This is a genomic window from Corynebacterium guaraldiae (assembly GCF_053480195.1).
This window is the reverse complement of the sequence record NZ_JBRBAU010000002.1, coordinates 171738-284149: the sequence shown is the minus strand read 5'-3', so window position 1 is coordinate 284149 and position 112412 is coordinate 171738. Positions and strand designations below refer to the sequence as shown.

Sequence of the window (112412 nt, the reverse complement as noted above, 5' to 3'; positions counted from 1 at the left end):
AAAAACTTTCCAACCACCACACTAAAGGCAGTTCATATCCGGTATTAGACCCAGTTTCCCAAGCTTATCCCAGAGTGCAAGGCAGATCACCCACGTGTTACTCACCCGTTCGCCACTCGAGTACCCCTTGCAAGCAAGAGGCCTTTCCGTTCGACTTGCATGTGTTAAGCACGCCGCCAGCGTTCGTCCTGAGCCAGGATCAAACTCTCCACAAAAAGGCCGTGAAAAGCCCAAACCTAGACAAAAAGACAAACCACAACAAACAACACCACAAAAAGCAGTGCCACCTGAACTGGCTATCCAAAAATTACATAAAGAAAAAATCTCGAAACCAACCCCCAACCCGACGGGGCAAAAAGGAGGCTGGCAAAGTCAGAAGATTTTAAATCATTTACGCCCAAACAACTTATGTTATTTACAATGACGCCGCTAAAGGAAAAGCGCCATCCGGCATACACCAACCACAACACACATACAATGCATCACGGCCACAATGAATAAAATCAACCAACACAAAAGTACATTGGCACACTATTGAGTTCTCAAACATCGTTCGCACACCACAAACAAAATTAACCAAACGTTAACCTCTCTGCAGCGGCCCGAACAACCATACCCAACAAGCTCAACCAAAGTCAAACCCGCCGAACAAACATTGCCCGCACATCTACCACCAGTTAACCTCCCGGCTACCTCGCGGCGACTCGCATAAATATACGCACACCCCCAACAAACAACAAATCCCCAGGAAGATGCACATTTTGACGCTCTTCCTGGGGCGGTTTTCTGACTGTCGGGCAGTCCACCTGAATGTTAATAGCTAGTGGTAACAGGCCAAGAGCCCATCCGGTCCGTCGATGACCGTGATGGGAGTTTCAAAGATTGGAGTCAGGATGTCATCGCGCATGATGTCCTCCGGCCCACCGAAGGCAACGATGCTACCGTCCTTGGCCGCACAGATATAGTCGGCGTAGCGGGCAGCGAAGTTGATGTCGTGCAACACGATAATGATCGTGCGGCCGAATTCCTTGGCGGCCTTTCGCAGGTGCTTCATCATCTCGACCGAATGGGAAATGTCGAGGTTGTTGAGGGGTTCGTCGAGAAGCACGTAGTCCGTCTCCTGGCACAGCACCATCGCCACGTAGGCGCGCTGTCGCTGGCCGCCGGAGAGTTCATCGAGGTAGCGGTTCTCCAATTCGCCAAGGCGGAAGAAGTCAATGTAGCGCGAGACTACCTCTTCGTCTTCTGCAGTCAGTCGCCCCTTTGAGTAAGGGAACCGGCCGAAGCTCACCAGCTGGCGCACGGTCAGCTTGGTAATGAAGTGGTTTTCTTGGCGCAGGATGGAGAGGATCTTTGCCAGATCCTGCGATTTCGTGGAAGCGACGTCGTAGCCGGCGACCTCGATGGTGCCCTCGTCGACGTCGAGAAGCCGGCCAATCATCGTCAGCATCGTAGATTTGCCCGCGCCATTCGGACCGATGAGGGCCGTGATGCCACCGGAGGGGATCTCCAGATCGATGGGACCGATGTTGGTCTCACCGGAGTAGGACTTCGAGACATTGGAAAGCTTGATCACAGCTTGCCCTTTCGCAGAATGACCAGAAGGAAGACGCTACCGCCCACCAACTCAATGATGATGGAGACCACGCCCTGTGCGTAAAAGACGTGCTCCATCAGGAAGTAGGCGCCGGTGAGTACAGCGAAGGCGGTGGCAATAGCCATCGGGAAGAGGAAACGGTGGTCATAGGTCTCCGCCGCCTGGTAGGCCAACGTTGCTACGAGGAATCCGAGGAAGGTCATGGGCCCAACGAGCGCGGTGCTCGTGGCCATGAGGATAGAGACCAAAATCAGCGTGTAGATGGCGTTGACCTTGTGGTTAACGCCCAGGTTTGTGGCGGCATCTCTTCCTAATGCCAACACGTTGAGCTGACGGGAGTTGAGGAACATCAACAGTGTCACCGCAATGACCAGCGGAATCGCGATGGGATAGTACTCACTTTCCGCGTTGTTAACGGAGCCAAAAAGCCGCGCGGTGAGCACATCGAACTCGCTGGGGGTGAGCATGCGCTGCATAAACGTTGCCAACGAGCCGAGGCCGCCGCCGATAATGATGCCCACGAGCAACATCGCATGCATGTTGTTGCGGCGGCTAGTCAGCAGCCAAGAATACAGCACCACAGACAGCGCCACCATGAGCGCGAGCTGCATGAGAAAGGTTCCCATGGTCCGCGCCTGGGTCAGGCCGGCAGCACCGAGGAAGAAGACCGTAGCCGTATTGATGGCCACGTACAAGGATTCAAAGCCCATGATGGAGGGCGTGAGGATTCGGTTGTTTGTCACCGTGTGGAAAGCGACCGTGGCGACTGCTTGGCACACGGCGACAACCGCCATGGCGGTCACCGCATCAGCGCGGCGACGCGCAATGAGCCACCACTTCCGAGTCCCAAAGTCCATGGGGTTGTCATAGGCCAAGAGGCCGAAGGCGAAGAGCAGCCCGGCGAAGATCAAAGCGCCGAGGATGATCCAGTACTTTCGCGCCGCAGCCGCAGACTGGAAGCTGCCCACGTTTCGCCGGGCTCGAGAAACTTGCACAGCTTCCTTCGTCGCGGGGATAGAGATACTCACACTCACTTGGTCGACCTCACGATCAAGACGACGAAAACGATAGCACCCACAACGCCCAGGATGACCGATACGGGCATCTCAAACGGGGCAATGATGATGCGGCCAATCAGGTCGCACAAGGTCACCGTGGCGATGCCGAGCAGGCAGACCCATGGAAGATTAGAACGCAGGTCATCGCCGCGCACCATGCTCACCACGTTGGGCACGATGAGGCCCAAGAAAGGCAGGGCGCCAACGACGACGGTGACCACGCCCGTCGCCACCGCGATGAGGCCAGTTCCCAGCAGGATCATCCGCTGGTAATTCAGGCCGATATTGGTGGCGATGTCCTCCCCTAGCCCGGCGACGGTGAGTTTATCCGCGTAGAAATACACCGCCAGCAAAACCAGGAGCACGATCCACAGGACTTCGTACTGTCCTTCATAGACAGAGGTAAAGGATCCCATGAACCAGATGCCGAGCTGCTGCAAGGTATCCGTCGCTAGCGCTACGTAGGACGACACCGCACTAACGACAGCGCCCAGCATAATGCCGATGATCGGCACGATGAGTGAGGAGCGCAACGCCACGCGGCGCAGGAACGCGAAGAACACCATGGTGCCCACGAAAGCGAAGAGCACCGAAATGATCATCTTCACCAGTACCGATGCATGCGGGAAGAGGATTAGGGAAAAGAGCAGGCCCAATCCGGCCCACTCGGTAGTTCCCGTCGTCGTGGGTTCCACGAAGCGGTTTTGAGTCAGCAGCTGCATAACCAAACCGCTCATTGCCATCGCAGCGCCCGCCAAAACGAGCGCCACGGTACGCGGTATGCGGGTGGTGAAGAACATCTCCCAGCCGTCCTCATTATCGAGGATGCTGTACTCGCCCACCATGAGGGAAAGGAGGAGTAGCGCGACGACGCCAAGTACGCCAAGGCCCAGCTTCCAGGTCAGCACAGAACCGCGCGAACTGCGCTTGTTCGCGGCTGGCCGCTGGGACGCAGCGCTACTCTTCACCGTCACGTTGTGAATCTTCTCCTTCGCTAACGCAGAACTGTTTAGGCTTGGGCCTTCTCGAAGGCGTCGGCAAGCGCGTTCAAGATCTCGGTGTAGGTAATGATGGACTCATCAATGTAGGTGTCATTCGGCGCCACGTAAACGTTGCCGTCCTTTACCGCGCTCACGCTCTTCAGCGCCGCATTGTCCTTGACCAGCTTCTCACCCGGGGTGACCTGCTCGCCTTCCTTGGAAATGGCAGCGTCGCGGTCCATAACGAGGATCCAATCCGGGTTGGACTGAGCAATCGCCTCGACGGAGATATCGTCACCCTCGTGGTCGTCAGAAGCATTGTCGACTTCTAGGGCCGGGGTCAGGCCGAGCAAGTCGAAGACCGGCCCATACACGCGCCCGATGCCAGGAGCGATGTAGCCGATTTCACCACCGGAGGTATTCACGGCCATCACCTTCTGCTCAGGGTCATAGGCCTTCTTGGCACGCTCGGCGGCAGCGTCGAAGTCCGCGATGAGCTTTTCGGCGTCTTCCTCGTGGCCAAAGACCTGGCCCAGCGCCTCGGTGTGGCGCTTGAGCTCTTCGAAGAAGTCCTTGTCATCGCGCGGCTCGAAGTCAACAACTGGAACATCTTCGAGCAGCTTCTCGATGTCCTCCTGGTGCTGCTCGAAACGCTGGCCGTTCCACACCACGTCCGGCTCCGCTGCGACGAGGCTTTCCAGATCCGGTTCCTTATGGGAGCCCAGATCAACCTCGACGGTGTCCTTGTTGTAGGTATCACGCAGGGACTTCGGCACCAGCGGAAGCGGCGCGGCGGCAAGGTCGATATCCCACTGAGCCAGAACGGAGAAAGCGCGGTTATCCGTCACCGCGGGGTTCTCTACCGGCAGCGCGACCTCCTTCGAACCAAAGTTATCCTCCAGCGTAATCGTGGAGGAGTCCGCGGCTGCGGAGTTGGTCGGCTCAGCAGAATCCTGGGATTGGTTTGCGGAGCAACCCGTTAGAGCGAGCGCAGCCACGGAGAGGGTGGCGGCAACTTTGGTGACGGTCGCGCCTGCGGCACGGCGAGAAAGAGTAAACATAGCTTCCTTGCATATTAGGTGTGGCTAACCACAGCTGGCAAATAATGTCAGCGCATAACCTAACCTATGTAAGGCTTACCTTTCAAGCACACAATTGTTTCTTAATTCATCACGGGGGTACGCATACGCTGGGCGACGCCCCGTGACGTGCCATTACAAGAACGTGGCCCGCTACCCCTTCTCCGCGATGAGATCGGCCACCGATACGGGCCCTTCCCTATCAAAGTCTTCCTGCGCCGCGCGGCGAAAGTCCGAGTCCGCCAAGATATCTAGCGCTACTTGCGCCAACCCTGCAGCGGAATCGACAGCCGCATCCACCGCCTGCGGCGTGGCCGCCCAGCGGGCGAAGTCCTCGGTATGCAGGGCGACGTCGGCAGGCGAAACCTGCACCATCGGGTGCAAACCCGGAACTAGGTGGGAGACGTTGCCGAAGTCCGTCGAGGCAGCCACCGTATCCGGAACCGTCCCCGCCGGCAGCGCAGTGCGCCCCCGGCGCGCTTGCGTCGCCGTCCAGCGGTCCACCAGCGCCGCATTGTTGCGCACGGGCAGCGTCATCGGATGCTCGTCCCAATCCACATCCACCTCAACGCCGGCCATGAGCGCTGCACCCTGGACGATGTCTTCCACCCTGGCGGACAGATCCATGAGCGTGCGCGTTCCCAACGAGCGCACGTAAATAGTCATCTCCGCCTCGCTCGGAATAATGGAAGGGCGATCACCACCGCCCATGATGGCGTGCACGCGATCCGAAGGCGGCATCTGCTGCCGCATCAGACCTATGCCCTGGTAGGCCAAGCTCGCAGCGTCGAGGGCGTTGCGCCCCATAAACGGCTGGGAGCTCGCATGTGCAGCCACACCACGAAATGTCACACGCAAAATGCGGCGGCCTACCCAGGCGTGCGCGCCGATGTCATAACCAAAGCCATGGATCATCACTGCGGCATCCACACCGTCGAGGCTGCCTCCGCGAATCATGTACTCCTTGCCGGAATGGCCTTCCTCAGCTGGGGTTCCCTGGAGAAGTATGCGGCCGGATAAGGAAGGAGCGGAGTCAAGCGCGGCTACTGCAGCGAGAAAACCAGTAACACCTGCCGCGGCGATGACATTGTGCCCGCACGCGTGCCCAATATGCGGCAGGGCATCATACTCCGCAAGGATGGCCACGGTGGGATCCTGCTCGGGATCGAAATCCGGGCTCTGCCACGAGGCTTCGAACGCGGTCTCCACACCATAGACCCCGCGGCGCGTGGAAAAACCATGCTCCTCCACGAGGTCCGCGAGTACCGCCATGGAGCGATGCTCCTCAAAAGCGGTTTCGGGGTGGGCGTGCAGATCCGCAACGATGTGCGCTGCCTGCTCCCGCAGGGCATCTGCCTGTGCGGCAGCAGCGTCCCAGAGCCACGATTGGCCCGGGTAGTCTTCTCCGTGCTTTTCCGGTGGGGCGGCGGACGCCACGCGCTTGGCGACGCCCTCCTCCATCGCTTCCAAATACGCTGTCGATGGGTTGTTGCGTTGATCCATGCATTTAACCAATCATGACGTTGTTGCCCGGTCCCAGCGGAAGGTCCACATAGAACCAGATGGCCAGCAGAATTGCCCAAGCGGTAAAGAACGGGATAACGAAGGGCACGAGGCGCGACATCAGTGTTCCCAGGCCCGCCCCGCGCTCATAGCGCTGGAGGAAGCCAAGCATGACGATCATGTACGGGTTCAGCGGGGTGATGATCTGGGTCGCGGAATCACCAACACGGAACGCACCCTGAATGAAGGCCGGCTCATAGCCCAGCAGGGCAAACATCGGAACGAAGACCGCTGCCATGAGCGTCCACATGGAGGAACCGGAAATGATCAGCAGGTTCAGGCAGGACGCGAGCGCGATGAAGGCGAAAATGGCTGGGAAGCCGGTAAGCCCGATGGATTCGAGGAAGGCCGCACCCTTCACGGCAGTAAAGGTACCGATACCGGTCCACGCAAAGAGCGCCACGAACTGACCCAGGATGAAGGCCAGAATAAGGAAGCTCATCATGTCTTTGAGAGCACCGATCATCATGTTCACGACGTCGGTGATCCCCTTGACCGTGCCCACAACCTTGCCGTAGACCACGCCAAGCACCAAGAAGTAGGCGAAAACGATGAAGACGATGGAATTCAGCAGCGGGGACTTGGGCAAGAAGCTGCCCTCTTCATTGCGCCACGGCGATTCCGGCAGAAGGACTGCGAAGAGGATGATGGCGGTGAGGATGACCGTGGCCACACCGGACCAGATGAGGCCCTTGGATTCGGCCGGGCGCAGTTCAGCGGTGAGCTCCTCGCCGTTTTCATCGCGGTCACCACGCTCAGCGGCGTCCTCGGGATCAATATCTTCCTCAGTGGGAACTTCCTGCTGCCACATGCGCGGCTCGATGACCTTGTCGATGATGAAACCAGCCAGCACACCCAGCACGATGGAGGAGGCCACGTTGAAGTAGTAATTCGACATGGCGTTTACCGGCGCAAAGTCAGTATTCGGCAGGGTATCCATGACCGCGGTGGTAATACCGGCAAAGAGCGCATCCAAGGAAGTCGGCACCAAGGATGTGGAATAGCCAGCGCCCACGGCGGCGAAGCCACCAATCAGGCCAGCCACTGGGTGGCGGCCCGCGGCCTTGAAGACCATCGCCGCCAGCGGCGGGACGATGACAAAGGCGGCATCCGCCATGACCGAAGCGGTCACGCCGATGACGCCGACTGCATAGGGCAGCAGCCACGGCTTCGCAGAACCGAAGAGCTTACGGATGAGCGCCGAGAGCATGCCGGAGCGCTCCGCCACACCTACCGCCAGCATGATGGGAAGTACCGTCACCAGCGGCGGGAAGTTGATGTAGTTCTCACCCATTGTCGTGGTGAACCACGTCAGTCCTTCACCGGTGAAGAGACCCTTCACCGGCTGAATCTCATCCGATCCGGGAATCTTAATCTCCACGCCCATCTTGGCCATGATGGTGGAGAGGACACCGGTAATTAGGAAGAGGATTAAGAAGATGGTGAAGGGCTCCGGCAGCTTGTTGCCGATGTACTCGACACCGTTGAGGAATTTATCCAGCATTCCCCCGCTGGATTGCTGGCTCGATTTTTGCTCGGCCTTGGCGGGATTTGCTTTCGACTTCTCCGTGGTGCCGGCGCCGCCTTTCGGCGCCGTATTGGATGGGCTGTTCATGGGTACTCCTGTCGTAGGGGTCAGTCCCAGTGCTCCACGTCACACTGTTGGGGAAAGGCTACCACGGGAATGTAACTTGGGTAACAAATATTTTCCTTCTTCGTCACATTTTCCCGGCCAGCCGTCCTCCGCTTTCGCCCCGCGCCCCTACACCCCTCACGGGATTCTCATTACGCTCACTGCAAATAGCGCCCCAAAATCGACGCCGTTTTTAGCCCCTTATCTACCGTGAACAACACTGAGAGGTGTCCATTAGCCCTGAGTTGGCAATGATGCTCGCTTTTCACGATTTTGTTGGAGACTATCTGCGCTCCCAACGGACTTCGCCGTCAACGACCTGTGCCGTGGGGCTCATCCCTGCATAGGCAGCGACATGCTGTGAGGCTAAGTGCTCGGGATGGATATGAGCGATGAGATGCGTAATGCCTCGCTCCGCAAGATAAGCGCTAAGCAGTTTCACGGCTTCCTTGGCGTATCCATGCCCCTGCCACTGTTTCCCAATCACCCATGCGATCTCCGTCGCATCACCGCTGCGGGGCACAGTCGCCTGGACGTAACCTATCGGTTGCTTACTCGAACCGAGGGTGACGATGAGATTGATCCATTCTTCGGTACCGTCGCTCGAGCCGCCTCGGGTTTGGAACGCGTACCGTCGCGCAAGCTCATCAGCAGAAGGCGGCTCACCACCCGTAAACGTGTACAGGGCACGGCTGGAAAGCACAGTAGCCATCTCGGTAGCATCCTCGACACGAAGCGGCCTTAAGTCGATAGGCATCTTTATCGCCATAGTTCACCACGCAAGATTTGATCAGTCACTAGAACATTAACGCTTCTGCTGACGACGAAGTTCCGAGCGCCCTCTCACCAAGAGCGCTTTTCACCCATCGCTACACTCACGGTAAATAGTGGCCCAAAATCGACCGTTTTTAGCACCTTATCTACCGTGAGCGTCGTCGGCTTCCCAGACGTCACTCCCCGCATTCAGCGTCGTCAACGCTCGAGGGCACCAGCCCATAAAGCCGGGCGAAAGGATCCCACTCGCAATCGCGATGCGGCTCGAATTCCGCAAAGTTGGCAGCGTCGATGGCAACAGCTTCGGAGCTGAGGTACTCAATGAGTGCGACCGTCATATCCATCCCCGCCGCCACGCCTGAGGAAGTCCACCGATTACGGTCCTGCACCCACCGCGCCTTGGGCTTCCAAATCACGGACTCCCCGAAGGAGCTCGCCCACGCAAAGGCACGCTTGTTGCTCGTCGCGGCGTAGCCTTCCAAAAGCCCCGCTGCCGCCAAGACCGCAGAACCCGTGCACACGGAGGCAACCCACGGTGCTTGTGCGCCCAACCCACGAAGCCACGACAGAAAAGATTCGTCCCCTACGAGCTGCCGGGTTCCTTTACCGCCGGGAACGAGGAGAGCGTCGGTCAGCCCAATCTGCCCATAAGAAATCGTCGGCACCACTTCCACGCCCTGCGAGCTTGCAACTGGCTCGCCCGTCGGCCCGGCGAAAACCACGGTGATGTCAGGCACCGCTTGAAGCAGCTGGACGGGTCCGAAGACGTCGAGAAGCTCAAAGCCTTCAAACAAGACGACAGCGATGCGGAGAGATTCGGTATCCATGCGGCCATCCTAAAGCAGGCCCTATGAGCACGGACGAGCATCTGGGACCCGGGTTCAATTCCCGGCGGCTCCACTGAAGAGCAAGAAACCCGCTGGTCGTAACGGCCAGCGGGTTTCTTGTGTGAAGGGGGTGGATTAACCGATCGGGTAACCGGTGACCGGGCCCTCAGTGTTTGGCTGCCAGCCCAGCGCAGGGGCGATATGGGTGGCGAAGCTTTCGAGAATCTTCACGTTGACGTCCACGCCCATGCCGGTCGGGATGGTGATCAGCAGGGTGTCGGCGGACATGACGGCCGGGTCGGCCTTGAGCTGCTCGATGAGCTTGTCGGGCTCGGCGACATAGGTGCGGCCGAAGGTGGACGCACCGACGTCGGGCAGCATGCCCACTTGGTCGGAGCCGGAGGCCTGCATGCCGAATCGCTGCATATCGGCGCCGTCCACGATGGGGAAGATGGAGCGGGAGACGGACACGCGCGGGGTCCAGTCGTGGCCCGCTTCCTTCCACGCGGCACGGTAGCGGCTGATCTGGTCCGCCTGGATCTCACCTAAGGTCGCGGCGGTGGTCTCGGAAACCAAGGTGGAAGACATCAAGTTCAGCCCGTCCTTCGCGGTCTGCTCTGCCGAAGTGTGAGTGCCGGAGCCGTAGAAGATGTGCTTGCGCAGCTCAGATGCCGTGGGGAAGACGGGGAGGGTGGAGCCTGGCTGAAACATATTTGGGTACTGGCGGTCTAGGGGTGCGGCGGTGGCAAACCCGTTGCCGTCCACCGCGGCCATGAACGCCTCGAGGTGGTCGCGCGCCACGTCCGCGCCGTTGGGGGGCCTCGCCCTTGTAGCCGAAAGCCTCCCAACCGCGCTCGGCAACCTCCGGGGCGCCGCGAGAGACACCCAGGGTCACGCGGCCGCCGGAGAGCTGGTAGAGGGAGGCGGCCTCTTCGGCGAGGTAAAGTGGGTTTTCGTAGCGCATGTCGATCACGCCGGTACCCACCTCGATGTTCTTGGTGGTGGCGGCGACTGCGCCGAGTAGCGGCATGGGGGCTGAGGCTTGCGGTACGAAGTGGTGGACGCGGAAAGACGCGTTGTTCACGCCGATCTCATCTGCAGCCTGGGCGATTTCCAGGTGGATCTTCGCGACTTTTTCGGCGGACGGTCCACGCTGGCCGCCGAAGGCGTAGTGTCCGAAGCTTAAGAATCCGAATGCTTTCATTGGCTAAACACTCCTATTGGTGATGTATCAACAACCAGGGTAGCGCCCCATCAGCAGATTGTCACGGTCTAAGGCTGCTCCGCCAAAATCCCCAGTTAGAAAGCGTTCTATCTGGGGTCTCTTCGTGTGTGGAGCCGCCGGGGATTCACGACAAAAGGCTCTTAACAGTCAAAAGTAGGGTTTGAAATTGATTCGTGGGACAATCGTGGGACAAGGCTTTTCACTGCCCAAACACGTCCTCGTGGACATCTGCTGCCAACTTCGCATCCTCGACGACGTGCGGGTGGCGGTCGAATACACGGCGCAGACCCATAATCGCGCGCCAGTACTTCGCCTGAGTTTCCTCGACGCGCTGTCGGAGTGAGCTTACTTCCGCCTTGAGCCCATCGATCTCTCCCTGCTGCTCGTTCAGCCGCTTGATGATGGTGTCGGTGAAGTCTTTCCACTGCGGCCCGGCCGTCTCCACCTTCTTCGCATCGATCTGGCTACTCGCCGTGGCGCGAGCGGCGAGCCAGGAGAAGATTCCGGTAAGGAGCGCTGCCACTGCGCCGCCGATGATGGTTCCTGTCAAAGCGCATCACTCCAATTTCGGCGGTTCGTTCGGTACGAGCTCCGGCTCCCGGCGCCCGCGGGCGAATGCCCAGAGGATGAGCGCGAAAATCGAAAAGTAGGTCATCGACGGCACCCACCCACGCCCGTCGGTGAACGAGTAAGACGCTGCCCAGAAGAAGTGGATTCCAGTCATCGCGGCTACTGCCAAAGGCTGCGAGCGACGCCACACGATGGCCACGAAGCAGCCGACGCTAATCAGGAGCCAGATGAGTCCCCAGACATGCGGCGGAAAAATCTGCTCGAGCAGGTGAACTGGACGCCGATGAATGTCGACTACCCACGGGGCGAGACTCACAGCTCGGCCGAGGCCGACAGAACCCAGAATAAAAAGGCCCGCCTCGTCTGAGGTGAGCCAGCGCTTCACGCGCGCCTTCGTGCATGGGTCTGGTTGAAACATGCCGACCGCCTAGTGATACGCGCTAAATGGAGGCTCGACCGGCTCGGCGGGGACATCGGCAGACTGGGTGTCCTCGACGACGGCGGACTCATCTGAGGCGCGTCCCGTGTGTACTGCGGCGAGCATGCCTCCGATAAACGCGGCGATGCCGCCGGTCTGGCCGAGCCACGAATCCACCTGCGACGGTTCCACGATGCCCAGGATGGTGAGCACTAGGCCGACGAGGCCGACTGCAACATAGATTGCCAGTCGAATCCACCACGGCGTGGCCACGACGGCGCGGGCCTTGGAGCTCTTCGAGATTCGATGGGTCATCGCTCCTCATCCTTCCGAGTGAAGATGCCCTTGAGCTTGCCCCAAATGGCGGGCAGCATGTTGGCGTGAATGTCCTCCACCTTGCGGTCGAGTTCGAGCACGTAACCGACGAGGGTGTCACGAAACGTAGACAGCTCGCCGTCCGCGTCCTTATACCGAGACTGGAATCGCTCGGTGAGTTCGAAGTGAATAGTGTCGATCTTGCGCGCCAGGTCTTCCTGGTGCTCCTTAGACAGGCTCATGAAAAGCCCCTCCTCTTCTGTTGATTTTCCAGCAAAGATTTTGGCCAGCTCGGCGCGCGTGCCTCGGAAGGCGTTGACGTCGACTCCCCTCGGGAACGACGCGACGGATCCGTTGGAGCCGAACTGCAGGATGTCGGGGCGCTTGTCTCCGAGCGGGTAGGACCAGCCGGGGTGTTTGCCACCGCCATCACCTGCGTAGAGGCTGGCCGGGGAACCCCAGCGGTTGGAGCCGTAGGACGAGACCCACAAGTAGCCGAGTCCGTTCATGCTGGGCTCGCCGCCGGGCATGTTCTCCCAATACCAGGCACCGCTGTAGACACCCGGCACGATGTAGCCGCGGCGCTCGAGCTCATGCTTGGCAGCCCACACATCGTCTCCGGTGAGCAAGTAGTAGCGCGGGTCGCCAGGCCCGAACCGCGGGTCGCCAGGCCCGAACCGCGGGTCGACGGACTCGACATCTATCCACACGGGTAGGTCGCGTCGCCCGCCCATCTGCGCGTCGATGACGTCGACCTGCTGGGCGATACTGGTCCCCTCGCTCGGCGCGCGGAGATACCAGTAAGTGGACACCAGCAGGCCCGCCGACTCGGCGTCGTCCAGGTGCGACTGGAAGATGGGGTCGCGGTAAGTTCCGTCGCACAGACGGATGATGACGAACGAGATGCCTTCAGACTTTGCAGCTGCGAGGCTTAACCCGTTCTGGTGCTCGGAGATGTCAACACCGAGGAGAACACCCGGCGCGTCCTGGTCCCCACCGTGCTTTCCTGGCCAGTGGGCGTCGCGGAGGACTGCCTCGGGGTCGAGGATGGTCTGGCCGAGGACGCGCTGTGCGGCTGGGACCCAGGAGTAGGGGTAGCACTCGAGGTGCAAGTGCGGGGCGACGCCGCCGTTGGTGGAGCTGTCGGGGTTGATGTGGCCGATTCGCTGGCCTTCGCGGACGAACTGTCCAGCGCTCACCTCTGGGATGATGTGGCCGTAAATCGTTTCGCCGCCGCCGACGTTGGTGTCGTGGTCGAGGCGGATCCATTGGCCGAAACCTGTGGCAGTTCCGGCGGCGATAATCGTGCCGTCGCGGACGGCGTAGATGGGTTGATTGCCGGAGCCGCCTGCAAGTCCGTAGTCGGTTCCCCAGTGGGTCGTGCCCCAGCGTGCGCCAACCGGCGACGTGACCACGAACCCTGCGTTTACCGGCATTGTTGTCATAATTCGTTCTCCTCTCTGGGCATTAAAAAAGACCCCGCACCGGGGTCTTAGATTGCGTATAGGCCAATGTCGGTGATGGTCACGCCGCTGGCTTCGGCCGTAATTTGCAGGGTTGTAGACCGACGAGGAATACCAACGGGAAGATGAGCAGTCCCGCCATCCTCAATAGTGAATGTGCGGTAAACGTCCATTGGCACGGTTCCGTTTGCGGCTTGGACTCGGAGCTTTACACTGCCAGTACCGGTGACAGTAGCGGCTAGCTCGCGCATGCCCCCGCCTGAGTCATGCAGATATGACAGATTCGCGGTGGTGCTCAGTGTGCCGGTGGGGCCGCCTGACCACCCAGACACTTTAGGGGTCAGGGAGTGCCGCCACCCGGTAGAGGGGTCTGCCACGGCTTGCCCGCCCATCGTGAGCACCATAATTTCGCCCGCGTCACGCTTGGCGACGATGTAATCCAGGATTTCCTCAAAGACTGCCAGCGGCATGTAGCCATCCGTACCGATTTTATTGGGGTGGCACATCAGGGTTACGCCAGTGGTGGTAGCAATGGCCCGGTCAATATGGGACTTTGCGGTTGCTGCTGTGGTGTTGGACTCGATACCGAAATAGCGAGACTGCGCCTTGCCTAGCTCATTGAGCCCGTAGCCGGACACATTGTAGGTGCCGTAGGTAGAGCCCAGTAGCTGCCCAGCAGGGTGCTGCATACGTGTTTCCGGGTCTACCCATGCTTGCCACCACCCCAGGTACTGTGTACCAGTCACACCGGGCATCGCCCACCCGTGGACACGCACATCCGGCATCGCTTCTTCCAGGGCCGTACGTGAGCCAGAAACTTCTTTTGTGATTGCCGCAACGCTAGCTGCATCCTGGTGACTGTATGAGTGGGAAAAGACTTCTACACCACGGTAGAAATTCTGCTGCACGTCATCCCACGTTTTACCCGCCGCAGCTGAGTCATCATTAGTGTACCCAGGTTGCGGGACAATCATGTTGTAAAAGCACGGCATAGTCGCCGGCAGACCGCGCTCAAGCAGACGCGGCTTAATATTCTTGTCAAAAGCAGCCATGTTGTGGTCAAATCGCAGCGAGACAACCGCCTTGCCACCCGTGCCGATTTTTCCGCCGCGAGACATGGCAAGCAGGTTTTCCCGCCCGGACGAAGCGCCAGCCGGGGCAAACGCGTCAGACGAAGATGAGGCCCACTCCGACCATTCTTTATTAGACACGCGCGAGCGCGTATAAAGCTTTCCAGAGCGCGTCGGCACCCAAATTTGTGTAGCCGAGTAGTAATCAGCGGCAGACCCCGCAGCATAGAGAACAACGAGCGACCCGATCCCCGGCTCCGGCAACCCTAGAGCCTCCGCCGTAGGTGATTCCATGCACTGCCATACACCCGCGTCAGCAGCAGACCACATCACATCAAGGTTGTGGTCGGCAGTCAGTTTTCCGCGCACGAACGAAGCAGAGTCAACATATCTCTTGTTGACCACATCGTACTCATTGGTAATCGATCCGGAACTGAGAACGAGCTTTCCGGCCTCGTCGGTACGCAAAATCTTCGAACCATATTCGGGGTACCCTACGAACTTAGTCGTTATTTCGCTGGTTATTTTGTCGACGGCCGCATTCGCCGCTTTGTCAATGTCGGCGATCAGTTTTAAGTAGTCGATGAATCCAGGCACACCCGCAGCATTCGCGATAGCTTCAACAAGTGTCGTCATGCCCTCAGCCGCAGCTAGGGCAATGGAATCCGACCAGCCCGGCCCCTCGAGGTAAAGCCACGACAAGCCAGCTGCCAAGCCGGAGATGGTGACTTCACCACTGTCCCCAATCTCAACTTTCGCCGGGCTCGAGCTGATAATCCCGCTGCCGCTACCAATGCGCGCAGTCGGTGCTTTTACTGTGGCAGTTGTAACCGCGTCAACAGGCTGGCTCGTTACATCTGTCAACGTGCCAGTAATCGTAATTGACATGATTTCTCCTTAATAAGTCCGTTAAAATTAGGCAGCAAAATACATGACAGATGCATAAACAGGTGCCGTAGTGTCCATGATTGAAACCGTCCCTGAGACTAAGAATCCCACGCGTGCCAGGGTTGTTTGCCCGTCAGCTCGCGCAGCAGCCGGGGCATGAGTAGTCGCGTCAGGCCTCCATCCGTCTGGCATTGTCCACCCTGCGGTAGCACCGTAGATAGTCACGACCACTAACCTGCCCTGCCGGCGTGCAGACCATCCACTGCCGGAAACTGTCTCCACAGGTGGTGGTGAATATTCTGGCTTTGATTCCAGCGACGTAACTCTTGATTCGAGTGCTGTGAGATCGCCGGCTAATTCGGTGGCTCCCGCGTTCGCAGACTCTGCCTTAGCGTTGATGTCCTTGAGAACCCCACCTGCTCTCGCGCCATCGGCTTCGAGTCCCGCGTTCATATCGCCGTAGCGGTCGCTCGGTGTCGAAGTCGGCGCTGTAAGGTTCGCGTCTCTGTCTGGCTTAATTCCCACCTTCGGCCTCCTTGATGAGACGTGCTCGCTGTGCACGCTGGATTTCGACGGCGAGTTGCTCGAGCTCCTGCGGAGTCATCTCGTCGATGGCCTTGGTGGGTGCCGGCGCGACATCGACGGCCTGGCGCGGCTGATCGACTGGAATCCACTGCCCTGCCGAGGCGGGTGAGCCGTCGCCGCCGAGCGGGTCGTACTTGACCGCGGGGCGGGCGCGGATGGAGACCTGGTAGAGGCCGGCGGTCGTGAAGGTGCCGACGAGTCGTCCGGTGACTCGGTCGAGGGTGATACCGGGCGGGAGTGCGCCGTCGACAATGCGGACTGCGGTGGTATCACCTCCGGGGACGGGCATGTCGACAGTTTCGCCGATGGAGGCGACCATGCGTCCTTCGTTGGCGGGGCGTGGCCAGGAGACCTGCCAGGAGTAGGTGGTGGTGATGTCGGTGGCATCGTCAAGCCGGAGGCCGAGGTTCTCGTAGAGATGGCTGGCGATTCGGTTGATGTCGTCGACGTCTAGGCCGAAGCCGAGGAGGGTCCATGCGAGCGGATGGATGCCCTCGGGCAGTTCGAAGGGATAAAGCTTCATGGGTGCTCCTATTGGGTGACTGCGGTGGATATGCGGGAGGCGAACTGCTCGATAGCCTCGAGGTTCTGCGCGAAGAGTGCTTCGGGGTCCTTAAGTGCGTCGAGGGAGCCGAGGCGGATCGTGTAGGCCAGTCCTTCGCCAGGCTTGATGGTCCAGGTGATTTCCGAGACGTAGGCTGCCCAGACTCGGCCCCATGCGGTGATTCCGATGGTGTCGCCTACTTCGAAGTCGCGGTGTGGCAGGTACGGGTCCCAGGACTCGACGTCGAACTCGATGGAGAGTCCGCCGGCGGTCTCGGTCTTGGCTTGCCAGCCCTTCTGTAGGGCCTCGTAGGTGTTGGCCTCGCCGGTCTTCATGAGGGCAACGTAGCCGGAGCGTCCATGCCATGCCTTGCGCTGTTGGTCTGTGAACTGGTTGATGTTCAGGAAACGGTCGGCGGTGAGCTTGGCGACGATTTCAGCGCCGCCCTTGATGGCTTCTGCGGCTGGCGGGCCGATAACTGGAATTACGGAGACGAGTGCGGCGACTGCGGTCTTCACGCCAGCGGCGACGACCTCGTTGACGCTCTTCGGGGACTTGCCACCGACGACGAAGGTGTGGTCGGTGGACTTGCGAATGGAGACCTTGGGTGCGTCTGCGAAGTCGTAGACCACCCAAGGGTCGCGTCCGTCGGCGGTAGGAATCGGAACATCGGAGAACTCGGTAGCCGAGGAGAAACTGTCGGATCCGATGGTGCGCTTCAGTGAGCGCCAGGCTTGGCCGATGAGCCCCACGGCACCATCGACAGTCGAGCGTGGCTTGAAGTCGATGATGGCCGTCGGCTTGGCGAGCGTAGTGTGCTTCGGGAACGGCTGCTGGTCGGCGGGAATCCACAGGTCGACCGTGGGCATGACGCCGCCTGCTTCCCAGGACGGGCGCAGAAGGTCCCAGGCATTATCCCAGCGCGCCTCGATGACGCAGTACTCGCTCTCTAGGCCGGAGGCTATCGGTGAGCACATGATGGGGTGATACTCGGGGTTCACGCCTGCCCATTTCTTCGTGCTCCACCAGTCCTCCGTCCATCCGAGCGAGGTGCCCAGGAGGGACGGCTGGAAGTAGCCGAGGAGGTTGCGCAGGATGAGCTTGCGGGAAACGACCTCGACGCTGCCCTTCTGTCGGTCGGAGAACTGTATCTGCACGACCTTCGAGCGATTCGAGGGGTCTGGCCACAACGGGATGTGCTTCAAGTATTCGATCATGTCAACGCCGGAGACGCCGACGGTGTCGGGATACAAGCGTCCGCCCTCGGGGTCGAGGCCTGTAACGCGGTAGACCCGGCGCGCGACTTGTCCGTCTGCGGCGGGGGCTTCGGCGAGGATGTGGACTGCTTCGTTGAAGAGTTGGTCGAGTGCGCCGGTGTCGTCGAAGTCGGTGACTCCTCCGGCGAGGAGGTAGTCGGTGGCGGGGTTGGCGACCTGGTCGCCGGAGTCGGTGGGGAGCCAGCCTGGGAGCGTGAGCGAGAGGTTGGCGGTGTCTCCTGCGGCCTCGGCGAGGTCGGCGCTAATGATGTCGGTGATGTCGAGGACTGGGGTCCAGTCGCGGTCGAGGATGCAGAGGTAGTAGCCCTGGGCGTCGACGATGGCGCGGCGGTGTGCTTTGTGTGCTTGCCAATCGAATGCCATGTGTTACTCCCAGGGTGATAGGTAGCGGTGGACGATTTCGAGGGTGATGCCGCCGGTGAGCTGCCAGTCGTAGGTGCGGCCGGGCTTGAGCTCGACGCCGAGGACGCGGCCTTTGAAGGTGCTCCAGGTGGCAGAGTCGACGGTGCCGTCTTCTCGGGTGACTTGGCCGGCAAAGCCGCGGTCGAGGTTGATGTAGCGCAGTCCTGCGCTTGCATCGGCTGCGGAGGTGAGCGTGAGCGTTTGCCGGTCTGGGAACGTGATGGCGGCGTCCTGGGTGGGGTCCCATCGCAAGCGGGCGGCGGCGCGGAGGTGGCCGCCGATGGCGACCTGACCGCCGGTCTCGAAGAGTCGGATGGGGCCGAACCACGTTCCGGCTAGGGACTTCCAGGTGACTTCGCACGGGTAGGAGAAGATGCCGCGGTAGTTGTTGGGTAGCGACGTCATAGCCGTGCGGTAGATGGGTAGCCAGCGGTTGTGGGCGCCGGTGTCGGCGACGATGAAGCGTCCGGTGAGGTATGGGTTCCAGACGCTCCAGGTTGGCGGTTCAGAAGCGTGTGTGAGTGGCCAGGACTGTCGCCAGTTGCGGTCGATGTCGCGGAGGTCGAAGTCTTCGCGTCCGACGACGGTCTTTAAAGTGCCGCCGAAGGCGGGAATCTTGAGTCCCGTGGCGGTCTCGCCGTAGCGGTCGACGGTGGCGCGCGTAGTGATGTCCGGTGTGTTGTCGAAGCCGTCGGTTCCGCCTTGGAGCAGGAGCACCGCTTGGCCCTTGCGCTCTTGGGCGAAGGGCGTGGCGATGTTCCATACTTGTCCGTCTTCGCCGGGGGCGGCGTAGGTGATCTTGTAGTCTGCTTCGACTGTCACTGAATGCCTCCTCGGGTGCTGGTGCTCGGGCGGGCCCGGCGCGGCTTCTTGAGCTGGTCGAGGTCTTCGGTGTGAAGGTCGATTTGCTCTTCTGCTGCGCCGAGGCGCTGGCGGAGTGCTTCTTGGCCGTCGATGTTGATGACGACGGTGCCGCCGGAGATTTCCTTCGCGTTCTTCGCCAGAGTGGCGAGGGAAGCGTCGATGTTGGGGCTGGCGTTGTCGAGGGACGCGGCGGTGGCGCGCGGGGCGTCGTGGAGAGCGAGGGCTGCGGCGGTGAGAGGTGAGTCCTCTTCAATCCAGGGGTTGCCGGTGAAGTCTCCGGTGATGGCGCTATGTGCCAGGTTGGTGCCGGCACCGAGCCAGGCTGCGGGGCCGGAGGCGGCGAGGGCGTTGAGGTTGGCTCGCATGTTTCCTACGTCGCCGAATTTGTCGTAGACGTAGTCGTCGTGTCGTCCGGCGTTGTAGGAGCCGAGGGTGCGGGCTGCATCGAAGATGGCGCCGGCGGCGTTGTCTCCGATGTAGCGGGACATTTCGCCTATGCCGAAGTCTCCGCCTGCGTAGGCCGTAGTGACTTCGTCGAATACTGCTCCGGCGGACTCGATGGAGTTGAGCAGCGCGAGGGCGGTGCTGTCTCCGATGAGAGAACCGGTGGCGGCGTAGCCGTCGTCCTTGGAACGCCAGGCTGCGCGTGCTTCGCCGCGGGCGGCGTCGATGGTGCTCATGAACTCGGGCAGGTAGGTGATGAAGCGGTCGAAGAGCGGTGTCATCTTCGCGTCGAGTACGCGCTCCGGGCCGCCGAGGTTGATGGCCACGCCGCCGCTCTTGAGGATGCCGCCGGTGTCAAAGACTCCTGCGGCGCTTACGAGGCGGGCTGCGGCGTCCATCTGCTGCGCGTAGCGGTCTGGGAACGCGGAGACTTGCACCTTCTGCGCTGCGGCTCCGGGGTCCATGGACTGCCAGTCGAAGGAAGCGAGCTTGTCGAAGAACATGCCCGCGGAGTCGTATGGCGTCATGCGCTGCTTGACGGTGCCCCAGGCTCCGTTGTTTCGCTGCTGGAAGAGGCCGACCGAGTCGTAGTCGCTGCCGATAGCGTCGTGGCGGTACTTGAGCGATTCTGGGACTTGCTGGTTGGCGTACATCTTGAGCGGGTTGCCGGATTCGACGAGCGCGGTGGCCACGCCGATCTTCGCGGCTTTTTCGCCGAGTTTCATGTCGCGCGCCTTGCGGGCGATTTCGTAGGCGAAGAACTCAGGTCCCCAGTCGGGAACATGAGGCTGCTTGACGATCTCCGGGTCCTTGAGGGAACGCAGCTGCGGGTCCTTGTTGAGCTCGGTGGGCGTCATGGTGGTGAGCGCCTGGTCGTTGATGGTTGCCGCATGCTCGGCGGCGAGCGACGTGGAGGCGTTGCCGGTAGACGTTGTCGAGGTCTGGGACTTGCTTACTCCGAGGAGCTCGTCCATCGGAGTGAAGAGTACCTTCTTAGTCGTGGATGCGTCCTTGCCGAAGAAGCCGAAGATGGCGTCGAGGCCGATTTCGGCGACGGAGCGGTTGCCCATGGAGTCGGCCCACGTAGAAGCTGCTGCCTCGTACGGGGTTTGCGGCGTGGCCACGGCGGTCGTTGCGGTCGGCGTGGCCATCGCGTAGGTGGACGCGGTGCTTGCCGATGCCGACGTCGTGTCCCAGGTTGCCCCGGTCGAGGTGGTTCCGGTGAGGTCGCCGAGCGCGCTGGCCTTCGTATCGTTCCAGACCTTTTCCTTCATAGGCATGTAGAAAAAGGTGTCGAAGTACGAGTCCCAGGCACCGGCAGCGCCTCCGCCGTACTGGCCGTCTCCCCTAGCTCCGCCCATCTCGACGTTGACGCCGTTGGGCAGTGTGCCGGCGGTGTGGCCACCCGCGGGGCCTCCGTTGAGGAAGCCAATGCGGAGGTCACCATTACCGCCACGGCCGCGCAGGAAGTTGTGAGAAGAGAGCCAGGAGGCCTCGTTGCCGGTGGCGAACTTGCGCGGGAACGGGTTGATGTTGTTGGCGAAGGCTGCGATGGCGCTCATCGCGCCGGAGCAGTCTCCCCAGTTCGATCCGCCCCAGTCGTAGGGCGCGCCCTCAAGCGGGCGGCGGGCCTTCCAACCATGTGAGGACTGCCCCTGGACGAACTTGACGAGGTCGCCACCAGTGATGCCGCCGTCGGCGAAGGAGCGCACGTCCTGCGGTCCGAGGTCTCCGGAGTAGCTGGAATTGACGGCCTGGCCGGTCATCGGGTCGATGAGCATAAGACCGAAGCGGTCGGAGACCTCGCCGAGGATGGCCTCGGAGCGGCGACGCTTCGATGGCGCGAGCGGAATGTAGGCCTCGCCGCCTGTCTCGGGCTCGGCCCAGATACGCCAAGCGCCGCCCGGCGCGATTTGGGCGGTGTGCTTCTCGTTGCTGCCGGCGGCGTGGTGAGAGACGGAGCCGAGGGCGTTGCGGGAGAAGATGCCGCCGATGTCGAAGGAGATGGATCCGATGGAGTTGCGGATTTTCGACGGGAGGTCGGAGAGCCAGTTGCGGGCGTTTTCCCAAGCGGACTGCAGGCCGGACCAGAGTCCGTTGATGATGTCGGCGCCCTTGTCGACGAGCCAGTCCTTTGCGCCGGTGAAAACCGATTTGATTTTCCCTGGTAGCTCGGAGACCTTGGCCTTCACTTGCTCGGCGACGTTGGAGACGATGTCGCGGAAGCCGGTAAACGCGGCCTTGGCCACGCCTATCGCGGTGGAGACTCCGTCCTTAAGGAAATTCCAGGCCGTGGAGAAGATTCCAGTGACCAGTCCCCAGATACCGGAACCGAGTTCGGAGAAGCGATTTCCGATGTTGTCGAAGTTTCCGGTGAGGACGTCGGCGACGAGTCCCGCGGCGGATTTCAGGATTTCCCAGACGGGCTGGATGATTCCGGTCCAGACAGTGGAGAAGAGATTTCCCATGGTCTGGAAGGCTCCGGCGATGATCACCTGGAAGATGGGTGCGAGGAACGCAGCGAGGTTCTGTGCGCCGGTGAACAGGAACGAGAACGTGGGCTGGATGATTCCGGTCCAGACAGTGGAGATTATCTGGCCGAGAATGGAAAATGCGCCCTTGACGAGGTTGAATGCTCCGGAGAGTATTCCGCCGAGGATCTGGCCGGCGAACTGCATGGCAGACCAGACCGGGGCAATCCAGGTCTGGTAGAACTGGCCGAATCCGATGGAGAGTTCGCCCCACTTGTCCTTGACCCACTGAAAGGCCGCGATGAGACCGTCCTTTAGGACCATGGCCCCGTTGCGGATAAGCGTGAAGGTCTGGAGGATCCAGGAGGACTCATCGAGACCGAGGAGCTTGGCGATGCCGCCGGTGTCGCCGGTCTTCCAGAAGTCGAGGAAGACGGAGACGGTGTCCTTGATTCCTTCGAAGGCGTTGACTGCGGTGTCCTTGATTCCGGTGAACACGGGGGCGAAAGTTTCCTTTGCCCAGTTCAGTCCGGCTTTGAGCTTGTCGACTACCCAGTCCCAGCCGCGGCCCAGGGCGTCGGTGAAATTCGACCATATTTCGCGGCCGGTCTCGGTCTTGGTGAAGAACGCCCACAAGGCTGCGCCGATGGCGATAACGCCTGCGACTATCCAGGTAATCGGCGATGCCCACATTGCTCCGTTGAGGAGGAACTGGGCGGCGGCGGTCTCACGCAGCATCTTGACGATGCCGCCGGCTGCGGCGAGCTTCTGGGCGGCGGCATAGGCTCCCATGCCTGCAGCGAGCGCGCCAAAGGCTACGGCCATCGGGCCGAGGATAGGTGCGAGCGGGCGGATGATTCCGATGAATGCGGACGCGGTGTCCCAGGCGGCCATGAAGCCATCGGAGGCGAGCGACTGCAGGGTTCCCTTGACGGTGTTGAGTCGTCCTTGGAGGGAGCCGGAGATGTTGTCGGCGAGCTGCTGAGAGGAGCCAGCAAAGTCGGCCATGGACCCGTCGGCTCCGGAGAGGGATTCGAGGAACTGCGGGATCTGGTCGACAGAGAGGTCTTCCAAGGGCGTTCCGAAAAGTGCGATGGCCGTGTTGGCGCGCTCCGCCGGGTCCTCGATTCCGAGGATTCCCTGTGCGACTTGCTGCATGGCATCGCGGGCGGCGGGGCCGCCCTGGGCGATTTTGCTCGACATGTCTTCGGCAGACAGGCCGATGGCCTCGTAGGCGGCTACCGACGAGGACGACATGTCGCTGCCTCGGATAGTGAATTCCTTGAGTGCGTCGCCGGTCTTATCGAGTGCCCATTTGCCCTTTTCGGCCTGCTGGACGAGTAGACCAAAGGCCTCTTCTCCGGAGAATCCGAGTGCGCGGAAGTTGGTGCCGTACTCGTTGATGATCTCGGGCAGTTCGTCACGCATCTGCGCGGGAACACGCTGCATGGCCGCCGTCATGAGGTCGGCGGCGGACTCAACATCGGGGGCGAGTCCGTTGGTGATGAGCTGGCCTGCAGTCTGGGTGGCCTCGGCGATGTCGACGCCGAAGGTCTGGCTAAAAGCCATGAAGTTATCGGAGAGCTCGGCGGCGGTCTGCTCCCCTTCTGAGCCGAGATACTTCCACTGGCTTTCGAGCGCGCCGATGGCCTCGGCGGCCTGGTCGACGGAGCCAGCGACGCCAGTGCGCATGGCCGACTGGATGGACTCGCCGGTCATCTCTGCGGCTGTTCCGGTAAGGCCCAGCTGGTTGTTGACCTGGTTCATCGCTCCGGAGAACTCCATGCCGATCGAGGCGATGCCGCCGATAGTGGCCGCGCCGCCGAGCACGCTGATGGCGGATCCGGCTTTCTGCGCGAAGTCGGCGAGTCCTGAGCTCGAGGTCTCGATGTCGTCGTTGGCAGAGGCGAACTTCTGGCCTGCGAGCTCGACTTCGGTGCCGGTCTTGCTGGCGGCATCAGCAGCGTCGCGCTGCGCGGCCTCGTAGGTCTTGGTCTTGGCCTTGAGGGTGTCCGTCGCGGATTCAAGCTCTGCGCGCTTGATTTTGACCTGGCCCTCGGCCTTGGCCACCTGCTGGTTGGCGGTGGCCGCTTGCTTCTTGGCGGACTCGAGCTGCTTCTCGGCGCGCGCTGTTTCCTTCGTGTTCGCGCCGTAGCGGTCGCGGACGTTGATGAGGTTGAGCTCGGCCGCAGCGACCGCGTCGGAGCGGTCGGCCGCGCGCTGCTTCTGCTCCTCGAGCTTGAGCATGGAGGTAGACAGCTGGTCGGCTGCGGTCTGCGAGTCCGTGTGAGCCTTGGCGAGTGCGTCTTCGGCGCGTGCCAGGCTGCGAGCGGTGCCCTCACCGCCGCTGCGGACAGACTCGAGGTCGCGCTCAGTGCGGGCGAGCGTCTGCGCGGCGTCCGCCTGGCGGTTCTTGGCCGTGGTGAGCTTCTGCTCAGCTGCGGAGAGCTGCGAGGCGGTCGCGCTGCCAGAGTCGCGCAGCGATTGCAGCGCGGCCTCGGCGACCTCGACCTGGGCGGCGGCCTGGGCCTCGACCTTGCGGGCGTTGGTGAGCTTAGTGGTGGCCTGCTCGACGCGTGCGGCCTGAGAAGCCAGGCCATCGGCGAGGCTCTGGCCGGCCTGCTTGCCGCCCTTGGCGAATTCGTCAGCTGCGGCCTTGCTGCCCTTCTTTGCGGCACCGGAGGCTTCCTTAATGAGGGTTCCTACGAAGCCCTTCATCTCGGCGTTGACGGGGACCCATACGGTCATGGTTGCCTCCTTGGTGGTGCGTTAAAGAGAATCGAGGTAGTCGAGGACTTCCTCGGGGCTGTGGTTGCCGAAGCTGCCGAACGTGGTTTGCTGCGCGTTCTTGGCTTTCTCCCAGGGGAACTGCGGCATGTCTTTGAAGACGTTGTTGTTCTTTCCTGCAAGTCCGTTGGCGATGGCGGCAAGCGCCCACGTGGTGCGCCACAGGAGCGCGGACTCCACGGGGAACGGCTGGCCGTCCGTCTTATGCCAGTGCGTCGGCGCGTTGGCCGGGAGATACGTGACGAGGACACGGAGCTTGCGGAAGGTGATGTCGCCGCGCCAGTAGGCGGCGAGGACATCCCAGCCGTAGTGGGCTTCTAGTGCCGCTTCGCACGCTTCCGGGCCGCCTTGCGACGCGAGGAGCGATTCGGGCGTGAGGATTTTCCCTCTGCATCGCGTTCAATTGCGGTGTCCTGGTATGCGCGGAACGCGAGGAAGAACACGCTGGATCCGCCCTGGATGGTGTACTCAGTGCCGTCCTCTGCTGTGACCTTCGACGAGGTCGAAAGCAGGCGGTCGTACTCGTCCGGGCCGAGGTAGAACTCGGCGATGTCCGAGTCGAAGGACAGCTCGGCGAGCTCGTCCTTGTCGTCGTCCGAGAGCATGAGCGGGTCACGGAAGCTGAACTTCTTTCCGGCGAACTCGAAGGGGACGCGGTCTCCGGCGACGCCGGTGGTCTCTGCGCGCTGTGCGTAGAGCTCTTCAACATTGATAGTCATGGCTTGACTCCTTTTAAGTCTGGTTAGTGGCTTGACTCCTTGGTGCAGGTGCTTGGGAGGGGTGCAGGCGAGTCAAGCCAGGAGATGTCTCCTGCACCCCACCCCAGGGGTCTGCTACACGACGTTGAGAGTGAACTCTCGGGACGCAGACAGCGACTTCCCGTCAGTGACCTTGATGGTGAACGTGAATTCGCCGGTGGTCTCTGCGGTGCCGGTGATGGCACCCGTCGCGCCGTCGAGCTTCACACCAGTCGGCAGAGCGCCAGCGGCGACGGAGTACGTGTACGGCTCGGTGCCGCCGGTTGCGGCGACGGTCTCGGAGACCGTCGTGGAGGACGAGCCAAGGTCGGCGGCGGTGGTGAACGACAGCGGGGTTACACCGTCGGTCGTGGACGAGGAGGCAGTGTCGGTGCCGTTGGCCCAGTCCGAGTTGAACTGCCAGTGCGCGGTCTTTCCGCGCGCGCCATCGACGGACTCGTAGTCCTCGCCTGCCGGGAAGGTGTTGTAGGTGACCTCGAGGCCGAACATCTCGTCCTTCTTGAAGACCATGGAGCCGCGCTCGGTGATCTTCGCGTCGAGCAGGGTCAGGCGCATGGCCTTATCACCGTCGACAACGTCGAGGGAGAGCCACTCGTGCGGGAAGTTCGGCAGCGCGCCCTCATAGAAAGAGAAGTTGTCCTTCTCGTCCTCCCTGATGTCGGAGACCGGGACGCCGAGGAAGGCCGCGATGTTCTCGATGGTGGTCTCCCAGAGCGTGAACTTGATCGCCTTGACGGCCTTGGTGATGTCCGTGCGGATGGCGTTGACTTCCTGCCACGGGATGTATTCCTGCTTGTCCTCGTCGAAGCTGATTTCCAGGCCATCGGGTGCGAGGTAGCCGTAGTTCTTGTGCTTGGTGGTGTCGTACTTCGTGCCCATCGGCACGGGGGCCTCGCCGAGAGCAGCGTGGCGTACGGCGCCGGTCATACCGACGCGGGCAGCGGAGGCGTTAAAGCCTTCAAGGGTGTTCTGCTGTGCCATGTAATTACTCCATTCATGGAAGAACCCCGCGGCCGTGTGGCAGCGGGGTTAAGCGGTTGATTGTTAGTTGGGCGTGGCGCCGACGTCGACCGTCGTGCCCAGCACGCGAATGTGATGGTTGATGTCTTCACGGGTGGCGAAGCGCGGGCAGTTCACCCAGCGGACTCCTAACCCGTCCTGGTACGGCAGCTGGTGCAGCGCGGCGCGCACGTCGGCTGCGATAAGCGTTGCCTGTGCGCGGGACTCGGCGATGATTTCCACGTCCAGAGCGAGGAGCTCGCCGACGACAATGCCGTCCTCGCCTCCCCAGGGAGTGACCTCGTCTCCGGGAAGGACGTCGATAACCACGGCGGGCAAGTTCTCCGCTAGGTCTTCGGCGCGCGGGAGCCGGTCGGCGACCCACATGTCCTCGCCGAGGATGGCGGAGACCTGCTCGATGGCCACCTTGAGAATGTCGAGGTCTTTCATCGGCGGATCGTCCTTCCTGCCCGGCGCGCGATGCGTCCTGCGGTGCGGGCGTCTTTGTCGGAGACGGTGCCAGTGACGTTGTAGGCGGCGCGGCCTGTGGGGGTTGCGTGGGGTTCAACTTTTACGGTGGCGTCGATTCCTGCTTTGGTGAGGTCGCGGCGGGCTCGGTTGGCGATTTTGGTGGCGCGTTCTTGGACTTTGGCGTCGACTTTGGGGTCGGCCATGACTTGCATGAAGATTGCGTCGGTATCAATGTCGATTTGCGCCATTGATTTCCTCCAGTGCGAATTCGGTGTGTGGAAGGACGGAGCGCCAGTGCTCGGCCTTGGCTACTGCCCACATGTTGGAACCAGGTGGCCAGTTGTTGACGCGGATGAGGTCGCCGCTTTTGAGTTCCTCGATGAGGTGCGGTGGTTGGGTGAATCCGTTCCAGCGGGCGGTGATGAGTTGCGAGGTGGTGCTGTTTTGCTCGTCGCTGCCGGCGGGTTGGATGGAGACTGGGGTGTCAATGGGGATTTCCGTCGGATTGTTCCAATCTTCGTCCCAGCCGCCGTAGTCGCCGCGTTTGCGGCCGGGGCGGATGATGGTGATGCTCTCGGTGAAGATGGTCATGGCAGCGGCCCCAGTTTGTAGGCGTCGAGGGTGCGCCACTCTGTGGATTGCAGGGTGGGCGCGGTCGTGCCTCCGAGGGAGATGCCACCGACGGTCATGGAGCCGTGTGGATTGGCGGCTCGTACTGCCATGGCCTGGGCGATGGCGGAGAGTTCGGCGGGTTCCTTGTCGTAGCCGTGATTGACGGTGGCTACGAGGCGGCGGGCGCGGCGGAAGCGGCCGCTGCTGTCGTCGACTTCGATGATTCCGGTGGACTCGACGAAGTAGTCGTCGTCTGGGATTTCGTTTCCGTCGATGGTGACCTTGAGGACTTCGTTGATGAGCAGTGTGGGGAGGAATGCGATGAGCGTTTCGCCGTCGTGGATGAGCGTTTCGACGCGGGTGTCTGCGGTGAGGTCTTCTTCCTTGGCGGGCCAGATGTTCCAGCCTGCGAGGATCTTGATCTGTGCGCGGGCGGCGTCGATGAGGGTTTCCGGTGGCGCGGCGTTGGGAGTGGTCATGGTGTCCTCCTTGTCGCGGCGTTAATTGGTGGTCTTTGCCTTGGACGTGCTCGTGGTCGCCTCACCTGTGTCGTCGGTCTGCTCCTGGTTTTCGACGTCGGGCGTGCCCGGCGCGTCGGTAGGCGCCGCGGTGGGCGTGGAGTCGTCGACGAGGACGGCGTTCGGGTACTTCGCTGCGCTCTCTTCGGTGAGGAGCAGGGTGTACTCGGTGCCGCGGACGGTGACCTTGTAGAGCTTGCGGTGGTCAGTCATTAGCCCTCCACTGTGGTGCCGGTGAGGGTGACCTTGACGAAGGCTGCGGGGATCGGGACCATCAGGCCGAGGCGCTCTTCGGCGCGCATGGTCACGAGGTTGTTCTCGAAGTCCTTGTCGTTGGTGTCGGTGAGGTCGACGCGGACACCGCCCTTGCGCAGGACGATGGAGCCCTGCTTGAATGCGCCGGTGAGTCCGGTGCCGGCGGCGATGGCGTCGGTGGTGACGACGCGCTTGCCCCAGAAGCGGGGTTCCTCGATGATGTTGCCGTTGCCGTACTGGCCGGTGAACGGGCCTCCTGCGAGGTACTGGCCGTTTTTATCCTTGCTAAGGCGAAGGATTTCCCAGTCGAGGTCGTTGAGGACGAAGGCGTCGGCCTTGTACGGCGAGAGGCGACGGACCTTGCTGGCTGCCTTGTAGAGCTCGTCTGCCCAGACTTCCTGGGAAGCGGCGGTGTGTGTCTGGATACCGTCGCGGTTGAGCAGGCCGGTGATGTCGGAGCCGGAGCCGGAGCCCTGGAGGAGGTCGTTCTCTTCCTTGAGGGAGAGGTCGTAGAGGAGCTGGTTGTTGATCCAATCGGTGACGAAGGGCGCGTCCTCGACCATCTCGTCGGAGAGCTTGGTCAGCGCGGCGACCTTGGTCAGGGACTCGGTGACTACGTCGAAGTCCTCGTAGCGGACGTAGGGCTTGGCGGTGCCCTCGGCGACGCTGCCGACTGCGCCCTCAGCGATACGCTTGGACTTTTCGACGAGGTACTTGATGGTCGGCAGGGTGACGTTTGCCGAGCCCATGATGTCGGCCATCACCAGCTCCTGGCGGCGCTGGTTAACGATGGTGCGGTCGTAGAAGGTGAGGAAGCCACCGGTCTGGGAGGCCGTTCCGGTGACCTTCATGGGATCGGAGGCGGCCTTGGCGCCGTCGAACTCGGTGGACGAGAAGGTGATGCGCTCGCCGGAGGCGCGCTTGGCGAGGATGTCGCGGGCGAGGGCCTGCTTGACGAAGTGCTCGCCGAGGGACTTGGCTCGGGCTTCGTTGGCGGCCTTGCGGTCGTCATCGGCCTGGCCGAGTTCCTCGAGGCGCGCGCTGGCTGCGTTGGCGTCCTTGACGAAGTTGATTTCGGCGTCGAGCTTATCGACTTCGGCGATGAGTCCCTTGAACTCGTCAAGCTGGTCGGCGGACATGTTGGAGTGCTCGGCGCGGAAGGCCTTTGCTGCGGCGTATGCGTCGTCTCGACGCTTGAGGAGGGTGGTGCTAGTCATTGGTGTTTTCCTTTCCAAGGAGGTCGAGGTGTGCGGTGAGCATGTCGAGCTCACCTTTGGTGGGGGTCGGGTCGATGGTGGAGGGTTCGGGGTCGTTGCTCTGCTTCTCCTGGCCGACGAGCAGAGCCTCAAGGACTCGGGTGTCCTTGATGCCCTCGGAGAAGTGAGCGAATACCTTCGTCATGGCCTCGCTGAACGCGTCCACGGCTTTTCGAAGTGCTTGTGCTTGGGACTCGTCGAGTCCCTTGACGTCAAGGATTTCGGTTTCCTCGTTGGCTCCGAGCGGCACGACGGAGACCTCGTGCAGCTTGAGCCGGTGGAGTTCGAAGACGTACTCTCCGTCTCGTTCGGCTTCCTTGGCGTCCAGGACGTCGTAGGCAAACGACATCTGGTAGATGCGCTTTTCCTTGACGAGCTTGTAGACCTGCGCGGCCTTGGGATTGTCGAGGTCGAATTCGGCGACGATCTTGAGTCCGTGTTCGTCCTCGACGGCTTCGGTGACCTTGCCGATGTTGGAGAACGGGTCGGAGAACTGGTGGCCGTAGAGCAGCGGGATAGGCCGACCGGAGTCTGCCCATTCCTTGAGGGATTCGGTGAAGGCTCCGGGCATGACGACGTCGCCGTAGCGGTCGATGTTGCCGAAGACGCTGGCGTAGGCGGTCATCGTGCCTTCTCCGAGTCCTGCGTCCTCGCCAGCCTTGAACTGGACGTCGATGCGCTTCTTCTGCATGGAGCCACCTCCTTTCTGTGGAATTTCGGGCGGGTTCTCGTACCAGGCCCGGATCGTGTCTTCGGTGTGGGCGGGTCTGCCCTCGCGGATGGCGCGGGCGAGGCATTCGTTGATACCGGGGTCCAGGAGATGGAACTCGGCTTGCACTCCGGCGAATCGCGCGATGAGCGAGTCCGAGGGGCGGGCGTGGATTATCCAGATGTCCGGGGGCTGGCTTTCCGGGTCGAGGACCCAGCCCAGGAGGCCGCGGCGAGCGGCCATCGTGGTGTCGAGGACAGGCTGGGGAATCTCGTGGGCGGTGTCGGCTCCGGCGAAGGTGCTGGCGACCTTGTCGAAGTCCCAGCGCGGGGTGCCCGGCGCGGCGTTCTGCTCGACGAAGGTGGATTTTCCGGAGCAGGGCGGGCCCATGACGACGTGAATCATGGCGTGCCTCCTAAGTCACGGTGTGCGATGTTGAGGTCGGTGCGAGCGTGGCCGAGGTTGTCCTCGAGGACGCGGGCGATGGTCTCGATGACTGCGACGGAGCGGTGGTATCCGGCGCTGCAGAAGGCGGCGATAGTTGCGGTTCCTGCGAGCTGGTCGATTCGGTGTGCGGCGTGGGCGGCGGTTTCGATGAGCGCCGGTGCCGCGGGAGTCGAGTTGATGACGAGGGCGCGCGTTTCGGGGTGGATGCCGGGGAGGTCTTGGACTATCGGTGATGGGTCGAAGAGTTGCCGGCAGTCGATGTAGATGTCGGCGCCTTCGGGCGGTGGTCCGTTGTTGACGCCTAGCGAGATGAGGTTGATCATGATTCCTCCTCGGGCGGGTCGTCGTCGGCGACGGTGTCCTGGTCGTTGTTGTTGCTGGTGGATGTGCCGAGGTTGAGCGGGCGCAGGAGCTCGTCGCCGCCTTCGACCTTGGGGAGGTTCTGCTGGGCGCGTGCTTCGTTAACGGTCATGAAGGGGCCGCCTACTGCGGTGGCGGTGACGGACGCTCGCTCTTCGAAGCTGGCGCGGAGCTTCTCGTCGAGGTTGAACTCGACATAGACCTTTTCCAGCTCTACTCCGATGGTGGTAGCCATTGCAGGCAGAATGAACTCGTTGATGAGTTCCTCGAAGAGCTTGAAGATGGGGCCGAGTGCCTCACCGTAGAGGCTCTTGCGGAATTCGCGGACGTTGCTGTAGTTCGCGTTATCAAGCAAGCCGACCATCGTGGGCGGGATGTGATAAATCGAAGCGACGGTTTGCAGCGAGAGCTTGGAGACTTCGACTATCTTCTCGTCTTCCGCGCTGAGGTGGAATGCCTCGAACTTCATGCCGTCCTCGAGGATGGGCACGCCGCCGGCCCCGGTTCCGCGGCCCGCGTACTGCGCTCGCCAGGAGCGCTTGAAGCGCTGGCGGGCCTTCTGGTCCCATTCGGCTCCCTGCGGACGGGTGATAACGCCGCCGAGGCGTGGCCCGTTCTTCCAAAGCTGTGCGCGGTAGGCCGCGGACTCGAGCTGTTCGCGAAGAATGTCACGCAGCGCCTCGATGGGCGTCATCCCGTACTTCGTGGTGAGCGGGCTGTAGCCGTGGTAGCGAATGACACGTTCTCCGGGGACTTCCAGCGGGGTGCCATGCTTGTCGTCACGGATCCAGATGGATTTGAGTCGCCAGGGCGTGTCCCAGAAGTAGTTCATCACCCAGGTCGGCGGGATACGACGCAGCTCAGGCGGGCCGTCTGGCGACTCGTGGACGATGAAGATGAATTCGTCGTAGATGCACAGATCATGCACGGCTCCGGCGATGAGCGCAGACATCGTCTCGTCGCGGTTAGCGCGGCGGCACAGGAGCGCGACGTTCGAGTCGCGGTCGCGGATTCGCGAGTTGTCCGGTTCGCGGATGTAGGAGTGCAAGCTCACGCTCGAGACCTGGCGCGCGATGAAGTCGATGACGGTGCGCAGGTGCGGCTGTTCGGCCCAGAGCTGCTCCGCTGGCATGCGCGTTACCTCGGAGGCGTACGTCGTGAGCATACGAGTGTCGAGGTAGTCGTAGTCCGTCGATTTCCCGAAGTCGGCGCGGTTCAGGCCTAGCAGGTCGCGAAGTCCCATGCGGTGCCTCCTTCTTAGACGATGAGCAGGTCGTCATCGTCGATTTCTTCGACGTCTTCCTCGAGAAGTTCGTCGTTGTCGTCAGGGTCGTAATCGTCTGCCGCGTAGGCGGAGACGAAGGGCTTTTCTTCTTCGATTCGCGTGGCCATCCACCAGGCGATGTTTGCGGCGACTGTCGGTGAGGCGTCGGTCGCGGAGTTCACGCGGTCCCAGATGGAGATGTCGCCGCGTTTGCGGTCGATTGCGCCCTCGACGGAGACGTCGAGGACAGGCTGGGAGCGGTGGCGAATGCCGCCGTTCTCGACCTCGTCGAGGAAACCGAGGACGGAGGCCGACATGTTCGTGCCTTGCCACTCTTCGATCTCAATACCGATGTCGCGCAGGAGCGGTGCCAGGGTGGCCGAGGCCGAACCTTTGACCTGCATGCCGACGGACTTGGTGAACCACGGCGCATCGAAGCGCTGTGCGAACCAGCCAGGCACCCAGCGGAACCCGGCGCGGCTGGCCACGATTTCGATGTGCCAGAGTCCGTCGTCGCGGCGGGAGCAGATTGCGATGTGTGCGGCCTTGCCTTCGTTGGTGACGTCGACGGCACAGAACACCTCGGCGCCCGGCGCGCGGTGCGAGTCTGGGTCTGCGAGTGCTTTCCAGATTCTTTGGGGGATGCGTCCGGGTTGGGTGGTGTTCGGCCATTGACAGAGGCTCTCTGCTTTGAATCCGGCTTCGTTGCCGGCTGCGAGGGCGTCGAGGGCTTCCTGCATGACCGATTCGGCGGTGATGTTGGAGTATCCCATCGACGGGTTGGCCTGTGCTTGGGCGTCGGGGTCGAGGATGTCGGCGTCGGGGGCTGCGGAGTACGAGAAGAAGGCGGTGAGCGTGTCGTCGCGGCCGTCGTGTGCGCGGTTGAGTTCCGAGTCGCGGAGCGAGCGGAGGACGACCGAGCGAGCGTCTCCGGCGTTTGAGAAGCCCCAGGCCTGCGAGTGCGGTCGGTTGCGGCTGGTGGGGACGATGCCGTTCCAGGCTTCCCAATCGAGGTGTTCGCGGAGCTCGTCCAGGAGCGCGAGGTCGACTGACTTGGAGCGGCCGCCCTTGCGGCTGGTGACGGCGAGCGACCAGATGGGCATCTTCTGGGCGACGTCGAGGACTTCGGGGACGGGTGCAGCGGCGAGCTTCATGGCGGTCTTGCCGTTGGCTCGGGCGCGCCATGCGCCGTTGTACTTGTCGTCTTCTTCGTCGGCTCGCGGGTTGTCTGGGAGCCATGCTCGGAGGATGGGGTTCCAGGCGGCGATGAGGAACGCCTCGTCGAGGGTCTCGTCTGCGTCGCCGAGCGACTGCGCGGCTGAGAGGACGTGTGCGGCGCCGTACTGGAAGAGTCGCCAGAGGCCGAGTACGACCATGAGGAGCGTCTTGCCATTCTGGCGGGCGACCTCGATGATGACGCGCTTGAAGCGGAACTCGCCGCTGGGTCGCAGCTCGAGGCCGTGGATGAGGCACCATTTCTGCCAGGGGTAGAGCGTGATTCCGAGGAGCGCGGCAAACTCGATGACCTCGAAGCCCTTGGTGGTCTCCGGTGTGAGTTCGCGTAGCGGTGGCGTGAAGAAGCGCGGTTCGGTTTTACCCTTCCGTTCCGGTTCGCTTCTTGTAGTCATTCATGAGCTCCATCACGGTCTTTCGGGCCTTGGCACCGGGTCCCGAGCCGCCGCTGTTGGACTCGATTTCCGTCGGGAACAGTCCGAGCGGCTTCATGACGTTGATTAGGTGCGGTGAGAGGTACAAAGCCTTCGTCGCGGTCTCGGTGTCGGTGTCGATGGCCTCGTCGATGTTGTAGGCGATGAGTCGGGCGATGGTGATCGCCGCTCCGAACTGCTTCGGAGGTTCCTCCGGCAGCTCGTCGATGGAGGCGACCAGAGCGGCCTCCAGCTCGCCGATATGGCGGTTGTTTTCGGTCATGCGAGGTTCACCTCCGGTTAGTTAAGTCAGGCTCTCTATCGCGACCGGCGATAGGGGGAGGTCGCGCGGGGAGAGAGGACAGCTCACCCGCCGACACCCGGCCGTGAAAATTCTGCTCGTGATTTTGACCGCCCTCCCCCAGGCTGGGTCAGGACGGTCATGAGTGGGCGGAAGGCGGGCTACCAGACCTCGGATAGGCTTCCAAGGCTCGGCATCGGCATTCCGTCCTTACGCGAGCGATTGCACGAGCTATGCGAAGGACGAAGATTTGACTTGTCCTCGGCGAGCTCCGGGTGCGTCGACTGCGGATAAAAGTGGTCAGGCTCGAAGGAATTCGAGGTCTGCGGCGCCGCGTCGTAGTCGATGGGCTGGCCGCATATCCAGCACGCGAGGTTTGCCTGCCGACACTCCTCGCGGAACGTTCGCTTGAGCTCTTTCGCGTACCTCGAATCAAAGCCCATCGCGGTTACCTCCAAGCGGAAATGACAAAGGACCCAGACGAAATGACTTCATCTAGGCCCAGCGGGTACAAGCGTAGCTTAGACCAACTGGTGGCCCAGAAATGAATCCGAGCGGCCCGGCGCGAGTTCCAGCACGTCAGCCAGGCGAATCAACCGGCGGCCATCGGGCGCTAACTCCGATGGAATCATGCCGTCCTTGACCCATCGTTGTACCTGCGAGCGTGAGACCGAGCGGCCGAGCCATCGCGCCCACTGGACTATCTCGCGGGCCGTGCCGACCTCGATGGGTGTCGGGTCGTTGAGTGCCGGGCCTGGCGAGACTACGTCGGACACGACGAGTGCCTGGGCGACGAGCTCCTCGGCACACGTTTGTCCCCACGGCTTCGACGTCAGCATGGCCAGTCGTGCGCGCAGCCACGAGGTGCGACCGACGAGCCCAGCCTCGGCAGGCACGCTGCCTGCGTCCGGGTCTTCGCTTGCGAGCTGGCCACACCAGAAGCCGACCAGCTTCTCGGTCTCGAGCTTCAAGTCCAGGATGGAGATCGACACCGGCGGCTTCGACCCACGACGTGCCGGCGGCTTGCCAGCGTTCTCACCACTGCTCGGCGAGCGTGGCTCGAGCAGCGCGTCGAGTCCCGGCGCATCACGAGCCAGCATGACCAGTCCACGGTCTAGCTCATTGAGTAACAGTTCATCAAGCATTACTTATCCTCTACCTCCACGTTTTCCTCTTCGTTTCCGTTTTCCGGATCGCTTTGCCGACCCTGGCCGACCCGACCCTGGCCGACCCGACCCTGGCCGACCCGACCCGTCCCTACCCGACCCGACGTTCCTAGCCTCGTCACCCGAGCGTCCTGGATCGCGACCCAGGTTTTCTGGCGGTGCGGCACCGGTGTCGGGCGCTCCGGTCTCCCAGCGTGCGCCATCGTGGGCGCTTCTGTTCGTGTCTGCTGCCTTCTTCGGTGCCTGGTGCTCACAGTCGTTGTCCTTCGAGAGCGCTCCGGTCTCCCAGCGTGCGCCGTCATGGGCGCTTCTGTTCGTGTCTGCTGCAGTCTCCGGCGTTGGCTGGTCGCGGTGAGTGTCATGGTCGGCTGGCGCTCCGGTCTCCCAGCGTGCGCCATTGTGGGCGCTTCTGTTCATGTCTGCTGCCCCGGCCATGATCTCTGCCATGCGTTCGGGTGATGCGTTGACCCATTCGGGTTCCTCATCGTTGTCGGCGGGTTCGGGCGCTCCGGTCTCCCAGCGTGCGCCATTGTGGGCGCTTCTGTTCGTGTCTGCTGCCTTCTTCGCTTCTTCGATGGGGAGCATGGGTTCGGTCAGGTTGATGTGGATGCCGTTGTCTCGGCACCATGCGTCGCTGTTTACAAAGTCGACTGTTTGTTGTCCGTATATCGGCCTTTCGGGTGCTGGGATGAGATTGAGTTCTTCTCCGTTGCCGCGCTTGGAATTGCAGGACTTGCACGAGACCACGAGGGAGTCGACGGACGAGTCCTTATGGTGTGTGAGCGAGTCGTAGGTCGCGGCGCGGTAGCCGCTGCGGTTCTTCCATGAGACGGACTTTCCGCACCATCGGCAGGAGTCGCCGTCGCGGACTCTCACCTGTGCGAGGAGGCCGGGCGTGCGCTTGTCTTTTGCGCGGTTGCGGTCCTGCTCGATTTCTTCCTTGCGGCGGATGTGGAGGAATTCCTCGTCGTCCAGTTGCAAGGATATGACGGTTCGTCCATTGAGTTCTTTTTCCGTGGCCACGCCGGTCTTTTTAAGTAGCTCGAGCACCAGGCGCTCGCGGCCCGGCGCGATTTGGGCGAGGAGTCCGAGTTCGATGATTCCGTTGGTGAGGTGGGCTGCGGAGACGGCGGCCATCTGGACGAGGACGCCGAAGGCTTCGTTCTTCTGCGCGTGGTCCAGCTTTGTCGATGCGAGGAGCTTGGACATGTTGGGGTGCGTGGAGACGTTGTCGCCTATTCGCAGCCAGGGCATTGTCGCCTCCGTGTCGTTGTTGGTCAGATGTGGTCGTGGGTGGTGCCGGCGGTGGTCTCGTGCGACGGTGGGTCATGCTGCTTGCTCCTTTGCGCTGGTGGCTTCCTTGATTCGGCGGTCGATTCCGCGGGGCGATACTCCGAGAGCTCGTGAGAGTCTGTCGACGGCGCAGTCGTGGGTGATTCCCCAGGAGCGCATGAAGTTGTATTCGTCGAGTGTGTATTCGCACTCTTCGACGTGTCGAAGGTGAACTCTGCGGTTGGCGCAGTCTCGGCAGAGTGGAGAGCGATGTCCCCTCTTTGCCTTCCCGCAGTCGGCGCAGTGGTTCACTTTCTTCTTCGGTCGTTCCTTGGCATAGCAGTCGCGGCAGAGGTTTGAAGAGCGGCGGATCGGGGTTCCACAGCGTGGGCAATTGGCTTGCTTATTCCACATCGCGGAGCACCGCCCGGTCTGGGATGAAATGGACGGTGTTGGCGGACTTTCTGCTTTTACTAGGCGTTTCGTTAAGCCAATCCACGAGAAGCCGTACGTTGCTTTCTTTAAATTCCACGATTCTTTCTCCTTAGTATCGAATAGCACTTCTTACACAGGCCCTCTCCCATGTGTTTTGCTCCACCAGCCCGGCGCGCCGAGAGCGTGGAATGTTGCGGGACGAGGGCGCGTCCGCAGCCGTTGCAGTGGGACTGGTATTCCTTGACAGACCAGATTCGGACGTCGCTGTAGCGGCCGGCTACGACTCCGTCGACGGACTTGCCTTCGCGCTCGTATTCGGCGAGTCGTTCTTCGCATTCGGCGAGTGCTGGGCAGCGGTGGCAGAGAATGCGGGCGGCGCGGTGGCGGCGTTCGATGCTCGCTTGGTCTTCTCTTTCTCGTCGTCCTTCCCATACGTCCGGAGGGTTGCCGGGAACTCCTGGGCGGTTTTCTCGCCGTTGGCAGGTTCCTTGCCCTTCGGCGAGGAGGCCATGGTCTTTCATGCTTGGTTTTCTCGTTTCGTTCTACGCAGCCTTCGAGATCAGCGCTTTCAGTTGGTCGCGGGTTTGCCGCGTCATCGCGACCTTCTCGCCGAAGATTTCGACCTGGACGCGGTCGTAGAACGCGGTCGATACGTTGCTTTCAGAAGGGTTCCAGAGGATGGTCCAGCGGCCGGCGATCATCGCCATATCAAAGTTGCTGTACTCGCTCGTCTCGCCAACCGCTTCCCAAGTGTTGGCGTCGACCTTTTGGAAGGCGTTGCCCGCGGTATTGCGGACAATCGAGTCGATGGGTAGCTCGATGAAGTCTTTCATGAATAACGCGAACGGTCGTCCGGTGGGAATGCTGTCGAGTTCGGCGGCGATGCGGCACATGCGGATCGCTTCGGTGAGTTCGTTTGGAGCGAGGTCTGCGATGTTCGCGATGAGCTCCGGGATGGATGACTGCTCGGTGTCGATCCGAACTTGGAAGTTGACTGCCATTGTTTCCTCCTGCTTAGGAAATTCGGGTATTCGGGTGAGCTCGCACAATGCGAAGTCCAGGTCTCTCGCCGTCCTCAAACGACAGCGGTGCCGGGGCCTCGTCCCCATCAGTCGGCGGGGTCTGCTCCGCCGGCTGCTCGTAGGCCGTCGTTGTTAGCGACCATCCCGGCGCGATGGCGAGGATTTTGGAGGTGGCGTCGGCGGCGGCTGCGGGGTTGGTGTCGATTTGGTTGAGGGTGGCGCGGCGTTTGAAGCTGGCCTGGACTTTGTTGATGGTGTCGGTCTGCTCGGGGTATGGGGTGAGCCGGGTCGTGGTGTTGTTGCGGATGTCGTTGGCGGCGTTGCGGATTGCGCGGACGGGGTCTCCGAGGGGTGCGAGTTCGGGGTTGCGTGGGATGGTGGTGGCGTGGGAGGTGTTAAGTCCGAGACCGAAGCCAGATTCGTCGGTGATGGTGATGGCTTGGTCTGTGATGTTGATGCCGACCAGGATGTCTTCGTCGTTGTCGACTTTGGCGAATTTCATGTGGAGTAGTGCGTCGAGGTCGCGCTTGGCGAATTCGACGGTTTCGTCGCGTTCGGCGATGAAGTTGACGAATTCGGCGTCGAAATTGATGACGAGGGTGGCTTTGGGGTTGGTGGCAGTGAGTTTGAACTCTTCGGTGTCGAGGTCCAGGTGGAGTTGGACGACGTCGTAGGGTTCGTCTCGTCCGGCGACGACTTTGGCGGCTTTGAGGGCGGATTTCCAGAAGTCGTGTTCGACTATGAGGTTGGTGGTGTCCATGATGTGTCTCCTTCCTTTGCTATGAGTGCGAGTTGTCCGGGGGTTGCTGCGGGTAGTGCGTCCGGGCGTGCGAGGTATTTGTGGATTTGGATCTTGCGTTTGGTGGGGAGCTTGGCCCACCAGTCTTCGGCGTCGGTTTCTTCACTCATGGCATTGGTTGAAGACTTTGCTGGCGAAGGAGTTGACGGTTCCGCCGGCGGCGACGTGGAGTTCGAGTTCGTGGTACATGGTCTCTGCGATGGTGGCGACGTACGCGACGAAGTTGGAGCGGTCCTGTTCGAGGACTTTGTTTCCGACTCGGGCGAGGGCTGCGGCGAGGATCTTCATCTGCAGGCCGTTGGAGAGCGAGGAACGGAACTCGAGCTCAGCGGGTGCTACTTCGATTCCCATTTGCTTGAGGTCGTCGGTGTTTTCTTCGACGAGGTACGCGGTGAGCGTGAGGACGGGTTCGCGGGTAGTCATGGCTTCTTCTTTCGAGCTTGGAGACGGGCGCGAATGGCGGGCGGTACGGGTGGCCGTGGGCCGGAGCACTTTTCGGTGTTGTGGCGGGCCCAAAGCAGTTCGCCTTCGTGGTGGAGCTTGGTGGCCTCAGGTTCGTCGACGTAGGTGGCGATGACGCGCTTGTCTTTCTGGCGTGGGCCGCCTGTGAACGTGAGGAGATAGCGGCCTTTAGGGTCTGGCGAGGCCTCGAGTGGAATGCGGGTGCCTCGAGGTGTGGTGGCCCAGCGGATCTCCGAGTTGCAGAAGTTGCAGTAGTGATTAGGCACGATTTCCTCCGATGGGGCCGAGATGGTCGCGGGCTGCCTGCGATGCCCAGTTGATGAGTCGGTCGAGTTCGCGCGCCTGGTCCCCGTGGCCGTCGGTCTTGAGGATGCCGACGAATGCGCGCGCTTGCCCGAGCGTGTAGTAAGCGCCCGTGCGTGCCCGGCGTGGTTCGTAGGCTTGCATGGCTGTCGTGTAGGGCATGGCGGGGATGGCGTTGAAGATGGAAGCGCGGGCGATGTAGGTGTTGTGCTTGTCGCGTGCGATTCCGATGAGGTATTTGCGCGGTGGGTAGTTGACTCGGGTGGTTCGCAGGGTTCCCATGGTGTTCTCCTGGCGGGTGGGTTAGGCGGCTGCGGGGCCGTCCGGGTTTGCGATGGAGCGCACGGGGCGGCGGGTGGCTTCGAGAGCGTTGGGGTTGATGAAGTCAATGGCGTCGAGGGCGGAGGTGATGTCGCGGTCGATGAGGTCCCAGTCGGCGTTGAGTCCTTGGATGGCGGTTTCGAGGCGGTTGGCGCGGCGGTCGACGAATTCGACCATTACGGCGAGAACGACGATGGCGATGGCCATGAGGATGAAGAGGACGCTGTTCATGGTGTGCTCCTTTGGGGCTAGTTGAGTCGTCCGAAGGATTCGACCTTTGAGTACGGGATTCGTTGGGGGCCGGTTCCTGCGTGGTTGAGGGGGACGGACTTTTTGTTGAGTTGGCTGAAGATTTTGTAGACCTTGCCGGTGGTGGTCTGGACGTGGGTCGAGCCGGTGATGCGGATGAGCTCCTGGAGCTCGTCGAGTCCGGCGGGGGCCTGCGAGAGGAAGACCTTCGGCTGGTAGTTGTCGTTAGTGGTCATGAGTGGTCATGCGAGCGCGGTCGCGAGTGCGAGGATGAGCAGGACGACCATGACGAAGATGAGCGCTGTGCGCGGCGGCGTCGGGTCGGTTGCTGTCGGTGGGTTCTTGCGGTGCTTCGACATGGCCTAGTCGACCTTCTTGGCGCGGGGGCGCATGTTGACAGACTCGATGATGATGGGCAGCGTGGCCGTGGTCTTTCCGTCTTTAACGTCGACAGAGATGGCTAGCATGTCGGCGAGCTTGTACGGGACTTCTGCCCCGTCGATGAGGACGCGGGAGATGGTGCCGTTTGGGTTCTTCTCGATGTGCATGTGGTGGCCACGTCCGGCGTTGGTGCGGGCATGCGCGCGGGCGCGCGGGCGGCGCTGGGTGCGGGGGCGTGGCTTCGGCGCGGCATCGGCAGGCGTTGCGGGGGTTTCCGGGGTGGTCGGGTTGAGTTCGGCCTTGTTGTCCGGGGTGACGGTGGTGTTGTCTGCAAGGTGGGCTTCGGTGTTGTACGGGTTGGTCTCTGCAAGGTGGGCTTCGGTGTTGTACGGGTTGGTCTCTGCGAGGTGGGCTTCGGTGTTGTACGGGTTGGTCATGGTCTCTCCTAGTGGACGCAGTAGGTGTTCTTGTTGATGAATTCTTCGAGCTGGGAGCGGCGGAAGAGGACGTGTCGCTTGGACAGTCGGACGCGGTCCCAGTTGTTGGCGCGCGCGTAGCGGCGCAGGGTCGGCGGCGAGCAGCGCAGGAGCTCGCATGCCTCGGCGGTGTTGACGAAGTCGGAGGCTTTCGTCCTGGTTGATGTACTCATGTGGGCCTCCTAGGCGATGTGCAGGGGCGACTGGGTTGTCCCACCGAGTAGCTGGTGGAGGTCGTAGAGCCCCTTTGTTGTGATTCGGATGGTGGGTGTGCCTTGTTCCCAGATCCCGGTGCGCTCGTTGAAGAAGCTGCCGGAGAGTTTCTGGACCAGGCGGCCGGTCTTGATTCCCTTGTCCTGGTATGCCACCCAGTGCGCGCGGCGACCAGTGACGCGGAAGATCCACTTCTGCTCGGCCATGAAATCGAAAAGGCGCTGGCGTCCGATCTCGATGGTCGGGTCTCGGCAGAGGACTTTCGCGGCGTCGGAGACCGAGTAGTCGCCGTCCTCTTCCTGGAACGTGGACCATGCCTTGGCCGGGCCTTCCAGTTCCGCGGTGCGGGCGCGCTCTTCCTTGAGCTGCGTGGCCAAGCGGATGATGAAGTCCGGGTCGGTGAGCGCTTCCTCGGCCGCGGCGGGCGTGAGGTAGCCGCCGTGCTTGCGAATGGCCGGCAGTATCTCGTGGATAACCCAGCGCTTAAAATCGCGCGCGGCGGGGACTCGAGATTTGAGGATGCAGGCGTAAAGCCCAGCCTCGGTGATGACAGTCATTCGCCTTAATTCTGCGCTGACCTGCGAAGTCCTCACATTGTGAGTAGCCTTCTCGTCCTCGTCGAGCATGCGCGTCATGTTCGCGGCGTCGCGGTATCCGAGGACCTTAGCGACATCGCTGGCGACCCAACGCGGCTCGCCGTCTTGGATGACGACGCGTACAGCGTTCTCCTGGAAGTCGAAGATTTGAATATCAGACATTCGCGGGAGCCTCCTTAGGTTGGGTGTCGGTGATGAATTCGTTGACTGCGGCCTTGATTTCGGCGGCGAGTTCCGAGGACGGGTCAAGCCAGTGGCCGGTGAACTTGTCCTTGATGTCCGCGTGCTGGATGAGCAGCAGGCCATCGGAGTAGCGATGAAGCACGACTATCCATGTGCGGCCGTTCATGGTGACCTGGTAATCGGTCTCCGTGGTAAACGGGCGCAGTGCGCGCGTTTCCAGCTGCTTAATCGGTGTCGTCATCGTCTTTTGCCGGGTAGCCGTCGAAGCTAAGAAAGTCGCAGAGCGTATTGACCTTCGAAGTCATGTGGCCCATCAACCCCAGGGACTCGTTAATCCACTTCTTCTCTTCGGGGTACAGCTCGTCGCGTACCTTGCCATCCTTGTCGCACTGAACGTTGTTCATGGCTTCGTTGAGCGCGGCGAGCTTGTGCAGGGTGTGCCGCAGGTCGGCGATGAGCTCCTGGCACCGCTCTCCGGTGACCTCGGGAGCGAGAAGCGCGTCGATGTTAGACATGGTGATTCTCCTTGTGATGTTGTGCGGTGCGCTCCTGGACTATCCCCATATCCCAGGAACGGTGGGCGGTGGTGCTGCTAAGCAGCGACATCCTCGTTTTGGATGATGAGCATGGTTCCGTACGGCCGACCAGTGAGAAACTGCAGCTTCACAAGGTCTTGCACGCTCGGCAGCGTCTGGCCGTGATACCACTTGCGCACTGTGTGCGAAGTGCGACCGAGCTTGTTTCCAACCTGCTCATAATTCTTGAAGCCGTACTTTTCTCGGAGCTGATCGATTACCGACGGGTCAAGCCTTGCGGCCATAGGTCCTCCTTGAAATTAGTGCATTACTTTGCTGCACATCCATCATTATGCTGCACCAGTGGTAATTACGCAAGCAGAATTACCGCAATGTCATAAACGCGCAGGTTATACCCCTTATCAAATTGACGCACGCGCTGCCGATTGTTACGCTTAGGCCATGCATGAGACTCACACGACTTGGTTTAAGCGCGTATCTCGCAACGATTCGAACCGACGGGTCGCCGAGCGCGCCAATATCTCCGATGCCACGCTTGGCCGGCAGCTTAAAGCTGGCGAACTAAGCGCAGACATCATCATCAAGATTGCGCAGGCATACGATGAATCCCCCGTCGTCGCCCTGGTTGACCTTGGGTTCATTTCAGCGAAGTGGATCCAGGAAGTCGGCACGACGACCGCACTGAGCCGAGCCACGGATGAAGAGTTAACCGATGAGCTCCTGCGTAGGCTCCAGCTCATCAGCGACGAACCAGTCGATGAGCTCGCTCGCCGTCGGTCTAGCCAGGCCGAGGTTCATGTCCGCGGCGACGACTACGATGACGGCACTGTCCGGAAATTCGACTGGAGTGAGCCGCACGCCGCGGACTCTTCCATCGACGAGGACGCGGAACGTGAACGGCGAGGAGAGGATCCGGTTGATTGATGACCTAATCGATGTGGCCGAGCGGTGCGGTTACCGTGTCGTTTGGCACCAGGACGGCCCCAAAGCAGCATGGCTTCCTCATCGCCACTCGATTACCGTCCGTCTCGGCATGTCCGACACCCAAACGCTTTGCTCCCTAGCTCACGAGCTCGGGCACGCTCATTACAACGATCCACCAGGACACGTCGGCCCCCACGAAATTCGCGCCGAGCGTTTCGCCGCCAAGCTCCTCATCTCGCCAGTGGACTACGCCGCGGCCGAGGCTATCTACGGCCCGCACCCGGCGCGCCTTGCGGCCGAGCTGGGCGTGACTATTGGTGTGCTGGAGACTTGGCGGGAGATTTTCGTTTCTGGTCGTGCGGCTTAGTCCGAGGTTTTATGCTTGAAAGGCTTTTGTCCCTCTATCTCAAGGAGATGTCTCATGGATCCGATGGCCGTGATTGAAAGCATGTCGAGCTACCAGGCGGAGCAGTTCTCGGAGGCTACTGGTCTTCCGGCTTCGATGATGGTGCCGCTGGCGGTTGGTGTGGTTGTGGCTGGTATTGCCATCAATACGCTGGCGATTCTTGGCCCTTCGTTGTCGAGTATGTAGTTCGTGCTTCGGGCGCCCTAGGTCTTCATGGCCTGGGGCGCTTGACGTTGCGGGGGTATCGCCGGTGTTGGTTTTGGTGAGGAGGCTGTGTTTTCTGGTGACGTGTCCTAAGCTTTATGCGTTCTCTCTATTCCCAAGGGGTTACTCATGTTTAAGAAGATTCTCGCCTTCGTCTCTGTAGGCCTCGGCGCTCTCATTGTTCTATCCGCGATTTTTGGCCTCTCGCTTAGCGCTTTCCTTATTGGCTTAGGCTTTGCTCTGCCTGGTGCGTGGTGGCTTCTGCATGAGAGGAAGGCGCGCTCCGGGTCGCCGATGAAGCGCCACTGGGGGATCATCTGGATCTTGGCGGTCGTGTTGGTTGGCGCTGGCGGTGTGATTACCGGTCCGGCGGAGACGCCGGAGTCGACGGAGCCGACGTCGGCGAGTTCCGTGCCAGCGTCTCCGTCCTCGAGCTCTGCTTCCTCGACGTCGGAGACTTCTTCGAGTGTGGCTACTTCCTCCGCCGTGGAGCCGACGACCGAGCGCGTCGAGGAGCAGACCGCTCCGGCGGAGGCTATCGAGGAGACCACGGCTCAGGGGCCGGTTGGTTTCATGGGTGCTCCTGGCCAGTCGACGCCGACGCCGATGGAGAAGGTTGTGGAGTCCTGCGGTGACGTGAGCCTGCATGAGGTGGGCACGACGTTCTTTACCGATGGCACGTCGGGCTGGACGCAGCAGTGCGCGGACCAGATGTCGGCTGCGGCGGCGCAGCAGCAGGCAGTCGCTCCGGCTCCGGCCGAAGAGCCGGCCTACACGGGCGGCGGCGACGCGGGGACGGGTAACTACGTCCATCCTGGCTCGTTCTGTGATGGCGGCACCGGCGTTTCGAAGAACGGTGTGCCGATGGTGTGCGCTCCTGGCTCCGATGGTCGAAATCGTTGGCAGTCTGCCTAGTGCTGTGTGCTTCTCCCCTCCTGCGTGGAGGGGCTCTTTTTATGCCGTTTCGCTTTCCTCGTCGTTGTCACGGTCGCGGCACTTGGCGTTGAGGTCGGTGACTTCGGCGTCCTGATCACAAATTATCCGATCAGCACAGCACACGAGATACAACCAATTCGGTCTACGGACCATCGACTACATGAGCACAGTCGGTTCGGAAAGCGGCCGAATACTTTCCAGACGATATGCAATCTTGCCGGTACGACCACTGGCATAGTGCATGCGGACGCACTTAATTGATGCAGTAACTCGCTTGTCGATGAACTTTGGAAGCTCTGTAAGGAGATCCGGGTCGATCGTCCCCGCTATTTCATTTCGGTTGTCTGCTTCTAAGAAGAATTGGCGACGACGAGAACGCATCCCGTCAAGGCGCCCATTTACCTCAATCTCCCAGCTTTCCTTCCGAGCTTCCATCAGAAGTTCAAACATACTCCGGGCATGCGTAGGGGTAAGGACTCCGGATGAACCTGTTTCCTCGTTAACCGTTAAATCGAGTTTGATTGTTCGGTTAAACCTTCCCAAATCTCGCGAGAGATTAAATAGCCCGTTCCTCTCCGCATCTAGCAAAGCTACCGAATTTTCTACGGTGGCGTTATCGGACTCCTCACTGGGCAGCGCTAGAGTCAAACTGCGCGCTGACGATTCTCCCAGAGAAGGAAGCCGCGATTCATCAATAAGTGGAGTTTGCGGGTCGTCCTGCCGTGCATTGAAGCCAAGAATGATGCGGTTCCCCACCGTCCCAGCATTTCGAATTCCGACCTTCCTCCTGAACGAGTTCGTAATTCGAACGTTCTCTTTTTGGGGGCTTTCAAGCGCTTTCGCAAAATATGCCGCAGCGTCAGAAACCGATAGCGCAACCTGTGAGCTGAGATAAGCCTCTGCCTCGCTCCCGAGGATTTCTACGCTGAGGTACGCCTGTCGTGGAGGATAAAACTTCGACTCTGCCGCGAAGAGAGAATTGCGGATTAACGCTGAGCTAAAACTCCCATCATCGACTGTGTCTTCAAACGCTCGCCTAAAAGGGTTGCTCATATCCTCACCTCCGCAAAGCCTTTAGACATACCATCAATCAATACTCCATCAAGCTTGACATTACTCCACGTATCACGCCATACTTCGCGATTTCTTTCTGCCCCTAAGAATGCATCCAGCATTCCCGCCATCGGTTGTAGTCGTGGAATGACCTCACCTTGAGACAAATCGGACACGACGCCTTGATGAGTAACTGATGAAAGCAACCGCTTCCTATGTTCCTCGTCAAGGCCTTCTATGTGTCCCCAGTCATCGGGAAATATGACAATGTCGACGTCATTTGGGGGCGCAGCCTTTCTCATAGAAAAGCCGCCGTCAACCCACACGGTAGCTGGCCCGACGAGAGGACGCACCCACATGAGGTAGAGCGTCAATGCTTTGAATAGCAACTCCCGCTCTTTCTGGTTAGGTACATCAAGAACAAAGCGCTCGCGGATGCCGTCGAGGTCAGTCGGCCAAATTCCCGGAGGAAGAACTTGGTCTTCGTTCCACGCTGGCAAGCTCACTCGACGCGTCCTTTCTCATGAATTTTGAACAACCATCTATTTTACTCAATAGCGTTCAATTACGGTCAGTTACGGTCAGTAGTTTTTGACGGAAGCAGGTTTTCGGCATTCCCGTATTCTTGGTTGCTGCGCCGCGCGATGCGTTTGGTATTAATGTCTGCCACCTCCGCGTCCTGACCATGGAAGATTCGATCGACCGTTCCGAGGACGGCGTCTTTGCGCTTGTCTGTGACGCGCATGTATACCTCGGTGATGGTGCGGAGGTCGCGCTGGCCGAGGAATTCACCGATGGCGGGGATCGGCATGCCGGCTTCTGCGAGGGTGGTGATGACCCAGTTGCGGCCGTAGTGCGGGGTGATGCGGAGGTCTTCATACCCGGCGCGCTTTTTGGCGCGGTTGAGGATGGAGCGGTAGCTGGTGTCGAGGATGGTGGCACCGGTGCCGGTGGTGAAGAGCATGGCGTCGGGTGAGTCGGCGGTGCGGTGTTCGAGGTGCCAAGTGATGTCGTCTTCGAATGCGGAGAAGATGGGGACGGTGCGGCATCCGGCTTCGGACTTGGGGCGGGGCTTCCAGACCATGCCGTCCTTAGTGCGGTAGACGTTTCCGCGGATGTGGACGAAGTAGTGGCCGTCAGGGTCGCGGGTGATGTCTTTGCGGCGGAGTCCGAGGGCTTCGCCTATGCGGAGGCCGTGGAAGAAGGTGAGGATGGCGATGGCTTTCTCGGCACCGTCGACTCGGGTCTTTGTATGGTCGAGCTCGTCGACGATGGCTTTGAGGACTTCGTAGTCTGGGAGTTCCTTCTTGATTGTCTTTGGCCGGCGGGTGGCGGCCTTGAGTGTTGCGGGGTTGGCGGGGATCATGTCGCGGTCGACTGCTGCGTTGAGTGCTGCGCGCAGTCGTTTGTAGGTGTTATAGCAGACCGTCGGTGAGAACCGTGAGGAGATGTCGTCCCACCATGCCGCGATGTCCCGGCGCGTGAGTTGTGTTAGTGGGATGTCGCGGAGGCGGGCGGCTTTGCCAGTGACGTTGAGGATGCGGAGGTTGATGTCTTTCCAGTAGTTCGCGGCGGTGGATGGCTCCAGGGCGTCGACGCCGGTTTCGCGGAGTGCCATCCATTCTTTCATCCAGTCGCCGACGGTGCGGGCGCGGTCTTCGCGGGACTGGGCGCGGGTTGATGGCGGGGTCCATTCGTCGAATTCGATGAGGCGTTGTTCGTCGCGGAGCCATGCGCTGGCGTCGCCTTCGTCGTAGAAGGTGTGTGGGGCGCGGTGGCGTTTGCCGTCGGGGCCGCGGTAGAGGGCACGGTATTTTCCGGACTTGAGGAGTTCGACATTTCCGAACCGGCGGCGGCGCGTGGAAGCCATGTTCTTTCCTTGGATGCGTGAGGGACAAGTCCGGGGTTTGTGGGTTCAATCCTGCGGTATTGAACCCGTGGTTTTGGGGGACAAATGAGGGACAAGTCGGTCGAATGAGGGACAAATGAGGGACACGAGTGTTCCTAATTGAACGCTACTGTACGCAAGTAATCATTTCACCCTTTGCAGGTCAGAGGTGAAAAACGAGAAGAAACCCCAGACCAGTGATGGTCTGGGGTTTCCTGTCTGGTGGAGCCGCCGGGAATTGAACCCGGGTCCTTCGTCACCTCGCCAGGGCTTCTCCGTGCGCAGTCTGCACAGGATCTCTACTCGGCCCTCCGGCTCGGGCAAACTCGCTCCGGATGATGGGCCCAGTTGCTCTTGAAGTCCCCAACCGGCCGAACAACAAACCGGTCAGGCAAGTTCCCTAGTCGATGCCAGGATCTAGGTCAGGAACCAAACCTAGGCTGACAGACACGCGTCGCTGAAATTAGGCAGCGAGGGCGTAGTCACGCTGAGAGTTCTTCTCTGCGTTTATTGGTTGCTACGACGCTTAACGGTGGTCTCTAGCCTGCACCGGCACGCTTCCCCTGGCTCAATGTACGAAGTCGAAACCATGTCGACCCCTCGATTACACATTGCTGTGAAAGCTGCGCAGCACGCGCCTCTGCGCGCCCTACGGTTCGTTCAACGCTACTGCACCCGCCCCTATTCCCGCAAGCTTCACCCCAGGCCACATGAGGCATAGCTTTCATAAGCACCCCCTTGTGATTAACATCAACTTAAACGCTGTTAAGGTGTGTGAGTCCAATTCTCCTACTTTGTTAAAGGCTGCAAAGTGAGCGCAACCACCGAAACCTCTAGCTCCCAAGAAACCGCCCACCATCAAGCGAGCAATACCGAATGGGCCATCTCCCTCTTTGGTACCGCCGTGGGCGCCGGCATTTTGTTCCTTCCCATCAACGCCGGCAGCTTCGGCTTCTGGCCGCTACTCGTGGCAACCATCCTGATCGGCCCGATGACGTACTTCTCCCACCGCGGGCTCGCCCGCATGATTTGTGCATCGCCACGCCAGGGCGAGGACATCACCGCGGTGGTCACGGACTACTTCGGCAAAAGCGCAGGATTTATCATCTCGGTGGTCTACTTCTGCGCAATTTTCCCCATCGTCCTCATTTATGGCGTTTCGATCACCAATACGGTTGATAGTTTCATCGTCAACCAGCTACACGGGCCCTCGGTTCCGCGCCCACTGTTGTCCTTCCTCCTCGTGGGCATCATGACCATCGTCTTCGCCTTTGGCCAACGCATGGTGCTGGCTGTCACACAGTTCCTGGTCTACCCGCTGATCTTCTGCCTTGGCGCACTGTCCATTTACCTCATCCCGCGCTGGGATATCGCCTCCTTCATGGAGGTGGGCAACAATGATTGGCGCGTCGTCGGCGCTGTCGCCCTCATCATCCCCGTGTTGGTCTTCTCCTTTAACCACTCCCCCGCCATCTCCCAGTTCTCCTTAGCTATGGTCGCCGCACACGGCCGCGAGAAGAGCTCTGAGAACGCATCGCGCGCGCTGGCGCTGACTGCGATTCTGCTCACCGTGTTCACCATGTTCTTCGTGTGGTCCTGCACCCTCACGCTTGGTGCGGACGGGCTCGCCGAAGCCCGCGAGCAAAACCTGCCGGTTCTGTCTTACCTGGCCAACGTCACTGGCGTTCCGGTCTTGGCATTCCTCTCCCCGATCATCGCGATGATCGCCATCATCTCCTCCTACTTCGGCCACGTACTGGGGGCCACCGAGGGCGGCAACTTCCTGCTGCGCAGCGCCGCACCGCACGCTACGGCGAAGCTCTCGGAAAAGCAGCTCAATTCCATCATGCACGGCATCATCTTCGTGGCCGCCTGGGTTGTCGCGATCATCGATCCATCGATCCTGGGGCTTATCGAAGCCATCGGTGGCCCCTTCATCGCCTCGATCCTCTACCTGCTGCCGATGTATGCCATCCACCGCATCGATGCTCTCAAGCAATTCCGCGGCCGCCCCAGCAACGTGTTCGTCGTCGTCACGGGCCTCATCGCCGTAGGCGCCACCATTTGGGGACTATTCGCCTAGCTCTCCTCTAACCACGCCTTCAACACAGTGGCGTGGTTGACCTCGCGGTCCTTGGCAGCAAAGAGGAGGGTGACGTCGCCAAGCTCAGCAAGGTGGCGCAGTTGTTCCAGCTCCTCGCTGTCATTCGCGTCGAGCTCCGCGCGGTAACGCCGGGCAAACTCTTCGAAAGCATCGACATCGTGCCCCCACCACTTACGCAACCCCGGACTGGGCGCGACATCCTTGAACCAGTGGTCATAGGGCAGGCGCTCCTTGGCCACGCCACGGGGCCAGAGCTTATCGACGAGCACCGCTACCCCACGCGGTTGCTCCTCGCCCCGAATAACGTCATGAACCTTGGCCGTATAAATCATGGCTCCCAGGTTAGGCGTTGATCCCCTTGACGCGGCGACCCAGCTCGCGGGTAATGTCGCGGTCCTGGTCACGGCGCTTAATTGCCTCACGCTTGTCATAGTCCTGCTTACCCTTGGCCAGGCCGAGCTCACACTTGGCGCGGCCATCCTTCAGGTAGACCTTAAGCGGGATCAAGGTCTTGTTGCCGTCGCGCACCTGCCCCATGAGTTTGTCTATCTCCCGGCGGTGCAGGAGCAACTTGCGCGTGCGCTTGGGCGAGTGATTCGTCCACGTTCCCTGGGAGTACTCCGGGATGTGGAGATTGCGGATGTAGACTTCGCCGTCGTCAATAGTGGCGAAGGCATCCGCCAGGGAAATCTTGCCTTCGCGCATCGATTTGATTTCGGTGCCCACGAGCACCATGCCGCATTCCAGGGTGTCGAGGATGGTGTAGTCGTGGCGGGCACGTCGGTTGGTGGCCAGGGTCGAGTTATTGTCGACGGCCGCCTTTTTCTTCTTTGCCTTCTTCGCCATAGTTCGGACTATATTACGCTACTGCCAGGCAAAATCCACATCGCCCCTGCAGCTCTAGGTCCGCACGTAGGCGCGCATCGTTACCTGTGCGGTCAGCGCAGCACACACAATTGCCACAAGCCCGACGATGGGCAGCGCCGTCCAGACGTCCCCAGAGGTCACCGGGGCTAGAAGCTGGTTGTGGTACAGGTCGTTGAGGGCGGGATCGAGCACGGTGTTCTTGCCCAGAATGACGCCGATACCGGCGAGGACAACGCCGCCGACAGCACCGAGGACTGCTTCCATGATGAAGGGCGCGTGAGTAACCCACCGCGAGGCACCGACGATACGCATAATCGCGGTCTCCCGCTGGCGCTGGTAGGCGGCGATCTGCACCATGTTCGCAATCAGCATGATGGCTGCAAGCGCCATGACCGCGGCAAGGATGAACGTGGCATTCCGGATGGCGTCCAAGTTGCCGGCGGCGCTGCGAACCTCCTCCTGCTGGTCGACGATGTCGCTGACAGCGGGGTCGGAAGCGATGGCGTCGATAGGCGCGGTATCCGTCGGATCCTTCAACCGCACGTGGAAGGCAGCCGGCAGCGCATCCGGGGAGGTTTCCTCAACCATGACCGGATCGGTGTCCTTGAACAGCTCCACGAAGCGCTGATAGGAATCCTCGCGGTTGCGGTAGCTCACGGACTCGATGTCCTCATCCGCTTCCAGTTTCTTCTTCAGCCCGGCACACGCCGCGTCCTTACACTCCGGATCGTTGGCTGAAATCTCCTCATTGAGCTGGACCATGACCTCGACACGCTCGAGGTAGATGTCCTTGGTGTCATTGGTCATCTGGGTGACCAAGACGCCGGCCACCACCAACGCCACCGAAATGGCGGTGGTAATCACCATGGCGATAGTCATGGTGATGTTGCGCCCGAGCCCCTTAAAGGCTTCCCTGAAAACAAAGCCTAGATTCACCTAGACCGCCTCCCCGTACATTGCGTTCTTCTCGTCACGCACGAGCGTGCCGTTGTGCAGCTCGATGACGCGCTGGCGGGCCTCGTTGACCGCGCGCGCGTTGTGCGTCGACATCACCACGGTGGTTCCGTGGCGATTGATCTTGGTGAGCAAGGCCATAATCTCCGCGGCAGTGGAGGGATCGAGGTTGCCCGTGGGTTCGTCGGCAAGCAGCAGCTTGGGGCGGTTGACAAAGGCCCTCGCAATCGCCACGCGCTGCTGCTCGCCACCGGAAAGCTCATGCGGCATGCGGTGCTGCTTGGCGCCTAGGCCGACCATGTCGAGGACCTCGGGCACTTGCTTGGCAATCCGCGCCTTGCGTTTGCCAATGACCTCGAGGGCAAAGGCGACGTTGTCGTAGACGTTGAGCTTGGGCAGGAGCCGAAAGTCCTGGAAGACGTAGCCGATGGATTGGCGCAGGCTATTGACCTCGCGGCCTTTCAACGTGTTGACGTGGAAGTCCCCGAAGTAAATGTCTCCCGAGCTCACATTGGTTTCGCGCACCATGAGCTGGAGGAAGGTCGACTTGCCGGAGCCGGACGGGCCGATGAGGAAGACGAATTCGCCGTCCTCAATCTCAAAGGACACGTTGTCCAGAGCGGGCCTAGTGGAGGTCGGATAGACCTTGGACACATTCTCGAAAGTGATCACTTAAGCCACATTAGCAACATTTGCCACTCGGGCCTAGGCCTCCTGCTGCGCCATGCGCCACCGGATTCCGGATTCCAGGAAGCCATCGATATCTCCGTCCAAGACCTTGGAGGGATCCCCCACCTCGTAATTCGTCCGCAGATCCTTGACCATCTGGTACGGATGCAGCACATAGGAGCGCATCTGGTTGCCCCAGGATGCATTGCCACCGGCGCCCAGCGCATCAAGCTCCGCTCGCTCTTCCTGGCGCTTGCGCTCCAACAACTTCGCTTGCAGCACGCGCATGGCAGAAGCCTTGTTCTGGATCTGGGACTTCTCGTTCTGACAGGTCACCACGATGCCCGTCGGGATGTGTGTCAGGCGCACCGCCGAGTCCGTCGTATTCACGGACTGACCACCAGGACCCGAAGAGCGGTAGACATCCACGCGCACCTCCGAATCCGGAACCTCGATGGAGTCAGTCTGCTCCACCACCGGCAGCACCTCCACCTCCGCGAAGGAGGTCTGGCGGCGGCCTTGGTTATCAAAAGGCGAGATGCGCACGAGGCGGTGCGCACCTTGCTCCACGGAAAGCTGGCCATACATGTATTCGCCGTGCACCACGAAGGTGGCAGACTTGATACCGGCCTCTTCGGCATAGGAAATGTCATAGACATCGACCTTGTGTCCGTGCTTTTCCGCCCAGCGCGTGTACATACGCATGAGCATCTCCGCCCAGTCCGCCGCATCCACGCCACCCGCGCCGGAGCGGATGTTGATGACGGCCTCGCGCTCGTCATACTCGCCGGAGAGCATCGTGGTTACCTCGAGCGCCTCGATGGCCGCGCCAAGATCTTTCAGCTCTGTGTCCACGAGTTCCTTGGAGGCCTCATCGCCCTCCTCCTCCGCTAGTTCGGACATGACCGGAAGGTCCTCGATCCGCCCCCGCAGGGAATTCAGCTTGCGCAGTTTTGCCTGCTGCGCCGAGAGCTCCGAGGCCACCTTCTGCGCATGGTCTGGGTCGTCCCACAGCGACGGATCCCCCGCCTGAGCCTCGAGTTCGCGCACACGCTCGGACACCGCCTCCGGGTCCATCACCTTTTCAATGGAGGTCAAAGTGGCGCTGAGTTCCTCAAGACGAGCTGTTTGTTCCGGACGCATAGCCCCCTACTTTACTTATTCTTTCTCCCTGATTAGCCATCGGCCGCGTTTAGCGCGACAATAGGCGGCATGAGTGACCAGCCAAGCCTCACCGAGATGATCGATGCCATCATCAAGACCTTCATCGTCGCCCACGCGGACGATACCGATGCTCACCTTGCCCAGGCGCTTGTCTATAACGCAGGCCGCCTGGCCTGGCGCCTGCGCGAGCAGGGTGTCGACGTAGAGCAAAAGACCTCCGTCTCCGATGTCGTCACCGACGCGGACTTCGCCGCCGAGCGTTTCGTCGCCGGCGTGCTCGAAGCCCTGCGCGGCGAGGACGGCATCGTGGGCGAGGAGGGCGCCAACCGCGACTCGGCCTCCGGCCGGACCTGGGTCATCGATCCCGTCGATGGCACCTACAACTTCGCCTCGGGCGCCGATTACTGGTGCTCTGCGCTCGCGCTTATCGACGCTGAAGGGGTCATCCTCGGCGCCGTCCACCGCCCCGCCATGGGCTACACGTGGTTTGGTGGCCGTGACTTCCCCACCAGCCTGGACGGCAAGGAAGTCGCCAAACTCACCGACACCCCCGCCGACAAGCTGTGCTTGTCGACGTACCTGCATCCCACCTCCATCACGGATCCCACAATCGCCTCCGCCTGGGAAAAGGTGGCCCCGCACTTTGCCACCGTGCGCATGCTAGGCGCAGGGTCCGTGGACCTCTCCTGCGTGGCGGATGGCACGTGGGGAGCATGGATGCAGCATTCCGTGAAGGATTGGGATTGGTATCCGGGTCAAGCGCTGGTGCTCGCAGCAGGCGGCGCGGCGCGCAAGGTTGAAGCCGGCGGTGTGGAATGGTGTATCGCGGGCAATAAACAGGTAGTTGATCAGATGGAGGAATGGCTCCGTGGGTAAGTACAAAGAAGACCTCGGCTTGGCCTTGGAGATGGCCGGGCATGCGGATGCCATCACGATGCACCGCTTTGAGGCAGCAGATCTGTCCGTCAAGGAGAAGCCGGACATGACTCCGGTATGCGACGCCGACCTGGCCTGCGAAAAGGCCATCCGCGAGGCGCTGAAACGCTCGCGCCCGCGCGATGAAGTTCTGGGTGAAGAATTCGGCGGCGAGGCTTGCTTCGAGGGCCGCCAGTGGGTTATCGATCCCATCGATGGCACGAAGAATTTCGTGCGCGGCGTCCCCGTCTGGGCCACGCTGATCTCACTACTGGAGGACGGCGAGCCGGTGGTTTCCGTCATTTCTGCCCCGGCTCTGCGCCGCCGCTGGTATGCGGCCAAGGGGGGCGGCGCCTACCGTGTCTTCGGCGGGGAGCCCAAGCGCCTTCGCGTCTCCGAGGTCTCCGACTTGGCGGATGCCTCCCTTGCTATGAGTTCCTTGTCCGGTTGGGGCTCAAGCCGCGATGCTTTCGTGTCCTTGACGGACAAGGTATGGCGTCTGCGCGGCTACGGCGACTTCTGGAATTACTGCCTCGTGGCCGAGGGCGCCGTCGACATCGCTGCCGAGCCCGAGGTCTCCTTGTGGGACTTGGCCGCTCCGGCGCTCCTCGTCACCGAGGCCGGTGGCCGCTTCACCAACGTTCGCGGTGAAGATGGGCCCCACGGCGGCTCAGCGCTTGCCTCCAACGGCAAGCTTCATGACGTCGCCCTCTCCGCCCTCTCCTAACTCCCCTGCGGCACCGCAGCGCGGCGCCGCACGCCAGCGTCATTCCCCAGCGTCGCGCCCGGTGACGCTTCGATCAAATAAGGCCCCAGATCTTTAAAGATCTGGGGCACTATTTGTTAGAAACGTACTCTCCCGGCCACGCGCCCACGGCTCCGTGACCGGTTTCGCAGTGGTGGTTAGTTCTCCGGAAGCGCGAAACCGGAACCTACGCCCTCGCGGCGGTTCAGATCCGCGATGATGGCATCGGTGTTAGACACAACCGTGGGGTTGTGCAGCGCGCCCTGCCACGGAGTGTGGCACGACGGCAACCCCGGAATCAGGCCGCGGGATACCGAGCCGACGATGCGGCCGTTGCGGAAGACCGGAGCGCCGGAGTCTCCAACCATGGCGCACACCTGGTTGACGGTGACGCGCTCGGTGTGCTGGAAGGTCATGCCACAGGTACGGCCGGTGGCCACGCCGCTCTTGCAGGTGATATCGCCCGGCTGGGTGGTGCCACCAACCCCATTAGCGGTCACGCCGTTGTAGCTACGGGACACCTCGGCCTTGGAGCCGAACTCGATGAGCGAATAATCCAGCTGCTCATTCTTTGACACCACGGTGCCGGTCGGGCCAACCTGCCAGGAGTCTGCCGAAGAGACCGGATCGCCGACATTTCCGCAGTGACCAGCGGTAATACCGACTTTGCGGCCTTCCGCATCGGTGCCGGCTGCCGTCAGCGTGCACATGGTGTCCTCATGGATGTAGAGCGGGGTACCCGGGCCGTAGAGGGATTTACCCTCGGTCATCGCGACATTGGATTCCTCAGGAATCTGGGGCGCGTCATAGTAGGAACCAGGCACTCGGTGCAGGACATAGTCCGCCTGCGGTTTACCGGCAGCGATCTTGGAAAACAGGTCATTCTTCCACGCATAGTTCGGATCAGTGCCCTGTGGCACGAATTCCGGCTGCGTGGCCTCCTCCAGCAATCCGATGGGGGCAGGATTCGTCAGCGGTTCACCCGTTTTGGCGTCGACACCAGCGTAGTCCTGCGGTGCTGCCGGAACCGGTAACTGGGTATCCAGGTTCGCTTGCCCCGCAAGGCGCTGCGCCGCAGGGGAATTCACGGCCCCAGCAACCGCCTGGGACGCATCCTTCGACGCCGCTGCGGCGGCGCCGTTGACTGTTGAATCGACGGAGTCTGTCAGCTCCTTGTCCACGGGCATGGTCTCAATGCCCACGGACTGCAGATCCTCGCGTACCTGATCAACAAAACCTGCCGAATCAATCTCCGGGATTGTGGGGAGTTCCTGGGCACCCGCCGCTGGGTTACCCAGGAAGAACGCACCTGTGAAAGCCGAGCCCACGAGGACTTTCTTAAGGTGCGGAATTTTTCGCATATTGAGCAATTCCTCTTTCACTTCTTCTCGTAATGGTCTATAAGACTTCCCCTATGATGGCACGTGCCATGGACGGCCGTTTTCTAACGTGTGTGACTGTGTCCAACCCGTTACATTACTGACAGTTTTCGGGTGCCCCCTCTCTTTCTTCACCGCTCTCCGCACCCCGCGCAGACCTACTATGGAGGCATGTCTGAGACCTCCACTTCGCCCTCATCTCCCGCAGACATTACTGAAATCGTAGCCGTTATCCTCCGCGATAATCACGGTCGCGTTCTCGTCCTCCGCGCCACCTCTACCCCAGAATTCGTCCTGCCTTTCGGCTCCATCGATGACACGATCAACCCCGCCAAGGCCGCCCAGCTCATCGCCCACGAGGCCGTGCGCGCCGCGGTCGACATATCGAAGCTTCGCCGCCTGGCCACGTATATCTCACCGGCGGCTAACAGCGCCCCACACAACATCCACGCACACGTCTATGTCTACGAGGAAGAAATCTCCGTCGCGCATCCAGACAAGGAGATTGCGGAGCTAGCGTGGGTCGATCCCGCTGCCCCGGATGTCGACATCGCCCCTATGCTCAAGGAGCGCGTATTCCCCGCTTTGCAAGAACTCTAAAAGCTCAACGCCTAGACTCCGCACCATGACTACACAGCGACTACTCCCCGTTCTCGCCGCATCCCTCGCTCTAGTGCTCACCGGCTGCGTCACCGACGACAGCACTGATGGCACGCTTTCCGCTGTCTCCCCCCACCGCTCAAGCTGGGTGGAGCGATCCGTCAGCCAGTTGTCTCCACCCTCCGGGATGCCCACGACCGGCGCGATGGCCGACAGTGTGTCGTAGCGCTCTCGATCGCCCGAGGAACGAACGTCGAGGATGAGGATAAGGTCCGGCTGCACGCCGAGCGAGAGCGCCACCTCGGCGCCGCCCCACCCCAGGGCCACCACGCGCCGCGGAGCCTCCTCGACGGTGAGGTCACCGAACTTGGTGGCCACTGTGACCGGATAGGCCGCGGCGTCGCCGTCAGCCGATGCCGACTGCGCCAACGATACCGCCACCGAGTTGTCGGCCGCACCGGAATCGGGGTCCGACGAGCATGCGGCCGCACCCCAGCCGACAAGGGCGAGCGACAAGAATACCGCGGCCGAGCGACGAGTGCGGGAAGTCCGCAGAGACATAAAAGAACTGTCGAATTGAGAAAAGATAGCCTAACCAACATTAGGTGAACCTATCTCAAGCCGACGAACCTCCAGCAAGGAAAGACAATTCACGCATATCGGCGAAATTAGGTTAACCTTACCTACATGACATCGACGACTCTGCCGACACCGGCCGCGGGCACCCCGCGCGCCGCGGGCCACAGCAGACGACTCCTCGGCCTAGCCCTCCTCGTGGCCGCACTCGCCGCCCTCGTCTTCGCCAGCCTGGCACTGGGCGCCAAGGCGACCTCCATCTCAGAGCTCACCCGGGCCTGGCCCACCGCCTGGGAGATCCTGCGCGGGCACACCGACACCGCCCAGGCCGCCGGCACCGTGGGCAGCAGCGTCGCCGAGATCGCCGGAATCCTTGCCACCATGCGCATCCCGCGCACCGTGCTCGCCATCGTCATCGGAGCTGCGTTCGGACTAGCCGGCACACTCGTTCAAGGCCTGACCCGCAACCCGCTCGCGGACCCTGGCCTACTCGGCGTCAATGCGGGCGCCGCACTCTTCGTCGCGGCGGGCATCTTCCTCTTCGGGCTGACGTCCATGCAGTCGCACCTTTTCCTCGCCTTCCTCGGCGCGGGCCTGGCGGCGCTGCTCGTCTTCGGGCTCTCCGCCGGCGGCATCGGTCGCGGCGACACCCTGGGCCTCGTCCTCGCGGGTTCCGCCCTGTCCGCCGTCCTCGCGGCGGCCACGTCGGCCATCGTCTACATCGATCCCAACGCGCTCGACACCCTCCGCTTCTGGCAAGCGGGGTCCGTCACCGGACGCGGCTTCGACATCATCACCCCTGCGCTCGTGCCGCTCGCCATCGGCGCGGTACTAGCGCTGGCGCTGGGCCCGACGCTCAACATCCTCAATCTGGGCGCGGAGGCCGCGCAGGCGCTGGGCACCAACGTTGCCCGCGCCAATATCCTGGGCTTCGTGGCCATCACCCTGCTGGCCGGCGCGGCCACGGCAGCCGCGGGCCCCATCGCCTTCATCGGTCTCGTGGTGCCCCACGTCGCCCGCGGCATCACCGGCCCGGACTACAAGTGGGTGACCCCCTACTCCGCGCTGGCGGGCGCCTGCCTGTTGCTCGGCGCCGACATCGTGGGCCGCCTCATCATGCGCCCCGGCGAGCTCCAGGCGGGCATCGTCATCGCGCTGCTCGGCGGGCCAGCGTTTATCTGGCTCGTCCGGCACCGAACGGTGGTGAGCCTGTAATGAAGTACCTCAGCCTCGGAAAGTTCAGCTTCCTCTACCACCCGCGCACGCAAGCCTGGACCACGGCCATCGTGGTCGCGAGCGCGCTCGTATGGGTCATCAGCCTCGGCATCGGCGAGTTCCCCCTTAACCCCGCCGAGGTCATCGGCGTGCTGGCGGGCGGCGGAAACAAGCTCGAGCGCACCGTCGTCATCGACTGGCGCCTGGCCCGCTCGCTCGTGGGTCTAGCCGTCGGCGCCGCGCTGGGGCTCTCCGGCGCCATCACGCAGCGCATCGCCCGCAACGGCCTGGCCAGCCCGGACATCCTGGGCATCAACCAGGGCGCCACCGTGGCGGCCGTGGCCATCATGGTCTTCGGAGGATCTGCCGGGGCCGGCGGGGCGTTCGGCGCCTACGTCGGCATCCCGCTCGCCGCCATGGCCGGCGGTCTCGCCACCGGCGCGGCCATCTGGATGCTGTCCCGGCGCGGCAGGGTGGATATGTTCCGCCTCGTCCTCGTGGGCATCGGCGGCAACGCCTTCCTCCACGCCCTGGTCACGTACATGTTGGCCGCCACAGATCTCAACACCGCGGCCGCGGCCAAGGTGTGGATGGTCGGCTCGCTCAACGGCTGCACCTTCGAGCACCTATGGCCCACCCTGGGCATGCTCGTGGTGTGTGGCCTAGTGCTAGCCCGCATCGCCATCGATCTGCCCGCGCTGGAGCTCGGCGAGGATTCCGCCCAAGCCCTCGGCGCCCCCTTGAAGAAGATCAACGCGGCACTGCTCATCGTCTCAGTTCTACTGGCCGCGGTGACCGTCTCCGCCGTGGGCCCGGTGGGCTTCGTGGCCTTCGTCGCCCCGCAGATCTCCGCGCGCCTGGCGCGGGTCGGGGCGCCGCCCCTGGGGACATCGGCGGCCATGGGCGCAATCATCGTGTGCGTGTCCGACCTCATCGCCCGCTGTGCCTTCGGCTGGGAGATCCCGGTGGGCATCATCACCTCGGTCATCGGCGGACCTTTCCTCATCTGGCTGCTCTGGCAGCAAACTCGAACACGAAAGTAGACGACCATGCAACGACGTAACTTCCTCAAGATCACCGCTGGCCTCGGCGTCGCCGCCTTCGCTGCGGCCTGCTCCAAACAGGAGACTGCGCCGAGCGAGCAGGCGGCCACCTCCGCGGCATCGTCCAGCGCCGCCGAGCAGCACCAGCGCGTGATCGCGCTCAACACCGGCCAGCTGGACAACCTCCTCATGCTGCGCATTCTCCCGGTGGGCGCGGCCAAGGCCAAGAACCTGGGCGTCGTCCCGGACTACATCCGCAACCGCTTCGGCTCCGACTTCGATCTGGACTCCATCGCGGACTGCGGCCTACGCGCCAACCCGGATCTGGAGACCATCGCCTCCCTGAAGCCCACCCTCATCTGCGCTAACTCGCGTACGGACGAGGCCATCCTGGAGCAGCTCAAGGCCATCGCGCCCGTCGTCACCGGTAAGGGCGGCGGCGAGAACTGGAAGCAGGACCTCCTCACCATCGCCGAGGCCGTGGGCAAGAAGGACTCCGCCGAGCCCCTCCTGGCCGAGTACGAGTCCAACGCCAAAGCCTGGGGCGAGGGCCTATCCTCCAAGCCCACCGTCTCCTTCCTGCGTTCCAAGGAAGACCAGTTCCAGCTCTACGGGGTCAACTCCATGGCGGGCTCCGTGGCCGCCGATGCCGGCCTGCCCCGCCCCGCCAACCAAAAGCAGATTGAGAAGGCTGGCCAGGACATCTCCGCCGAGCAGCTCTCCGAGGCCGACGCCGACTGGATCTTCTACGGCGTCAACGCCGGCGCCGCCGACCCCTCGCAGGCCGCCACATGGCACTCTCTCAAGGCAGTGCAGGCCAACCAGGCCGTGTCCGTGGACTACGAGTCCTGGTACATGAACGCGTCCCTGCTCTCGGCCACCATCATCCTCCAGGGTCTGAAGGACAACATCAGGTAATGAACGCTCGACTTTCCGCGCACTCCGTCTCCGTCGGTTATGGCGATACCGTCATCAGCCGCGACGTCACACTCGACATCCCCGACGGCCAGGTCACCACGCTCATCGGCGCCAACGGCTGCGGCAAGTCGACCCTCCTGCGCGGCCTGTCCCACTTGCTCCCACTGTCGGCGGGCTCCGTCACCCTCGACGGGAAGAAGCTGGGTGACTACTCCTCCCGGGAGCTAGCCACGCGCTTGTCGATGCTCCCCCAGTCCCCCATCACCCCTGCCGGCGTCACCGTCGCAGACCTCGTGGCCCGCGGCAGGCACCCGCACCAGTCCTGGCTGCAGCAGTGGTCCGCCTCCCACTCCGCCGCCGTGGACGAGGCCATGGCGCTCACCAACGTCTTTCAGCTGCGCGACCGCCCCGTGGACTCCCTGTCCGGCGGCCAGCGCCAGCGCGTGTGGATAGCCATGGTCCTGGCTCAGGACACCGACATCGTCTTCCTCGACGAGCCCACCACCTACCTGGACCTGGCGCACTCCATCGACGTCCTCGAGCTCGTCTCCACGCTCAATAAGGAACAGGGCAAGACCATCGTCATGGTGCTCCACGATCTCAACCTAGCCGCCCGCTACTCGGACAACCTCGTCCTCATGAAGGACGGCTCCGTCACGGCCCTGGGCTCGCCCGAGTCCACCATCACGCCGCAGGCCCTGCGCGACGTCTTCGGACTGGACTCCCGCGTCATCGAGGACCCCGTCACCGGCGGGCCGCTCATCGTGCCGGAGCGCCCATAAGCCCCGTCGTTCCCTGCGTTTTTCGATCATGGGAAAGGCGGCGGGAGTTCATCATGTTCACACTTTCAGTCACAGGACGGCTACTGCACACTGTGTGACACATTCTGCGAATCGTTGCTCATTGCTAGCAAAGACTTAACAGACTCGTGACCAGTAATCTCTAGTCCCCGTCGTGCTGTGAAACTACCCTGTGGGTATGAAGAATCTGCGCGCACTCCTGTCCCTCAGCCTGCTGCTGCCACTCGCCGCGTGTTCCGCCAGCGAGGAGGACTCTGCGGCACCGTCGGCAGTCACGACCACCGTCGTTCACTCGGCCGACGCCCCTGCGGGTGACGATGCCGCCGACGACGTTGCTTCCGGGGCCGCTCCCGGCGCGTCCGGCACCGCACCAGCCCCAGCATCCTCCACTATCCCGCCCTTGCCCGAGGGCGCCTGCGCCACCTCCCAGCTCTCCACCGAGATCACCAACGAACAGGGAGCCGCTGGCTCCCGACTCGTCGACATCGTGCTGACCAATACCTCTGACGAGGAGTGCACCCTCACGGGCTTCCCCGGCGTCTCCGCCGTCACCAGCAACGACGGCACTCAACTAGGCCCCGCCGCGCTGCGTGAGACCGGCACCGAAGCTGCCACCGTGACGCTGGCGCCAGGGGCCCAGGCCCGCGCGGGGCTCAAGATCACCAACGTGGGATTGCTCGACGCGGCGGCCTGCCAACCGCAGGACGCCGATGGCCTGCGGATCTATCCGCCCGAAAACACCGACAGCCTCTATGTCGCAGTGCCGGGCCTGCAGGCCTGCGCGGGCGAGGTCGACATCTTGTCTGTCCAGCCCATCACTCAGCTCTCCCCGTAAATCATTTCGATCTCCTAACAATTTCCAGCCGGTGATAGGACTCGGCTTCGCGTTTCGTTAGTCTCGGCCACGAGTTCGCCCCTCGGACGAAGGACATACACCATGACCACTCTCCCTGTCCTCCTGCCCCAACGCACCGCGCGTGCCGCAGTAGCGGCGGCATCAGCAGCCGCGCTCGTTGCGTCCTGCTCCCTCCCCGACACTCGGCGCGAGGCAGCCCCGTCGGAATCCGCAGTGGCACCTGACTTGAGCGCGGCGACCGAGTCTGCCTCCAACCCACCAGCGACCTCGAGCACTTCCTCACGCGCGACTCGCAGCAGCACCAGCCCAGCTACGTCGAGCAGGGCGGCATCGACACGCAACTGGCCCGTATCCTTGGCCGAAGAAAGCTGCGACCCGAACGCCGGAGTCGCCGACTCCGGAGTCGGCGAATTCGTTGACAAAGGCGAAGCACCAACGGCCATCGTTCATTTCCTGTTGACGGAGGAGCCTGAACGCGGAGCACCTCTCAAAGACTTCAAAGTCACCCAAGATTCTTTCGATGCGTGCGAGCCCCTGAGCTACATCATTGCCTCCGGCAACTACGAGGGCGAACAAGTGGTCTTCTCCATCGTTTTCAACTGGGGCCACCCGCTCAATGACAGCAATGGGTACTTCTCCGGCGACGGCTTCGACTTCACCATTGGCAGCGACTCCGTAAGTTTCACTACGGGCGATACTCCCGCACATGAGGCAGGCAAGCCAGTGAGCGTGACATTTACCGCGATGGACTTCGGAGCACTCAAGACCGAGCTCAACGCAGAAGACAAACACCACATCGGAATCGACCTCACCCATCTGAACGACGCCGTCGATCCGGCCGACCTCGACGAGTTCTACGAATTCGACACCAATAGCGGCCCCGTCCGCTGCCGCTTCTCCATCAGCGAAAGTGAATGCGACTTCCTCGACGGTGAGTTTTCCCCCGCGGAAGCCATGAACGGACCAAGCAACTACTTCCTCAAAACCCATGGCGAAACGGAAGTCGACCTCGCCACCTTCAGAGACGACTCCAAAGACTTCCTGTCCGACAAGAAATTTGAAAAGGTCGGCGACGGCACTTACGAGGCCGGCACCTTGGGTCACCCCATCCAGGCGGAGCTCAAAGACGGCACTCTGACCCTCTACTTCCCCGACGGCGCCTACGTCTTCGAGGACGGCGTCCTCGACTTCTTCAACGAGGATGACCTGGAGGCGGGTACCATGCGCTCGGCGGCAACGTCCTCTGCCCGCGCGGATTAGCCCTCGATGTCGCGCAAGTAACGGGCCGACACCCCGCCCGCAATAGTGCGCAGCGCGACGTCCTTGGTCACCACCGTGCCCGCGGCCACGACCGCATGCTCCCCTTTGTGGATGCCACCTTGATCCTGGAAACGCGCGCCCGAGTTGATGACAACGTTTTCCCGATGTGCGTGTTGCTGCCAAACAGGCTGGATACCTAGCGCGAGCAAGGTATCGCTGTCTCCTAGGCCAACTGCGGCGATGCGCTCGTTCTCATTGCCCTCAATATTTGACGCCGAGGAATCCTCGCCTCGGGAGCAACCGGAAAGGACGAGAGTGGATGCTGCTAAGACAGCGGCCGTCTTCATTGCCGCGCGACGGGTCAGCGAATTGTTTCGAAACATATAAAAGCCTAACGTGTAGGGAGCTCATTGGGGTGCGGTGAAGGCCATCGGACGCACGGGGTGTTGATCGATCCTCGAGCGCGCGTCAATCACGTCTACCGCGTCTACCCCGCATGGGGCAGCCTAACTAGATAAAGGATAGGCTAAGTTAATTATTTCGGGGGGTGTGTGGCTGCCGATATGGAGGCAACTCAGCCGCTAGGGGCCAGCCGACAGGCGCTCCCAGCCGAAGGGGTGGGACCCCAGCCGATAGGAAGGCTCCCAGCGGAAGGGGGGATCCCGGCCGACAGGGGGCACTTTAGAAACGGTTTAGCAAACCACCGAACGTCCGCCGCTCCTCCACACGCTTCGCCCGACCACCGGCAGTTACCTACCTCCCCTCCCCACCTCGAACAGCTGGGCACTCCACCCCACCGGCTGCTTCGAACGCACTACCGCACCCACGGCAGCCAGGTGCTTCGCAATCACACGGGCCGTGGGCAGCTGCGATCCATACAGAACGAGGCGTGATAAATCTTCCTGGTAGTCATGATCCTCGGCCCCACTTTCCTGCAACACTGGGGTCACCAGGAACAGCTGCGCCCCAGAACGTAGTACGGCAGCTACCAGCTGCTGCAACTCTATAGTTGGCCAACGTCGCCACGGATCAACCAGCACCACAGCATCTACCTGCTCGCACAAAGTAGCCACTGTGCCAGCCCAATCCGCCCGGCGCGCATCCCCACCGCTACGCCCAACCGTTGGAGCGTGCAGTGCACTATAGCGAGCACGATCCCGGCGGCGTGGAGCAATATCGCGCAGCATAACCTCCTCTGCGCTGGCCCCAGGCTCCGTCATCGCTGCAGTTGCTGCGCCTACTGAGATCCTTGCGTCATCCTCTGCCTCCGAAAACGACCCCAACACCACGGCGTTTGCCTGCGGTATCTTACGTAGAATCTCATCCGCATACACCGCCGCGGCCGGACCTCCCACCGCGCATCGAAGCGAGCCAGCATCCTGTCGCGCTAGTAGCTTGCTGCTCAGAATCTCCGCTGCGGCCGGGGCCGACCACTGAGCACTGGAGGCCGCCTGTTCGTGTTCCTCCACGGCCAGTTGTGGCTGGGTTTGCACAATGTAGTCCCAGCGGTGCTCGCCGGTATCAGCCGGATTCTGCAGTGCCTGCCCTAGCCGGCCAAGTGCTGCGGTCTTGGCGGCCGCCGGCCCGGTAATCCAATCCCTTACTGGAGAATCCGGGTTTGCCAACTCGCTGCCCAGCGCAGTGAGGCCGATTCGAACCGCCCGTTGGTCCGCCACATCCTCCGATGAGCTATCCAGTGCTACATCCGCCGACAACGTCACTAACCCCACTGCCTCCAGGTAACGCGCAATCCGGAGAGCCAGCTCCTGCTGCACGCCAGTTGCTTCGGCCAGTTGATCCACTCGATCCGCGCCCTCATCAATCAGGCCGAAAATCCCCATCCCTACGGCTTGGCGCACAAGAATCGCCGACCCCATTTCGGTGAGTTCATGCAGCTCAACCAGCGCATTACGGTAGCTCGTCACAGCCCCTGTCTCCGCCCCCTCACTGTCGCCCTGCAACGGAGTGCCCGTAACCTGCCCCGCACTCTCAGCCTGCGTAGCCGTCGCCCCTGCTTCCGATTGCGCCGGTGCCATTGCGCGCCAGTACCCCGTAATCTCCACGTTTTCCCGCGGAATCCCCAGAGCTCGAACCCAGCGTCGGATCGCCTTCAATCGCCCGGCCTCTCCCGCAGCCCATACATAGGGCATCGCAGCGGGCTCGGCCGCCCACTCTGGGTGTTCTCCGTACAACTCGGTAGCTTTCGCCACGAAGTCCCCGCCCTCGTCTCGCACCTGCCAGTGAATGTCCACCTGTGCTTCGAACTCCAGTCGCTGGACATGTGCCCGCGTGGCTACCTCAATAATCGCCACTGCCCTATACCCGGCGGGCAAAGACTCTATACAGCGAGCAATCGCCGGCAGCGCCGTCTCGTCGCCCACCATCAGTAGCCACGGAGTGTGGGTGGGCAGCGCTGCGCAAGACTTCGGCCCTGCGATATACAGGGGATCTCCCGGTCGAGCTCGTGCGGACCAGTCCTCGGCCAGGCCTTGGCCATGCCGCGCGAAGTCTACGACGAGACGGCCCTGGGAGGCGTCGAATGAACGGACGGTATATGTCCGAAACAGATCTTTGACTTCCTCTTGCCATAGCACCGTCGCGTCCTCCCGTGTGATGGGGTGAGGGCGCTCCCCGGTGGCCGGGTCTGGGAAGATGATGCGGATATCGTCGTCGAAACCATCGCTGACTAGCGGTGGTGCGTCTACGCCGAACGCACTATGGGCGCGTAGTTGTTCGCCCGTCAGAGTAATGCGACGCATCCCTGGTGTGATGTCCTCGATGTCATCGACCTGCAGTTCGCGGATCGTAATGGGGTAGATTTCCCTGTCTCGGCTATTCCTCGCCATGGTCATTCCTTTCTCGTTTCTGGGTTGGCGGTGTGCGGTGAGTCGGTGTGCGTAGGGTCAGTATGTGGGTTGGTTTAGTGGATTGGGACGGTGTGTAGCGGGTCAGTGTGGTGGATCGGCATGCGGTTGGTCGGCATGCGCAGGGTCGATGCCTCTCGCCTCGGGTGCTGGCCGGTCAGCCGAACTCTTGTCCAGCACCGCGGTGCCCACTGCTGAAAAACGTTCTTCCAGCCATCGACTTTCACCAGCTGCGCATGCGTAAGTTCAAGTTCGCTCACCCGCACCGGATACGCCCCCGGACGGCGCCTCCACGCAGCAGCCGGATCCCACTGCGCAGAAGACAAGCAAAGTTCCTTGCGGGTCGGCGGGCGGCAGCGGGGAGGCGAGTGAGCGAACAAGAAAGGGCATAAGAAAACACCCCACGCTGCCACACCGGGCGACACACTCGCGAGGGGTGCTGGAGAAAAAGAGACTAAGAGAGCTTTTTCAAGGTAGGCTTGACCTGCTCCAATACCCATGCACGGGACAGGGAGGTCGGCGTGTTCAGGCCGGCAACCACAGCCTCGTTACCCGCCAGGGTGGCGCCGGACTTGACCTGCGGCAGGTCTGAGTAGCCCGGGATCTTCTCCACCTCCGCGATGTCACCGGTGCGGTTATAGATCACCATGAAGTCCGCAGCCAGGGCGGAGACGTTTTCTGGCGACAGAGTCACGCGCCCCTGCTTTACCTCAATAGAGCCGTCGGTCAGAGGTTCCGGGAATTTCATACCCAGGTCGTAGATGAAAGAGGCTCCTGGGTCCTTCGGGTCGGCCACAGCTCCAAAGGATCCCTGAGCGAACTGGGAGACCACACCGGTCTTACCCTCGATATTCGGCAGCTCGGACTTCGCATCGGTGAAGACCTTCTCATCCTGGTCGATGACTTCTTGAGCTTTATCTTCCTTGTTGAAGATCTTGCCGAGCTCCTTCAGCTGCGACTTCCAGCCGATCCCCTCACCCTCGGTGCCAATACCACCCAGAGTGGGCGCGATCTCGGAGAGCTGTGTGTAGTTATCCTCGGAGATCGTCCAGTAGTCCCCGACGATGAAATCCGGAGCAGCGGCAGCGATCTCTTCCTTCGGCAGAGTCTTGAAATCGGTCTGCTTGATAATCTCCACGCCGTCCAACTTGCCGTCGCGCCACGGGGCATTCATGTCCTTAGCAGACACCACCACGGCGGAGGGCTTGATGCCCATAGCCAGCAGGTTGTCGATGGCTGGACCAATGGCAACGACGCGCTCGGGGTTTACGGGGTATGTGTCTTCCCCCCTGGCGTGCTTGATGGTGACTTCGGAGGCATTATCACCGGAATTCGCTGCGGAGTTTGCGCCTGAGGAAGTATTTTCCGCCTTGCCATCTGTATCGGAGCTGCAGGCTCCCAACATCAGGGTAGTGGAGAGCACGGCGAGACTGAGCGCACGGACAACGATTGAGTTCTTCATCCTGAATGGGTTTCCATTTCACTAAACGAACAAGGTTAGGTAAGGCTACCATCACCCAGGGTAGGCTAACAAGGGTAATCCGAGACTTTTTAACTTAATTTGGATCGGGGAGGGCACGACGATCCAGCTTCCCATTACTGCTCAGCGGCAATGCCTGCAGAGCTGAAGCCATGTCCGACAACAACACGTCCAAACGGCCCCGGCTGAAACATCAACCCCGATTAAGACACCCGCGAGGTTGACAAAATATATCGGAACGCCTCCAAAAATGAAGCCTCGTATATTCCATTACACAGGCCTACAATCGCGGCCATGGAATCCACGAAGCTAACATCACTCGTGTTTGGCAATGTTGTATTGGAATCGCACATGACGAAGACGATTATTGTCGTTTATTCGGAAGACATGCGGTCATGGTACTTCCGCCCGAGTCCGTACACGGAGCTTAAGGTGCCGCTCGATGAGCTGCGCGGGCAGCTGAGTAGAGAGCGCGCGGAACTCATCTCGGAACGTATCTTTGATAACGTAAAACTCGAGCTAGAGGAAAGCTACCCCGGTGGCGTGGACCGCGCGCAGAAGGAGCTCTGCGGCTGGCTTCTGCGCGAGGAATCAGCCGTTTAAACCAACATCAGGCCGACCCGAGAGCCGACTTAGACTCAATACGACACGTTGGGCCGTACGCCAGCCGGCGATGCGCCCACTCGAACGGGCCAGGTTTGCCCCAAGCCTCAAGCAGAGCAGCGAGAAGCAGCGTCAGGACAAAGACCAGCAGACCGATTCCAAGCTTGCCGCTCACCGAAGCATCCGCGCCTAGTCCGAAGCCGGCTGGGGTGACAAGAACAATAAACAAAACCGATTGCGCAATGTAGCCCGACATAGAGCGCTTGCCCAATGCCACGAAAGCAAAGGCCCACCCAGGAACGCGATTGTTGAGTTTCTCCGTGAGCAGTGCCAAAACCGCCAGAATGCCAGGACCCGTAAGAAAGCCAAAAGCTTGGTTCAGCATCAAGAACACCGGTTCCAATTCGGTTGACACAACGCCAGCGGCCGCAAGCCCCCACGGAAGACCAACAAAGACAATGACCATACCTGCAATAACAACCCAGGTGACCAAGGTTCGGCGGTGCGCAGAAACGTTTGCAAGCACGCCCTCCCGCGCCCAGATATATCCGATGAGTAAAACGCCTACCAGCCCCACAAATGTGATGGGGATCTGTCCCAGAGCAGCAACCTCACCGCGCAGGTTGCGGGCAAAGTAGTCGCCGAAGGTGACAAGGTCACCGGTCATCGGACGCGACTTGGGCAGAGGATTGAAGTAACCAAAATAGGCTCCCAATGCACCCGAACCGGCGAAGACCGCATAGCCGCCAAAGAACCAATAGGCAATGCGCCGCAGCGTGCGTGTCGAAAGCGTAAAGCACCAAGCCAAGGCGATGCCCATGAGGCCATAGACCAGCATGATGTCACCGTCGAAAAGCACGAAGCCATGCACCAAACCAAAAACTGCCAGCAGGCCGTAGCGGCGGATGAGTACGCGCCGGGATTCTTTAATGGTGTAGCCCTTACGCTGCAAACTAGCAGCAATGAGACCAATGCCGAATCCCAACAGCATGCAGAACATGGGCAGGCCTCGCACACGTACAAACATGCCGGTGAACACCGCCGCCACGATGTCTAAGGTGTTATCGGGACGCACACCGCCCAGGGTGGAGCTGGGACCTATCGACCAATCATTGACTACCCAACTCTGCACGGCGTTCGCCATGGCGATCCCCAAAAGCGCCGTGCCGCGCGCTAAGTCAGGAACGATAAGTCGTTGTCGTTTCTCCTGCATACACCCTATTTTACTCTTCTCAAGCATCATCTAAGGGCGGTTTGACTAGGCTGAACACCATGCCTGAGCCACTGTCGTACTCCTCCACCGAGGGCTTCCCGCAGCTGCACATGTCCCGCGTCATCGACGCTGAATTCGATGATGCCGCGGACAAACTCTTCCGCTGGGGCCTGCAGCGTAGCGGTCTTTTCCGGGTACGGCCCAGTCACGCCACGGTGGAGGAAGGCGCTGAGGTCGGCCTCGGGATGGGGCCGTGGGAGTTTCGCTGCCGGGTGGTGGATGTCTTCCGCGAGGAGGGCCGGTGTGGCTTTACCTACGGCACCCTTCCCGGCCATATTGAGCGCGGCGAGGAGACCTTTACCCTGGAGCGCCTACGGGATGGGCGCACGCTGCTGCTTGTCGACGCCTCCTCCCAACCCGCCCACCTCCCCTTCCTGCGCCCGCTGCTCGATATTCCCCGGCGCGCGCTGATTCGCTTCTTTTACCTCAGGGCGCTGGACTGATCCCCCGCAGCGCCCGCCGGCGGATGGTGGCTAGGCGGTGAATCCGTCCTTAGGATTCCAGGCCTTGCTCACCGCCAGCGCTACCGAAGCATCTTCAGCTTCAACATCAGACACGCGGTAGTAGTGCATGTCCACGTGATCGGCAAAGAGGTGCGCGACGGCATAGCCGTGGGAGTCATAGTCCAAGTGCTTTACCCACGGATTGGCGTCCTTGATTGCGTCCTCAATGAGCAACGAAGTCGAGTTGTCCTCCCCGTGGTAGGTGCCTGTGTAGGTGGTGAGGATTTCGTCGACATTGGGCGCCGTAATTGAGGTAGTCACCAGCTCACAGGCCACGCGCTTATCGTGCAGGTAGATGTCGTTGGCCCATTCCGAGTGAATATCACCGGTAATGAAGAAGGAGTTACCCTCGCGAGCATCAAGAGCCTCAAGCACACGGTCACGGTCGGCGGCGTATCCATCCCACTGATCCGAATTCACGGCAAAGCCAGAAGTATTGCCCTTGACAAAGCGCAAGCCCTCATTGGCCGCGTCATTACCGGGAATGGTCAACAGGCGCATGGGAGCCATCATCACGGAATTGCCCATCACCATCCACGTGGCGTCCGACATCGCAATAGTGTCCCGCAGCCACTGCAACTGCTCGTTGCCCACGATGGTTCGATTCGGGTCCCCGAAGTTAGCGGCGGTGGTTTCCTGATCGCGGTAGGTACGCAGGTCCATCATGGTGAGCTCCATGAGGGAGCCGAAGCGCAGGTTGCGGTAAAGCTTACCGCCCTCGCTCAGCTGCTTTTGACGCAGCGGCATCCATTCGTAATAAGCCTGCAAGGCGTCGTTCCAGCGGCGGGACCACTCGCCCTCTGCAAACCCAGGTGTGTGGTTTTCGGCGCCCTCGCGCCAGGAGTTGTTGGCTGTCTCGTGGTCGTCCCACACCACGACCCACGGGGCCGCAGCATGCGCAGCCTGCAGGTGCTCGTCGGTGCGGTAGCGGCCGTAGCGAATGCGGTAGTCCTCCAGCGTGACGATCTCCCATACGGGGTGGTGCTCACGTGCCACGCCACTCTTGCCCACGTACTCCCCCGTGGGATATTCGTAGATGTAATCCCCAAGGAAGACCACGAAGTCAAGCTCCCCGGAGCGTCCACGCTCCGCCATGTCTTTGTAGGCGTTAAAGAAGCCCGATTCGTAGTTGGCGCACGAGGCCACGGCGAATTTCAGGTTGTCTACCTGGGCGTCGACAGCCGGCGCAGTTTTCGTCCTGCCCACGGGCGAATACGCCCCGCTATGCTCACCCGAGGTCACCTGGAAGCGGTAGTAGTACACGGTGTCCGGGTTCAGGCCAAAGGGATCTACGTGAACGGTATGGTCGTGCTCCGCGGAGGCAACCTCTTGACCGTGTGCCACCACGGAAGCCATCGCCTCATCTGTAGCAATCTCCCATGCCACGTGAACGTCGTCTCCCATGCCAGAACCAGGCAGGGCATCCCGGTCCGGGGTGACGCGGGTCCACAGCACCACCGAGGTGGGCAGCGGATCACCAGACGCAACGCCGTGGAGGAAAGGCAGCTGGGCGCCGGTGTACTGGTTATACGCTTCCAACGGGGCCTGGCGCGGGGTGCCGTGCTGGGCAGTTGCTGCCGACAGCCCATAGCCAGCGGCCGCGGTGGATGCACCAACGGCGCCCCAACGCAGCGCGGTGCGTCGATTAAAGCGGATAGCGCGAGAGTTTCTTAAAGATTCTGAAGAGTCTGGGGTATCTGTGGACCCGAATTCGTGGGACATGGGGCTAAACATAAGCTCACCAAAACTGCTATTTCAACGCGAAACAGCGCGTAATATCCCCTATACCGGGGGCATGTTCCACAGATTTCTATTCTGCTTAACCGAAGGTTCACCTTGAGATGTTTCTGTGACTAGGTCATGTCTGTTTCTCTGTTTTCTCAGCAGAGAAACACTCTCACATTCAACTTCCGATATTCATCGCAAAAGGCACACAAAGCAATAATGAAGCGTTTTAGTTTTTCTCCCGCCTCCGCTGGCGTAGCCACCATGACCGCGGCCGCTCTTGTCTTCACCTCACAGGTAAGCGTTCCCGTTCTGGCTACCGCTCAAACTAGCCCCATTTCCCGGATGGTGCTCCAACCGGGAAGCAAGGAAAGCTCCGTCATTGTCTCGTGGCGCACCCAGGGCCCGGCAGACAAGGAAGTCCTCGAGGTCACCGGCCCAGACGGCGCCCAGACCTTTGAAGCCGAGGAAAAGGACGGTGGCGCTATTGCATACGTGTCCAACTACGCCACCGCTACGGGTCTAAAGGAAAACACCGAGTACACCTACCGCGTCGGCTCCGAAGAGGGCGGCTGGTCCGAGCCTGAAACCTTTAACACCGGCAGCTTTGGCCAGGACTGGAGCTTCGTCACGGTTTCTGACGCGCAGATTGGAGTCGATGCCGACATCAAGGGTCAGACCGAGCAGTGGAACAAGACCATCGGCAACGCGGTTGCCGACGCCCCTCAAGCCAGCATGATCTGGTCCCTCGGTGACCAGGTTGAGGGCTGGGGCGCGACGATCGCGCAGTACGACGGCTACTTCTCCTCACCGGAGATTCGAAACATTCCCACCAACGCACTGCCGGGCAATCACGAGACGTACCCGTCAGACCTGGCAATGAAGCACTACGATGAGCACTTCATCAACCCGAATCAGGAGCCAGACCTGCGGGATTTCTACTTTGAGCGCAACAACGTTCTCTTCCTTGGGCTCGACACCAACGCCAGCAGTGACGCGGACATTGAGCGCCATGCGGAGTTCATGCGTAAGACCATTGAAAACCGCGGAGCTTTCAATGACTGGATCATCGTGGGCATGCACCACGCCTTCTTCTCTCAAGGCACCCACTACACCGATGGCGATGTAACCAAGCTCCGTGAAAAGCTCGCTCCGGTCATGTCCGAACTGGACGTCGATGCCGTACTCAGCGGCCACGATCACATCTACACCCGTACCCATCTCATGAACGGCCTTGAGCCGGTGAAGGCTCCTGCGAAGCGTGGCGACGTCCTCGCCCCCAATGACGGTGAGGTCCTCTACATCACCACCACCTCGGCGGGCGGCGGCAAGTTCTATGACTTCCAGGGTGAGGACGGGAAGAAGTACCCCAATGCCCGCATGGAAAACATGGACCCTGCTCTGCCGCACGAGTCCACGGCGATCTGGCGCCAGGACTACGACGAGGACTACATGGTCGTCGATGTGACCGGTGATGAGCTCACCTTCCGCACCTACAACGCCAACAACCCGAACTTGGTGGACAAGGTCACGCTGAAGAACAACGACCACGCCATTGCGGACCCGCGCGAAGAGAAGCCGACGACCCCGGCACCGGCGACCACAACTGAGGTCGTCACCACGGAGGTACCGACCACCGTGACCACCACGGAAACCAAAGAGGTCCCCACCACGGTGACCACCACGCTCCCAGCGGAGAAGACCACCAAGACAGTGACCTCGATGGTGCCCACCACTGAGGAAAAGACCATCACCACCAAGGTGCCGACGACCATTACCACTACCAAAACTGCCGAGCCCTCCGAGCCTTCGGATCCCTCCAAGCCAGCCAAGCCAGGTGAGCCAGCCAAGCCGGATGAGAACTGTGACGAGGGCTCTGCGGGGGCGTCGGCAAGCTCGGCAGGCTCCTCCGATGGGTCCTCGGATGATTCGTGCTCGTCCTCTCGCGGCGGCATGATTGGCTTCCTGTTGGGGGCCATCAGCGCGCTGATTGTCGCCGGCGGTGTGGCGGCGCTGGACCCGAACAGCCCGGTCCGCAACAACATTCAGAGCATGCTCGACTCGCTTTACCGGATGTATACCCGGTTGTTCTAAGGCCCCCTAAAACACGCAAACGGAAACGGAATGCACGGGGGTTAATCCCCCTGTATTTCCCGTTCCCAAGCGCAGATCGCCTCCTGTGTGTAATTTAACTCACATGCACACAAAGTCACGTTTCATACCAAAACCATTGCTCACGGCGATTCTTTTCCTCGCAGCAGTCGCTCTCTCCGTCGTAAGCGTTCTCTTTCCCCTCACCGCCACCGCCGAAGATTCACGCTCAACCTCCACTAGTAGCTCCGTGCCGAGCTCCCCCACTGCTTCTAGTGACATGGCCCCGACCATGGTGGTCTTCGATTCCTCCGGTTCCATGATCACCAACGATGCCGGCGGCCAGACCCGCATCGACGCCGCCAAAGATGCCGCCCGCACCTTCATCACCGAAGCCGGGGACGACGCCCCTCTGGGACTTGTCACCTACGGTGGGAACACCGGCGAGGCTCCTGAAGATGAAGCTGCCGGTTGCCAGGACATCACCGTGGTAACGCCACCCGAGGCCGGCAATTCTGAGAAGATGATTGGCCACATGGATGGCCTCCAACCGCGCGGCTTTACGCCCATCGGTGAATCTCTGCGCAAGGCCGCGGCTGAGCTTCCAAAGGAAGGCCAGCGCAGCATCATCTTGGTCTCGGATGGCGTTGCGACATGTACCCCGCCACCGGTCTGCGATGTGGCGAAGGAACTCAAGGAACAGGGTATCGACCTGGTCATCAACACCGTCGGCTTCAACGTGGAACCTGAAGCTCAGCAGGAACTCCAGTGCATTGCCGACGCCACCGGCGGCACCTATGCCGACGCCTCCGACGCCGATAGCTTGGCCAAGGAGCTTAGCCGCGCAGCACCGCGCGCCTTCAACGCCTACGAATCAGACCTCAAGGAAATCGAAGGCGGCGAAACCAAGGGTTCTCCGGCCAAGGTAGACCGTGACGTGGAAGCCTTCTCCACCACTCTTCTTCCGACGGAGGGTGAGGGGCACTCCGCTGAATCCACTACCTTCTTCACTACCCCATTGCTGAAGGCGAGCGCGTGGTGATTGGGCCTGACCCCTTTTTGGTGGACACCTTTCATTCCAGCCCAGTCGGGCTGGGAAGAAAGGTAATCTACCACCATGTCCAGGTACTCCGAACAGTTCAAACGCGATGCTGTGGCCCTCTATGAAAACAATGAGGACCTCTCGCTGAACGCAGCATCAGCAGAGCTTGGAGTCAATCGTTCCTCACTTTATTCCTGGCTTAAGCAGTACGGCACCGGCAAGCGTGCCCGCACGAAGACCATGCGTGACAAGGCGAAGGCGACGACTGATTCTGAGCGAATCCGCCAGCTGGAAAAAGAAAACGCGAAGCTGCGCGAAGAACGCGATATTCTACGTAAAGCTGCTAAATATTTTGCCGAAGAGACACGCTGGTAATCCGCTTCCAGTTTGTCTATGACCACCGAACCGAATACTCGGTCAAGCGGATGTGCCACGTGTTAAAGCTCAATCGCTCCTCGTTCTACAAATGGGCCAACACCCGCGAAAAACGCAGGTTAAAGACGTGTTCCGATGCCCTTATTGGTGCGAGAATTACAACCATCTTCGATGATGAGCACGGGCTTTATGGTGCTAAACGCATCGCTGCAAGCCTCAACGACGATACGGACTTTCCTCCGATCAACCACAAGAAGGTCGCACGCATCATGAAATCCATGGGACTTAAAGGCTTTACCAAGCGCCGCCGATGTGTCACTACCAGGCGCAAGCCTGGCCACCGAGTCATGCCAGACTTAGTAGGCCGTACATTCACAGCCAACGAGCCGAACCGCGTTTATCTTGGCGACATTACCTACCCGCCCTGTAAGGGTGGCAAGAACATGTATTTGGCCACAGTCATTGACACGTATTCACGGAAACTTGCAGGTTATGCGATCGCAGACCACATGCGAGTGTCACTGGTCGTCGATGCACTAGCCCACGCGCACGGTGTGCGTGGCAGTCTTGACGGGGCTGTATTCCATTCCGATCACGGCAGTGTGTACACCTCACAAGCCTTTAGGGACCACTGCACCCAGCTTGGTGTTCGCCAATCCATGGGAGCGGTGGGAACGAGTGCTGATAATGCCCTGGCAGAATCATTTAACGCCACCTTAAAGCGTGAAGTCCTGCGTGATCGGAAAGTCTTTGACAATCCCATCGTCTGCCGCCAAGAAGTCTTTCGATGGTGCATGCGCTACAACACGCGCAGACGGCATTCCTGGTGCAACCTTCTAGCCCCCGATGACTTCGAAGCACTCACATCAGCTACACTGACCCAAGCAGCATAGCTAACCCCCGACGTGTCCACTGTCCGGGGGTCAGGCCCGTCTCCACCTCGTACGCCTCAATCCCATCATCACGCGCAGCGAGCTCGTGGAGGCCACCGGACTGTCCCAGCCCACCATCACCCGCGCCACCGCCGCTCTCCTCAAGGCCGGCCTCATCCAAGAGCGCACGGACCTCACCCGCTCCCAAGGTCGCGGCCGCCCCACGGTTCCGCTCGAGGCCTCCGATAACGGCTGGCTCCTTTCCGGCATCGCGGTCGGCACCACCTCGACGTATATCGGCCTCTACGACACCCGCGGCCGCATTATCCGCGAAGACAACGTTCCCACCCCGGTCTCGAAGCTCAGCCCCGATGACTTCGTCGAGCACGTCATCGCTGGCGTCAACCGGCTCACCACCGGTGTCGACCGCACACTCGTTTCCGTCGGCGTGACCACCTCCGGCTCCGTCGACGAAGAAGGCAAGGTCCACGCGGCCAACCTCGGCTGGGACGGCATGGATATCGCAGGACGCCTCGACTTCCAGTTCGGCGTCCCCGTCACTGTCACCCCGGCCGTGCCCGCCATCCTCGCTTCGGAGACGCAGGCCGCTCCTCTCGGCGACGAAGCCCGCACGCTCGTCCTCTTCGCGGATGACTCGATTGGCGCCGCCCTGTCCGATGAGGACGGCGTTGCCTCCATCGAGCTCCCACAGTTCGACGGCGCCGACCCACGCGACACCCTCGTCAACGCCGCGCTTGCGCCCCGTCTCGCTGAGGCTGCCGATGCCCCCCTCGGTCCTTGCCCAGCGCGCCTCCGACCTCGGCCGCCTTACGGCCCAGCTTATCGATGCCCACCGCCCCGACACCGTGGTCATCGCCGGCTCCGCCTTCTACGACGTGCCCACCGCGCCGAAGCTCTTTGCCTCGGCCGCACGCGGCGAGCTCGACCCCGATCTCGCGTCCGCGACGGAGCTGCGCATGATCCCCAACCACAAGGAGATCGTCCGCTCCATCGCCCGCGCCGTCGCGCTCGACCCGCTCCTGCGCACGCCGCTTGAGCTGAACACCGCGAAGGTGCGCGCCGCCTAGGCCAGCCCGCACTCCGCACGCAGTTCGGCAAGGTTGCCGTCGTAGAGATACCCGCGCAGCCCTGCCGCCCGTGCTGCGTCGACGTTGCCCTGGGTGTCATCAATAAAGAGTGTGTCTTTCGCACTCGCACCCAACGCGTCCATCGCCACGTCGAAGGCCCGCTTGTCGGGCTTGACCACGCCAATCTCGCCACTGAGCACCACGGCGGTGAATTCCTTGAGTCACGAGTCGTTGCGCTCGCGCACCATACGACCGAGTCCCACCGGAATATTGGACAGCACGCCCACCGCATTGCCCGCGCCAAGCAACTCCTGGGCGACCCCACGACGTCGAGGTCCGGCGCCGTACACGGCTCGAAGTCCTGAGCGACGGCCTCAGAGATATCGAAGTCCGGAAGGCCTAGGCGCACCTGCATCTGGCGCCACCAGCGTTCGTCGCTCACCACGCCCGCGTCATAGGCCGGGCGCAATTCGTTATACGCCGTCCAAAAAGCGGCCGGATCCTCGGCACCGACGAGACGTAGCAGCGCCTCCTTCGGCTCCGGTGGGCGATGACGGAGCAAGACTCCGTAGAAATCGAAAAGATACGTCGACATACATCCAGACTACGGAAAGCCGCGCAGACTCGTCCCAAAACGACAGAGTTCTAGAAACGGAACAAGCGTCCGGGCAGCCCCGTGGGCACGAGCAGCACCGCCACGGCACCCAGCGCCGCGCCTCCTGCATACAGCGGCACAATGGCGTCCGGAATGATGCCGAGCGGCGTGAAGATCACCAAGCCCACGGCGGCAAGCACGAGCGCGCCGCCGACTGACGCAATGGACTTCTGCGGCAGGCTCACCGCGATGAGCGCAGCAAAAAGAAAGAGACCCGCCCCCGCGAAGGGCCCCAGCATGAGTGCCGCACCAAGCAGAAAAGTGCCGAGCGCAACGTGCGTACTGCTCAACGCCATGCCGACGCCCAAGGCGACGGCGAGCGCGAGGAGCACGACCACGGTCCAGGTTTTCTGCTTCATAGACATATAAAACGCAGTCTCCCACCAACCATGGGGTTGGTGGGAGATATTAGGACAATCTTGATGGGTTTGTTACCGCATGGTCACTGTCCCTTGACCTTTGTGTATTAGCTAGGCCTTGATGGCCACGCGTGACTACTTTGCGCGGGAGCCCAGAGTGGCGTCGATGCGCAGGAGGCCGGAGCCATCGTTGCCCACGAGCTTGATCTGGTCAATAATCTCGGTGACGGTGTCCTCTTCCTCAATCTGCTCGTCGAGGAACCAGTTCACGATCTGGCGGGACTCAAGGTCCTTCACCTCATCAGCGGTACGAGCGATCTCGCGGATCTGCTCGGAGACCTTCTGCTCGTGTGCGTAGGCAGCCTCGAAAGCGTCGAGCGGGGTCGCGGCCTTCACAGACGGAACCGGGACATCGGTGAGCTCCACGCGGTAACCGCGTGCGAGGAGGTGGTTGGCAAACTTCTGAGCGTGCTCGCGCTCCTCCGCAGCCTGAGCGTAGAACCAGTCACGCATGCCCGGGAAGGAAAGATCATCCATCTCGTAGGCCAGCTGGGTGTAGATGAGGGCGGCGCCGTGCTCGTTAATAACCTGTGCGTTCAGCAGGCTCTGCAGCTTCTCGTTCATTGAATATCCTTGCCTTTCGGTACCTGTTCAATAGGTAAATTTCTGTCTTTTCCGACGGCTATCCAACGGGTTTCCGGCGGTATAGTCTCCCATAATACAGATATTCAAAAATGCCGCTAGCTAGGTTAGGGTTCCCAAACATGCAGGCCAAAGACAATTTTGGTCACGGTAACCTAAGTTACCGCAACCTGATCAACGCCCGAATCCACACAAACGGAAGCAATCGAACTAGAGTCGGATGCCCGCCCGCTTGAGCGCATCAAGCACCAAAGGCATCCCTGCCACCGCGGTACCCACGAGCGCCACAACGCCCGCAATCACCCCCACGAGGATGCCGATACCCTCGCTCGACGGTTCCTCCGAGCTCAGCGTTCCCAACTGCGCGGAAGCCTGGGCAAGTCCCGTCGACTTATGCCCCTCGACTACCCCGGCATCCTTGCCATCAGCGAAGTCCAGCACGAGATCAACGTCGCCGCCCTCAAGTATCTGACCTTCCTTATAGCGCAGTAGCGAGCCCTCCAGGCCTGCACCCGCGGTGGCCTGGCGATCCTGCGCGCTCACCATCGGTCCCAACCGCGATGGGGGCATCGAGGGTGAACGTGACCAGCACGTCATCATCGCCATCCCTGTCGACCTGCGCGCCCTTATCGCCCGGATCCCCGGACAAAACGTAGTCTCCAACGAGCTCGACCTTCGTGCCTTGCACCTGCAGCTTGAGATCTGAGTAGGTGAGATCGAGGCCGGCCGAGCCGCCCGCGCCCAGGCCTTTGTAGGCCACGATATGCGCCGAACCGTCAAGGACGATGGTGCCGTTGCCGTCCGCATCTAACGTCGTCTCAGCGACGTTGACCGGAAAGAGCAGCTGATTGTCCTTATACGTCGCCCCATCCGTGGTCGTCCAACGGCCAGCTGCCATTGGGCCAGCAAGATGCTCCATAAATGAGGTCTTGATGGGCCAGGCGAATGTACCCGCCGTCAGGTCCTGCGTTGCAGCAGTAGCCGGAACAGCCATTGCAGAGACGATAAGAGCAGATGCGAGAGAAGCAGAAGAGATTTTCTTCACGCGACAGACCTCCAGGTCACTTTAGAAATACAGATAAAACAAGAAGGGGGAAGAGAGGAAATAGTGAACCCGGCGCTACGCTGCGCCCGGATACAGCTTCGCTAGCTCGGCGAAGACTGCCGAGTTACACGCGAAGGCGGCCTGTGCCTCGGCGATGAGAGCGGCACGCTGGGCATCAGAAAGCGCGAGCTCGTCGAGCGCCTTGCGGTACGCGCTGCGGTAGGGCGGAATCTTGCCAATCGCCGCGAAGTTATAGAAATTGAGCGCATCCGGGTCGATACCGTAGAGAGCCCCCAGGCGCGCGGCAATAACCTGCCCACCCGAGATATCGCCAAGGTAGCGCACGTAGTGGTGAGCAACGACCCGGGGCTCCGATCCCGGCGTATCGAGCGATTCCAGGCGCGCGACGTAGCGTGCGGTGGCGGGAAGGATACGCACCTCGTCGCGCCACTGCGGGCCGTACATTTCCGCGAGGTCGAGTTCCAGCGCATCGCGGCGTTCCAACCGGGGGTCGGCCACCGCTCCGGCGATGCGAGTATCCGCTACCGTGCGGACCGCGCGCTCAAGCGCCTCATAGATAAACCACAACTGCCCAGTAAAGGTGGCGAGTGCCTCTGCGCTGAGCTCACCCGCCATCAAGCGGGTCATAAAATCTGAGCCCTCTGCGCTGGCGTGCGCTCGCGCGGTTTCCTCACGCAGCATCTGCGAAAGCGGCGTCGTGGTCATGGCAACGGTCATGGCCAAATTCCTCCTGATTAAGTAACGCTTGCCTAACCTTAATGTGGATAGTCTAAACAAGGCAAGCCTTACATATCAAGACCTATGCCATACTTCATGCCCACAGTGACGCATATTCGACCGAAAGTATGACTAATCGTCGCACCCCCATGCTCAGCGCACATCTCTCCCCCAGGTTTTAGTCCCCCAAATTGCCCGAGAGCCGGTCGAGGCGCTGCTGACTGACCGGATCAAGACCCCGAATATCCACGGTCACGCCGCGCTGCGCGTATTTCTCACGCACCGCATCCAGCGTCGCCACAGTCGAGGCATCCCATACCTGCGCAGCCGACATGTCGATATCGACCTCAGAGACTCCCAGCGTGTAGTCAAAGGAATAGACAAGGTCGTTGGACGAAGCAAAGAAAAGCTGGCCGGTGACGCGGTACGCGGCGCGGGTGGCATCGGAAGCAACGAGCTCGACCTGGGTGAGGTGCGCGACGCGACGCGCGAACGCAATCATGGCCGTGAGCACGCCGGCGATGACGCCGACCGCCAGGTTGTGAGTAACCAATGTCCCCACAACCGTCACGAGCATGACCAGCGTTTCCGACAGCGGCATGCGGTGGATGGTGCGCACCGAGTGCCAATCCACCGTGTCCGCGGCGACGAGGATCATGACGGCGACAAGCGCAGTCATGGGAATCGCACCCACGGTATCGCCCAACACAAGGATGAGAATGAGGAGGAAGATGCCAGCGAGCAGGCTCGACAGGCGCGTGCGAGCACCAGAAGCTTTGACGCCAATCATCGTCTGGCCAATCATCGCACACACGCCCATGCCGCCGATGCTCGCCGCAAGGACGTTGCCAATACCCTGACCGAGGGACTCGCGCGTTTTATCCGAGTGGCTGTCCGTAATGTCGTCGACAAGTTTGGCTGTGAGCAGCGACTCCATGAGGCCGACGAGGGCCACGCCTACCGCGTACGGGCCGATGAGCGTGAGCGTGTCGAGCGTGAGCGGCACGTCAGGGAAAACGAAGCCCGGCAGGCTCGTGGGTAGCTCGCCTTGGTCCGCGACGTCCGGAATGTCCCAGCGGAAGACGACGACGAGCACTGTGATGACGAGGATCGTGATGAGCGGGGCGGGGACGACCTCCGTGAGCCTCGGCCACAGAAGCATGATGACCACACCGAGCGCCACGAGGGGATAGACGATCCACGGGACGTGCATGAGGTGCGGCAGCTGCGCGGTAAACATCATGATGCCCAACGCGTTGACGAAGCCAGTCATAACGGAGCGCGGGATAAAACGCATGAGCTTGGCGACCCCGAGGAAAGCGAGAACGATCTGCAGGACTCCCGCCAGCAGCACCGCCGCGAGGACGTACTGCAGACCGTGGGAGGCAGACAAGGGAGCAATGACCAACGCGACCGAGCCGGCCGCGGCGGAGATCATGGCAGGACGACCACCAGTAAAGGAGATGGAGATTGCCATGATGACGGACGCGAAGAGTCCAACGCGTGGATCCAGCCCCGCCAGGATCGAAAAGCTTAAGACCTCGGGGATAAGCGCGAGGGCGACGGCGAGGCCGCCGAAGACTTCCATGCGCAGGCGCGCGGGGGAAGAAAAGACGTAGCGAAAGCTCGCGAGCACGCCGGTAGGCGCAGGAATTTGGGCTCGTCCCCCAACTACCACTTCCAGAGATAAACGAAGGCCCGTCAGCTGCGCGCTGACGGGCCTTCTCCCCATGACTAATCTTTCGGCACTTACCGTGAGAAGGAAGTGGAGCGCGACCTTCCTAGTAAGCAACCGCCCGTGATTAGGCAAGGCTTAGTTTATAAACCTTTAGTTGGATGGTCAAGGGGGAACGAGAACTTTCTCCCGCGATCCCGCGAAATATCACCGTTACCACTAATAATTCCGAAAAATTAATGTATCGCGGCACGAAATAGGATGAGAGTTATGGCAACAGATTCGTTCAAAGAACCGCTCAAAGAACTCGAAACCCTCATCTCCGAGGGACTCGGGCGGTTCTGGCGTTCAGACCCGACTCCCCCTTCCGTCAGCTACGACGCCACCGAAGGCCTGCCGGAGACACCGGCGGCGGAACAAGTTTCAGACTCTCCGCGCCACGGCATTACCACCCCTGCGCCCGCTAACGCCTTGCGCGAGGAAGTGGCCGACGAAATCGCCGAGCTATTGCGTGCCGAGCGCCGCAGCTTCTTCGACCTCGACTTTCGCCATCCACGCGGGTCCGCAGGCGACGACCACGAGGCAGAGACCGCGGCACGCCTGGCATCGCTACCGCTCGGCGCACGCCTGAAGCCACGCGGCGTTTTCGAAGACGACTGGGCAGCGCGCCCGGATGAAGACCACCCATGGCCCATCATTCTCATCCACGGGACGACGGATACGAAAGGCGTATGGCAGCTGCTCGGCTCCGAGCTGCGCGAGGACGGCTGGACCGTGTTCGCACCGGACTATGGCGCCCGCGCCACCGGCCCCATCGCCGCCTCCGCCGATCAGGTCGGCGCGTATATCGACGCGGTCCAAGCCGTCACCGGCGCGGAACAGGTCGTGCTCATCGGACACTCTCAAGTCGGTATCGTCGCCCGCTACTGGATGCATAACCACGATGCGGTGGACCGCGTGCGCCACATCATCTGCCTGTCGGCGCCCAACCACGGCACCACCCAAGGTGGAATCGTCAGCTCGTTGATTTCCAGCCGCCGCCAAGAACACGTCATGCGCTCCATCATCGACGCTTACTTCGGCCCAGCCGGCATGGAACAAATCGTGGGCAGCGCGACGCTGGAGGAGCTCAACCGCAACGGTGACCTGGCCCCCGGTGTGAGCTACACGTGCGTGGCCACTAAGCAAGACTCCATCGTCGTGCCGCCGGAAACCTGTTTCTTGGATCCCGGCGACACTCCCGACGGAACGGTGCGCAATGTCTATGTGCAAGACGTCGACAAACGCGCCGTCGTCTCACACATGGATATGCCCATGGACAAGCGCGTGCGCGCCATCGTGCGCACGGTGCTCAAACAGCTCTCCCCCACCCTGGACAATCCTCACGACGCCCAAAGCCACGCCCTTGCCAACGCGGGTCACGCCGACTCGGAATAGACCCGTGCAGGTTCGCTAACGCAGGCGCGCCAGCAGGGGATTAAGAACGCCGGACTGCACGATGGCGCCGCCGATGACCGCAAACATGCCGCCCAGAGCGGTCAGCGCCAACACGATATTCCACACGTTGGAAAAAGAAGAGCCTTCTTCGCCCTTGTTATCCGTGCCGCCTTGGTTCTGATCCCGCCCCTTTTCCGGCTTCTTCTCTGGGTCCTTCTCAGGAGTCTTTCCTTGGTCTCCTGCCTGGTCCTTGCCCTGCTCGTCGCGGCCCGGCTCGTCCTGCTCCCCTGGGGTGGTCTCGGTGCCCTCATCGGCAGGACCCACACACTCGGACGCGGTCTTCAAGGTCACCTGTGCATCATCAAGTTCCGGCTTGTAGCTCTCGTTGTACATGCCCATGAAGATCACGTCGATACCCTCGATGTGCTGGATCTTCGACTCGCGATCGTAGTAGGTACCCGCCTTCGGCTTGTACGTCACGTCGGTCGCATTCAGCGTGAGCATATCGCCGTCCTTCGACCATGCGGCATTGCCCTCAGCGAAGGTATCCGTGCCCGACTTCTTGTTTTCTTCCGTGCGGTCCTCCGGGGTGTATTCCGTCATGCCCTTGCCCGGCACGTAGTAGCCCTCGTAGGACGTGCCCGCCTTTGCCTGCCCTGCCTCCGTGAGGACATAAGGCGAGAGCATCTTGGTGTACAGCGCACCGTGGTGGCCCTCAAACTCCAGCGTCGAATCCTTGGTTCGAATATCGGCTTTCGTGACGGTGCCGTCTTCGCCCAGGCTCACCGAGGACGCAGAAGGATCCACCTCGAAGTGGAACTGAAAGTCTGCTCCGCCTTTGTTACCCTCGTCCTGCGTTACCGCGCCGGACGTGGTCCACCCACCCCTCGCGATGGGGCCGGTGATGTAGTTGCGGAAAGATTCCTTGATGCCCCAATTCACAGTTCCGGAGACAATGCGGGTCTCCAGGGTCTGGCCAGGGGCGCAGGTGGGGGCATCGGCAGCAAAGGCTGCCGGAACGGTCAGCGCCGAGGCGGTCAGCGCCAGCGCGAGAGAAGAAGAGACAATACGCATGAGTTAAGACTCCTTAAGTAGATCGACAAAAGACTGCTCGGGATCGGCGACCTGACATCGCGCGGGATGGACTGAGATGTGGCCGTCTGCCTTGCTCACCTGGATGGGCCAGCGATAGACCTGCGACAAAATCTCGTCGGTGTAGACCTCGCGCACCGGGCCGGCGGCGGCAACTGCCCCGTCTGCTAGGCACACGATGTGATCGCAATAGGCCGCAGCGGCGCCCAAATCGTGGAGTACCACCAGCACCGCCACTCCAGCCTGCGCCGCGATCGAGCGCACCAATCCCAAGACTTGTTCTTGGTGGCGGATGTCCAGCGCCGCAGTCGGCTCATCGAGAAGAATCACCGGGGTCTGCTGCGCCAGTACACGGGCCAACGCCACACGCGCACGCTCCCCGCCAGAGAGCGTGGCAATATCGCGGCCGGCCAAGTGCGTCGCATCCACCGCCGCAAGCGCTGCGTCGATGATCGCGTCGTCCTCGGCCTGCCTGGCGGTGCCCTCCCAAGGGCGCCGGCCCATGGCCACTACATCACGCACGAGAAACTGGAAGGACACAGTAACGTCCTGCAGCATCACCGCACGCGCACGGGCCAACGCCCCTGGGGAGGACACCGCCGGATCCTGCCCCACGAGGGAAACGGAACCGGTGTAATCAATATCGCCGGCGATGGCCGCCAGCAGCGTGGACTTGCCCGCACCATTCGGGCCGATGAGGCCGGTGACCTCCCCTGGGCGGGCGACAAAGGAGACATCGGAAAGCAGGTTCCGCTCGCCGATCGAAACGGAAAGATTCGCAACGTTAATCATCAATGCATTCCCTTCTTCATCATCCGGCGCAACAGCACGAAGAAGGTGGGGCCACCCACGAGCGCGGTAAAGATACCGATGGGAAGGTCGGCGAAAGGAATGAGCGTGCGCGCAGCGACGTCGGCAAAGCCAATGAGTACGGCGCCCGCCACCGCAGAGGCCGGCAGCAAGACCCTGTTTTCTGGGCCGATGATCGTACGCAGCAGGTGCGGCACGATAAGGCCGACGAACCCAATAAGTCCGGCGAAAGCAACTGCGCCGGCGGTAAGGATCGCCGAGGCAGCGATGGCGATAATGCGCAGTCGCTTGACGTCGACGCCAGTGTGTTCCGCGGCGCGCTCGCCCAGCGCGAGCACATCTAGCTGGCGGCCAAGACGCAGCGCAATGGCCATCCCGAGGAGGGCGATGGGGAGGCCCACCCACACGTGTTTCCACTGGGAACCGTTGAGCGAACCCATTTGCCAAAAGATGATTTGCTCGCGGTTCGCGGTAGGCGCCAGGTACATCATGAAGGAGATGATGGCGTTGCACACCGCGTTGATAGCAATGCCGGTCAGGATCAGATTGACCACCGCCACACGCCCTCGTGAGCGCGCCAACTGGTAGATCAGCGCGGTAACCAGCAGCGCCGTAGCAAACGCCGCGAGCGGCACCGTGAAGGTACCCAGGACGGAGATATTAAAGACGATTACCACGGCCGCGCCTACACCGGCACCGGAGGTCACGCCCACGATGGAGGGCTCAGCCAGCGGGTTGGCGAACACGGCCTGCATGAGCGTGCCCGCCACTCCCAAGCACGCGCCGACCAAGAAACCGAGCAGAATGCGCGGCAGGCGGATCTGCCACACGACGTTGGCCGTCAAGCCACCGCCAGGGCCCGCGGCCATAATCTGCACCAAGTCACCCAGCGCGACGTAGTACTGCCCCAGCGCAAGCGACAGGATGAAGGCGACACCAAGCAGCACCCCAAGCGATACGAATACACCAACCCGCAGGCGGGAGCGCCGAGCGAAAACCTCCGTGGGGGCCGCCGGTTTAAGCATTGTCTGGGTCATAGATTGCCTGCGCAAGTTTGAGAAGGGTCTGTCCGGTCAAGGGCCCGAAGGCGAGCGATTGCCCGTCTGGGATGGTCACGATCCGCTGCTTTTGGCCCGCGGTGGTTTGTGCAATGCCGGGGCGCTCGAGGAGGCCTTCGACGCCGCCGGTCGACTCCAGGCCGCCCGTCATCATGATGATGACCTCAGGGTTAATCTTTGCCAAAGATTCGGCGTTGGCAGGTTCGGCGTAAGAGAGGTGGTATTCGGTGCCGAGGTCTACGCCGCCCACACCCTCAATGAGGTCCTTGGCACCCGTGCCTTCTCCCATGATGAAGAAGATGCCGCCGTTGCCGCGCGCGTAGAGGAACGCCATGCGCATTGGCTCCTCCGGCACGATGTCTGCGATGGCCGCCTTATCTTTTTCGATTTCTTCGACGGAGCGGTTGGCCAGCGTTTCGCCTTCGTCTGGCAGACCCACGACCGCGGCCAGGTTTGTGATGTCCTCGGCCACCGAGTCAATGGTGCGTTTCGGCTCCATGACCACGGTGGTCACCCCTGCGGCGCGAATCTGGTCGATGGCGTCGCGTGGGCCGATCGAATGATCGACGATGACCAGCGTGGGCCGGAGTTCGAGCACGGCTTCCACGTTGATGTTGTGTCCGCCCTGGGTCACGACGGGGCGATCGGCGATAGCGTTTTCCGTCGACGACACCGTGCGACCCACGATATTGTCCGTAAGCCCTAGGCCCTCGAGGGTTTTCGTATACGTACCGTAGAGATCCAATGCCACGATTCGGGACACATCCGTAACGGAGACGTCGTAGCCGTCAGCATCCGTGAGCTCTACCGGCAGCGCGGGAGTAGGCGACTCCGCCACCGCGACGACATCCTCGAAGTCCGTCACATTCGACACACCCGTAAACGAGCGCGGGTCTTTGGCCGACTGCGCGTCTGGGAGGGCGTCGCGCAGCTGCGCGTCTTGGGATTCATAGGCGCCTTGGACGCCGCACCCTGTGAGGGCGAAGACACACGCCAACGCCACCAAAAGTCGTTTCATGCGAAACGTATCCTTTCTCAAGTCTTGGGTAACAAGGGGTGCGCTACGCCGGGTTGCGCAGGACGACGGAGCCCATGGAACCGCCGGCGATGGCGAGGCCTGCGATAAGCAGCAGGAGCCACGTGCTCGCCTCCGGCGAGGAGCCCGCGGCCGCGGCCTTCTTGATCTGGAAGTTGCCGCTGCCGTCTTCATAACCAGACGTGCTCGTGCCGGCCGCGGCCTGCGGGCCGTCTCCCGCAGAGCTTTCCGATGCCGCCCGCTTTGCCGCCGCAGCGCTCTGACCGCCGGAGGTCGTCGCCGCACCAGTGTGTGCCGTAGTTCCGCTCGCCCCGGCGCAGTCCCCGGATCCGCCAAGTTGTGCATGCAACGAAAGCGGATCAAGGGTCGTGCCCGGCTCATAGAAATTCGCGAACGCATCATTGCCCGCTGCGGTCAGCGTGACGGTGGCTTCGCCGTCGACGGCGGAGTCACTCACGTCGAGCAGGCTAAACGACACGTCTCCGAGCACCGTGCGTCCAAAGTCCTTGCGCTCGCCCTCCATGTTGGAGGAACGCACGTCGGCGATGAGTTGACCGCTCGTCCCGTTGAACCGGACTTCCAGGTTCGCGATATTGAGATCGAGGACTCCGTTGTGGCCGGTAAAATGCATAGCGCCGCCGTAGCGGATGGAACCTGACTGCGCCGCAGTATCCACATCTCCGCCGGTGCCCGTGAACTGGAAACGCGAGTTGTCGTACCCTACGCCGTCGAGCGTCCAGGCGCCCTTGGCGATGGAGCCGGTGATATACGACTGGAAGGACTTCTTGACACCCCACTCGGCGGTCGCAGCCTGCACGCCCGTGGCTACGCAGGTTTCTGACTGCCCATCACTAGCCGCGGACCCGGGGTCCTGTGGCCGCGCGGTTCTTGTGGTTCCAGTAGCACCAGTAGTGCCGGAAGTACCCGAAGTACTACCCGAAGTGCTCGAAGTACTACCCGAAGCACCCGAAGGGCTCGCGGTGCCCGAAGTGTTGGCTCCCGACGCGCCTGAACCACTCGTGGTGCTAGTGGTAGTGCTGGTGGTCGTGCCCGTGGCGGCTTCCGTGCGAGAACGGAAGGATTCTAGCTGGTCTAGGAAGGACTCCGTGTTGCCCATGAAGGTGGTCAGGCCATTCATGGTGTCGTTCGTTTCCTTCAGAATCGCCATGGCTTCTGCATTGCGACCAGTAAACGTGCCCGAGATTGTCCCCAAGGACTTCGAACCGCTGCCTGAACCGCCAGAGGACCCGCCGCAGCTGCCATCCGTGGCCACGGTCCCTGACGAGGGGTCCATCGACTGTCCCGACTCATAGGCAATGAAGAGTTTGTGTCCTTCGTCGGTGAGCGTGACGTCGCCGGAAAGGTCGAGCGTGTGCGCGGACGCGTCGACGGGTTGATCTAGATCGATCCCCGCGATGACCACGTTATCGCCGGTAATCTGCGGGCCGCGTGCGGACTTATCCACCATGTCAGATTCATAAGAGACGTAATCCACCACGATCGCCGCCCGGTTGCCGGAGGCCTGAATCTGCCAGTCTGTCAGCGTCATATCCAACAGATCGTCGCCGCCGTAGTTGTGTCCAGTGAAGTGGATGACGCCGCCGAAGGGGACGGTGACGGTATCGCCGTTTACGGAAGCCTTGCCCGGAGTGAAGGTAAAAGCACCGTCTGCGCCGGTTTCGGAACCGGTAAAACCAATGCCGTCCGTTTCCCACTGGCCCTTGGCGACTTGGCCTTGGATATAGCTTCGGTAGGACTGCTTAATGCCCCAATTCCAGGAGCAAGTGCCGGCAGCCGAGGCGACAGGAGCGTTGAGCGCGACCGAAGGGAGTGCGATGAGAGTACTGGCAGCAAGAGTGCCCAATATTCGACGGAGAATCACGGAGAGAGTCCTCATGAAGTATTGATGCGATGAACAAAAAGAATCAGAAGTTAGGCTACACATACCTAAGCAGTTTTGTATAGGCTATACTAACCTAGATTAGGTAAGCAACCCCCAACAAAGGACACCCTCATTCGGTCATGACATCGTCGTCTACCAGCGCCTTCAAAAATCTGTATCCCGACGTAGACCCCACGCGTGGGCTACCTCTCAGCGTCTCCGAGCGCCTTGCGCTGTCTCTCGCGCTCGCGATTGCAGCTTATGGAGCCGTCACCGCAGACATGCTCGTTGCAGGCGCCGGCGTGGCCTTCACCCTCATCGCCTCGGTGCTGCAACAGCACAAGACCGCGCGTCGGATTCGCTCCGAAGCGCGCACTCGCTTCCCCGGCGAAGACTGGGCCGAATACCGCGCCACGCGGCGGCTCAACCTCGGCGTCCTAGTCCCCTTGTGGGTCTGCATCATCATCGCCTTGTGCGCGGCCGGATACTGGTTCGTGCCGCTCGAATATGCAACTCCCGCCGCCATCGTCATCGCGGTTCTCGTTGCCCTGCTCGCCTGGTTCATGCCAGGCATCAGCCCCCTGTGGCGAGGCAAGCAGACCGATCCCCCGGCACCAGAGAAAAACACCGACACCGCAGTCATGTACTTCGAGAAGCTTTAGGCCTGCCGTACCCCAGCCTTACACATCAAGCAGATCCAGTAGCTCATCAAAAGCCGGCGCTACCTGCGTGCGCCACAGCGTCGTCGCCTTCGGGTCGCCGCGTCCGGGGCCGCCGTTCACCACAGAGACCTCTTTGCCCTGCTTGAGCGCGTCGAGCATGAAGCGATAGCCACTCATCACGGCGAGCGACGAACCGGCGACAAGCAGCGAGCGCGAGTCCGCAAGCAGCGCACGCGCGGCGTCCCGCCGCTCCACCGGAACCGGCTCGCCGAAGTAGACGACGTCCGGCTTGAGCAGCTCCGAACCGCAGCGGACGCACGGCGCCATCACGAACTCGTCGACCGCCTGCTGCGACAGCGCGACGTCGCCGTCCGGGTTAACTTCATCCGCGCGCACGACCCAGCGCTCCAGATAGCCCGGATTCGCGGCTCGTTGTTGAAGTCTGCCCAGTGGAAGAAGTAGTCCGGGTTGAACTTGCCTGCGCCCGGGTTGGCGAAGTAGATCGTCTCTTCTGGGGTCATGGCGACGAAGATTTGCACCAGTGAGAAGATTCCCTGGTAGACGCCCTCGTGGGCGTACTTGGCTATCTGGTTCGCACCTTGGGAGACCGGCACGCCGGAGCGCTTCAGCTCGATGTGGAAGACCGGCATACCGTTAATGAGCAGCATCAAGTCGCCACGTCGGGTGGGCAGCAGCTCATTGGCGGTCTGGAAGCGCGGCTGGACGGCAATCTGGTAGCGCGACTGGCCACCGGCAATCTCTAGGCGATCGTAGATTTTCAGGCTAACCTCAGAGCCGAAGTTGGCGGCCTGCGGTGCATCTCGGGTAATGGTCACGGTGCTACCGTTGATGAACTCGTTGAGCGCCAGCGGCGTACGCAGGTTGTTGACCTGCTCGATGATTTGCGCCATCTCGCCCTCGGTGAGCGGCACGTCGCCAAGCAGGTTACGGCCCCGGTTGTTGGCGTAAAGAATGTTCGCCCAGTTGTCGATGAGCTGCTGCTCTGTCGGGAAGCGCAGCAACTCCTTGCTCCAGCCGTGGCGGGTTAGCAGGTCGATGAGTACCGCCTCGAACTCAGCCTCAGAACGAAATGGTGTGGTCATAGCTGCTCCTTAGATGAACATCCGTTGCAGCAGCGCCGCCTTGGCCTGCTTAAGGGACTCGATGTACTTGGCCTCGGTAGCAATGAGCGTGTCCAGCCGTGTGAACACTGCACCGATGGCCTGTTGTTCTTCAAGGGTGGGTGGAATGGTAGCCGCCGCCTCTGCCAAGTGACGGGCGTTCAGTGACGGCAAAGCACCGCTCTGAGTGAATCGGGTCAGGTCCACCGTCTTGAGGTAGGTATCGGCAAACTGAACATCCCAAGATTTGGTGTCCAAGGAAAACGCCATGAGATTGTTGTCGAGGAGGAATGTATCGGTAGCGAGTCTTTTGCGCCCTAGGAAGACAGCAGCGCCAACCTTGGCGAACAGAATCGCAGGTACAGCTGTTACAGGCACCCAGTGATTACGAACAATCTGTTCCTCCGTCACATAGTGGTTGGCGGAGCGCAGTTGCAGCTCATTCCCTGGTGCGGAGAGGTCCGATACCTTGTAGAAAGGTAGGCCTGCTTCCCCGCCTTGTTCACGTTCCGGGAATCCGACGCCTGACTTGAACGAGCCGAGTTCACCCAGTGTTGTCGTCTTCCACTCACCGTCGAAGCCCTCCAGCCGCAACTCCGGCACCGTCTGCCCCTCCTCTTGCGGGAACATCCGTTGCATGAGAGCAGTTTTGGCCTGCTGCAGGGCCTGGTGCTTCTTGGTGTGCTGGTTGATGGCATCGTCGAGGTTGGTGAAGATAGCGCCGATGGCCTACTGTTCTTCGAGAGCGGGCGGGAAATAAACAGCCTGATTGAACAGCTCAGTCTTCGTGATACCTTTGATGGTGCTACCCTGCAGCTGGTCAGCGAGTCCCTCCATACGCCGCTTAACAGTAAGAGCGATGTATTCAGGGTCACCGGAAAGGTCTGATAGCGATACAAAGTCCTGGCTGGTGGCGTAAGGGAACGGCATAAAAGAGACCTTGCCAACGCCAACACGAGTGACGACTGCAACAGAGTCGGCAGGAATCTGCATAGCAGCAGAGCGTGAAATAGCTTCCTCGGTGATGTGCTTACGAGGGGCGACCGGGGCGACCCCCTGCTCCGCAACATCAGAGGATTGAATCCAAGGGATGTCCCCGGACCAGTAGCCCGGTTCATCGCTAGATGGCGTACCGCCACCGTAAGTCCTTTCGCTGAGGTCTCCAATGGCTTTCAATTCCCACTCACCATCGAAGCCCTCCAGGCGCAGTGCGGGCACGTTGTGACTATGCATCGCGACCACCGCCCAGCAGCTCCTGGAGTGCAGCCACGGCCTGCATGTCGGCGGCGTTGCCGGTAAGCCCGCTCAGTAGGCCAGCGAGTTCTTGCTCCGTCTCGCGAATCTTCACGTCGAGGTCGGTCAGCGCGACGGCGTACTTGTCGTGCAGCGCCTGGACGCGGCCGGCCAGGCCTGCAAGCACGTGACCAGGGATTTCGCGCAGGTCATCCATAAGTGAAGTAATCCACTTGGCGGTGAGCACCTCATCGACCTGCGCTTCGGTAAGCGCTTCAATGGTCGCGTAGGTGTCTTTCTCCAACTGCTCTTGCGCAGCCTTGAGGTTCTTCTTGAGCTTGTCCCGCTGGGCGATAAGTGCCTTGGCGCTGAGCATGGCAGCCTCAGTGCTGTCCTCCGGCCAGGTCTCGCCCTTGGCCAGCTTCGGCAGGTCCTTGATGGCCTTGTTCAGCTCGGTCTTCTTGAAGGCGTCCTGCTTGTCGTTAAGTATCTCGGTCAGGTCGGTCTTGTCGACTTCGCTTAAGCCCTCGACAAGCTGTGTTAGCTCAGATACAGCTGTGTCCACGTCGCGACTTAGCTGCGTTACCTGGTCCTTCTGTTGCGCCAGGTAGAAGGTCTGCACCAACTCGTTGGGAGCAACGCGCCCGTCCCATCCGATTTGGACATAGACCTTTTTCTTTTCCTTGGTCTTCCACTCCATCACGGGGTGGTTGACCCGCAGGGCATCGAAGCCTTCGGTCTGGATGACTTCTAGGTCACCGGCGGTTTTGACCCAGCTGTCATGCAGTACCTGGTAGCCCTCGTAGGCATCAACCAACGGTACAGGGTCGAGTCGGTCGAACAGGTCTGCCTTAAGCTGGTCCTCGGTGGTGGTAATGGGCACGGTGGCCGCGCCGTCCACCAGCAGCGCGTGCAGCTTCTCCGGGAGGTCGGATAGTGCAGCGTCAACCTGGTTACGCAGTGCCTGGGCTGCAGGGTGCTTGTCGATGGTCTCGCGCAGGTTGGCGGTCTTCAGCTCCGCGTAGCCTTCTACCTTCTCGGTGAACAGCGCCTCACGCAGTCCCGGTAGGGCGGTCCAGTAGTGCTCCAAGGCGGCAATCTCACTGGTGGGGATGCCGCCGTGCATGGTGGCGTACAGGTCTACAGACTCTGGCGGCAGGGTGGCGGACACGTAGCGCGGGATGTTGAGGTTGTGGTCGTTGGCACGAATCTCGTCGCGGGTCACGACCTTAGCGAAGTGTGGCACGTCAACGCGGTTGCGGACGGCATCGACGATGCGCTGGATGTCGCGGGCACGCAGGTGGTTGTACTTACCCTGCTTGATGAAGCCCTGCGAGGCGTCGATGAACAGCACGTCATCGCGGTCACGTTCTTGCTTGAGCACCATGATGATGGTCGCGATACCGGTGCCGTAGAAGATGTTGGAAGGCAGGCCGATAATGGCATCGATGTGGTTGGCCTCGATGAGATTGCGGCGGATGTCGGCCTCCGAGCTGCCACGGAACAGCACGCCGTGCGGCAGGACGATGGTGAGGATACCGTCGGGTTTGACGTGGAACAGCTCATGCAGCAAGAAGGCGTAGTCGGCCTTGGTCTTCGGAGCTAGACCAAACCGTGCGAATCGCGGGTCAGCCTCGTTGCCTTCGGGTTCCCACTTCTGGGAGTAGGGCGGGTCGGAGACTACGGCGTCCACATAGAGCGGCTGGTAGGTCTGTACCGGGTCGAACTCGTCGAACATCGGCCAGTCATGGGCCAAGCTGTCACCGTTGCGGGCGACGATGTTGTCCGCCTTCACGCCGCGCATGACCAGGTTCATGCGGGTGAGGTTGTAGGTGTTCTCGCGCAGCTCCTGGGCGAAGTACTTAATACGGTCTGGGTCCCCCATGCGCTTGGCGACGGCATGGCCGATGTTAAGCAGCAGGGAGCCAGAGCCGGAGGTCGGGTCGTAAATCTGAATCTCGTCGCGGTCCTTGAGGTGGTCAGCGACGATGTTGCTCATGATGAGCGAGACCTCATGCGGGGTGTAGAACTCGCCTGCCTTCTTGCCCGCGTTAGCCGCGAACTTCTCGATGAGGTACTCGTAGATGTATCCCAGCACGTCATAGCCCTGCTTGCCATCAGTGGGGATGTCATCGATAAGGTCCAGTAGCTTCTTGATGGCTGAGGTACGGGCAGCGTCGGTTGTGCCCAGCTTCGACAGGCTGGTGTCCAGGGTGTTAAGGATGCCCTCGAAGACGTGCTTGTGCTCCGGGGCGATGTTGCGCTTGAAGGTAGCCAGGCCGTCGCGCACGTGAGCGATGGAAAAGTCGTTACCCATGTCCCGCCACGTCGAGTACAGGTTCTCGTAAGTGAGGAAGTAGCCCAAGTTGTTACGCACCAGGGCCACGGTGTCAGTGTCGGTCTCAACGAGCGCATCGGGCAGGTCTTCCGGTTCAGCGTCGTTATTGAGCATGAACTGCTCTACTTGGTCGGACAGGAACTTATAGAAGATGAAGCCGAGAATGTAGTCCTTGTAATCCTGCGCTTCGATCTTTGAGCGTACCGACGATACCGTACAGCGAGAAGATTTTACTTTCTAAGTGCATGGCTTGGGGGGAGCGGCGAAGTCCTACGTGGTGCAGGATTCAAAGCCCCAAATGGCGATTCCAGCACAAAACAGAAAAGGCCCCTACCGGTGTTTCCACTGGTAGGGGCGGGAAGTTGGTAGCGGGGGCAGGATTCGAACCTACGACCTCTGGGTTATGAGCCCAGCGAGCTACCGAGCTGCTCCACCCCGCGTCGAGATGTACTTCCGAACATCAAGCGCTTCAGCACACTGTGGTTAATCACTGGGATTGTTACCCCGTGTGCCGACGACTCATGTAACTATACAGACGCCATGGCGCCTACCCAAATCCCCTGGGCAGGCGCCATTTTTCTGGACTATGCGGAGCTACTACTGAGACTGCAGCGAGCGGTACTCCTCCACTGCCTTGTCCAGCTCGTCCAAGGCCTTGCCGTACTCCTCAAAGGAACCGTTCTTAGCCTTGTCCACGCCATCGAGAGCCTTGTTGATGGCGTCGATAGCCTCGCCTTCACTCGATGCCTTCGGAGCGGAGGCCGGTGCGGAAGCGTCGGAGTCCTTGGAGTCAGCCGCATCCTTCTTGTCACCGCCAGCGTTTCCGGCCTGGTCACCGTCCTTGCCGGTATCGCCTTCGATCTCCGTAATGTTCTGAGCGGCCTTCGGGTCGATTCCAACCTGGTCCAGGGCCTCACCGATGGTCGGGGCATAGCCCACACGGCCCTTGTAAGAGACCAGCACGCGCAACAGCTTCGGGAACGCGGACTCTTGGCCCTTACGCTGCGAGTAAATCGGCTCGAGGTAGAGGATCTCCCCATCCCCCACCGGCAGCGCCAAGAGGTTACCGTTCTTCAGATCATTCGACCCCTGCCACAGCGTGCGGTCACGCGCCACCTGGTCGGAAGACATCATCGCGTCCTGCGCCTGCTTCGGGCCCTGGGTCTGGGTATTCGTCGGCAGCACGCGCACGGTGATGTTGCCGTAATTGTCTGGGTCAGAGGACACCGCCATGTGCGCGGAGAGGAACTGACGGTTCAGGCCACGGTAGGAAGTGATGAGCTGGAAGCTCGGCTTCTTGGTCTCCGGATCGGCAGCCAGCACGTAGTACGGTGGCTGGTTCAGACCCTGGGATTCACCGGCGGTGGGGTCCTCCGGCACGGACCAGAAGGCATCGTTGTTGAAGAAGACGCCCGGGTCATCCACGTGGTACTTGGCCAGCAGATTGCGCTGCACCTTGAACATGTCCTCCGGGTAGCGCAGGTGCTGGCGCAGTTCGTCGGAGATCTCCGACTCTGGCTTGACGACGCCCGGGAACACACCCTCCCACGCCTTGAGCACGGGGTCTTCGGTGTCGAACTCGTAGAGATCGACGGTGCCATCGTAGGCGTCGACAGTCGCTTTGACCGAGTTGCGGATGTAGCCCACCTGGTCGTTGACCAAGCGCTGCGTCGTGCCCGTCGGGTTCTGAGTGTCCTGGGTGGTCTCCGTCAGGGAGGTGCGCTGCGAGTACGGCAAGGAATCCAGTGTGGTGTAACCGTCCACGACCCACTTGACGCGGCCGTCGATAACCGCCGGGTAGGTGGAGGAATCCGTGGTCAGCCACGGGGCGACCTTCTCCACGCGCTCGCGCGGATCGCGGTCATAGAGCAGCTTGGATTCCGAGCCGACACGATCCGAGAGCAGGAAGTTTAGCTCCTGGTATTTCAAGGCGTAGGCGGTGCGGTCAACGATGTTTCCGATGTCTACGCCACCCTTACCGTCGTAGGTGTAGGTGGAGGTATCGGTATCGTATTCCACCGGCTTATCGCCGGTCTTGCCCACGATGGCGTAATCCATGCCGTCCTGTGCGCTAGCGATCACAGGGCCGAAGTAGGTGCGCGGCTGGTCTACCTTGATGCCAAGGGATTCCTCAGCGTTCTTGGTCTCGCCCTCGCCTTCGGCGTCCTTGCCCGCCTGGGTCTGCAGGTCAGCAACAGTGAAGATGGGGAAACCACCGCGGGCGGAACCGGCATCTCGAGCCACCTCATCGACGGTATTTGCCTGCGCGGCGATAAAGCCGTTGCCGTGGGTGTACACGGTGTGGCGGTTGATCCAGTTCTGCTGGTTCTCCTGCAGCTCGTTGGGATCCAGCTCGCGCGCGGCAACCACGAAGTCACGCAGCTCACCGTCGATTTCATAGCGGTCCATCGCCAGCGTCTCTGGGAAGCCATAGAAGTTCTTCAGCTGCTGCATCTGGGTGAACGTCGGCGCCAAAATGTCCGGGTCCAGCAGGCGCAGGTTGGAAATGGTGGAGTCATCGGAGGCGACCTTGTCATCGGAGACGTCGTCAGCACCCCAGTTCTCCTCGTAGGTCACCTTGTCATCGGTGAGGCCATAAGCAAAACGCGTGGACTCAATGTTGCGGGAGATGGACTCCGCCTCTTTAGCCTGGCGGTTCGGGTTCACGGAGAAGCGCTCCATGATGAGCGGCCAGCCCTGACCAATAACCAAGGAAGACAGCACCATGAGCACCACGGCCAGGCCGGGGATGCGCAAGTCCTTGATCACGACGGCAGAGAAAATCGCCACGGCCACGAACACGCCGATGATCATGAGAATGATCTTCGCCGGCAGGTAGGCGTTGATATCCGTGTAGGAACCACCCGTAAACAGCGAGTGCTGGTTATACAGCAACTCATAGCGGCCCAGCCAGTATCCAGCCACCTGAAGCAGCATCCAGATTCCGGCGGTCACGGCAAGTTGAGTGCGCGCCGACTTCGACAGCGAACCACGCACACCCGAGGCGCGGTTACCCAGGCGAATGCCACCGAGAATGTAATGCCCCACGAGTGCGATGAGGAAGCACACGGCAACCAGCATGGAAGCAGCGCTGACCAGCATCGACCACACCGGCAGGCGGAAGGCGTAGAAGCCGAGATCGTGGTTGAACTGCGGGTCCGTCACCCCAAAATCGTGGGAGTTCAGAAAGAGCATGACGGTGCGCCAATTTGCCTGGCCCAGCAGGCCAGAGACAACACCAACGAGGACCGGGATGACCTTGAGGAAGACCCTCATCGTGCTTTCAATGGATTTGCGATATTGATAAACCGGGGAATTGAAATCCGCCATGTCCATCGAATCGCCGCGCCCACGCCAGACAATGAGCCCCGCTACGTAGGTGACGGCCGCCGCCACTAGTCCGAAGAGGACGAAGAGCACGATGCGCATGATCAGGGTCTTGGTGAAGACCCCGCGGTACTCAATCGCGCCGAACCACTTCCAATCCGTATAGAAGCCCACGAGCATGGGGCCAATGAACAAGAGGACCGCGATGATGGCGACAACCCACGAGAGAAACTTGGGCGGACGTTTCATCGGGGCGGTGGGTCGGTTGAGTCCGGAAGCCAACTCCAGCTCCAATCAAGTGTCGTGCGAATATAGAGGTATCAAGCTTCTAGTCTAGAGAAGCACTATGACCGTCAACGAACAAGGACGCTTATGAGTTCCCAACCTTCCTCCCAGCCCGCTGTACACCGCGCGCTCAACAAGGCCATGCGCGAGGCCGTGGATTTCATCCACGCCGAGGGCTGGGATGCCCCGCCAACTCTCTTTGCGCTCGTGCCCACCGAGCTGGTGGCCGCCCAACTTGGGGACGTCGACGACTCCTCTCCCCTCACCCTTGTAGTGCAGGAATTGCCGGAGGGCATCGAGCCGGGCTCGGAGCACCTCGCGGACTACGTCTCGCGTCTGGCGTGGCCGCGGGAGATCGCCGGCGTCATCCTGGCACAGGAGATCATGTTCAAGGACACCGCGGACGCCGCGCTTGGCGACGCCCGCCCCGCGCGCCTCTTCTCCGGAGTCCTGCGGGCTACCGCCATGGCCGGCAGTTCCACAGCCGATTCGGAGGATATCGACGAGGACGGCGCCGAACTCACGCTTCTTCAGCTGCGCCCCACGGAGGAGGAACTGGCAGAAGCTGGCCCCTTCGCGCAGGACGATATTCAGCTGCGCGGCGGCCCGAACGTGGCACCGGGGGTCATCGCCGCCCTGCGCTACGGATTGGAGCAAGATCCGGAGGAGATGCTCTAATCGGCTCAACCTCTCATCGACTAAACTCAGTCTGCAGTGGCCATTAACGCTCAGCTCTCGGGGCTGGGCACGGAATCGATAGAGGAGTCTCTCGTGCGCTTGACATCTCGCTTCACCGCCGCAGCATCGGCCGTGCTTGCCACCGGCTGCCTGCTCACCGCATGTGGGAAGGACGATGCGCCCTCCCCCGAGCCGGCTCCTGCAAGCGAAGAAACCACTGCAGCCGCGGAGAAATCCAGCGCGCCGGCCCCGGCAACCACTGCCGAGGAATCCGAGACGCTCTCTCCTGCCGCATCCGAGACTGAGACCAGCTCGGACGCGGAGGAAGAATCCTCAACCCGCAGCTCCGCCGACCGAAAAGACAAAGACAAGGACTCCAGCGAGTCCGCTGAGCCCAGTGGCAAGTTCACCGACTCTGTGGAGCAGGCTTATGAGATCTTCGGTGGGCTCGTCCCGGAGGAGATCTTCGCTCAATTCGACCGCTGCGATCCCAACGGCGTGACGGATTCCTTCAACTGCTCCGGTTCCGAGGTGGGACAGTTCCAGTTCTTCAAGTCCAAGACCAAAGCTTCCCAGACCACTCAAGTTCTCACCGAGCTGCGCAGCTCCCGCGTCATCGAGGACAGTGGCAACCGCGTGGTGGGCTGGTCCATGCTGGGCAACACGGCCATCCTCACCGTCGTGGACAACGACGAAGGCCTCATCATGCAGCAGATGATCTCCACGGACCAGGACGATCCGGAAGAGCGCCTCAAGGAGCTTGGCTTGGTCTAGGACCGCAACTTCCTTTAGGGCTAGCCTTCGCAGGTCTCGACGGGCTTGCCCTCTGCAAAGTCGTGCATGGCTGTGATGGCGTCATCCAGCGTGTGGACCTTGGCCACCACCATGTCGCCGGTGCCACGGCTGACCGCCTCCGCGCAATTATCTGCAGGTGCGAGGAAGAGCTCGGCGCCCGCTTCCTGCGCGGCGTGTACCTTGTGGACGATGCCACCAATGGGGCCGACCTCGCCGTCCTCACCGATGGTGCCCGTGCCGGCAACAAACCGGCCGCCGGTGAGATCCTCATCGGACAACTTGTCGATCACCGCCAACGTAAACATCATTCCGGCCGACGGTCCACCGATGTCCTGTAGGTTGTAATCCACGGTGATGTCTTCGGTGGGCACTGAGGTCATGAGGATGCCCAGCAAAGCTACGTCGTCGTGCTCTGGGTGTGCGCCGAGGGTCACCGGGACTGTCTTTTCCTCGCCCTTGCGAATAATCCCCAGCTTCACCTCATCGCCGGGCTTAAGAGCGCGGATCTTCTCCTGTATCTGGCCAGGCTCCGTGACCTTGTCGCCGTTGACGGCGGTGATGATGTCGGCGTCGTCAAGCGCGCCCGCAGCGGGACTGTCGTCGAGCACCTGTGCTACCTCGATACGCACGGGCTTGTGCAGGTAGTCCATGGCTGCGACGGTGGCCGCTGACTCAGACTGGGTAAAAGCCTGTTGATTGGCTTCCTGAACTTCCTCATCCGTCTTGCCTTGCGGGATGACGCTGCCGATGGGGACGATGGTGTCATCGGTGAAAAGCCACCGCCCCAAAGCTTGAGCCAACGTCATGTTGGTGCGAACAGAGACCGTCGTCATGTTGAGATGCCCCTGCGGCTGAAACGTTTCCGGGGCCTCGACGTTGACCACCGGCTCCCCTTCCACTTCACCCAAGGTGTCCAGGGTAGGACCTGGTCCTTCGGCGGCGTACGGCACCGACAGGGTGATATCGGTGCCGGGGATGTGGTCGACGCTGAGCAGGGTTCCCGTCAACACCACCGGAATGGCTCCCCACGTCAAGGTGGACAGGCGGCGGGTTCGGGGGTTCTGCGAAGATTTCACGGAGGATCAGCCTACAGCCTCGTGATGCTTGTTCGCTCTCAGCGTTGCCGTGGTCCTAGAATCCGCACTAGGAAACCTAGTAGATTAGGCCCCATGAGCAACGGATTCGGTTTTTCCTTCCCCAATAACGACGATGACGATGATAACGATCGTCGCGACCAGAACCCGTTCGGCGCCTTCGGCTTCAGCGCGGGCAACGGTGGCCTAGGAGACTTGTTGAATCAGTTTGGCCAGATGCTCTCCGGTATGGGTTCTTCCATGAATTCCCCGGAGGGTGCCGGCCCGGTCAACTATGACCTGGCCAAGCGCATCGCGCACCAGCAGATCTCCGGCGATAAAGAGATCAATGATAAAGACCGCACTGCAGTGCAGGAAGCCGTGCGGTTGGCGGAACTGTGGCTGGATGATGCCACGATTCTGCCCACTGCCTCCGGCACCGTGACCGCGTGGAATTCTGCGCAATGGTTGGATGAGACTCTGCCGATGTGGCAGCGCATGGTCACCCCGGTGGCGGAGCACATGAACTCCGCGCAGCTGGAATCCCTGCCGGAAGAAGCCCGCGAGATGATGGGGCCGATGACCTCGATGATGAACTCGATGTCCGGCATGAACTTCGGTATGAAGCTAGGCCACGCCCTGGGTGACTTGGCCGCACAGGCTCTTACCGGTTCTGACTTCGGCTTGCCGGTCTCCCCCGCAGGCACCACCGCACTCTTGCCGCACAACATCCAGGCCATAGCGCGCGATCTCAACGTTCCGGGCCAAGAAGTGTTGGTCTATATCGGCGCCCGCGAGGCCGCCCGCCAGCGCCTGTTCAAGCACGTGCCGTGGTTGGTTGAGCGCCTCGTCTCCTCCGTGGAGGAATACGCCATGGGCTTGGTCATCGACACTTCTCACATCGAGGAAGCCACACGCGAGCTCAACCTGGAGTCCGGTGACCCGCAGGCCATCCAGGATGCGATGAACAAGCTGCAGGGCATGGACCTGTCCCCGCGCATCACCTCCCGCAATGCGGGCGCGGCTTCCCGCTTGGAGACTCTCCTGGCACTCGTCGAGGGCTGGGTCGAGCACGTAGTGACCGAGGCCCTGGGTGAGCGCATCCCGTCCACGAAGGCGATGAATGAGGCGTGGGCTCACCGCCGCTCCACCGGCGGCTCCGCAGAAAAGGCCTTCTCCCAGGTCGTTGGCATTGAGCTAAACGCGCCGAAGGTAGAGGCGGCAGCTGAGCTGTGGCGCCGCGCCACCGTCGCAGTGGGCGCCGATAAGCGTGACTCCGCCTGGGACCACCCGGACCTGCTACCTACCGCAGAGCACCTGGAGAACCCGGCTTCCTTCATCGACGGTTTGCTCGATGACACCCCCGACGAGGGCTTTGAAGAAGAGTTTTCCAAGCTGGAGGAGATGCTCCGCCAGCAGGACGCCAGCGCCAGCGATGCTGCTGGCGAGGACAAGAACACGGACGCTGGCGAGGATAAAGAAAACAAAAAGGACAAGCCGGAAGACGAGAACTAGCGGAAGCGCTGGTAGGCCTCGAGGTATCCCTTCGCGCGCTCGGCTTTGGGGGCTCGATCGGCCCACTCCCAAAATTCCGGGCCATGGCCCGGGATGAAGGTGTGCGTTAGCTCGTGGATAATGACAGCGTCGAGGACGTAGTCGGGAACATCCTGCAGCCGGTCAGAAATCCGAATATCTCCCGTTGAGGTAGTGCAACTACCCCAGCGGGATTTTTGGTTACTCACCCACCGGATGGATCCCACCGTGGCGCGGCCCTCTAGGAAACGAGCATTTAGAGTGCGGGCGCGGGCGGTCAGGGAGTCGTCGGAAAGCTGCGAAGAACTGTGCTTCTTGCGGACCTTCGCCACGATGCCATCCACTGCTTCGCGCTCCTCCGCCGCCGACATCCAGGCGGGGATGCGCACCTCCACGACGCCATCAACGACGCGGGCTTGGACAGTGCGGCGGCGCCGGGCGGAGCGGATGACGCGTACCTCGGGATTGCTCGACATGACAGGGCATTCTACCTGTGGTGCAATGGTGGCTAAACACAACTGGGGTGGGTTAAAGAACGGGGAGGAAAACATGAATGCTAAGACGTACATGTTGGCGCCAGAAACCGTGGTCATTGAACGCGAGCCTGGAATTCTCCAGTGTGGGATGGATGCCACGCGCGTTGGGGTCTTCGAAGCCCACCCGCAGCTGGCGGGGCTGCTCAACCGGCTGCGCACTCCGCTGACCCGGCAGACCATTGAAAAGTCCATCGAGAACACAGGCGTTAGCGCCTCCGCTGCTCGCAGTCTGGTCGATGATCTGATTAGCTACCGCGTTCTGTGGCCGGCTCCCCGTCCCCAGCGCGTGGCGGTTTTGGGAACCTCGGTCCTGGCCAATGAGCTGCGCGACGTCCTGCTTAGCGATTCCTTCCAACCCCGTTCCCCTCTCCACAGCGAAACCCCCGCCGAGTACATCGCGAACGTGGCCGGGCACCTGCCTATCGTGGCCGTCGATATGTTGGATGGCGCCACGGAATGGGCACAGGCACTGAGTAATTCCCCGGCGACCTGGCTGCCAGTGTCCATGCTCGATGCCCGCGGCATCATCGGACCGGTCCGCGTAGCTGGAGCCGGTCCCTGCCCGATGTGCGCGCACCTGCACCGCATCGAAACCGACGAGCAGTGGCACGAGGTGGCTCACCGCGCCGCGGCGGTGGAGCCACCGGGTGACCCCATCGTGCGCACGGCGATAGTGATGCATGCAGTGGTGACCATCCGCCGACTCTTGGGAAGACCCGCCCCACCCGGGGCACCAGGCGGTAAACCGCTAGCAGGTGAGCTCACGGAGATAGACCTCTACGGCATGGAGCAACGCCGCCTGCTCATTGAACACCCGCGCTGCGCGTATTGCGCCGGTGTTTAAGCGCGGGCAGACGCGATGATCTGCAGCACCTCCGCACCATAGCGCTCCAGCTTGGAAGGGCCCACCCCGGAGATATCGAGCAGCTCCGCCTCGTTTGTGGGAAGCGCCTCCGAGATCGCTTGCAGGGTAGCGTCAGAGAACACGACATAAGCAGGCACCTGAGAGTCCTTCGCCACGGACGCGCGCCACGCGCGCAGTGCGTTGAAGACATCCTCATCGCCCTCGTATTTACACCACTCGTGGCGGCCTAAGACCTTTTCCGCTGGGCTGCTGAGCTGGCCCGAGCACACCCGGCAGCGGCGCGGGCGATAGCGGCGGTTGGAGGATTGGCTTTCTTCGATTCCTGGCACCACGCCATCCAAGAAACGAGTGCGCTCACGCGAGGCTCGCGAGCCGGTGGTCTTTGCCAACGCCCACGACAGAGCTAGGTGTTCGCGGGCACGGGTAATGCCGACATAAAACAGGCGGCGCTCCTCCTCCACGTGCTCATCGCCGGCCTTGATGGCGTGGTTGATGGGCAACAGTTTTTCGGTGAGGCCCACGAGGAAGACCGCATCCCACTCCAAGCCCTTGGCTGCGTGGATGGTGGCCAAGGTGACGCCCTCCATCGTGGGGTTGTGCTTGTTTTCGGAACGGCGGTGTAGCTCACCGAGCACGCCGGGAAGGTCGATGCCCTCGTGGTCCTCCACGATTTGTGCGATGAGATCCACCAGTGCGGTGAGTGACTGCCAGCGCTCACGGGCCTGCGCGCCCTGCGGCTCCGTGGCGGACAGTCCCAGCTCCACGAAGGCCGCGCGCGCCACGGCCACCGGATCGTTCGGCAGATCATCGCGGCGCGTGGCGGCGATGAGCACGCGGATGGCCTCCAAGATCTCTGGGCGGCGGAAGAAGCCTTCGCCGCCGCGGACTTGGTAGACCACTCCGGCGTCGGCAAGCGCCTGCTCAAACTGCTCCGACTGCGCGTTGATGCGGTAGAGGATCGCAATCTCCGAGGCCTTAACTCCCTGGTTGAGCAAGGTCAGAACCTGGCCCGCGACCTCCTTGGCCTCAATCTCCTCAGACTCATAGGCCTTAAACGTGGGCTCGGGGCCGGGCTCGCGCATACCCTGCAGCTCCAGACGGGTTCCCGCAGCGCGGCCCGAAGCCTTTGAGATAACTTCGTTGGCCAAGTCCGTCACCTGCGGGGTGGAGCGGTAGTCTCGCTGCAACTTCACCACAGTGGCCTGCGGATAAGTGCGAGAAAAATTCAGCAAGTACTCCGGGGAAGCCCCGTTGAAGGAGTAGATGGTCTGGTTAGCATCACCCACAACCGTCAGGTCATCGCGCTCCCCCAACCACGCCTCCAATACTCGCTGCTGCAGCGGCGTGACGTCCTGGTACTCATCCACCACGAAGGTGCGGTACTGCTCACGGAATACCTCAGCCACCGAAGGAACGTTCTCGATGGCACCGGCGATATGCATGAGCAAATCATCGAAATCGAGGTACATGACATCCGGGGTGGCCTTCATGTCCTCATAGCGGCGGAAGACCTCCGCCACCTTGGCCGGGTCCCCCGGTGCCTCGCGGTCCGTGGATTCGATGATGCCGGGATAACCCTCGGGGCTGATCAGCGAGGACTTTGCCCACTCGATTTCCCCCAGGAAGTCACGGATGGTGTCCTTGTTGTTGTCCAATCCGAGTGAGCGCACCGCGCGCCCCACGAGGCTGAACTTGTTGTCGATGAGCTGCCAAGGCAGATCCCCCGCAACCTGCGGCCAAAAGTACTTCAGCTGACGGCGCGCCGCGGCGTGAAAGGTTTGGGCCTGCACTCCCCCGACGCCCATCTGATTGAGACGCTCGCGCATTTCGCTTGCGGCACGAGTAGTAAACGTGACGGCCAGAACGCGTTGCGGGTTGACGAAGCCCTGGTCCACCATGTGGGCGATGCGATAGGTAATCGTGCGCGTTTTGCCCGTACCGGCACCCGCGAGGATGCAGACCGGGCCGCGCGGCGCCGTGGCTGCGGCCCGCTGGTCTTCATCGAGCAGGGACAGATCCGGTCTCATCACCGTGGAACCACTCCATAATCATCGTGTGTGCAATTGAGCCCTTGCGGGCAATGGTCAGTTCTGGCAGCTCAGCGCGGGACACCCACCGCACTTCCGCGAGCTCTCCGTCAGTATCGCACACGGGCCGGACATCCTCCGTGACCGCGGAAAAGCCCACCATCAACGAACCACTCGGTGGCCAGGGTTGCGAGCCCCAATAGGAAACTGATTCAACGCGGCGACCGGTTTCTTCCAAAGCCTCGCGGACCATGGCCTCTTCGAGGGTCTCGCCGGGATCGACATAACCGGCAATGAGTGAAAAGAACCCTGAACGGTGCCGGTTGCGAGCCAACAGAATACGGTCCGTTTCTGGGTGGCGGATGATGCCGATGACGGCCGGATCGAGGCGCGGGAAAACGAGGCGCTCGCCGTCGTGGCCCACGGCCCCCGGGGCAGGATAGGACAGCTCACGCCCAGTGCGCGGATCAAAGCGCGCTTCACGACGGTTACGAATCAGGTGCAGCGCTTTGAGAATATCGCGCTGCCCGTTGAAGAAGGTGGCATCGCGCAATGTCCCGAGCCGTTCGGCGGACTCACTGTCCATGAGGAAAGCGTGGATGGACCCGGCTGTCACCACGATATCCCCAGCCGGCTCAGCCAGGTAAACAGGTTGCCCTTGTGGCGTTACCGGAACGCGGCCGGCTTCGGTGACGGGCAGGAACATTAGTTGCCTTCGTCCTCATCTTCATCGGTATCTTCCGCGGCTTGCTGCATCTCGTGCTTGATGTAGAGCAGGCGGTCACCGGGCTTGAGCGCGTAGGCATCTGCCGTGTCGACGCGGTGCAGCTCGTTGTTGCGCAGGACGGCCAGGACAATGTCCGCGAGGTGGCGCGGGTTAGAGCCCACCTCGAATTCGCGTACAGCGCGCTCGGCCACGGAGAAACCCTCATTCGGAGAGAGGAGATCCTCCATCATCTCCACCACCGTCGGCGTCACGGTGGCAAGGCCCAGGAGGCGGCCGGCCGTTTCCGCGGAGGTGACCACCGAGTCGGCACCGGACTGCAGGAGAAGGTGGCGGTTTTCGGATTCGCGCACAGACGCGACAACCTTGGCCTTCGGATTGAGCTCGCGCACAGACAACGTGCACAGCACCGCGGTATCGTCCGTGGACGGCGTCACCACCACGGAGGAGGCGTGCTGCGCTCCGGCGATGCGCAGGACATCCTGCTTGGTTCCGGAGCCATAGATGGTGACAAGGCCATGGTGCTCGGCGCTGGCTAGGGCCGCACGGTTATTGTCTACGACCACGATTTGGGAGGCTGGGACGTCATCGGCGATAAGCGCGGCGACCGCACCGGCGCCCTTGGTGCCATAGCCGATGACGACGGTGTGGTTACGCAATTGCTTTCTCCAATTCTGGATTTCAAACGTGCGACGGGCTCGATCCGTCAGAACCGACAAGGTAGCACCGACCAACAAAACAAGGAAGAGCAGGCGGGCCGGAGTAACAATAACGAGGTTGATAAAGCGCGCCGTGGGGGTCACAGGGACGATATCGCCGTAGCCCACAGTGGTCAACGACACCGCTGAATAGTAGGCGGCATCGAGGAAAGATAGGTCTTCGCTGTAGCCATCGCCGTCGAAAAAGACGACGATGGTGACGAAGACCAACAGCCCCATGGCCCAAATAACGCGGCTTGCCAGCTGTTTCCACGGGCTGGTGCTCTGCGTGCGCGGGATCGTGATGACGTCGATCAGCGCATGATCTGGCTGCGAGGTCAGCTCAACCTGCGACAAGAAACGCGATGTAAAGCGTTTACCTAAGTGCTTAGGCACGAAGTGCCAACCTCCCTAGACAGTGCGGATTTCCTCGTGAGACTACCTTAGACTCAACCCCGGTGGCGTGGAAACTGCGGAGCTTAAAAGCTCAGCCAACCGTGCTCCGGTGGGCAAGTCATCCGGCTCCAAGAGATAATTCTCATGCACGTAGAAGAACGCCGCGCGGACGGTCTCCACGCCGTGGATGCGCCGCCATGCTTCTGCGTAGACAGCCAGCTGAATCTGCGCCGAGGCCAATGCGGCGCCCTGCGGACGGCGGCCGGTCTTCCAGTCCACGATGAGCCAGGAGCCATCCGGCTGCTGGAACACCGCGTCCATGCGGCCGCGGACAACCGAGTCCCCAATGGTGATCTCGAAGGGTGCCTCGACATAAGCGGGAGTGCGCTGTGCCCACTCGGAGGCCAGGAAAGACTCCTTGAGGGATTCCAAGTCATGGTCCGGTTCGTCGTGCGAGCCTGGCAGCTCGTCCTCCCCCAGCAAGGCTGGGGAACCAAAACGATCCTCCAGCCAGGCGTGGAAAGCTGTGCCGCGCTTGGCATAGGAATTGGGCTTGAAGGGAATGGGGCGACGCTGGCGGCGCGCGAATTGGGTGGGATCCGCCGACATAGCCACCATGTCGGAGGCCGTCAGCTCGCCAGGCAGTTCAACATCGACCACGGGGGCTTGAAGGGCCTTGTGTTCTTCGATGAGCGCACTCGCCTCCTGCTCCCAGAGCCCGAAGACTTCGCCATCACGCAGCGCCGGTAAGTCCTCCATCGCCGCGCGCACCGCGTCTGCTGCTTTCAGCGCTTCCGCTTGCGGGGTCAGCGAGGGGAAAGACGCCTCGTTAACCGCGCCTTCTGCTTCTTCTTCCGGAACTTCGGGGACCTCCCAATGGACCACCAGATCTGGGTGTTTATCCGCCAGCAACTGCAGGTAGGAATAAGGGCCTTTCTTATTCTTTCCCTTCATCCTGTTGGTGCCGGAGCCCGTCACCGTCAACGTGGACTCGGTGCGGGTCATGGCCACGTAGAAAAGACGCGCTGCTTCCTCTGCTTGGAACTCGCGGTTTTGCTCCTTGAATGCTGTGCACGCCTTGTCGAAGTCGGTGCGTGTCACCGCATCCTCGGGGACATCAATGACGTCTTCATCGCCCGGGGCTTTCTCGATTTTGGTCAGGAAGGTTTCCGCCTGTGCCTTATAGCTCGAGGAATCCGCATGTGCCACGCACACGTGCTCCCATTCCAAGCCCTTGGCCTTGTGCACCGTCATGATCTGCACGCGGTTGCGCACGAGCGGGACCTCTCCCAGTTCGAGTCCATCTTCCTTCTCCTTAGCCAGCTCAAGGTAGTCCAAGAGGCCGGCCAGGCCATCCCCGTGGAAGCCCGCGACGAAGTCAGCGAAAGCGTCGAGGTGCGTAGTCCCACCAGCCTTACCGGAAGCGAGGACTTCGGTGCGCAGGCCGAAGAGCAGCTCAATGTCGGCGATGATGTCATTCAACGATTTCCCCAGGGAATAGGTGCGCAAGTGACGCAGCTTGGAGGAGACCTCCTCCATGCGTTCCAATCCTTCGGCGCTGTAGCGATCGCGTTCGCCGAGGTCTGCGAGGGCGTCGGCAAGCCCCAGCACCTGGTCCGGGCCCTCCGCAGTGATCTCTTCGACCTGGATAGCCAGGTGCTCCAAAGGATCACCGCCCTCCCACCGCGTGCGGCCCTCGGTGGCGCCTGCGAGGTTGCGCTGACGCGAATGCAGCGCCTGGATATCGGCGATGCCCAAGCCGCACATCGGACCGGTCAGCACACGCAGTGCCGCCGCGCTGTCCTGTGGACGCACCAAGAGCGTAGCCACCGCCACGAGGTCTTGGATCTCTGGCTGCCAGAGCAGGCCACCCAGGCCGAAGATCTCATTGGGCACGCCAGCCTCATCCAAGGCGGCGGCGATCAAAGGCGATTGCCTATTGGTGCGCACGAGTACGGCGGCGCTGAAATCCTCGCCTTCCGGCGTGGACTCATAGAGCTGACGAAGGTGCTCAGCGATGAAGGCGCGCTCCTCGTCCTCAGATGTGAAGTAACCCAGCTCAACCGTGCCGGCCGGTGCCGTGGGCTTGGGCGACAGCTCATCGACGGGGCGCTCGCCGGGGCTTGAGGAGAAGAGCTCCGAAGCCACGTCATTGGCCAGCCCCAGCACCGTCGACGGGTTGCGCCAAGAGGTGGTGAGCTGATCCTTCGGCGCCGGGGTGCCATCAGGCTGCGGAAAGTCCGTGACAAAAGCCTCCAGGTTTTCGGCCGTCGCGCCACGCCAGCCATAGATGGACTGCATGGGATCACCAACCGCAGTAACGGATAGTCCCTCGCGCTCGCCACCAAAGAGGGAGCGCAATAGGATGCGCTGCGCGTGGGAGGTGTCCTGGTACTCATCCAACATGATGACGCGGTAGCGCGCGCTTTGTTGCTCACCCAAAAGCGGGAACTTTTTGGCCAGGGTGGCGGCGATGGACATCTGCTCACCGAAGGTGATCACCCCGCGCTCCGCTTGCTCTTTCTTGAGAGCTTCCACCAAGGGCAGGTACTCCAAGCGCAGGCGCTGGATATCCAAGTACTTCTGCAAGTCTTTGCCGAACTCACCTTTAGTCCGGTTGCTCTTTTCTAGATCCTCAGCGGTCTTTCGGAAGATGTCCTCGTGCTCATAGAGATCCTGCGGATCCTTGAGCTCCCCGTCCATCGTTTCCGCGAGCTTGAGCAAGGTCGCGGTCACCGTGGCCACCGCGTTATCGGTGCTCAGCGAGCCCGTGTAGTTGCTGACCACCTCATGAGCGATGGCGTAGCGTTCCGCCTCCGTGATGATGCGGGCATTCGGCTCCACCGGCATGAGCAAGCCATACTCGCGGACGAGATCGCCTGCATAGGAGTCATACGTGGACACGTTGGGGGCGATATTCTCCACCGCCTCAGCCGCCGGGCTGCCCGGGGCAAGGATTCCAGAAGAACGCAGCGTCAACAGCTGGCGGCGGATGCGTTGCTCCAGTTGCTGGGCGGCCTTGCGGGTAAAGGTGAGGCCGAGGACCTGCTCCGGCCGCACCAGACCATTCGCCACGAGTGAGACCACGCGTGAGGCCATCGTTTCCGTCTTACCGGCGCCAGCGCCGGCCACGACGAGTTTCGGACCGAGCGGGCCATCGATAACAGCGGCCTGTTCCGGGGTGGGAGGAAAAGGCTTGCCCAGCGCGGCAGCAAGCTCCTCAGGGCTGAAGTGTTGAGCCGGATTCTTAGGCATTGGTCACCAGACCTCCTTCATTCATCACGGGGCAAATAGAGCGGATTGGGCAGCGATCACAATCGGCATTCTCGCGCGCGGTCAGATCCGGTCCGCGCAGCTCAGCCACGAGTGCGGGCAGCATTTGTGCAAATTCCGCAAGCTCTTCTGGGGGCTTGGTGGCTTGTTCTCGGGTGGGCACGGAGGCAGCGCTCGACCGCG

General features: G+C 61.4%; 114 protein-coding genes, 1 tRNA gene, 1 rRNA gene, 1 other RNA gene and 3 pseudogenes (1 of these 120 only partly in view). 26 read left to right on the top strand and 94 right to left on the bottom strand.

Annotated features, from left to right (window positions below):
* From ACUY3D_RS02960 to ACUY3D_RS02715, 50 genes and pseudogenes are all read right to left on the bottom strand, one after another.
* Positions 1-215 (bottom strand): 16S ribosomal RNA (locus tag ACUY3D_RS02960); the annotation flags it as partial.
* Positions 216-820: 605 nt separating this feature from the next.
* Positions 821-1576 carry an iron ABC transporter ATP-binding protein gene (locus tag ACUY3D_RS02955; RefSeq protein ID WP_070524652.1) on the bottom strand — a complete coding sequence of 252 codons (756 nt, stop codon included), beginning with the start codon at positions 1574-1576 and terminating at the stop codon, positions 821-823.
* Positions 1573-2592, bottom strand: coding sequence for an iron chelate uptake ABC transporter family permease subunit (locus ACUY3D_RS02950; protein ID WP_070562803.1), 1020 nt, complete (start codon positions 2590-2592; stop codon positions 1573-1575). Before ACUY3D_RS02950 ends, ACUY3D_RS02955 begins: the two co-directional genes overlap by 4 nt.
* A 35-nt stretch (positions 2593-2627) precedes the next feature.
* Positions 2628-3629 carry an ABC transporter permease gene (locus tag ACUY3D_RS02945; protein WP_070596539.1) on the bottom strand — a complete coding sequence of 334 codons (1002 nt, stop codon included), beginning with the start codon at positions 3627-3629 and terminating at the stop codon, positions 2628-2630.
* Positions 3630-3664: 35 nt separating this feature from the next.
* Positions 3665-4696 carry a siderophore ABC transporter substrate-binding protein gene (locus tag ACUY3D_RS02940; RefSeq protein WP_070524657.1) on the bottom strand — a complete coding sequence of 344 codons (1032 nt, stop codon included), beginning with the start codon at positions 4694-4696 and terminating at the stop codon, positions 3665-3667.
* Positions 4697-4867: 171 nt separating this feature from the next.
* Entirely contained in the window at positions 4868-6217 is a 1350-nt protein-coding gene (locus ACUY3D_RS02935; RefSeq protein WP_448240329.1) for a M20 family metallopeptidase, read from the bottom strand.
* 4 nt (positions 6218-6221) lie between these two features.
* Positions 6222-7892, bottom strand: a complete 1671-nt coding sequence (locus tag ACUY3D_RS02930; RefSeq protein ID WP_448240328.1) for an AbgT family transporter — start codon at positions 7890-7892, stop codon at positions 6222-6224.
* Positions 7893-8193: 301 nt separating this feature from the next.
* Positions 8194-8667: a GNAT family N-acetyltransferase gene (locus ACUY3D_RS02925; protein WP_255365831.1), complete on the bottom strand. Its 474-nt coding sequence runs from the start codon at positions 8665-8667 to the stop codon at positions 8194-8196.
* 193 nt (positions 8668-8860) lie between these two features.
* Positions 8861-9511: a DJ-1/PfpI family protein gene (locus ACUY3D_RS02920; RefSeq protein ID WP_284848418.1), complete on the bottom strand. Its 651-nt coding sequence runs from the start codon at positions 9509-9511 to the stop codon at positions 8861-8863.
* A 135-nt stretch (positions 9512-9646) separates the two neighbouring features.
* Positions 9647-10715 (bottom strand): annotated as a pseudogene (locus ACUY3D_RS02915) (LLM class flavin-dependent oxidoreductase).
* A gap of 220 nt (positions 10716-10935) precedes the next feature.
* The gene (locus ACUY3D_RS02910) at positions 10936-11286 is read right to left on the bottom strand and encodes a hypothetical protein (protein ID WP_448240327.1); all 351 of its coding nucleotides are present in this window, start codon (positions 11284-11286) and stop codon (positions 10936-10938) included.
* 6 nt (positions 11287-11292) lie between these two features.
* Positions 11293-11691 carry a hypothetical protein gene (locus tag ACUY3D_RS02905; protein ID WP_448240326.1) on the bottom strand — a complete coding sequence of 133 codons (399 nt, stop codon included), beginning with the start codon at positions 11689-11691 and terminating at the stop codon, positions 11293-11295.
* A gap of 42 nt (positions 11692-11733) precedes the next feature.
* Positions 11734-12039 (bottom strand): hypothetical protein, encoded by a 306-nt coding sequence (locus tag ACUY3D_RS02900; protein ID WP_448240325.1) that lies wholly within the window; start codon positions 12037-12039, stop codon positions 11734-11736.
* On the bottom strand, positions 12036-13484 hold the full coding sequence (locus tag ACUY3D_RS02895; RefSeq protein ID WP_448240324.1) for a GH25 family lysozyme: 1449 nt from the start codon (positions 13482-13484) through the stop codon (positions 12036-12038). Before ACUY3D_RS02895 ends, ACUY3D_RS02900 begins: the two co-directional genes overlap by 4 nt.
* 47 nt (positions 13485-13531) lie before the next feature.
* Positions 13532-15460, bottom strand: a complete 1929-nt coding sequence (locus ACUY3D_RS02890; RefSeq protein WP_448240323.1) for a polysaccharide deacetylase family protein — start codon at positions 15458-15460, stop codon at positions 13532-13534.
* A 514-nt stretch (positions 15461-15974) separates the two neighbouring features.
* Positions 15975-16568 (bottom strand): Ig domain-containing protein, encoded by a 594-nt coding sequence (locus ACUY3D_RS02885; protein ID WP_448240322.1) that lies wholly within the window; start codon positions 16566-16568, stop codon positions 15975-15977.
* A gap of 8 nt (positions 16569-16576) precedes the next feature.
* Positions 16577-18229, bottom strand: a complete 1653-nt coding sequence (locus ACUY3D_RS02880; RefSeq protein WP_448240321.1) for a Gp37-like protein — start codon at positions 18227-18229, stop codon at positions 16577-16579.
* A gap of 3 nt (positions 18230-18232) precedes the next feature.
* The gene (locus ACUY3D_RS02875) at positions 18233-19090 is read right to left on the bottom strand and encodes a hypothetical protein (protein WP_448240320.1); all 858 of its coding nucleotides are present in this window, start codon (positions 19088-19090) and stop codon (positions 18233-18235) included.
* Positions 19087-24795, bottom strand: a complete 5709-nt coding sequence (locus tag ACUY3D_RS02870; RefSeq protein ID WP_448240319.1) for a phage tail tape measure protein — start codon at positions 24793-24795, stop codon at positions 19087-19089. The genes ACUY3D_RS02875 and ACUY3D_RS02870 overlap by 4 nt, the downstream gene beginning before the upstream one ends.
* A 21-nt stretch (positions 24796-24816) precedes the next feature.
* A complete protein-coding gene (locus ACUY3D_RS02865) occupies positions 24817-25014 on the bottom strand; it encodes a hypothetical protein (RefSeq protein WP_448240318.1) in 198 nt (65 codons plus the stop codon).
* Positions 25015-25151: 137 nt separating this feature from the next.
* Positions 25152-25553, bottom strand: a complete 402-nt coding sequence (locus ACUY3D_RS02860; protein WP_448240317.1) for a hypothetical protein — start codon at positions 25551-25553, stop codon at positions 25152-25154.
* Between the two features lie 114 nt (positions 25554-25667).
* On the bottom strand, positions 25668-26573 hold the full coding sequence (locus ACUY3D_RS02855) for an Ig domain-containing protein (RefSeq protein ID WP_448240316.1): 906 nt from the start codon (positions 26571-26573) through the stop codon (positions 25668-25670).
* A gap of 63 nt (positions 26574-26636) precedes the next feature.
* Positions 26637-27041, bottom strand: coding sequence for a gp17 family tail completion protein (locus ACUY3D_RS02850; protein WP_448240315.1), 405 nt, complete (start codon positions 27039-27041; stop codon positions 26637-26639).
* The gene (locus ACUY3D_RS02845) at positions 27038-27310 is read right to left on the bottom strand and encodes a hypothetical protein (protein ID WP_448240314.1); all 273 of its coding nucleotides are present in this window, start codon (positions 27308-27310) and stop codon (positions 27038-27040) included. Before ACUY3D_RS02845 ends, ACUY3D_RS02850 begins: the two co-directional genes overlap by 4 nt.
* Complete coding sequence (locus ACUY3D_RS02840; protein WP_448240313.1) at positions 27291-27653, bottom strand: hypothetical protein; 363 nt, start codon at positions 27651-27653, stop codon at positions 27291-27293. Before ACUY3D_RS02840 ends, ACUY3D_RS02845 begins: the two co-directional genes overlap by 20 nt.
* Positions 27650-28153 carry a hypothetical protein gene (locus ACUY3D_RS02835; RefSeq protein ID WP_448240312.1) on the bottom strand — a complete coding sequence of 168 codons (504 nt, stop codon included), beginning with the start codon at positions 28151-28153 and terminating at the stop codon, positions 27650-27652. The genes ACUY3D_RS02840 and ACUY3D_RS02835 overlap by 4 nt, the downstream gene beginning before the upstream one ends.
* A gap of 21 nt (positions 28154-28174) precedes the next feature.
* Positions 28175-28405, bottom strand: coding sequence for a hypothetical protein (locus ACUY3D_RS02830; RefSeq protein ID WP_448240311.1), 231 nt, complete (start codon positions 28403-28405; stop codon positions 28175-28177).
* Entirely contained in the window at positions 28405-29664 is a 1260-nt protein-coding gene (locus ACUY3D_RS02825; RefSeq protein WP_448240310.1) for a phage major capsid protein, read from the bottom strand. The genes ACUY3D_RS02830 and ACUY3D_RS02825 overlap by 1 nt, the downstream gene beginning before the upstream one ends.
* Positions 29657-30817 (bottom strand): HK97 family phage prohead protease, encoded by a 1161-nt coding sequence (locus ACUY3D_RS02820; protein WP_448240309.1) that lies wholly within the window; start codon positions 30815-30817, stop codon positions 29657-29659. The genes ACUY3D_RS02825 and ACUY3D_RS02820 overlap by 8 nt, the downstream gene beginning before the upstream one ends.
* Positions 30814-31182 (bottom strand): RapZ C-terminal domain-containing protein, encoded by a 369-nt coding sequence (locus tag ACUY3D_RS02815; RefSeq protein WP_448240308.1) that lies wholly within the window; start codon positions 31180-31182, stop codon positions 30814-30816. The genes ACUY3D_RS02820 and ACUY3D_RS02815 overlap by 4 nt, the downstream gene beginning before the upstream one ends.
* The gene (locus ACUY3D_RS02810; protein WP_448240307.1) at positions 31179-32462 is read right to left on the bottom strand and encodes a phage portal protein; all 1284 of its coding nucleotides are present in this window, start codon (positions 32460-32462) and stop codon (positions 31179-31181) included. Before ACUY3D_RS02810 ends, ACUY3D_RS02815 begins: the two co-directional genes overlap by 4 nt.
* A 14-nt stretch (positions 32463-32476) precedes the next feature.
* Entirely contained in the window at positions 32477-34111 is a 1635-nt protein-coding gene (locus ACUY3D_RS02805; protein WP_448240306.1) for a terminase large subunit domain-containing protein, read from the bottom strand.
* The gene (locus tag ACUY3D_RS02800) at positions 34077-34412 is read right to left on the bottom strand and encodes a terminase small subunit (RefSeq protein WP_448240305.1); all 336 of its coding nucleotides are present in this window, start codon (positions 34410-34412) and stop codon (positions 34077-34079) included. The genes ACUY3D_RS02805 and ACUY3D_RS02800 overlap by 35 nt, the downstream gene beginning before the upstream one ends.
* Positions 34413-34591: 179 nt before the next feature.
* A complete protein-coding gene (locus ACUY3D_RS02795) occupies positions 34592-34873 on the bottom strand; it encodes an HNH endonuclease (RefSeq protein WP_448240304.1) in 282 nt (93 codons plus the stop codon).
* 78 nt (positions 34874-34951) lie between these two features.
* Positions 34952-35401, bottom strand: a complete 450-nt coding sequence (locus ACUY3D_RS02790; RefSeq protein ID WP_448240303.1) for a MerR family transcriptional regulator — start codon at positions 35399-35401, stop codon at positions 34952-34954.
* Between the two features lie 177 nt (positions 35402-35578).
* Positions 35579-36805: an HNH endonuclease gene (locus tag ACUY3D_RS02785; RefSeq protein ID WP_448240302.1), complete on the bottom strand. Its 1227-nt coding sequence runs from the start codon at positions 36803-36805 to the stop codon at positions 35579-35581.
* A 775-nt stretch (positions 36806-37580) separates the two neighbouring features.
* Positions 37581-37814: a hypothetical protein gene (locus tag ACUY3D_RS02780; protein ID WP_448240301.1), complete on the bottom strand. Its 234-nt coding sequence runs from the start codon at positions 37812-37814 to the stop codon at positions 37581-37583.
* 31 nt (positions 37815-37845) lie between these two features.
* On the bottom strand, positions 37846-38304 hold the full coding sequence (locus ACUY3D_RS02775; RefSeq protein ID WP_448240300.1) for a hypothetical protein: 459 nt from the start codon (positions 38302-38304) through the stop codon (positions 37846-37848).
* 13 nt (positions 38305-38317) lie between these two features.
* Positions 38318-39085 (bottom strand): hypothetical protein, encoded by a 768-nt coding sequence (locus ACUY3D_RS02770; protein WP_448240299.1) that lies wholly within the window; start codon positions 39083-39085, stop codon positions 38318-38320.
* A gap of 141 nt (positions 39086-39226) precedes the next feature.
* A complete protein-coding gene (locus tag ACUY3D_RS02765) occupies positions 39227-39547 on the bottom strand; it encodes a hypothetical protein (RefSeq protein ID WP_448240298.1) in 321 nt (106 codons plus the stop codon).
* The gene (locus ACUY3D_RS02760; protein WP_448240297.1) at positions 39544-39852 is read right to left on the bottom strand and encodes a hypothetical protein; all 309 of its coding nucleotides are present in this window, start codon (positions 39850-39852) and stop codon (positions 39544-39546) included. Before ACUY3D_RS02760 ends, ACUY3D_RS02765 begins: the two co-directional genes overlap by 4 nt.
* The gene (locus ACUY3D_RS02755; RefSeq protein ID WP_448240296.1) at positions 39845-40171 is read right to left on the bottom strand and encodes a hypothetical protein; all 327 of its coding nucleotides are present in this window, start codon (positions 40169-40171) and stop codon (positions 39845-39847) included. Before ACUY3D_RS02755 ends, ACUY3D_RS02760 begins: the two co-directional genes overlap by 8 nt.
* Before the next feature lie 21 nt (positions 40172-40192).
* Positions 40193-40441 carry a hypothetical protein gene (locus tag ACUY3D_RS02750; protein WP_448240295.1) on the bottom strand — a complete coding sequence of 83 codons (249 nt, stop codon included), beginning with the start codon at positions 40439-40441 and terminating at the stop codon, positions 40193-40195.
* 17 nt (positions 40442-40458) lie between these two features.
* A complete protein-coding gene (locus tag ACUY3D_RS02745) occupies positions 40459-40695 on the bottom strand; it encodes a hypothetical protein (RefSeq protein WP_448240294.1) in 237 nt (78 codons plus the stop codon).
* A 126-nt stretch (positions 40696-40821) separates the two neighbouring features.
* Positions 40822-41277 carry a hypothetical protein gene (locus ACUY3D_RS02740; protein WP_448240293.1) on the bottom strand — a complete coding sequence of 152 codons (456 nt, stop codon included), beginning with the start codon at positions 41275-41277 and terminating at the stop codon, positions 40822-40824.
* 8 nt (positions 41278-41285) lie between these two features.
* The gene (locus tag ACUY3D_RS02735) at positions 41286-41489 is read right to left on the bottom strand and encodes a helix-turn-helix domain-containing protein (RefSeq protein WP_448240292.1); all 204 of its coding nucleotides are present in this window, start codon (positions 41487-41489) and stop codon (positions 41286-41288) included.
* Between the two features lie 9 nt (positions 41490-41498).
* Complete coding sequence (locus ACUY3D_RS02730; RefSeq protein WP_448240291.1) at positions 41499-42287, bottom strand: phage antirepressor; 789 nt, start codon at positions 42285-42287, stop codon at positions 41499-41501.
* Entirely contained in the window at positions 42280-42549 is a 270-nt protein-coding gene (locus ACUY3D_RS02725; RefSeq protein ID WP_448240290.1) for a hypothetical protein, read from the bottom strand. The genes ACUY3D_RS02730 and ACUY3D_RS02725 overlap by 8 nt, the downstream gene beginning before the upstream one ends.
* Positions 42533-42823, bottom strand: a complete 291-nt coding sequence (locus ACUY3D_RS02720) for a hypothetical protein (protein ID WP_448240289.1) — start codon at positions 42821-42823, stop codon at positions 42533-42535. Before ACUY3D_RS02720 ends, ACUY3D_RS02725 begins: the two co-directional genes overlap by 17 nt.
* Positions 42824-42900: 77 nt before the next feature.
* Positions 42901-43128: a transcriptional regulator gene (locus ACUY3D_RS02715; RefSeq protein ID WP_448240288.1), complete on the bottom strand. Its 228-nt coding sequence runs from the start codon at positions 43126-43128 to the stop codon at positions 42901-42903.
* A gap of 157 nt (positions 43129-43285) precedes the next feature.
* On the opposite strand from ACUY3D_RS02715, the gene ACUY3D_RS02710 reads away from it, so the two are divergent.
* The 4 genes from ACUY3D_RS02710 to ACUY3D_RS02695 all read left to right on the top strand — a co-directional run bounded on the left by ACUY3D_RS02710 (position 43286) and on the right by ACUY3D_RS02695 (position 45293).
* Positions 43286-43768, top strand: coding sequence for a hypothetical protein (locus ACUY3D_RS02710; RefSeq protein ID WP_448240287.1), 483 nt, complete (start codon positions 43286-43288; stop codon positions 43766-43768).
* Positions 43662-44135 carry an ImmA/IrrE family metallo-endopeptidase gene (locus ACUY3D_RS02705; RefSeq protein ID WP_448240332.1) on the top strand — a complete coding sequence of 158 codons (474 nt, stop codon included), beginning with the start codon at positions 43662-43664 and terminating at the stop codon, positions 44133-44135. Before ACUY3D_RS02710 ends, ACUY3D_RS02705 begins: the two co-directional genes overlap by 107 nt.
* Before the next feature lie 54 nt (positions 44136-44189).
* Positions 44190-44360 carry a hypothetical protein gene (locus tag ACUY3D_RS02700; RefSeq protein WP_448240286.1) on the top strand — a complete coding sequence of 57 codons (171 nt, stop codon included), beginning with the start codon at positions 44190-44192 and terminating at the stop codon, positions 44358-44360.
* Between the two features lie 147 nt (positions 44361-44507).
* Positions 44508-45293, top strand: coding sequence for a hypothetical protein (locus tag ACUY3D_RS02695; protein ID WP_448240285.1), 786 nt, complete (start codon positions 44508-44510; stop codon positions 45291-45293).
* 177 nt (positions 45294-45470) lie between these two features.
* Here the strand turns inward: ACUY3D_RS02695 and ACUY3D_RS02690 are convergent, their stop codons facing one another.
* From ACUY3D_RS02690 to ssrA, 4 genes are all read right to left on the bottom strand, one after another.
* A complete protein-coding gene (locus ACUY3D_RS02690; protein WP_448240284.1) occupies positions 45471-46367 on the bottom strand; it encodes a hypothetical protein in 897 nt (298 codons plus the stop codon).
* Entirely contained in the window at positions 46364-46873 is a 510-nt protein-coding gene (locus ACUY3D_RS02685) for a DUF6932 family protein (protein ID WP_448240283.1), read from the bottom strand. Before ACUY3D_RS02685 ends, ACUY3D_RS02690 begins: the two co-directional genes overlap by 4 nt.
* A gap of 65 nt (positions 46874-46938) precedes the next feature.
* Entirely contained in the window at positions 46939-48237 is a 1299-nt protein-coding gene (locus ACUY3D_RS02680; RefSeq protein ID WP_448240282.1) for a tyrosine-type recombinase/integrase, read from the bottom strand.
* 238 nt (positions 48238-48475) lie between these two features.
* Positions 48476-48855: a transfer-messenger RNA gene (gene ssrA / locus ACUY3D_RS02675) on the bottom strand.
* A gap of 211 nt (positions 48856-49066) precedes the next feature.
* Between ssrA and ACUY3D_RS02670 the strand changes: the two genes are divergently transcribed.
* On the top strand, positions 49067-50338 hold the full coding sequence (locus ACUY3D_RS02670) for an SLC5/6 family protein (protein WP_448240281.1): 1272 nt from the start codon (positions 49067-49069) through the stop codon (positions 50336-50338).
* Here ACUY3D_RS02670 and ACUY3D_RS02665 read toward each other — a convergent pair.
* Genes ACUY3D_RS02665 through prfB form a run of 5 tightly spaced genes read right to left on the bottom strand, consistent with a single transcriptional unit; the run spans position 50335 to position 53992 of the window.
* Entirely contained in the window at positions 50335-50691 is a 357-nt protein-coding gene (locus tag ACUY3D_RS02665; RefSeq protein ID WP_102234029.1) for a DUF488 domain-containing protein, read from the bottom strand. The genes ACUY3D_RS02670 and ACUY3D_RS02665 overlap by 4 nt on opposite strands.
* A gap of 10 nt (positions 50692-50701) precedes the next feature.
* Positions 50702-51205 carry an SsrA-binding protein SmpB gene (gene smpB, locus ACUY3D_RS02660; protein ID WP_070524672.1) on the bottom strand — a complete coding sequence of 168 codons (504 nt, stop codon included), beginning with the start codon at positions 51203-51205 and terminating at the stop codon, positions 50702-50704.
* A 54-nt stretch (positions 51206-51259) separates the two neighbouring features.
* Positions 51260-52162 (bottom strand): permease-like cell division protein FtsX, encoded by a 903-nt coding sequence (ftsX, locus tag ACUY3D_RS02655; RefSeq protein ID WP_070596544.1) that lies wholly within the window; start codon positions 52160-52162, stop codon positions 51260-51262.
* Entirely contained in the window at positions 52163-52852 is a 690-nt protein-coding gene (ftsE, locus tag ACUY3D_RS02650; protein WP_070524676.1) for a cell division ATP-binding protein FtsE, read from the bottom strand.
* Between the two features lie 33 nt (positions 52853-52885).
* On the bottom strand, positions 52886-53992 hold the full coding sequence (gene prfB, locus ACUY3D_RS02645; RefSeq protein WP_448240280.1) for a peptide chain release factor 2: 1107 nt from the start codon (positions 53990-53992) through the stop codon (positions 52886-52888).
* 69 nt (positions 53993-54061) lie between these two features.
* Here prfB and ACUY3D_RS02640 point away from each other — a divergent pair, with 69 nt between their 5' ends.
* On the top strand, positions 54062-54889 hold the full coding sequence (locus ACUY3D_RS02640) for an inositol monophosphatase family protein (RefSeq protein ID WP_070685574.1): 828 nt from the start codon (positions 54062-54064) through the stop codon (positions 54887-54889).
* Complete coding sequence (gene hisN, locus ACUY3D_RS02635; RefSeq protein ID WP_070524683.1) at positions 54882-55655, top strand: histidinol-phosphatase; 774 nt, start codon at positions 54882-54884, stop codon at positions 55653-55655. The genes ACUY3D_RS02640 and hisN overlap by 8 nt, the downstream gene beginning before the upstream one ends.
* 176 nt (positions 55656-55831) lie before the next feature.
* On the opposite strand, the gene ACUY3D_RS02630 is transcribed toward hisN, so the two are convergent.
* Entirely contained in the window at positions 55832-57034 is a 1203-nt protein-coding gene (locus tag ACUY3D_RS02630; protein WP_102234041.1) for a S1 family peptidase, read from the bottom strand.
* 189 nt (positions 57035-57223) lie between these two features.
* On the opposite strand from ACUY3D_RS02630, the gene ACUY3D_RS02625 reads away from it, so the two are divergent.
* Positions 57224-57652: an NUDIX domain-containing protein gene (locus tag ACUY3D_RS02625; RefSeq protein WP_448240279.1), complete on the top strand. Its 429-nt coding sequence runs from the start codon at positions 57224-57226 to the stop codon at positions 57650-57652.
* Here the strand turns inward: ACUY3D_RS02625 and ACUY3D_RS02620 are convergent.
* Positions 57566-58213, bottom strand: a complete 648-nt coding sequence (locus ACUY3D_RS02620) for an ABC transporter substrate-binding protein (RefSeq protein ID WP_448240278.1) — start codon at positions 58211-58213, stop codon at positions 57566-57568. The two genes, ACUY3D_RS02625 and ACUY3D_RS02620, sit on opposite strands and share 87 nt — an antisense overlap.
* Before the next feature lie 126 nt (positions 58214-58339).
* Between ACUY3D_RS02620 and ACUY3D_RS02615 the strand changes: the two genes are divergently transcribed.
* From ACUY3D_RS02615 to ACUY3D_RS02590, 6 genes are all read left to right on the top strand, one after another.
* Positions 58340-59443, top strand: a complete 1104-nt coding sequence (locus ACUY3D_RS02615; RefSeq protein ID WP_070624448.1) for a FecCD family ABC transporter permease — start codon at positions 58340-58342, stop codon at positions 59441-59443.
* Entirely contained in the window at positions 59443-60486 is a 1044-nt protein-coding gene (locus ACUY3D_RS02610) for a FecCD family ABC transporter permease (protein ID WP_070685570.1), read from the top strand. The genes ACUY3D_RS02615 and ACUY3D_RS02610 overlap by 1 nt, the downstream gene beginning before the upstream one ends.
* Positions 60487-60492: 6 nt before the next feature.
* Positions 60493-61404 carry an ABC transporter substrate-binding protein gene (locus ACUY3D_RS02605; RefSeq protein ID WP_070684175.1) on the top strand — a complete coding sequence of 304 codons (912 nt, stop codon included), beginning with the start codon at positions 60493-60495 and terminating at the stop codon, positions 61402-61404.
* A complete protein-coding gene (locus tag ACUY3D_RS02600) occupies positions 61404-62186 on the top strand; it encodes an ABC transporter ATP-binding protein (RefSeq protein ID WP_010189119.1) in 783 nt (260 codons plus the stop codon). The genes ACUY3D_RS02605 and ACUY3D_RS02600 overlap by 1 nt, the downstream gene beginning before the upstream one ends.
* 196 nt (positions 62187-62382) lie before the next feature.
* The gene (locus ACUY3D_RS02595) at positions 62383-63039 is read left to right on the top strand and encodes a DUF4232 domain-containing protein (RefSeq protein ID WP_448240277.1); all 657 of its coding nucleotides are present in this window, start codon (positions 62383-62385) and stop codon (positions 63037-63039) included.
* Between the two features lie 102 nt (positions 63040-63141).
* The gene (locus tag ACUY3D_RS02590; protein ID WP_246816535.1) at positions 63142-64320 is read left to right on the top strand and encodes a hypothetical protein; all 1179 of its coding nucleotides are present in this window, start codon (positions 63142-63144) and stop codon (positions 64318-64320) included.
* Here ACUY3D_RS02590 and ACUY3D_RS02585 read toward each other — a convergent pair.
* The 4 genes from ACUY3D_RS02585 to ACUY3D_RS02570 all read right to left on the bottom strand — a co-directional run bounded on the left by ACUY3D_RS02585 (position 64317) and on the right by ACUY3D_RS02570 (position 68646).
* A complete protein-coding gene (locus tag ACUY3D_RS02585) occupies positions 64317-64703 on the bottom strand; it encodes a hypothetical protein (protein ID WP_070596556.1) in 387 nt (128 codons plus the stop codon). The two genes, ACUY3D_RS02590 and ACUY3D_RS02585, sit on opposite strands and share 4 nt — an antisense overlap.
* A gap of 366 nt (positions 64704-65069) precedes the next feature.
* Entirely contained in the window at positions 65070-67166 is a 2097-nt protein-coding gene (locus tag ACUY3D_RS02580; RefSeq protein WP_070597336.1) for a siderophore-interacting protein, read from the bottom strand.
* 74 nt (positions 67167-67240) lie between these two features.
* Positions 67241-67510, bottom strand: a complete 270-nt coding sequence (locus ACUY3D_RS02575; protein ID WP_448240276.1) for a hypothetical protein — start codon at positions 67508-67510, stop codon at positions 67241-67243.
* 128 nt (positions 67511-67638) lie between these two features.
* Positions 67639-68646: an ABC transporter substrate-binding protein gene (locus ACUY3D_RS02570; protein WP_010189126.1), complete on the bottom strand. Its 1008-nt coding sequence runs from the start codon at positions 68644-68646 to the stop codon at positions 67639-67641.
* Positions 68647-68958: 312 nt separating this feature from the next.
* Between ACUY3D_RS02570 and ACUY3D_RS02565 the strand changes: the two genes are divergently transcribed.
* Positions 68959-69267, top strand: coding sequence for a hypothetical protein (locus ACUY3D_RS02565; protein ID WP_070524691.1), 309 nt, complete (start codon positions 68959-68961; stop codon positions 69265-69267).
* 7 nt (positions 69268-69274) lie between these two features.
* On the opposite strand, the gene ACUY3D_RS02560 is transcribed toward ACUY3D_RS02565, so the two are convergent.
* Positions 69275-70480 (bottom strand): DUF418 domain-containing protein, encoded by a 1206-nt coding sequence (locus ACUY3D_RS02560; RefSeq protein ID WP_448240275.1) that lies wholly within the window; start codon positions 70478-70480, stop codon positions 69275-69277.
* A gap of 59 nt (positions 70481-70539) precedes the next feature.
* Here ACUY3D_RS02560 and ACUY3D_RS02555 point away from each other — a divergent pair, with 59 nt between their 5' ends.
* Entirely contained in the window at positions 70540-70983 is a 444-nt protein-coding gene (locus ACUY3D_RS02555) for a DUF1990 family protein (protein WP_257157666.1), read from the top strand.
* Positions 70984-71013: 30 nt separating this feature from the next.
* Here ACUY3D_RS02555 and ACUY3D_RS02550 read toward each other — a convergent pair whose 3' ends face one another.
* On the bottom strand, positions 71014-72765 hold the full coding sequence (locus ACUY3D_RS02550; protein WP_448240274.1) for an alkaline phosphatase D family protein: 1752 nt from the start codon (positions 72763-72765) through the stop codon (positions 71014-71016).
* A 222-nt stretch (positions 72766-72987) separates the two neighbouring features.
* Here ACUY3D_RS02550 and ACUY3D_RS02545 point away from each other — a divergent pair, with 222 nt between their 5' ends.
* The 4 genes from ACUY3D_RS02545 (at position 72988) to ACUY3D_RS02530 (ending at position 78205) form a co-directional block, all read left to right on the top strand.
* Complete coding sequence (locus ACUY3D_RS02545) at positions 72988-74862, top strand: purple acid phosphatase family protein (RefSeq protein WP_070530338.1); 1875 nt, start codon at positions 72988-72990, stop codon at positions 74860-74862.
* Positions 74863-74965: 103 nt separating this feature from the next.
* Positions 74966-75901, top strand: coding sequence for a vWA domain-containing protein (locus ACUY3D_RS02540; RefSeq protein ID WP_227485945.1), 936 nt, complete (start codon positions 74966-74968; stop codon positions 75899-75901).
* 75 nt (positions 75902-75976) lie between these two features.
* A protein-coding gene (locus ACUY3D_RS02535) for an IS3 family transposase (protein ID WP_448240273.1) occupies positions 75977-77169 on the top strand; the annotation gives its coding sequence in 2 pieces (ribosomal slippage) (positions 75977-76256 and positions 76256-77169; 1194 coding nt in all).
* Positions 77170-77254: 85 nt separating this feature from the next.
* Positions 77255-78205 (top strand): ROK family protein, encoded by a 951-nt coding sequence (locus ACUY3D_RS02530; protein WP_319803317.1) that lies wholly within the window; start codon positions 77255-77257, stop codon positions 78203-78205.
* A gap of 27 nt (positions 78206-78232) precedes the next feature.
* Here the strand turns inward: ACUY3D_RS02530 and ACUY3D_RS02525 are convergent, their stop codons facing one another.
* From ACUY3D_RS02525 to ACUY3D_RS02490, 8 genes are all read right to left on the bottom strand, one after another.
* Complete coding sequence (locus ACUY3D_RS02525; protein ID WP_070524703.1) at positions 78233-78439, bottom strand: HAD-IA family hydrolase; 207 nt, start codon at positions 78437-78439, stop codon at positions 78233-78235.
* Between the two features lie 18 nt (positions 78440-78457).
* Positions 78458-78586 carry a hypothetical protein gene (locus tag ACUY3D_RS02520; RefSeq protein WP_256375375.1) on the bottom strand — a complete coding sequence of 43 codons (129 nt, stop codon included), beginning with the start codon at positions 78584-78586 and terminating at the stop codon, positions 78458-78460.
* A gap of 295 nt (positions 78587-78881) precedes the next feature.
* Positions 78882-79250, bottom strand: coding sequence for a hypothetical protein (locus ACUY3D_RS02515; protein WP_083299238.1), 369 nt, complete (start codon positions 79248-79250; stop codon positions 78882-78884).
* A gap of 135 nt (positions 79251-79385) precedes the next feature.
* Positions 79386-79874 carry a ferritin gene (locus ACUY3D_RS02510; protein ID WP_070524707.1) on the bottom strand — a complete coding sequence of 163 codons (489 nt, stop codon included), beginning with the start codon at positions 79872-79874 and terminating at the stop codon, positions 79386-79388.
* Between the two features lie 228 nt (positions 79875-80102).
* Complete coding sequence (locus tag ACUY3D_RS02505; protein WP_448240272.1) at positions 80103-80435, bottom strand: hypothetical protein; 333 nt, start codon at positions 80433-80435, stop codon at positions 80103-80105.
* On the bottom strand, positions 80371-80886 hold the full coding sequence (locus ACUY3D_RS02500; RefSeq protein WP_448240271.1) for an HtaA domain-containing protein: 516 nt from the start codon (positions 80884-80886) through the stop codon (positions 80371-80373). The genes ACUY3D_RS02505 and ACUY3D_RS02500 overlap by 65 nt, the downstream gene beginning before the upstream one ends.
* Before the next feature lie 126 nt (positions 80887-81012).
* Positions 81013-81675 (bottom strand): biliverdin-producing heme oxygenase, encoded by a 663-nt coding sequence (locus ACUY3D_RS02495; RefSeq protein ID WP_180963879.1) that lies wholly within the window; start codon positions 81673-81675, stop codon positions 81013-81015.
* 178 nt (positions 81676-81853) lie between these two features.
* Positions 81854-83263: a SulP family inorganic anion transporter gene (locus tag ACUY3D_RS02490; RefSeq protein WP_070524759.1), complete on the bottom strand. Its 1410-nt coding sequence runs from the start codon at positions 83261-83263 to the stop codon at positions 81854-81856.
* A gap of 348 nt (positions 83264-83611) precedes the next feature.
* On the opposite strand from ACUY3D_RS02490, the gene ACUY3D_RS02485 reads away from it, so the two are divergent.
* Complete coding sequence (locus ACUY3D_RS02485) at positions 83612-84787, top strand: esterase/lipase family protein (RefSeq protein WP_070524711.1); 1176 nt, start codon at positions 83612-83614, stop codon at positions 84785-84787.
* A 15-nt stretch (positions 84788-84802) separates the two neighbouring features.
* On the opposite strand, the gene ACUY3D_RS02480 is transcribed toward ACUY3D_RS02485, so the two are convergent.
* Genes ACUY3D_RS02480 through ACUY3D_RS02460 form a run of 5 tightly spaced genes read right to left on the bottom strand, consistent with a single transcriptional unit; the run spans position 84803 to position 90680 of the window.
* Positions 84803-85861, bottom strand: coding sequence for an HtaA domain-containing protein (locus ACUY3D_RS02480; protein WP_070524713.1), 1059 nt, complete (start codon positions 85859-85861; stop codon positions 84803-84805).
* Between the two features lie 3 nt (positions 85862-85864).
* Positions 85865-86671 (bottom strand): heme ABC transporter ATP-binding protein, encoded by an 807-nt coding sequence (locus ACUY3D_RS02475; RefSeq protein WP_070524714.1) that lies wholly within the window; start codon positions 86669-86671, stop codon positions 85865-85867.
* The gene (locus ACUY3D_RS02470; protein ID WP_070524716.1) at positions 86671-87726 is read right to left on the bottom strand and encodes a FecCD family ABC transporter permease; all 1056 of its coding nucleotides are present in this window, start codon (positions 87724-87726) and stop codon (positions 86671-86673) included. The genes ACUY3D_RS02475 and ACUY3D_RS02470 overlap by 1 nt, the downstream gene beginning before the upstream one ends.
* Entirely contained in the window at positions 87707-88765 is a 1059-nt protein-coding gene (locus ACUY3D_RS02465; protein ID WP_070532438.1) for a heme/hemin ABC transporter substrate-binding protein, read from the bottom strand. Before ACUY3D_RS02465 ends, ACUY3D_RS02470 begins: the two co-directional genes overlap by 20 nt.
* A 43-nt stretch (positions 88766-88808) precedes the next feature.
* On the bottom strand, positions 88809-90680 hold the full coding sequence (locus tag ACUY3D_RS02460; protein ID WP_144793836.1) for an HtaA domain-containing protein: 1872 nt from the start codon (positions 90678-90680) through the stop codon (positions 88809-88811).
* Between the two features lie 125 nt (positions 90681-90805).
* Between ACUY3D_RS02460 and ACUY3D_RS02455 the strand changes: the two genes are divergently transcribed.
* Entirely contained in the window at positions 90806-91327 is a 522-nt protein-coding gene (locus ACUY3D_RS02455) for a hypothetical protein (RefSeq protein ID WP_070524723.1), read from the top strand.
* Positions 91328-91345: 18 nt separating this feature from the next.
* On the opposite strand, the pseudogene ACUY3D_RS02450 reads toward ACUY3D_RS02455, so the two are convergent.
* The 7 genes and pseudogenes from ACUY3D_RS02450 to ACUY3D_RS02420 form a co-directional block, all read right to left on the bottom strand.
* Positions 91346-91756: pseudogene (locus tag ACUY3D_RS02450) on the bottom strand (Sir2 family NAD-dependent protein deacetylase); the annotation flags it as partial.
* Positions 91654-92430, bottom strand: coding sequence for a type I restriction endonuclease (locus ACUY3D_RS02445; RefSeq protein ID WP_070524725.1), 777 nt, complete (start codon positions 92428-92430; stop codon positions 91654-91656). The gene ACUY3D_RS02445 and the pseudogene ACUY3D_RS02450, both read right to left, overlap by 103 nt.
* Positions 92431-92439: 9 nt before the next feature.
* Positions 92440-93087 (bottom strand): restriction endonuclease subunit S, encoded by a 648-nt coding sequence (locus ACUY3D_RS02440; protein ID WP_227485839.1) that lies wholly within the window; start codon positions 93085-93087, stop codon positions 92440-92442.
* A gap of 90 nt (positions 93088-93177) precedes the next feature.
* Positions 93178-93666 carry a restriction endonuclease subunit S gene (locus ACUY3D_RS02435; RefSeq protein ID WP_232748495.1) on the bottom strand — a complete coding sequence of 163 codons (489 nt, stop codon included), beginning with the start codon at positions 93664-93666 and terminating at the stop codon, positions 93178-93180.
* Positions 93667-93673: 7 nt separating this feature from the next.
* Positions 93674-96214 (bottom strand): annotated as a pseudogene (locus ACUY3D_RS02430) (type I restriction-modification system subunit M); the annotation flags it as partial.
* 168 nt (positions 96215-96382) lie between these two features.
* Positions 96383-96459 (bottom strand) — tRNA-Met (locus tag ACUY3D_RS02425).
* 157 nt (positions 96460-96616) lie between these two features.
* Positions 96617-99595, bottom strand: a complete 2979-nt coding sequence (locus ACUY3D_RS02420; RefSeq protein WP_070597329.1) for a UPF0182 family protein — start codon at positions 99593-99595, stop codon at positions 96617-96619.
* 123 nt (positions 99596-99718) lie between these two features.
* Between ACUY3D_RS02420 and ACUY3D_RS02415 the strand changes: the two genes are divergently transcribed.
* Complete coding sequence (locus ACUY3D_RS02415) at positions 99719-100309, top strand: PPA1309 family protein (RefSeq protein ID WP_070520224.1); 591 nt, start codon at positions 99719-99721, stop codon at positions 100307-100309.
* A 36-nt stretch (positions 100310-100345) separates the two neighbouring features.
* Positions 100346-101083 (top strand): beta-N-acetylglucosaminidase, encoded by a 738-nt coding sequence (locus ACUY3D_RS02410; RefSeq protein WP_369816012.1) that lies wholly within the window; start codon positions 100346-100348, stop codon positions 101081-101083.
* A 20-nt stretch (positions 101084-101103) separates the two neighbouring features.
* Here ACUY3D_RS02410 and ACUY3D_RS02405 read toward each other — a convergent pair whose 3' ends face one another.
* Positions 101104-102180 carry a YlbL family protein gene (locus ACUY3D_RS02405; RefSeq protein WP_070532446.1) on the bottom strand — a complete coding sequence of 359 codons (1077 nt, stop codon included), beginning with the start codon at positions 102178-102180 and terminating at the stop codon, positions 101104-101106.
* Positions 102181-102273: 93 nt separating this feature from the next.
* Between ACUY3D_RS02405 and ACUY3D_RS02400 the strand changes: the two genes are divergently transcribed.
* Positions 102274-103692, top strand: a complete 1419-nt coding sequence (locus tag ACUY3D_RS02400; protein WP_070520214.1) for a zinc-dependent metalloprotease — start codon at positions 102274-102276, stop codon at positions 103690-103692.
* On the opposite strand, the gene ACUY3D_RS02395 is transcribed toward ACUY3D_RS02400, so the two are convergent.
* Entirely contained in the window at positions 103689-104186 is a 498-nt protein-coding gene (locus ACUY3D_RS02395) for a M48 metallopeptidase family protein (RefSeq protein ID WP_101735979.1), read from the bottom strand. The genes ACUY3D_RS02400 and ACUY3D_RS02395 overlap by 4 nt on opposite strands.
* Before the next feature lie 73 nt (positions 104187-104259).
* Here ACUY3D_RS02395 and ACUY3D_RS02390 point away from each other — a divergent pair, with 73 nt between their 5' ends.
* Positions 104260-105090, top strand: a complete 831-nt coding sequence (locus ACUY3D_RS02390; RefSeq protein WP_101735978.1) for a TOMM precursor leader peptide-binding protein — start codon at positions 104260-104262, stop codon at positions 105088-105090.
* Here ACUY3D_RS02390 and ACUY3D_RS02385 read toward each other — a convergent pair.
* The 5 genes in view from ACUY3D_RS02385 to ACUY3D_RS02365 are tightly spaced (at most 42 nt apart) and all read right to left on the bottom strand, a layout consistent with a single transcriptional unit that may run on beyond the window.
* Positions 105087-107141 (bottom strand): ATP-dependent DNA helicase UvrD2, encoded by a 2055-nt coding sequence (locus ACUY3D_RS02385; protein WP_448240270.1) that lies wholly within the window; start codon positions 107139-107141, stop codon positions 105087-105089. The two genes, ACUY3D_RS02390 and ACUY3D_RS02385, sit on opposite strands and share 4 nt — an antisense overlap.
* Entirely contained in the window at positions 107110-107844 is a 735-nt protein-coding gene (locus ACUY3D_RS02380) for an NAD(+) diphosphatase (protein WP_448240269.1), read from the bottom strand. Before ACUY3D_RS02380 ends, ACUY3D_RS02385 begins: the two co-directional genes overlap by 32 nt.
* The gene (locus ACUY3D_RS02375) at positions 107844-108956 is read right to left on the bottom strand and encodes a potassium channel family protein (protein ID WP_070520204.1); all 1113 of its coding nucleotides are present in this window, start codon (positions 108954-108956) and stop codon (positions 107844-107846) included. The genes ACUY3D_RS02380 and ACUY3D_RS02375 overlap by 1 nt, the downstream gene beginning before the upstream one ends.
* A gap of 42 nt (positions 108957-108998) precedes the next feature.
* On the bottom strand, positions 108999-112211 hold the full coding sequence (locus tag ACUY3D_RS02370; protein WP_448240268.1) for an ATP-dependent helicase: 3213 nt from the start codon (positions 112209-112211) through the stop codon (positions 108999-109001).
* A protein-coding gene (locus ACUY3D_RS02365; RefSeq protein WP_448240267.1) for an ATP-dependent helicase crosses the window boundary here: on the bottom strand, positions 112204-112412 show its 3' end. It continues 2968 nt past the right edge of the window; only the last 209 of its 3177 coding nucleotides appear in the window; its start codon lies beyond the right edge, outside the window; the stop codon is at positions 112204-112206. The genes ACUY3D_RS02370 and ACUY3D_RS02365 overlap by 8 nt, the downstream gene beginning before the upstream one ends.

Coding starts and splice junctions, on each gene's coding strand:
- ACUY3D_RS02885 (WP_448240322.1), bottom strand. CDS start 16,568: ATGAAGCTTTATCCCTTCGAACTGCCCGAGGGCATCCATCCGCTCGCA.
- ACUY3D_RS02735 (WP_448240292.1), bottom strand. CDS start 41,489: ATGAGTACATCAACCAGGACGAAAGCCTCCGACTTCGTCAACACCGCC.
- ACUY3D_RS02935 (WP_448240329.1), bottom strand. CDS start 6,217: ATGGATCAACGCAACAACCCATCGACAGCGTATTTGGAAGCGATGGAG.
- ACUY3D_RS02455 (WP_070524723.1), top strand. CDS start 90,806: ATGACATCGTCGTCTACCAGCGCCTTCAAAAATCTGTATCCCGACGTA.
- ACUY3D_RS02855 (WP_448240316.1), bottom strand. CDS start 26,573: ATGGCACAGCAGAACACCCTTGAAGGCTTTAACGCCTCCGCTGCCCGC.
- ACUY3D_RS02825 (WP_448240310.1), bottom strand. CDS start 29,664: ATGACTAGCACCACCCTCCTCAAGCGTCGAGACGACGCATACGCCGCA.
- ACUY3D_RS02780 (WP_448240301.1), bottom strand. CDS start 37,814: ATGGCCTCCTCGCCGAAGGGCAAGGAACCTGCCAACGGCGAGAAAACC.
- ACUY3D_RS02925 (WP_255365831.1), bottom strand. CDS start 8,667: ATGCCTATCGACTTAAGGCCGCTTCGTGTCGAGGATGCTACCGAGATG.
- ACUY3D_RS02940 (WP_070524657.1), bottom strand. CDS start 4,696: ATGTTTACTCTTTCTCGCCGTGCCGCAGGCGCGACCGTCACCAAAGTT.
- ACUY3D_RS02545 (WP_070530338.1), top strand. CDS start 72,988: ATGAAGCGTTTTAGTTTTTCTCCCGCCTCCGCTGGCGTAGCCACCATG.
- ACUY3D_RS02490 (WP_070524759.1), bottom strand. CDS start 83,263: ATGGAAGTCTTCGGCGGCCTCGCCGTCGCCCTCGCGCTTATCCCCGAG.
- ACUY3D_RS02485 (WP_070524711.1), top strand. CDS start 83,612: ATGAGAGTTATGGCAACAGATTCGTTCAAAGAACCGCTCAAAGAACTC.
- ACUY3D_RS02740 (WP_448240293.1), bottom strand. CDS start 41,277: ATGACCAACCCGTACAACACCGAAGCCCACCTCGCAGAGACCAACCCG.
- ACUY3D_RS02610 (WP_070685570.1), top strand. CDS start 59,443: ATGAAGTACCTCAGCCTCGGAAAGTTCAGCTTCCTCTACCACCCGCGC.
- ACUY3D_RS02705 (WP_448240332.1), top strand. CDS start 43,662: ATGACGGCACTGTCCGGAAATTCGACTGGAGTGAGCCGCACGCCGCGG.
- ACUY3D_RS02625 (WP_448240279.1), top strand. CDS start 57,224: ATGTCTGAGACCTCCACTTCGCCCTCATCTCCCGCAGACATTACTGAA.
- ACUY3D_RS02555 (WP_257157666.1), top strand. CDS start 70,540: ATGCCTGAGCCACTGTCGTACTCCTCCACCGAGGGCTTCCCGCAGCTG.
- ACUY3D_RS02370 (WP_448240268.1), bottom strand. CDS start 112,211: ATGCCTAAGAATCCGGCTCAACACTTCAGCCCTGAGGAGCTTGCTGCC.
- ACUY3D_RS02795 (WP_448240304.1), bottom strand. CDS start 34,873: ATGGGCTTTGATTCGAGGTACGCGAAAGAGCTCAAGCGAACGTTCCGC.
- ACUY3D_RS02710 (WP_448240287.1), top strand. CDS start 43,286: ATGCATGAGACTCACACGACTTGGTTTAAGCGCGTATCTCGCAACGAT.
- ACUY3D_RS02890 (WP_448240323.1), bottom strand. CDS start 15,460: ATGTCAATTACGATTACTGGCACGTTGACAGATGTAACGAGCCAGCCT.
- ACUY3D_RS02805 (WP_448240306.1), bottom strand. CDS start 34,111: ATGACTACAAGAAGCGAACCGGAACGGAAGGGTAAAACCGAACCGCGC.
- ACUY3D_RS02900 (WP_448240325.1), bottom strand. CDS start 12,039: ATGACCCATCGAATCTCGAAGAGCTCCAAGGCCCGCGCCGTCGTGGCC.
- ACUY3D_RS02465 (WP_070532438.1), bottom strand. CDS start 88,765: ATGAAACGACTTTTGGTGGCGTTGGCGTGTGTCTTCGCCCTCACAGGG.
- ACUY3D_RS02510 (WP_070524707.1), bottom strand. CDS start 79,874: ATGAACGAGAAGCTGCAGAGCCTGCTGAACGCACAGGTTATTAACGAG.
- ACUY3D_RS02775 (WP_448240300.1), bottom strand. CDS start 38,304: ATGGCAGTCAACTTCCAAGTTCGGATCGACACCGAGCAGTCATCCATC.
- ACUY3D_RS02475 (WP_070524714.1), bottom strand. CDS start 86,671: ATGATTAACGTTGCGAATCTTTCCGTTTCGATCGGCGAGCGGAACCTG.
- ACUY3D_RS02860 (WP_448240317.1), bottom strand. CDS start 25,553: ATGACTATCAATGTTGAAGAGCTCTACGCACAGCGCGCAGAGACCACC.
- ACUY3D_RS02700 (WP_448240286.1), top strand. CDS start 44,190: ATGGATCCGATGGCCGTGATTGAAAGCATGTCGAGCTACCAGGCGGAG.
- smpB (WP_070524672.1), bottom strand. CDS start 51,205: ATGGCGAAGAAGGCAAAGAAGAAAAAGGCGGCCGTCGACAATAACTCG.
- ACUY3D_RS02845 (WP_448240314.1), bottom strand. CDS start 27,310: ATGGCGCAAATCGACATTGATACCGACGCAATCTTCATGCAAGTCATG.
- ACUY3D_RS02590 (WP_246816535.1), top strand. CDS start 63,142: ATGACCACTCTCCCTGTCCTCCTGCCCCAACGCACCGCGCGTGCCGCA.
- ACUY3D_RS02460 (WP_144793836.1), bottom strand. CDS start 90,680: ATGAGGACTCTCTCCGTGATTCTCCGTCGAATATTGGGCACTCTTGCT.
- ACUY3D_RS02560 (WP_448240275.1), bottom strand. CDS start 70,480: ATGCAGGAGAAACGACAACGACTTATCGTTCCTGACTTAGCGCGCGGC.
- ACUY3D_RS02420 (WP_070597329.1), bottom strand. CDS start 99,595: ATGAAACGTCCGCCCAAGTTTCTCTCGTGGGTTGTCGCCATCATCGCG.
- ACUY3D_RS02395 (WP_101735979.1), bottom strand. CDS start 104,186: ATGTCGAGCAATCCCGAGGTACGCGTCATCCGCTCCGCCCGGCGCCGC.
- ACUY3D_RS02570 (WP_010189126.1), bottom strand. CDS start 68,646: ATGAAGAACTCAATCGTTGTCCGTGCGCTCAGTCTCGCCGTGCTCTCC.
- ACUY3D_RS02830 (WP_448240311.1), bottom strand. CDS start 28,405: ATGACTGACCACCGCAAGCTCTACAAGGTCACCGTCCGCGGCACCGAG.
- ACUY3D_RS02615 (WP_070624448.1), top strand. CDS start 58,340: ATGACATCGACGACTCTGCCGACACCGGCCGCGGGCACCCCGCGCGCC.
- ACUY3D_RS02695 (WP_448240285.1), top strand. CDS start 44,508: ATGTTTAAGAAGATTCTCGCCTTCGTCTCTGTAGGCCTCGGCGCTCTC.
- ACUY3D_RS02470 (WP_070524716.1), bottom strand. CDS start 87,726: ATGACCCAGACAATGCTTAAACCGGCGGCCCCCACGGAGGTTTTCGCT.
- ACUY3D_RS02725 (WP_448240290.1), bottom strand. CDS start 42,549: ATGACGACACCGATTAAGCAGCTGGAAACGCGCGCACTGCGCCCGTTT.
- ACUY3D_RS02390 (WP_101735978.1), top strand. CDS start 104,260: ATGAATGCTAAGACGTACATGTTGGCGCCAGAAACCGTGGTCATTGAA.
- ACUY3D_RS02680 (WP_448240282.1), bottom strand. CDS start 48,237: ATGGCTTCCACGCGCCGCCGCCGGTTCGGAAATGTCGAACTCCTCAAG.
- ACUY3D_RS02785 (WP_448240302.1), bottom strand. CDS start 36,805: ATGTCCAAGCTCCTCGCATCGACAAAGCTGGACCACGCGCAGAAGAAC.
- ACUY3D_RS02640 (WP_070685574.1), top strand. CDS start 54,062: ATGAGTGACCAGCCAAGCCTCACCGAGATGATCGATGCCATCATCAAG.
- ACUY3D_RS02800 (WP_448240305.1), bottom strand. CDS start 34,412: ATGACCGAAAACAACCGCCATATCGGCGAGCTGGAGGCCGCTCTGGTC.
- ACUY3D_RS02715 (WP_448240288.1), bottom strand. CDS start 43,128: ATGGCCGCAAGGCTTGACCCGTCGGTAATCGATCAGCTCCGAGAAAAG.
- ACUY3D_RS02920 (WP_284848418.1), bottom strand. CDS start 9,511: ATGGATACCGAATCTCTCCGCATCGCTGTCGTCTTGTTTGAAGGCTTT.
- ACUY3D_RS02880 (WP_448240321.1), bottom strand. CDS start 18,229: ATGGCATTCGATTGGCAAGCACACAAAGCACACCGCCGCGCCATCGTC.
- ACUY3D_RS02820 (WP_448240309.1), bottom strand. CDS start 30,817: ATGATTCACGTCGTCATGGGCCCGCCCTGCTCCGGAAAATCCACCTTC.
- ACUY3D_RS02770 (WP_448240299.1), bottom strand. CDS start 39,085: ATGGACACCACCAACCTCATAGTCGAACACGACTTCTGGAAATCCGCC.
- prfB (WP_448240280.1), bottom strand. CDS start 53,992: ATGCGTCCGGAACAAACAGCTCGTCTTGAGGAACTCAGCGCCACTTTG.
- ACUY3D_RS02400 (WP_070520214.1), top strand. CDS start 102,274: ATGAGCAACGGATTCGGTTTTTCCTTCCCCAATAACGACGATGACGAT.
- ACUY3D_RS02895 (WP_448240324.1), bottom strand. CDS start 13,484: ATGACAACAATGCCGGTAAACGCAGGGTTCGTGGTCACGTCGCCGGTT.
- ACUY3D_RS02870 (WP_448240319.1), bottom strand. CDS start 24,795: ATGACCGTATGGGTCCCCGTCAACGCCGAGATGAAGGGCTTCGTAGGA.
- ACUY3D_RS02440 (WP_227485839.1), bottom strand. CDS start 93,087: ATGCAACGGATGTTCCCGCAAGAGGAGGGGCAGACGGTGCCGGAGTTG.
- ACUY3D_RS02595 (WP_448240277.1), top strand. CDS start 62,383: ATGAAGAATCTGCGCGCACTCCTGTCCCTCAGCCTGCTGCTGCCACTC.
- ACUY3D_RS02445 (WP_070524725.1), bottom strand. CDS start 92,430: ATGACCACACCATTTCGTTCTGAGGCTGAGTTCGAGGCGGTACTCATC.
- ACUY3D_RS02730 (WP_448240291.1), bottom strand. CDS start 42,287: ATGTCTGATATTCAAATCTTCGACTTCCAGGAGAACGCTGTACGCGTC.
- ACUY3D_RS02580 (WP_070597336.1), bottom strand. CDS start 67,166: ATGGCGAGGAATAGCCGAGACAGGGAAATCTACCCCATTACGATCCGC.
- ACUY3D_RS02755 (WP_448240296.1), bottom strand. CDS start 40,171: ATGGGAACCCTGCGAACCACCCGAGTCAACTACCCACCGCGCAAATAC.
- ACUY3D_RS02850 (WP_448240315.1), bottom strand. CDS start 27,041: ATGAAAGACCTCGACATTCTCAAGGTGGCCATCGAGCAGGTCTCCGCC.
- ACUY3D_RS02815 (WP_448240308.1), bottom strand. CDS start 31,182: ATGATCAACCTCATCTCGCTAGGCGTCAACAACGGACCACCGCCCGAA.
- ACUY3D_RS02585 (WP_070596556.1), bottom strand. CDS start 64,703: ATGTTTCGAAACAATTCGCTGACCCGTCGCGCGGCAATGAAGACGGCC.
- ACUY3D_RS02765 (WP_448240298.1), bottom strand. CDS start 39,547: ATGACTACCCGCGAACCCGTCCTCACGCTCACCGCGTACCTCGTCGAA.
- ACUY3D_RS02500 (WP_448240271.1), bottom strand. CDS start 80,886: ATGGCTGTTCCGGCTACTGCTGCAACGCAGGACCTGACGGCGGGTACA.
- ACUY3D_RS02750 (WP_448240295.1), bottom strand. CDS start 40,441: ATGAACAGCGTCCTCTTCATCCTCATGGCCATCGCCATCGTCGTTCTC.
- ACUY3D_RS02835 (WP_448240312.1), bottom strand. CDS start 28,153: ATGACCACTCCCAACGCCGCGCCACCGGAAACCCTCATCGACGCCGCC.
- ACUY3D_RS02550 (WP_448240274.1), bottom strand. CDS start 72,765: ATGTCCCACGAATTCGGGTCCACAGATACCCCAGACTCTTCAGAATCT.
- ACUY3D_RS02495 (WP_180963879.1), bottom strand. CDS start 81,675: ATGACCGTTGCCATGACCACGACGCCGCTTTCGCAGATGCTGCGTGAG.
- ACUY3D_RS02810 (WP_448240307.1), bottom strand. CDS start 32,462: ATGGGACTTCGCGACCTGCTAGGCCTGAACCGCGCCGACTTCGGGAAA.
- ACUY3D_RS02930 (WP_448240328.1), bottom strand. CDS start 7,892: ATGAACAGCCCATCCAATACGGCGCCGAAAGGCGGCGCCGGCACCACG.
- ACUY3D_RS02630 (WP_102234041.1), bottom strand. CDS start 57,034: ATGCGAAAAATTCCGCACCTTAAGAAAGTCCTCGTGGGCTCGGCTTTC.
- ACUY3D_RS02565 (WP_070524691.1), top strand. CDS start 68,959: ATGGAATCCACGAAGCTAACATCACTCGTGTTTGGCAATGTTGTATTG.
- ACUY3D_RS02720 (WP_448240289.1), bottom strand. CDS start 42,823: ATGTCTAACATCGACGCGCTTCTCGCTCCCGAGGTCACCGGAGAGCGG.
- ACUY3D_RS02600 (WP_010189119.1), top strand. CDS start 61,404: ATGAACGCTCGACTTTCCGCGCACTCCGTCTCCGTCGGTTATGGCGAT.
- ACUY3D_RS02480 (WP_070524713.1), bottom strand. CDS start 85,861: ATGCGTATTGTCTCTTCTTCTCTCGCGCTGGCGCTGACCGCCTCGGCG.
- ACUY3D_RS02540 (WP_227485945.1), top strand. CDS start 74,966: ATGCACACAAAGTCACGTTTCATACCAAAACCATTGCTCACGGCGATT.
- ACUY3D_RS02605 (WP_070684175.1), top strand. CDS start 60,493: ATGCAACGACGTAACTTCCTCAAGATCACCGCTGGCCTCGGCGTCGCC.
- ACUY3D_RS02620 (WP_448240278.1), bottom strand. CDS start 58,213: ATGTCTCTGCGGACTTCCCGCACTCGTCGCTCGGCCGCGGTATTCTTG.
- ACUY3D_RS02840 (WP_448240313.1), bottom strand. CDS start 27,653: ATGACCATCTTCACCGAGAGCATCACCATCATCCGCCCCGGCCGCAAA.
- ACUY3D_RS02665 (WP_102234029.1), bottom strand. CDS start 50,691: ATGATTTATACGGCCAAGGTTCATGACGTTATTCGGGGCGAGGAGCAA.
- ACUY3D_RS02380 (WP_448240269.1), bottom strand. CDS start 107,844: ATGTTCCTGCCCGTCACCGAAGCCGGCCGCGTTCCGGTAACGCCACAA.
- ACUY3D_RS02690 (WP_448240284.1), bottom strand. CDS start 46,367: ATGAGCAACCCTTTTAGGCGAGCGTTTGAAGACACAGTCGATGATGGG.
- ACUY3D_RS02745 (WP_448240294.1), bottom strand. CDS start 40,695: ATGACCACTAACGACAACTACCAGCCGAAGGTCTTCCTCTCGCAGGCC.
- ACUY3D_RS02415 (WP_070520224.1), top strand. CDS start 99,719: ATGAGTTCCCAACCTTCCTCCCAGCCCGCTGTACACCGCGCGCTCAAC.
- ACUY3D_RS02515 (WP_083299238.1), bottom strand. CDS start 79,250: ATGAAGCAGAAAACCTGGACCGTGGTCGTGCTCCTCGCGCTCGCCGTC.